We start from the raw sequence: 112,000 nt of genomic DNA, 5'->3' as shown, positions 1-112,000 counted from the left end.
GCCGCTGGGCAGCGGCCGGATATAACTGTCTTCCTCGATGTCATGCTCGTCTTCGATGTCACCGACGATCTGCTCAAGCACGTCTTCGATGGTTACCAGGCCAGCCACTCCGCCGTACTCATCTATGACGATGGCCATGTGGCTGTGGTTGGCGCGGAACTCGCGAAGCAGCACGTTGAGTCGCTTGGACTCGGGGACGAAGGTGGCCGGACGCAGCAGGTCCTTGATGTCGAACGGATGGTGTTCGTCCTGCAAGATCAACGGCAGCAGGTCCTTGGCGAGCAATACGCCAATCACCTCGTCGAGGCTGTCGCCGACGACCGGATAGCGCGAGTGCGCCGCAGAGATAATTGAGGGCAGGAACTCCTTCGGAGACTGGTCCGCCCTGATGCTCATTACTTGCGAGCGCGGCACCATGATGTCCCGCACCTGCAGGTCTGCCACTTGAATGGCGCCCTCGACGATTGCCAGGGCTTCGTTGTCCAGCAGCTTGTTCTGATGGGCGCCGCGCAGGACTTCCAGCAGCTCCTCTCGGGTTTTCGGCTCGTGGGCAAAAGCCTGGGTGATTTTCCCAAACCAGGACTTCTGCCCGTTGCTCGATCGGTCTTCGCTCATGTTTTGACTCAATGGTCCTTGCAGTTGCCCGTTCGGGCTATTCGGTGGCATAGGGGTCGGCGTGACCCAGCTCAGCCAACAGGTGACGCTCGAGGCTTTCCATTTCTTCGGCTTCGTCGTCATCGATGTGATCGTAGCCAAGCAGGTGCAGGCAGCCGTGGATGACCAAATGCGCCCAGTGTGCCTGCGGCGCCTTGCCTTGCTCGGCCGCCTCGCGCTCGACTACCGGCACGCAGATCACCAGGTCACCGAGAAGCGGGATGTCCAGCAGGTCATCAGGAACGTCCGCAGGAAACGACAGCACGTTGGTGGCGTAATCTTTTTGCCGCCAGGTGCGATTCAACTCGCGCCCCTCGGGTTCGTCGACCAGGCGGATGGTCAGCTCGGAATCCCCGGTGCGCTGGCGCAGCCCCAGTTCGCACCAGCGTCGTAGATCCGCTTGGTCAGGCACCGCGCCATTGCTGGCGCATTGCACATCGAGTTCGATCACCTGGCTTCGCCTCGATTGCCAGCCTGAGGTTGTTTCTCTTCGAAGGCCTCATAGGCTTCGACGATGCGCTGTACCAGCGGATGACGCACCACGTCCTTTGGTTTGAAATGCGTGAAGCTGATGCCGTTGACGTCCTTCAGCACTTCGATCACGTGGGCCAGGCCACTCTTGGTGCCGCGAGGCAGGTCGACCTGTGTAATGTCACCGGTGATCACCGCGGTGGAGCCGAAGCCGATCCGGGTCAGGAACATCTTCATCTGCTCGAGCGTGGTGTTCTGGCTCTCGTCGAGGATGATGAAGCTGTTGTTCAGCGTGCGTCCGCGCATGTAGGCCAGCGGTGCGATTTCAATAACCTGTTTCTCGATCAGCCGTGCGACCTGCTCGAAGCCCAGCATCTCGTACAGCGCGTCATAGAGCGGGCGTAGATAGGGGTCGATCTTCTGCGCCAGGTCGCCCGGCAGGAAACCGAGCTTCTCACCGGCCTCGACTGCCGGACGTACCAGCAGGATGCGGCGAATCTGCTCGCGCTCCAGTGCATCGACCGCGCAGGCCACCGCCAGATAGGTCTTGCCCGTACCGGCTGGGCCGATGCCGAAGTTGATGTCGTTGTCGAGGATTGACTGTACGTAGCGCTGCTGATTGACACCGCGCGGGCGGATATTGCCTTTGCGGGTGCGCAAGGAAATGTTCGGGGTCGTGGACGAGTTGCCCAACTCCTCCATTGCGGATTCCTGCAGGAACAGATGAACCGTGTCCGGCGACAGTTCGATGCTTTTGGTTTCGCGGTACAGGCGTCGCAGGAGGTGCTCTGCCGCCTGGGCCACATCGGCTGGGCCGACCAACTCGAACTGGTTGCCGCGGTTGCGGATTTCCAGGTCCAGGCGTTGCTCGATGAGGCGCAGATGCTCGTCGAACTGGCCGCAGAGATTGGCAAAGCGATTGGCTTCAAAGGGTTCGAGGGTGAAACGATGAGGTTCTATGGGGGCGTTCAAGGGCTTTTAAGTGACCTGCTTTGCAAATAAGTTGGGTGAGAATAGCGCCGCGCGAGAAAAAAAGCAGCGCGCTGGTCGTGACGACCCGTGGCGAAAACGCAGCTGAAGCGATCCGCTATCAGCTGCGGTGATGCTATGCCGACCGATCCACTGGCTCTAGCAGCGTGCCACGCAACGAGTGCGGCAGCGCATCATCAATGAACACCTCGACAAACTGGCCAATCAACCGTGGATTGTCGCAACGGAAATTGACGATCCGATTGTGCTCGGTACGGCCCTGTAGCATGCCTGGGTCTTTCTTGGAGTAGTCGGTGACGAGAATGCGCTGCTGCGTGCCTGCCATCCGTCGGCTGTTCTCGAAGCCTTGCTGGTTAATCCGCTGTTGCAGGATCGCCAAGCGCTGCTTCTTCACCTCTTCCGGCGTTTCGTCGACCAGATCCGCCGCCGGCGTGCCCGGCCGCGAGCTGTAGACGAAGGAGTAGGAGAAGTCGAAGCCAACGTCCTCGATCAGCTTCATGGTCTGCTCGAAGTCCTTTTCGGTTTCGCCGGGGAAACCGACGATGAAGTCCGAGCTGATTAAAATATCTGGTACCGCTGCCTTCAGCTTGCGAATCCGAGACTTGTATTCCAACGCAGTATGGTTGCGCTTCATACCCGCGAGCACGCGGTCGGAGCCCGACTGCACCGGCAGGTGCAGGTATTTCACGAGCTCTGGCACTTCGGCGTGTGCCTGAATCAACGCATCGGAGAATTCCAGCGGATGGCTGGTGGTGTAGCGGATACGGTCGATGCCATCGACAGCTGCGACCACGCGAATCAGTTCGGCCAGATCGGCGGTGCGGCCGTCATGGGTGGCGCCGCGGTAGCCGTTAACGTTCTGCCCGAGCAGGGTGACTTCCCGGACGCCGTTTTCAGCCAGATGGATGACTTCGGCGAGCACGTCGTCGAACGGCCGGCTGACTTCCTCGCCGCGGGTGTATGGCACGACGCAGAACGTGCAGTACTTGCTGCAGCCTTCCATCACGGATACGTAAGCGGTCGGCCCGTCGACTCGCGGCTCGGGCAGGCGGTCGAATTTCTCGATCTCCGGGAAGGAGATATCCACCTGCGGTTGTTTCGTTGTGCGTGCGGCGTCGATCATTTCCGGCAGACGGTGCAGCGTCTGCGGTCCGAATACCACGTCAACATAGGGCGCGCGGTCGCGAATCGCTGCGCCTTCCTGGCTCGCCACACAACCACCGACACCGATGACCAGTTGCGGATTGTCGAGCTTAAGTTCACGCCAGCGCCCCAGCTGGGAGAACACCTTCTCCTGCGCCTTTTCGCGAATCGAGCAGGTGTTGAGCAGGATCACGTCGGCTTCCGCCGGGTTTGCGGTGATCTCCAAGGGCTGCTGCTCACCCAGCAGGTCTACCATGCGCGAGCTGTCGTACTCGTTCATCTGGCAGCCGTGGGTTTCGATATAAAGCTTGCGGGTCATGTCTCGGGCCGGCGTTGTGCAAAAAATGACCGGCGATTATACGGCGAGGGCGTGAGCGATAAAAGCGGAAGCACTGCGGCCAGCCACAAGCTCAAGCGAAATCAGAAAAATCAATGGTGTGAGGCGGTAGTTGTCGCGCTGGAATTGCTCACCGTGCTACTCGCCTGCCGTCTGCAGCTCCATCAGATAATCGCGAAATATCTGCCCGAGGACTTGGGTGGCGATTTCGTGTTCTTCACGACCCATCTGCGCCGAAACGCGATCGGCCGTGTCCAGCGCTTCTTCTTCGCCATTGACCGCCGACATCTTCAACACCACGTAAGCCTGCACGTTGTTGGCGGGCACCCCTTCGCCGCGAAAGAACATTACGCCGAGTCGGTGCTGGGCCAGCGCGTGCCCCTTCAGCGACGCCTGCTCGAACCAGTGAAGCGCCTTGGCTAGATCACGTGGCGCGCGCCGACCGTTGTAGTAATAGTCACCGAGCTCATAGGCCGCCTGCAGGTCACCCTGGCTGGCGGCGTGCTCGCAAGCGCGCAGCGCTTCGTTCATCGCTTCCGGGACGGTGTTCAGCGCGCAGCGGGACGTGGCAGGAATCAGCAGCGAGTTGCCGCCCGCCATGCCCAGCAGGGGTGTGAGTAGCAGCAGGCAGCCAAGCGTTAGGCTGCGGCCGGTGCAAGTCATGAATCAAGGCGCCTCGAAGATCAGGGCGGTGACTGAAAAGTCCGGCGTGAAACGAGCCGACTGTCACATTATGGATAAGCAGTGCCCTGCTTACAAAGGCTTTAACGGCAGACATCCGGCATTTATGTGGGGGAAGGGCTTTCTTCGCGCAAATTACCGGGCAGATGAAGCAATAGCCAGGCGATGATCGGAATGGCCAGTGCCAGCCACAGCTGCTGATAGGTCTGCAGCGGGTTGGCGCTGAGCATCAGCCCACCCCAGGGCAGCGGAGCCATGAGCAAGACGCCGCCGGCCAACCCCGCGGCGGCTTGCAGGCGAGCTGGCCACTGCAGCATGCCCGCATAGGCGACCAGCAGGGCACTCAGCAACCCCAGCGAAAGCGCATATGGCGCGCTCCAGCCCAACTGCCTGGCCAGTTCGAAAAACGCACATAACCCTATCACCACGCGGCCCCAGGTGGGGCGGCTCCAGATCCATCTGCGCGATAGAGTTAGCGCGACCACACCGACGAGCGGCAAGCCGAGCAGCAAGGTTGCCTGCAGCAGCCAGCGTTCTGCCCCGAGCGTATCGGCACCCAGCGCCAGGCGTGCTGCGGCGCATGCACCTGTCCCGGCCGCCAGGCTGAATGCAAGCAGTGCCGAGAACAGAGCCGGTTGATCCGGCTCACCGTAGCCGCGTCGGGCGCTGCCGATCCAGATGGCGCTCGCCAACCCCGTTAGGGTCAGCAGCACGGCTTGTAGCAGGTCAGGGATCAGGTTCATTTCAGCTGGGCGAAGGCCCGCTCGGCCGCATCGAAGGTGATCTGCAGTTCCTTGTCGCCATGAGCGATGGAGGTGAAGCCGGCCTCGAACGCGCTGGGCGCCAGATACACGCCGCCATCGAGCATCAGATGGAAGAAGCGTTTGAAACGCTCGGCGTCGCTGGCCATCACGTCATCGAAGGTGACGATATCGTCCGCTTCGCTGAAATACAGGCCGAACATGCCGCCAACCTGCGTAGTGACAAAAGCAATGCCGGCTGCTTCAGCCCGCTCTGTCAGACCCTGCAACATCCGCGTGGTGTAAGCGGTGAGCTCATCATGAAAGCCTGGGCGGTTGATCAGCTTCAGCGTGGTCAGGCCGGCCGCCATTGCCAGCGGATTACCCGACAAGGTGCCGGCCTGATAGACCGGGCCCAGCGGTGCGATGCGTTCCATGATGGCGCGCTTGCCGCCGAAGCAGCCGACCGGCATGCCGCCGCCAATGATCTTGCCGAAGGTGGTCAGGTCCGGGGTGACGCCGTAGTGGGCCTGAGCGCCGCCGAGGGCGACACGGAAGCCGGTCATTACTTCATCGAAGATCAGCACTACGCCGTGCTTGTCGCATTGCTCGCGCAAGCCTTGCAGATAACCGGGCGCCGGGGGTACGCAGTTCATGTTGCCCGCAACCGGCTCGACGATGATGCAAGCCACTTCGCTGCCCACTTCGGCGAGCATCTGCTCGACAGCGGCCAGGTCGTTGAAGGGCAGCGTCAGGGTGTGTTTGGCGAATGCTGCCGGTACGCCCGCAGAACTGGGAACGCCTTGGGTCAGGGCACCTGAGCCTGCCTTGACCAGCAGGCTGTCGGAGTGGCCGTGGTAGCAGCCTTCGAACTTGATGATGCTGTCGCGTCCGGTGTAGCCGCGGGCTAGACGGATCGCACTCATGGTCGCCTCGGTGCCGGAGCTGACCATTCGCATCATTTCCATGGACGGTACCAGGCTGCAGACAAGCTCGGCCATTTCGGTTTCCATGGCGGTCGGTGCGCCGTAGGACAATCCGTGTTGCAACTGATTGCGGACCGCGTCGAGTACCTCAGGATGGCCGTGGCCGAGGATCATCGGGCCCCAGGAGCCGACGTAATCGACGTAGCGCTTGTCATCTTCGTCGGTGACATAGGCGCCTTCGGCATGCTTGAAGAACAACGGTGTACCGCCAACGCTGCGGAAGGCGCGTACCGGCGAGTTCACGCCGCCTGGAATTCGATTCTGGGCATTGGCAAAGAGGGTTTCGGAACGGGACATACAGGCCTCTCGATACTGGAGAATTTGCGGGGCACGGCGATATGAGCCGCGCTGTGTTCAATCAATGGCGAAGAGTTGGCTGAAAGCCTGCGCGCGGCGTTCGACTTCACTGGCTGACTCGGCAGCGAACAAGGCGTGGACGACGGCGATCAGACTGGCGCCCTTGGCGATCAGGCCTGGCGCATTGTCCAGCGTCACGCCGCCAATCGCGGTGATCGGCACGCTGAACCGCTGCCGCGCCTCTGCCAGCAGTTCGGGCGTAGCCGAGGGCGCGCCGGGCTTGGTGTTGGAGTCGAAGAACCGGCCGAACGCGATATAGCTGGCGCCCTCACTGATCGCCTGTTCAGCCAGATCCAGCCGAGCATGACAGGTTGCGCCAATGATGGCCTTGCGGCCGAGCAGCGCACGAGCCACCGAGAGCGAGCCGTCTTCCTGGCCAAGATGCAGGCCGACGCCTAGACGGGCGGCAAGCTCAGCATCATCGTTGATGATCAACTGCGCGCCGTGACGACCGCAGATCTCGCGAAGAGCGTCGGCTTCGCGCAAACGGCGCGTATCGTCACTGGATTTGTCGCGGTACTGCAGCAGGCGAGCTCCGCCTTTGACAGCGGCTTCCGCGTACGGCAGCAGGCGCTCCTCGCCGAGAAGCTTGCTGTCGGTGATGGCGTACAGGCCGCGCAGCTTGGTGGTGTCCTTCATCGGATGGCCTCCTCAGGCCAGGTCCAGCGGTAGACGACGTGGAATGTATTGACCGCGGCCTGGCGCTTCGGCGTCACGTAAAGTGCGCCAGGTGTAATCGAGCGCGGACTTCACCGCGCTGGCCAGGTCCTCGCCGAGCGCCAGCCGTCCGGACAACGCACTGGCCAAGGTGCAGCCGGACCCGTGATAGCTACCGGGCAGGCGCTGACAGCTGAAATCGTAGCGGCTGCCATCGCGCGAGTAGAGACGGTTGTGGACTTCGGTCTCGTCGCCATGGCCTCCGGTAATCAGCAAATGACGGATGAAGGGCAACAGCTTTTCCGCGCATTCATCGGCACTGCCTTCCGGAAGCTCGGCAAGAATCCGGGCTTCGGGCAGGTTCGGTGTGGCAATGGTGGACACCGGGAACAGCCTTGCGCGCATGGCGTAGCCAACGTCGTCCTTGCCCAGCGCGCCACCGCCGCCCGCGCGCAGTACCGGATCACAGACCAGCGGAACGCCCGGCAGCTTCTGCATGATTTCCAATACCGTCTCGACCATCTCCACCGAGCCGAGCATGCCCAGCTTGACTGCAGCTACCGGCAGATCGGCTATGACGGCGTAGGCCTGAGCCAGCACCCATTCTCGGTCGAGCACGCGGAAGTCGGTGACGTTGACGGTGTCCTGAACGGTGAGCGCGGTAACCGCTGGCGCGGCGTGACAGCCCTGTGCGAACAGCGCTTCGATGTCGGCTTGTAGCCCAGCACCGCCACTCGGGTCGTGGCCGGAAAGGCAAAGAACGACAGGGCGGGAGCAATGGCCGGACATCGAATGGGTTCCCCGAGTCATAGTGTAGTGGGTCCGGCCGAGGCTGGGCGCAGCCGGATTTTCATGGCGTGCGAGCTTATCACCAATCCTCCCGGGCAGCTCGCGCCGGCACGGCTCGCGGTTGCCATTACATACGTCCGGTGGCACGCATGGCGTCGATTCTGTGGCGTCAGAACCATGTTAAAGTGCCAGCACTTAGCTTCGGCTGCGTGCATTCAGGAGAACGGGGGTTCCTCTGGCGCAGCTCGATGGACTGTCTATTCATGAACCCTATTATCTTTCTCCTGCTCGCCCTGCTGCCCGCGATGTCGGGTGCCGTCGAGCTCAACAGCAATACCCAGCGTCTACCACTCGGCCAGGTCATGGCGGTGCTGGAGGACCCCAGCCGCGAAGCCACCATCGCAGAGGTGGTCGCGCTCGATGCCGCGGGGCGCTTCGTCGAGAGCGATGAGGATGTGCTCAATGCCGGTTACTCACGCTCGGCGTTCTGGCTGCGTATCGATCTGAACTACCGTGCCGAGCCGCCAGCCGAACACGGCCGCTGGTGGCTGGAGCTGGCGTATCCGCCGCTCGACCGTCTCGACCTCTATCTGCCGGATGCTCGCGGTGGTTATCGCCTTGCCCAGCAGAGCGGCGACGCGCTGCCGTTCCATGAGCGCCAGATCAGGCAACGCAACCATCTGTTCGACCTGCAGCTAACGCCTAACCAGCCACAGCGAATCTACCTGCGCCTGGAAAGTCAGGGCTCGATTCAGATCCCGCTGACCCTTTGGTCGCCGGTGGCCTACGTGGAAGAACAATCCGGGCACATCTATGTGCTGGCGATCATCTACGGCGTGTTGCTGGTGATGCTGTTCTACAACCTGTTCATCTACCTCAGCGTGCGTGATCGCAGCTATCTCTATTACATCCTCTACATCGCCTCGTTCGGCCTGTATCAGGTTTCGGTCAATGGCCTGGGTGTGCAGTATCTTTGGCCGAACTGGCCGTGGTGGGCCAATGCCTCGACGCCATTCCTGATTGGCGCGGCTGGGCTGTTTGGCTGCCAGTTCGCGCGCAGCTTTCTGCATACTGCTGAGCACAGTCCCTGGATCGACCGTGCTCTGATGCTGCTGATGGGGCTGGGGGCGGTGACGATGGTTGTATCGCTGACCTCCAGCTACGCGTTGGCGCTGCGGATGGCGACCTTCCTCGCGCTCTGGTTCATTCTGGTGATTTTTGTCGCCGCTATCGTGGCCTGGTATCGAGGGATGCGCGTCGCGCGCTATTTCCTGATTGCTTGGTCGGCCTTCCTTATAGGCGGGCAGATCAATACGCTGATGGTGTTGGGTTACCTGCCGCATACATTCATCACCATGTACGCCGGCCAGATTGGCTCGGCGCTGGAGGTGGCGCTGTTGTCGCTCGCCCTGGCCGACCGGATCAACATGATGAAGGAAGAGCGTGCCCAGGTGCTCATGGATACCGGGCGTAAACTCGAAGCCATGAACCGCGAACTGGCCGAGAGCAACCGTCTCAAGGATCAGTTCCTCGCCAACGTCACTCACGAGCTGCGCACCCCCATGCACGGCGTGCTCGGCAGCCTTGAGCTGATGCGCACGCTCGAACTGAACGGCGAGCTGGAGCACTACCAGCGGATCGCAACCGGATCGGCGCGTGACATGATGCAACTGGTCAATGACATCCTCGCCTTGACCGAACTGCAGGCGGGCAAGCTGCGGGTGCGCAACGAACCGTTCAGCGTGCGGATGATCGCTGATGAGCTTTACGCCGAGCACGGAGCGCGTGCCGCAATGAGGGGCTTGAGCTTTGATCTCAGGCTCGATGGCCTACTACCGGAAATACTGGTTGGCGACGCCGGCAAGCTTAAACAGAGCCTTGGCTACCTGCTCGACAACGCCATCAAGTTCACCTTGCGCGGGGGCGTCACGCTTGCAGTGAGCGGCTACGAAGCTGCGCTCGGTTACATGCTCGATGTGGCGGTGATCGATACGGGCGTCGGCTTCGAAGCGCCTGTGGATGACTCGCTGTTTCAGTACTTCCGCCAACTTGATGGCAGCATGACCCGCCCGTACGGTGGGCTGGGAATCGGTTTGTCGCTGTGCAAACAGCTGGTTGAATTGCAGGGCGGAACGGTTTCCTGCCAATCAGTGCCGGGTCGCGGCAGTCGTTTTCAGGTGCTTCTGCCCGTCGAGCTGGGCTGAGCCGAAAGCGCAAAGCCAGGCGTCTGCGTGCAAGCTTTCAACCTGCGCTGGCGGCCGCAACGCGCCGATTTTGGCCGAAACCTCACTTTAGCGCTGCACAGCTGAGTGCTTCACTGCTCTGGCGGGGATCGCCAGACGATGTCCGCATCGGCCCGGTGATTTATTCGCATGACAGCGGTAAGTGGCGCTAACCCTGGTATGCCGTCGGGCCCCTTGCCGCATCTGCCGAGGAGACCCGATATGAGCCTGCAGCAATACGCCGAAACCCACGAGGTACTGAATCAGGTCCCGCCATTGGACGGTGCCAACCTGTACCGTCTCGACCTGCCGCTGCAGGACTGGGTGCGGCGATACCGGGGCGGCTGGGCCGAGTCGCAACTGGATGCTTACGGCGCGTTGGCCGGTGGGGCGCTGATGGAGGCCGGATTTCTGGCCAACGAGAACAAGCCCGTATTCAAGAGCCATGACCGCTACGGACACCGCCTTGACCTGGTGGAGTTTCATCCGGCTTATCACCAGCTGATGAGTGCCGCAATTGCCCATGGCATCCCGTCACTGCCCTGGACCGATCCGCAGTCCGGCGCCCAGGTGGCGCGTGCCGGTTTGATGTATTTGCACAATCAGGCTGAGGCCGGCAGCAGCTGCCCCTTGACCATGACCTACGCCAGCGTTCCCGCCCTGCGACAGCAGCCTGGAATTGCCGACGTCTGGTTGCCAAAGATCCTCAGCCGGGAATACGACCCACGCAACCTGCCGATGGAGCAGAAAAGCGGCGTCACTATCGGCATGGCCATGACCGAAAAGCAGGGCGGCACCGACGTGCGTGCCAACACCACTCGTGCACACGCCGTCGGAGCGGTCGGGCCCGGCCAGCCGTATGAGCTGATCGGGCACAAATGGTTCTGCTCGGCGCCGATGTGCGACGCCTTTCTGACCCTGGCGCAGACCGACAAAGGCCTGTCCTGCTTCTTGCTGCCGCGGCATCGGCCCGATGGCAGCCGTAACCAGTTCTATATCCAGCGGCTGAAAAACAAACTGGGCAACTGGTCGAATGCCTCGAGCGAAGTCGAATACCGCGGCGCACTGGCCTGGATGATCGGCGAAGAAGGCCGCGGCGTGCCGACCATCATCGAAATGGTTTCCTCGACCCGCTTCGATTGCATGATCGGCTCCAGCTCATTGATGCGCCAAGCGCTGACCCAGGCCATGCACCATTGCACGCATCGGCAGGTGGGCGGTCGTGCCCTGATCGAACAGCCATTGATGCAGAACGTGCTGGCCGATCTGGCATTGGAGAGTGAGGCAGCGTTGGCGCTGACCATGCGCATGGGCCGCGCGCTGGACCACCCGTTCGACGAACAAGAAGAAAAGTTCGCCCGGTTGGTGACCGCTATCGGCAAGTACTGGATCTGCAAGCGTGCCCCGGAAATGGTCGCCGAGGCCAGCGAATGCCTCGGCGGTGCCGGTTACGTCGAGGACACCATCCTGCCGCGGCTCTATCGCGAGGCGCCGGTCAATTCGATCTGGGAAGGCTCGGGTAACGTGCAGTGCCTGGACGTACTGCGCGCGCTGTCGAAGGAAACTGGTGTGCTCGAGGTGCTGTTCGCCGAGCTGGGTGACGGTCATGGCGATACGCGCTTGAAGCGTCATATCAACGGATTACAAACCGCTTTTGCCGATAAAGGCGACATCCAGTACCGCGCCCGCCAGCTGACCGAAGACGTTGCCGTCGCGCTGCAGGCCAAGCTGCTGCTCGAAGCCGGCAATGAAGCCGTTTCCGACGCCTTCATTGCCAGCCGCCTGGAGGGCTGCGGTCGGGTCTTCGGCACACTGCCACGCGGGCTCGACATCAGTGCGCTGTTGGCGCGAAGTGCGCCGTTTATCGAGTGAGGTTCAGACGCTCTGGCCAGCTGCCTGATGCGGCTCAGCCAGAATCCCTGCCAACACCTCGCAGTCGATGTTGGCACCACTGAGCACCATGCCAATCCGCTCGCCACGGTTGTGCTCGCGCTCCTGCATCGCGGCTGCCAGCGCGGCAGCGCCGGCGCCTTCGGCGAGGTTATGGGTGTCTTCGTGGTAGGCGACGATGGCTTGGCGGACCTCGGTATCGTCGACCCGCACGATGCGTGCGGCGCCGTTGCGGATGATCTCCAGCGCTTCCGGCGCCGGCATTCGGCAGGCCATGCCGTCAGCGAAGGTGTCAGCCGTTTCGGTGGTGACGATGCGCCCCTGTTCGAAGCTCTGCGCGTAGGCATCGGCCGCGCTGGACACCACGCCGATGATCTCCGTATCCAGACCCAGCAGGTCGCGGGTGCGGATCATCCCGCAAATCCCCGAGCCGAGCCCGATGGGCACATAGACCCGGCGCACATCCGGCACCGCTTCGAGCAATTCCAGCGCATAGGTGGCGACGCCTCTGATCAGGTCCGGATGCAGGGACGGGACAAAATGCCAGCCGTTGGTTTCGGCGAGTGCTGCGGCCCGCTGACGAGCGGTATCGAAGTCGCGACCGTACTCGATGACCTTGGCGCCACAGGCGCGCATGGCGGCGTTTTTCTCAGCGGAATTGCCCTCGGGCACGAGGACCTGCAGTGACAAGCCTGCCGTGCGTGCGGCCATTGCCAGGCTGATGCCGTGATTGCCGCGGGTCGCGGTGATAAGACCCAGCAGGTGCGGTTCTCGCTTGATCAGCTCATGCACATAGAGCAGGCCACCGCGCACCTTGAAGGCGCCAGCGGGGGTGTGGTTCTCATGCTTGACCCAAACCTCACAGCCAAGCCGCTCGGCCAGCAATGGCCAAGCATATTGCGGAGTTGGCGGTACGCTCCGGCGAATCAATTCGGCTGCCTGACGCAGTTGCGGTAGATCGAACATCGAAGTCTCCTGGGCGGGGTTTGACGTCGATCCTAGGTGGCGGGCATTGTATGGGTAAATCTTTATATTGCATGGCCAACAATGTGGTTACCCACACTCGAATCAAGTGATCAGCCGCGCTACCTGGCGCTGGTTGATGTCATTGCAGCCGCAATCGCAAGTGGCGAGTTGAAGCCAGGCGATCGGCTGCCTCCGCAGCGCCGATTGGCCTGGGCGCTCGGCCTAAATCCGAGTACCGCCATGCAGGCCTATCGAGAAGCGGCGCGCCGGCATCTGGTGGGCGGTGAGGCGGTACCTACGTGCTGGCCAGCAGCCGCGAGGCCAGCCTGTTCCGGCTGAAAACCCCGGAGGCGCACCCGGAACTGGTCGACCTGTCGACCAATCTTCCGATACTCGACCCAGCCGATGACGACATGCAGCGCAGCATGGCCGCACTGTGCGCGACGGGAGAACTGGCGAGTCTGCAGGGTTACCCCTCAGCGCGCAGTCTGCAGCGTGGCCAACTGGCGGTGAGCAGCTGGTTGCGTGCACGAGCGCTTGAGATCCCGCCGCAGCAGGTGATGCTCTGCGCCGGCGCGCAGCAGGGCGTGTTCGCCGCGCTGATCGGCTTATGCGAGCCGGGGGAGCCGGTGTTGGTCGAAGCGCTGACCTCGCCAGGCATCAAGGCCGCCGGGCGCCAATTGCGGCTGCCGCTGCACGGGGTGGCGATGGACGCGTTCGGCATCCTGCCGGACGATCTTGATCGTCTGGCCCGAGCTACCTCGGCGCGCGTGGCCGTGCTGACCCCCTGCATGCAGAACCCGACCGGCGTCAGCATGGATGAACAGCGCCGCGAAGCCATTGCCGCCGTGGCGCGTCGGCGCGGCTTGCTGATCATCGAGGACGACATCTACGGCGCGCTGGGCGACGAGTCTCCGCTAGCTGCGGCACTGCCCGATCGCACCTTGCTGGTCAGTAGCCTGTCGAAGACGGTGGCGCCCGGCCTGCGGCTGGGTTTCATTGCCGGGCCGGAGGAGTGGCTGTCGCGTATCGACCCGGAAAGACAGGCTACCAGTTGGGCCTTGTCGACGCTGTGCCTGCGGATCGTTTGTGAATGGCTCGAAGACGGCACTGCGGCGCGCCGGCTGGCCTGGCAGCGCGAACAGATGACCCGCCGCTGGCGGCTGGCGCAGAAACTGCTTGGTGCTACCTCGTCACCTGCCTCGCCGCATCTGTGGCTCGAGCTGGCAAAGGATAGAGATCTGTCAGTGCTGTGCCGCGAAACCGGGATCGAAGCGGCTGCGGCGGCGGCCTTCGCGGTTGGCCACGACGCGCCCAACGCCCTGCGTCTGAGTCTGACTGCGGCGCCCAGCCTCGCGGTATTGAAAGCGCGGCTGGAGGCACTGGCGCTGCGAGTTGCTGCAGCTGATCGATGACCGTAGCGATCCGGTGCTACCGCTGTCATCGAACAGCAGGCAAGATGTTTTCAACGAATGAACAAGGAAACCCACCATGAATCCAGCAGGCGAGAATTTTCGCATTGCCACCAGCGCTGAAGCGGCCGTGGACCACCTTGCCGAGCTACATCAGCAGGCCACCCGCGCCTTGAACCAGGCGCTGAAGCGTTACGTGGCGTCGCGTCAGGAGCCGGATGCGACCGAGCGAGCGATGTTCCGTTACCCCGAATTGCGCCTGACCTACGAGTGCCACGGCGAGGTGCCGGCCTCGACCCGTGCCTACGCAAAAGTGCAGGCGCCAGGTGTCTACAGTGTGACCGTGACCCATCCGGCGTCGTTTCGCAGCTATCTGCTCGACCAGCTGCAGCCGTTGATTACGGATTTCGGCGTCACGGTCGAGGTCGGCATCAGCGAGCGCAACATTCCCTATCCGTACGTGATCGAGCAGGGCGATGAGCTGGCCGGCACAGGCGTGACCGCCGCAGAGCTGGCGCGTGTGTTCCCCAGCACCGACTTGTCCGCCGCTACCGATGACATCGCCGACGGCCTCTATGACTGGGAGCATGCCGATCCCTATCCGCTGGCGCTGTTCGACGGTGCGCGGGTGGATTTCTCGCTGCGTAGGCTGGTGCATTACACCGGCAGCGACTGGCGGCATGTGCAGCCGTGGATTCTGTTGACCAACTACCACCGCTATGTTGACCAGTTCATCCGCCACGGCCTCGACATGCTGCGCGACGACACCCGTTTCGTGCGCATGGTGCTGCCGGGCAACATCATCATCGAACGCGGCATGGAGGAGGGCGAGGCTCAGTCGATCATCGGTGGTGTGCTCTGGCACCGCTACCAGATGCCGGCCTATCACTTGCAGGCCAAGGATGGCGACGGCGTCACCCTGGTCAACATTGGCGTCGGCCCATCGAACGCCAAGAACATCACCGATCACCTGGCAGTGCTGCGCCCGCACTGCTGGCTGATGATCGGCCACTGCGGCGGGCTGCGGCAGTCGCAATCCATCGGCGACTACGTGCTGGCCCACGCGTACATGCGCCGTGATGGGATTCTCGATCGGGTATTGCCGCCGCATATTCCCCTACCGGCGCTGGCTGAGGTGCAGCAGGCGCTGCAGGAAGCGGCGGCGCAAGTGACCGGTGAGCAGGGCGAAGCGCTCAAGCGGCGCCTGCGCACGGGTACGGTGCTGACCTACGATGATCGCAACTGGGAATTGCGCTGGGCGCAGGAACGGCCGTTGATCAACCTCTCCCGCGCGGTGGCGGTGGATATGGAAAGCGGCACCATCGCGGCTCAGGGCTATCGCCTGCGGGTGCCCTACGGGACGCTGCTCTGCGTGTCGGACAAGCCGTTGCACAGCGAGATCAAACTGCCGGGCTCGGCCAACGCCTTCTATGAGCGCGCCGTGACCCAGCACCTGAAGATCGGCATCGCCGCGCTCGATCGCTTGCGTACCCAGCTCAACTCGCTGCACTCACGCAAGCTGCGCAGTTTCGACGAGCCGCCGTTCCGCTGACCGGCACTGCCGGCGCTTTCGCTGGAATGAACGATACTCAAGGCGTTCATTCCAGCGTCAGCACCGGAGGTTCAAATGGAACAGTCGATCCACGCCTTTCATAACCTGTTCGAGCAATTGGGCTTGCCCAACGACGATGCCTCGATCAGGCGTTTCATCGAAACCCACTCACCTCTGGCCGAAAACGTCTACCTGGCGGATGCGTCATTCTGGACGCCAGCTCAAGCGGCTTTCCTGCGTGATGAGATCCTCGAGGATGCCGACTGGGCCGAGGTGGTGGATCGCCTTAATGTTGCGCTGCGGCATCGCTACCACTGAGGCGCTCAGCTGGCCAGCAGCCAGGCGCCGGTACTGTGCGTGGATCAGTGCAGCGCACGCACCATGTAGACGGCCGGTATCTGGTAGCTGGCGAGATTGCTCGCCTGGCGTGGCTCCAGTTCGGTATGCGCGGCATAGCCAAGACGAGACCAGAAGGCTTCGGATTCCTGCACCGACACCAGTGCCGAATAGCGCAACTGTTGGCTGTGTGCCTGTTCCAGATTCTTGCGCACCAGCGCCGGGCCTATGCCGCGACCGCTGACGCGTCGGGAAACGGCCAGGTCGTGCAGGTACAGGCAATCGGCTTCGGCGTGGGGCTGGAACTCGCCGTCCAGCGGGGTCACCTTGCCCACGCGCGAGCGGTAGGCGAAGAGATAGGCGCAAACGCCCTGATCGTCCTCGGCCACCCAGGCCAGCTGCGGGCTGGCGGCGAGACGGTTGCAGATCACCGCTTCGCTCTCGAGCACTTCAGCGGAATAGCATTCTTCCTGAATCGACATCACCGCAGGTATATCGCGGACCTGCATCGCTCGTAACTTGAACATCAGATAACACTCGAACGGGCACGGGCCGCGCTGTGGCCCGCGAAGGGCCGGCGATCATACGTGATTGCCAGGAAAAGGGTGAGCGGCCGATGACTGGCACACCCGGCTCCGCGTGCGGGTTTCGCAGGGTGCTCGGGCTGGCCAGCGCAGGACTCCAGAACCGATTAGGCCTGGGTCTGCGTCGGCTGGTCGGACGGTGGCACACGGCGACTGACGTATCCCCGATTTACAGGCATAATGCTTAGGTTGCTACCTATTGTCGCGGTCTCCCCATTGAATAACTCTCACCGGCCCCTGCTTGGCGTGTCGCTGATCCTGGCTTCTTGCCTGACGCTCGCCAGCCACGACGGGCTGTCCAAGTACCTGACGCAGCTCTACCCCGTGTTTCTGGTTATCTGGGCGCGTTATATGGCGCAGACGGCGCTGATGTTTGCCCTGTTTACGCCAAGTATGGGGCGGCGCGTGTTTCGCACCCTGCGGCCGAAACTGCAGATCTGCCGTGGCCTGAGTCTGGTCAGTGTCAGCATGCTGTTCATCAGCGGCCTGAGTTACATCCCGTTGGCCGAAGCGACGGCAGTCATTTTCCTGACCCCATTGCTGGTTACCATCGCCTCCGCCTTGCTCGGCGAGCAGGTCAGCCGTGCCCAATGGCTGGCGGTCGGCTGTGGGCTGATCGGCGTGATGATCATCGTGCGGCCGGGCGGTGCCTTGTTCACCCCGGCGATCTTGCTGCCGCTCGGTGCGGCGCTGAGCTTCACGGTCTATCAGTTGATCACCCGTCGACTCAGCGCCACGGATCATCCGGTCACCAGTAACTTCATTACCAGCCTGGTCGGCAGTGTAGTGATGAGCGTGCTGGTCGTTTTCAACTGGCAGACACCGACGCTGCATGACGCGCTGATGATGGCCGGGCTCGGCGCCATGGCCATGAGCGGTCATCTACTGCTGACCCATGCGTTCCGATTCGCCAGCGCTGCCGCGCTGGCACCGTTCACCTATTCGCAGATCATTTTTGCCGGGGTGGTGGGCCTGATTGTCTTTGGACACACGCCGGATCTCGGCGCCATCGTCGGCATGGTCATCATCATCGTCAGCGGACTGGTCATGGCGTATGTGCAAGGGCGGCGACCGCGCCCGCCACTCTGAAACACCACGACGTGCCGGTGGCCGTCCGTACCGTTACCAACACTGAACAGACAAGGGCGACTCGACCCTTGCGTGCGATTCATCAGGAAACCACATGCAACGTATCTCTCATCACACCCTGCGCAGCGAATTCCGTCAGCTGCTGGCCTCTGACCGCTGCTACCACACCGCTTCCGTGTTCGACCCGATGTCGGCGCGTATCGCCGCCGATCTGGAGTTCGAAGTCGGCATTCTCGGCGGCTCGATCGCCTCGTTACAGGTCCTGGCCGCGCCTGATTTTGCGCTTATCACCCTGAGTGAATTTGTCGAGCAGGCCGCACGCATCGGCCGTGTATCGCGGCTGCCGATCATTGCCGACGCCGACCACGGTTATGGCAATGCGCTGAACGTGATGCGCACCGTGGTGGAGCTGGAGCGCGCCGGAATCGCGGCACTGACCATCGAAGACACCCTGTTGCCGGCCAAATTCGGGCGCAAGTCCACTGACCTGATCGGCATGTTCGAGGCGGTCGGCAAGATCCGAGCGGCGCTGGAAGCACGCATCGATCCCGAGCTCGCGATCATCGCGCGGACCAACGCCGGTGTGATCGGCCTGGAAGAGGTGATCGCGCGCGTGCAGGCCTACGAGGCGGCCGGCGCCGATGCGATCTGCCTGGTCGGCATCGAGGATTTCGAGCAGCTTGAGCAGGTCGCCGAGAAGCTCAGTGTGCCGCTGATGCTGGTGACCTATGGCAACCCGAAACTGCGCGATAACACCCGGCTGGCCGCGCTTGGCGTGCGCATCGTGGTCAATGGTCACGCGGCCTATTTCGCGGCGATCAAGGCGACCTACGACTGTTTGCGCGAGCAGCGCCAGATCGATGCGTCCGACCTCAACGCCTCGCAGCTGTCGGTCAAATACTCGACCGCCGGAGAATACATGGTCTGGGCCGAGGAATACATGCAGGTCAAGGAGTGACCGGTCGCGCCCGGCGGCAGGTGCCGCCGGGCATCTGTCTATGAGCTAGCGGAGATCCGATGAGCCCACGCCTGCTGACCTTCATGGTGGCGTTCGCCGCCTTTCTGGGTCCCTTCACCCAGACGGTCTACGCGCCAATCCTGCCCGAGCTGGGCGAGGCGCTGCAGACCACGCCGCTGCTGATCAACCTCAGCATCTCGATCTTCACCTTTGTCCTGGCGTTCATGCAGATCGTCTACGGCCCGCTGGTGGATCGAAGCGGCCGCAGGCGCACCCTGTTGCTCGGTCTGGCCTGCTACATCGGCGCGTCCATCGGTTGCTTTCTCTCGACCAACATCGAGACGCTGCTGCTGTTCCGCGCCCTGCAGGCGGTAGGTATCGCAGCCGGTGCGGTGGTGGCGGTGACGGTGATCGGGGATCGGTTCGAAGGCGCCGAGCGTGGTCGGGCGATGGGCTCGTTCCAGATGATGGTGGCGCTGGGGCCGGTGGTCGGCCCGGTGGTGGGCGGCTTTATCGGTGAGCACCTGGATTTCCACTACGTGTTTCTGCTGCTCGCCGTGGTCGGTGGCGTCGCGTTGCTGAGCAATGCGATCTGGCTGCAGGAAACACGTCCGGCAGGCATTACGCCAACGGCCTTTCACCCCAGGGAGTACCTGGCCGTGGTGCGCAATCGCCAAGGGCTGGCGATCATGCTGCTGAGCTTTGTGCAGTACTACGCCTTTTATAACTATCTGGTGTTCATGCCGCGCGTGCTCGACACCACGTACGGGCTGAGTGCCAGCGAAAAGGGCTTGGTGTTTCTGCCGTTGTCGATTGCCGTGGTGGTCGGCAGTTTTGCCGGCGGGCGACTGTTGGGGCGCTGGCGTCCCCGCCCGGTGCTGGTGACCACGGCAGCGCTCAACGCCGTCACGCTGCTGCTGTTTCTCGCGGTTGCGCAGTGGTCGCTGGCGGCATTGGTGGTGGCGGTCAGCGCGTTCGGACTGTTTCTCGGCCTTTCGCTGCCCGTGCAGACCAGCCTGCTGATGGACCTCTATCCGCACAACCGCGCCACCGCCGTGGGCAGCTACAACTTCTTCCGTTTCATGGGCATGGCCACCGGGCCGGTGCTCGGCTCATGGCTCTACCAGGACGGCAACCTCGGCCTGCTGTATGGCTTTGCGGCCATAGCCTTTCTGGTCGCCGTCTGGCACGCGCGGATGCGCTTCAAGCAAGGCTGATCGGAGCATCGCTAGAACAGCGAGCGCTCGGCCTTGAACATGAAGTAGCTCTCGCAATAGCTGTTCTGACCCGAGTAGACACCGCACTCGCTGCCGCTGAGGCTCGAGTCGGTGTAGGAGAGGTCCAGGTGTACGCCCAGCCAGGGGCGCGACAGGTTCAGCGACCAGTCGTTAAAGACTTCGACGCTGCCGCCAGGGTGATACATCGGGCTGTCCATCGAGTGGCTGGCGTATTTCAGGCGCAGGTCCAGACCGAGCGGGCTGACCGCGCCAAGCTCCAGCAACAAGGTGCTGTCGGTGCGCCCCGGACGGCTGCTCAGTGCGCCGCCCAGCCGGCTGCCGGCCAGGTTGAAGCCTGCATAGACTTCGTGGCGGTCCGCCCCCTCCAACTCGGGAAAGCTGTAGCGAATCACACCCAGTTCGTAACCTGGCGCCTGGTCGAAACGGTGCTGGACGTAACCGATGTAGCTGTCCAGCTCCAGCTGGTTACCCTCGATGATGCCCATGCTGGGCGCCCACTGGCCAACGTACCAGCCACTTTCGTGGGTGAGGTCCAGGCCGCCGCGAAAGGTGCTGGCGGTGGTCGGGGTGACCAGCCCCTGGGCCATGCTGCGGGTTGGCGCCGTGCCGAGTCGCAGGTCGAATTGGCCCACATTGCGCTCGACGACGTCCGGCTGACTGGCGCAACCGCTCAGGCCAATGATCAGCGCCGCCAGAATCTTCGTGTGCATCACCGCTTCCCTGAGGGTGTATTTACAGACGGCCGCCGCGCGGCCATATCAAGCCAAGCCCCGACGCAGAGCGTCTGAATTGGGCTTGCCCTCCAATCGGCTGGAAGGATAGACAATGCAAACTGCTGCCGAAGTCCGTTCGTCGATCTGGCGCCAGCGGATCGACGGGTGGCGCTGCCGGATTGACGACGCGGCCCGCGCACCGCGCCGCGCGACCGACTGAACGGTGCTGGTGCCCGATGTTCAAAAACAGAACCACTATTAAGACCTGATGCTTAGGAGATCGCGATGGCTACGGGTTGGGCAAATGAAGGCGCGGTTCAGGAACAGATCGACAGCACCATCGAAGATGCGGTGCAGCGAGCGCGTAGTCGGCTGGGGCAGGGTGAGAGCCTGACGCACTGCGAGGAATGCGACGCGAAGATTCCCGAAGCAAGACGGCTAGCCGTGCCAGGCGTGCGCCTATGTGTGAAATGCCAGACCGAACTGGATAAACACGAAGCCAAGTTCAGCGGTTACAACCGTCGCGGCAGCAAGGACAGTCAGCTGCGCTGAGCTGCATGACGAAAACCACCGACCCGATGGCACTCGCTGCGCCAACGCCTGTCAGACGCGCATCGCCCACCGCTCCATGGAAGAAGAACGCCGTCATGATGATTTTCGAAGCGCTGCGCCAGAGTCACGATATCCAGCGTGAATTGTCCGAGCAGCTGGTCCAGACCCGCGGCGACAGCGCCGAACGTCAGGCCCTGTTCGCCCAACTCAAGCACGAACTGTGGGTCCATTCGGTCGCCGAAGAGCGGCATTTCTATATCCCGCTGATGCATGACGACAGCGGAGTCGACCTGTCCCGTCATGCCATCGCCGAGCATCATGAGATGGACGAAATGGTCGAGGCGCTTGAACAGACGGATCCCAGCAGCCCAGGCTGGCTGGCTCAGGCCCGCAAGCTGTCGGACAAGGTTCACCACCACTTGCAGGAGGAAGAGCACAAGTTCTTCCAGATGGCGGGCAAGTTGCTCAGTGACCGACAAAAGACCCAGCTCGCTGGTGCATATCTGGGTGCCTACGACCTGATGAAGGCCGAGCATGCTTAAGCGATCGCGGCACCGGTTGGCATGCTGAAGGTAAAAGTGGTGCCGGCCTCGGCGGTAGAGGTTACCCGCATGCTGCCGCCATGCGACATGGCGATTTCATTGGCAATGTAGAGGCCGAGACCCAGGCCGGATTGCGTGTTCGACGCCTCTTGCCAGAAAGGTTTGAACAACTGCGCCAGGCGATCCGCTGGTATCGGCTCACCCTGATTGTTCACCGATAGCAGCAGGTGCCCCTTTTCGATCACCGCACGGACGTGCACGCGTCCTGTCGCCGAGCCATGCACCAGCGCATTGGCAAGCAGGTTGGAAAGCAACTGCGCGAGGCGGTCTGCGTCGCAACGCACGCCTCCAAGCGGGGCGATGTCAGCTTCAATGGCTCGCTGGGGATGGGCGCTCTGCATCTCCGAAACGATATGCGTCAGGGTGATGTGCAGCTCATGGCATTCGTCGCTCTGCAGCGGTATTCCGTTGCCCAGGCGCCCGCGAGCGAAGTCCAGCACGTCGTCCACCAGGCGTGAAGCGCGACGGGTTGCGGTGAGCATGTGTTCGGCAATACCGGTGATCGACGCATCCTTCGAGCGCCTCATCATCAGTTGCGCGCCAGACAGGATCGACGAGAGCGGGTTGCGCAGGTCGTGCCCGAGCAGGGCGATGAATTGTTCGCGCAGTTCGGCCGTCTGCTGCACATCGAGCAACGCCGCTTCGGTCGCCTCGAAATGCTCTTCGGCCTCAAGCTGAATGGCCAGCAGCTTGGCGAAAGACTCCATCATCGCCAGAACCGACCCTTCCGACAGTTTGGCGGGCAGCGGATCGAGCGCACAAACGGTACCGAAGAAGCTGCCATCCGTGCGAAACACGGGGGCCGAAATATAGCTTTCGAAGCCATACAGCTTGGGCGTGTGGTGGCTGCAGTAGCGCAGATCCTCACTCGCTTTGTTGATGATGATGGTTTGGTGGGACGCGCGGATTTCGTGGCAGAGGGTGGTCGTTACGTCCAGCTCGCCGCCGACCTGCAGGCCGAAGTTGATTCGGTCGAGCACCGCGCAGGCCGTCCAGGAATCCTCAGTGACACGCGCCACTGCGGCGAAGCGCAATCCGGTGGTCTCGGAGATGACCTGAAGGATGGCGGGTACGGCGTTGATGCGGCTGATTGCCGAGATGTCGTCGATTACCGATCGATTCATGCGCAATGTCTTGGCGTCGCAAAGTGGTAGCGGGCGACTTTATCACGCACAGATGGCGACACCGAGTCGGGCCGACCAGCGCCGACCCGAGTCGATGAGCGCGCTAGTGCTGTGTAACGGTTGCTGTGTTAGCAGTGCCGATTTGGCTGACGGTGGCGAAATCGCCAAATCCAGTCTGAAGCACGGTGGCCATGTTCTGTACGCCATCTTGCATAACGTTTGCGTGGCTAAAGGCGCTGGTTTGATCGATGTCCGCGACGTTGCGATCGCCCAGTTGCGTCACGTCCACGGTGTTCCACTCGCCATCCTGATCGACATCGGCCACGTTGCGGTTGCCATCCTGGCTGATGTCGATGTCACCCTTCATGCCGATCTGATCAACAAACGCATCGTTGCTTTCGCCAGTTTGGACTACCGTAGAGCTGTTGAACGCGCCATCCTGATTCAGTTCGGCATCGTTGTTCCAGCCGTCCTGCGTTACATCAGCAGTGTTTGCGTAGCCAGCCTGCTCAACGGTGGTGTCGTTGTTCCAGTCGTTCTGCGTGATCTTCACTTTGCCTTTAATGCCTGTTTGCGTAACGGTTGCGTCATGCCAAGCGCCTCCCTGCGTTACCTTTGAACTGTTTTCCTCACCGGATTGGCTGGTGGTCGCAGTGTGAGCGAAACCGGTCTGGTACACCTTCGAAATCTGGCCGACCCCTTCCTGATAGACATTCGCGAGCTGGTCAACACCGGTTTGCTGGACCAGCGCGTCACTGCCGGCCGCAAAAGCTTGGGTCGCGGACACGGCGAGGACTGCTGCGAAAAGCGCGTTGAATTTGAGCATTGGTTGTTTCTCCATGGATTTAATCGGTCGCGCAGCCTGCTGTTTGGTTCGGCTGACGCGATTACCCAGAACGCTCGTCTTTTCCAGAAGCGGTGCCAGCAATGCCTACCCTGAGCCTTGGTAGCTGACGGCGCTTCGCATCCCTGCCTCCTTGGAGTTGGAGTTGCGCTTGGGTAGCCGACAAGTTAATCCACTACATTTTTTTTCCAATGAATCTAACGGTTGAATTTTGCGGACTGCGGCAAACGGCGGGTGAATCTGGCCTTCGCCAGAATCATGGATGGGGCGTCCTGTTCAGGGGCAGTTGCATCATGGTCAGGTCCAGCCAGCGGCCGAACTTGCAGCCGACCTGACGCATTTGTGCGGCGTGGATGAAGCCCAGCTGCTGATGCATGTGAATGGAGGCGCGGTTCTCGCTCTCGATCGCCGCGATCATCACGTGCTTGTGCAGCTCGCGGGCGCGCTTGATCAGCGCCTGCATCAGGCTTCGGCCAACGCCGCCGCCCCGCTGGCCGGAGCGCACGTAGACGGAGTTTTCCACCGTGTGGCGAAAGCCGTCGTGCGGGCGCCAGGGGCCAAAGGAGGCGTAGCCGGCCACCTGTTCGTGATCGTCGATCGCGACCAGCACCGGGTAGTCCTGTTCGCGGCGCTCGGCCAGCCAGGCGCGGCGGTTGTCGAGGTCGACGAGCTTGTCATTCCAGATCGCCGTGCTGTTCTGCACCGCGTCGTTGTAGATATCAAGGATGCCTGGGAGGTCGGCGTCCAGTGCGTCACGTATCTGCACGTTGAGTTCCTTCGCTAACGGTTCATATCGGCTGCAGTAGACATTGACCCGCGTTCACGGAATAGGTTGATGCACGCTGAGCAGCCGCGCCTTGCGGTGCAATAACTGGATGCGCAGCTGGTGCCACACAGCGATCAAGCATTCCTGCGTTCCGCAGCTTCGGTGCGCGATGTGCACGTTTTGAAATGCCGGCTTGGCTGCGCGATACCACTTCGCCGCGTATGGGTCGCTAGGTCAGGAATGCGGTGACGGAGTCGAGCATTTGTTGTGCCTTTCGCGTTACGGCGGTGTGCTGCGCGGGACACGCTGGGTATGAGCGCGTAGGTGAACCCGTCCCTACGGCCCGGCTGTTTGAAGCTAATGCGCTCGAATGGTGCGCTAACGGGATCGGGCGTCGCACATGACCCGGTTTGGTGCGTATCGAGCATGATCGTTGCGGCGCGTCCGCTTGAACAATCACCGATGCGTAGACGGTCAATCAGATCGTCACTGAAACAGATTGTTGCCAGCATCACGCTGCTTTATGGCCCTTTATCTCTTCCGAACTGCTCGTTTGACGAGGGTGCCAGCGAGTGCCAATGTCAGTCAGGCGCAGTTTCCGATGCCCAGCGGCGGTCAAACACTCGACCCGCTTGTATCGCGGCATACGGTAATCGCTCGGTGGCACCCATAAAAACAAGATCCACGGAGACGCCGCATTGAATCTATTGTTCCAGCAAGTGCTCAACGGCCTGACCCTGGGCAGCATCTACGGGCTGGTCGCCCTTGGCCTGACGCTCGTCTACGGCATCCTGCACATTCCCAACTTCGCCCATGGCGCGCTCTATATGGTGGGGGCCTTCGCGTCGTTCTTCTTCATGACCGATCTGGGCCTGCACTACTGGATCGCCATGCTGCTGTCCGGTCTGGTGGTCGCCGCGCTGGCGGTGCTCTGCGAACGGTTGGTGTTTCACCCGCTGCGCAACGCGCCGCCGATCCACGACAAGATCGCCGCCATCGGCATCCTGCTGTTTCTCGAGGCGGTGGTGCAGATGTTCTGGGGCTCGGACTTCCGCCGCATGGCCTCGCCCTATGCCGGCATTCTCAACTTCGATGGGCTGATCATTCCCGAGCAGCGCCTGTTGATCATCGTCGGCGCCTTTACCCTGATGCTGGCACTGCATCTGTTCCTGCGTAAAACGATGCTGGGCTCGACCATCATCGCCATGGCGCAGAGCCGTGAGGGCGCATTCCTCGTCGGCATCGATTCCAACCGCGTGGCGATGCTGACCTTCGCCATCTCCGGCATGCTCGCCGCTTTTGCCGCCACACTCTATGCGCCGATCAACCTGGTGTATCCGGCGATGGGGCATCTGGTGATCATGAAGGCCTTCGTCATCATCGTGCTCGGCGGCATGGGCAGCATTCCTGGCGCCATCATCGGGGCGATGATCCTCGGCTTTGCCGAAAGCTTCGGCGGCTTCTACCTGTCTTCGGATTACAAGGACATCATCGCCTTCTCGTTGCTGGTGGTGATCCTGTCCTTCCGCCCGACCGGGCTGTTCGCCAAGGGGGCTCACTGATGCATCGGTTCGCCTCGTTATTGACTGGTCGCGGCTGCAAGCTGGTCCTGCTGGCTTTGGCCCTTGCGTTCCCTCTGTTCGCCAAAAGCGAGTACCAGGTCTACGTGATGGCCAGCGCTTTTATTTGGGCCATTGCGGTGTACGGCCTGAACATCATCACCGGATACTGCGGCCAACTGAACCTGGCCCACGGCGGCTTCTTCGCCATCGGCGCCTATGCGCTGGCTATCCTCACTGCTGACCATGGCTGGAACTTCTGGCCGGCGTTCGTGGCGGCGGCGTTGGTTTCGGCCGCCGTTGGCGCGCTGGTCGGCATCGTCTCGCTGCGTTTGAAGGAGCACTTCTTCGCCATCTTCACGCTGTGCGTCGGCTTCATCATCTACCTACTGATCGACAAGTGGGAGGAGCTGACCCACGGCGCCATTGGCATCCGTAGCATTGCGGCGCCGGACGGCTTCGGTCTGGTGGACTTCAGCCAGACGGTGCCTTTCTACTACCTGGCGCTGCTGTTTCTGCTGCTGGCGATCTGGTTCGCCGGGCGGCTGGCCTCTTCGCTGTTGGGGCGCACCTTTATGGCGATTCGCAATGGCGATGCGCTGGCGCAATCGCTGGGCATCGATCTGATGCGCAACAAGCTGCTGGCCTTCGTTCTGTCGACTACCTATGCCGGTGTTGCCGGAGCGCTCTATGCCTCGATGATCCGCTTCATCGGTCCGGAGGAGGCCAACCCGAACCATACCTTCGATATGATCACCTACCTGCTGGTCGGCGGCTTCGGCACGCTGTTCGGGCCGCTGGTCGGCACTGTCGGGGTGGTCTGGATCACCCAGTCGCTGCAGTTCCTCGAGGACTACCGGATGATCATTTTCGGCCCGCTTATTGTGATGCTGGTGATCTTCATGCCGCGCGGCGTCACCGGCACCTTCCTCAGCTGGAAACTGCGCAAGGACACCGAGGCGGCCCGCACCAACGATCCGCGAGCCGATAGCAAAGTTACTCCACGCCGCGAGGTGAACAACAATGCTTAAGGTCGAAAACCTGACCAAGATGTTCGGCGGCCTCGCGGCGGTGCACGATGTCAGCGTCGAGTTCGAAGCGTGCAAGATCAACGCCATCATCGGCCCCAACGGCGCCGGCAAGAGCACCTTCTTCAACCTGATCTCCGGCGTACACAAACCCAGCTCCGGACGCATCCTGATCGACGGTCATGATGTCTCGCGGATGCGTTGTGATCGTGTCGCCCGGCTCGGTGTTGGCCGCACGTTCCAGACCACGCACCTGTTCGAGCAGGCTACGGTGCTGGATAACCTCATCGTCGGCCACCGCCTGCGCACGCATTCGGGCCTGTGGGACGTGTTGATCAACTCCAAACGTCTGCAGCGCGAGGAGCGTGAATGCCGCGAGAAGGCCCGCGCCGCGCTGGACTTCGTTGGGCTGGCGCATCTGGAAAATCGGGTGGTGCTGGATATCTCTCAGGAAGAACGCAAGCGCGTGGCCTTCGCCCTGGCGCTGGCCACCGAGCCGAAGCTGGTGCTGCTCGATGAGCCGGCGGCGGGCGTTAACCCGGAGGAAACCGAAGGCCTTACGCTGCTGATCCGCAAGATGGCCGAGCATGGCCTGACCGTGTGCCTGATCGAACACAAGATGGACATGATCATGGGCCTGGCGGACAAGATCATGGTGCTCAACTACGGAGAAAAGATCGCCGAGGGCACGCCCGCCGAGATCAAGGCGAACCCGGCCGTCATCGAAGCCTACCTGGGGAGCGACTACGATGCTGCAGCTTGATCGGGTCGATGTCTGCTACGGCAGCTTCAAGGCGCTCACCGAGGTCTCAATGACGGTTAGCGCCGGCGAGCTGGTGGTGCTGCTGGGCGCTAACGGCGCGGGCAAGACCACCTTGTTCAACACCATCAGCGGCCTGCTCAAACCGACCGCCGGCAGCATCACGCTGGAGGGCAAACGCATCGACGGCCTCAAGCCTTCCGCATTGGTCGCCGCCGGCGTGGTGCATTGCCCGGAGGGGCGCAAGCTCTTTCCGCAAATGTCGGTTTCCCAGAACCTCGCCCTTGGCGCCTATCTGCATCGCCGCGACAGCGAGGGCAACAAGCGCAACCTGAAGGAAGTGCTCGACCTGTTTCCCATCCTGCACGACAAACGCAACCAGCCGGCCGGCTCGCTGAGCGGTGGCCAGCAGCAGATGGTGGCGATTGGCCGAGCGCTGATGAGCCGCCCACGGCTGCTGATGCTCGACGAACCTTCGCTGGGGCTGGCGCCGTTGGTTGTCAACCAGATGTTCGAGGTGATCTCGCGCATCAACAAATCCGGCACTAGCGTATTGCTGGCCGAACAAAATGCCTTTGCAGCTTTGAAGATCGCTCACCGGGCCTATGTCATCGAAGGCGGCAGCCTGGTGATGGAGGGTGACCAGCAGGCCATGCTGGGTAACGAAGCCGTGCGCAAAGCCTATATCGGCGCCTGAACAGTCATGACCCAGGAGATAACAATGAAAACGCTCAAAGCGCTTGGATTGGCGATTGCCACCCTGACCGCGGCCCAGGCCAGCGGCGTATACGCCGAGCAGACGCTCAACATCGGCTTTACCGGCCCGCTCAGTGGCGGCGCTGCACTGTATGGCGAGAACACCCTGTCCGGCCTGCGCATGGCCGTGGAAGACACCAACGAGGCGGGCGGCATCAAGATCGGCGACGAGACCTACAAGGTCAATCTCATCAGCCTGGACGACAAGTATTCACCGAGCCAGGCGGCGACCAACGCCAAGCGGCTGGTGAAGGAGTCGAAGGCCGCTGCAGTCTTCGTCCCGCATACCGGTGGCGTGTTCGCCCTGCAGGACTTCAACGTCGCCGATGATTTCCTGATCATGGCCTACACCAGCGTTCCGTCGGTGACCGAGCAGGGCAATCCGCTGACCGTGCGCATCCCGCCGGAATTCACCGGCTACGTCGATGCCTTCTCCGACTACGCGCTCAAGCATTACGGCAAGAAGCTCGGCATCGCTGGCGCGACCCACGAGTACGCCAAGATCTGGACCGACATGATGACCAAGGCCTGGGAGGAGAAGGGCGGGGAAATCGTCGAAAGCAATCCCATGGACTACAACAAGTCGACCGACTTCTATACCGGCGTCAGCCGCGTGATCGCCTCAAATCCGGACGTGATGTTCGTCGGCGGTGCTTCTGAGCCGACTGGGCTGGTCATGCAGCAGGCGCGGCAGCTCGGGTTCCCGGGTGGATTCATCGTCATGGACCAGGCCAAGCTGGATGAAATCGCTGCGGTCACGGGCGGCCTGGATCTGCTGGAAGGCGCGATCGGGGTGGTGCCGCTGTCCGAATACGAGGGTGAAGCGGCCAAGGCGTTTGTCGAGCGTTACAAGGAGGCCCACGGCAAGGTGCCGGGCTCCGAAGCGGCCTACAACTACCTGGCCTTTCATGCTTTGGCTAAGGCCATGGAGCTAGCCGGCAGCACCGATCCACAACAGGTACGGGCGAAGATGGCCGAGGCGATCAGCGCGCTGGACCCCAAGTACAACCTCTATTCGATCCAGGGCCTCACCGACAAGGGCGGATTCATTACGCCGACTACCATGGCTGTGGTGGAGGGCGGCAAGATCGTTCGCAAGGAGATCAAGTAACCCTCCACAGCCAAACGGCCCTTCTGGGCCGTTTCGGTGACAGGTTTCTGCAGTTGCTCTCGATCCCCTTCATGCCCTGCAGAGCGACCGGTCTTGCTCCGCTCCCCCCTGACATCTCTCTCGCTTTCAAGCGAAGTTGGCTCAGCTGTAAGTACCGCCGCGGCACAGCTTTGCAGTCGTCGTGAGCCACGTTCAGCCGTCGGTAACAGAAGCATCACCGAAGGGTAGGGCGCATGCGTTCGCCGTTATGAGGCACTTAGCCTGGAGGCGAAGCTCATGCATCCCTCAATGCCGACTTTACTGGTCCCGATCGATGTTGAACGGCGACCACGCCTGCCGGGTGGGCATCACTTCGAGGCGGTTGATGTTGATGTGGTCCGGCAGGGTCGCGACGTAGTAGATCTGCTCCGCGATGTCCTCGGCGGTCAGCGGAGTGGTGCCGCGGTAGAGCTTGTCGGACGCTTCCTGGTTGCCTTTGGTGCGGACCAGGGTGAACTCGGTCTCGGCCATGCCGGGGGCGATGTCAGTGACCCGAACGCCCGTGCCCAGCAGGTCGCAGCGCAGGTTGTAGCTGAACTGCTCGACGAATGCCTTGGTGGCACCGTAAACGTGACCGCCCGGGTAGGGCCAGTGGCCGGCGACCGAGCCGATGCTGATGATGCTCGCGCCCTTGCCCGTCTCGATCAGGCGCGGCAGGAGGGCATGAGTAACGTTGACCAGGCCGGTCACGTTGGTGTCGATCATGGTGTGCCAATCGTTCAGACCAACTTTCTGCGCGGGCTCCGGGGCGAGCGCCAGGCCTGCGTTGTTGATCAATGCTTTGACCTCGCGGAAGCCTGCGGGCAGCTCGGCAACCACCTGCTTCACCGCTTCGGCGTCACGTACGTCGAGCGTGGCGATGTGCACCGGCACCTTGGCCGACAGTTCTTGCTTCAGCGCTTCGAGCCGCTCCTGGCGGCGCCCGGTCAGGACCAGCGCCCAGCCGGCCTCGGCAAAGCGGCGGGCAGTGGCCCGGCCGAAGCCGGATGTTGCACCCGTGATGAAAACCACGTCGTTCATGCAAAGACCTCTTGTCTGTTCGGATTGGCACGCCGTACGCGGCCGACCTAGGGAGCTTACTGCGTCAGACCGCCAAGAGCAGCAGCCAGTTGCCGACGACGGACGAGTCAGGTTGACGTCGCAGCAATCGGTCGATGTATCGGCCTATCGACAACATCGGGGAATCTGTTCACCAACGGGCTGATGCTACGGGCCGAGCGCGGCACTCGACCTCTAGTTGCTGCACGCTTGCTGTGAAGCGATTTCGGCGCAGGCGAGTGGTCTATCCGCCACAATCAAGGGCAGTTGCTTGCGGGGTTTGGTTCGGCGCCCTAGCATGGCCGGCCCGCTCAGGAAGTCTCCATGTCGCGTCCCTCTCGCCCCCGTCCGCCGCGCACCACCGCAGCGCGTACCATGCCCCGCCGAGTCGCCAAGGCGCCGCCAGCCGAGCCGCGTCTGTTGCTGCTGAACAAACCCTTCGACGTACTCACGCAGTTCAACGATGCCGATGGTCGGGCCACCCTGAAGGACTTCGTACCGGTTCCGGGCGTGTATCCGGCCGGGCGTCTGGATCGTGACAGCGAAGGCCTGCTGCTGCTGACCAACGACGGGCAGCTGCAGGCGCGCATTGCCGATCCCAAGCACAAGCTGGCGAAGACCTACTGGGTGCAGGTGGAAGGCGAAGTCAGTACTGAACAGCTGCAGCGGCTGCGCGAGGGTGTCGAGCTTAACGACGGTATGACGCTGCCGGCCGAGGCCCGTTCGCTCGATGAGCCGCAGCTGTGGCCGCGTACCCCGCCGGTGCGCTTTCGCAAAAGCGTGCCGACCAGCTGGCTGGAGCTGGTGATCCGTGAAGGGCGCAACCGTCAGGTGCGCAGGATGACCGCAGCGGTCGGTCTGCCAACGCTGCGGCTGGTGCGGGTCAGGATCGGGCCCTGGTCGCTGGACGGTCTGCAGCCGGGCGAGTGGCGGGAGGTGCCGGCGCGCTTGTGACGCGCCCGCCCGCCAGCACGATCAGTGCGGGATGCCCTGCGTCACTTCGATGATGTAGCCAATGACTGGCTTGGCCAGAAAGGCAAACAGGCACAGGCCAAGGCCCAGGAACAAAATCGCCGTGCCGAGGCGGCCAGCTTTGGATTTCTTCGCCAGGTCCCAGATGATGAAGGCCATGAAGGCCATCAGTCCGCCGACCAGGACGATCATCATCCATTTTTCGAAAACTTCCGGCTCCATCAATTTCTCCGCTTGGCTAAGTCTGAATGCAGACGACAACAGCTATGACAGCGGGCGGACCTGTTATCAGCGAGCGAGGCGCTTGTTCGAATGTGGCGCGCGGGGGCATAGCAAGGCGGCGGCGAGTATACGCCAAGTCGGCTATCGATGACGCCCGACGCGCCAAAGGGTCTCATCCTCGCAAATGCTCCAGTGGCAGCTCAGTACTGGATGAAACCTGCCGCAGAACAAAGCTCGACCGCACGCTGGTCACACCTTCGATGCGAGTCAGCGTGCCCAGCAGGAAGGCCTGATAGTGGTCCATGTCCGGCACCACCACCTTGAGTTGGTAATCGGCATCCATCCCGGTGACCAGGCTGCATTCGAGCACTTCCGGGCATTTCCCGATCATCCCTTCGAAGTGTTCGAAGCGCTCCGGCGTGTGTCGGTCCATGCCAATCAGTACGTAGGCGGTCAGGGTCAGGCCGAGCTTCTTGCGGTCGAGTAGCGCGACCTGACGGGCGATGTAGCCGTCGTCCTCAAGCTGTTTGACCCGCCGCGAACACGGCGACGGTGACAGGCCTATACGCTCGGCCAGATCCTGATTTGAGATGCGGGCGTCATGCTGCAATTCGGCAAGGATGCGCAGGTCGTATCGATCGAGTTTGCTCATTTTTGTTGGCTCGCGTGGTCTTGTTGCGCCGGATGATGGTTTGTTACGTATGGATTGCGCAAGAGCGCGGTATTCGAGCAATCTTCGCAAGCATCTAGCGTCACGCGGGGCGTAAGCTTTATCCAACTTCCGCCCCCGGCAGAAAGGGCACGGCACGCGACCCCCGCCGTGACCTCCGAACGCCTTACCAAGGTCAACGGTCCGGGCCCCCGACGCTCACGAGGCGCCGCGAGAAGAAGCCGTTATCATCGGCTCAACGAATCGAAGAGACCACGCCCAGGCGTGGTTTTTTTCGTTTTGGGGTTTTGTTTGGTGGCTGATGTAATACCCGATATCGATTAGATCGGCAGTCACGTCCTGCTGGCGTGCCCGAACGTAGGATGGACGAAGCCCATCGCGCACGGCTGATGGGTTGCACCCATCCTACAAACTGCGCTTTACGCCGCGTCACCCCTTCGACCTGACCACCTCAAGCGGATCAGCATGCACCAGTACCTCAGCGCGCGGGTACTGGGCGTGAATCGCTGCCTCGACCTGATCACACAAGGCATGCGCCTCGATCAACGGCAACTCACCCGGCAGCTCCAGATGCATCTGCACGAACCAGCGGGTGCCGGATACGCGGGTGCGCAGGTCGTGGCAACCGGCCACGCCGGGTACATTGCAGGCCAGCCGATGCATGTCCTCGCTGATCTCAGGCGGCAGTTCGGTATCCATCAGCACCGCGCCGGCTTCGCGCACGATGCTCAGCGCGCTCCAGAAGATGTAGACGGCGATGGCGATGCCGAATACCGCGTCAAGCCGTTCCCAGCCATAACCGGCAAGCACCAGCGCCACGAGGATGCTGCTGTTGAGCAGCAGGTCGGAACGGTAATGCAGCGAGTCGGCACGGATTGCCGTGGAGCCGGTTTCGCGCACTACGTGGCGTTGATACATCAGCAGCGCTACGGTCATCGCCAGCGACAACAGCATCACTGCGATGCCCAGCGTCGGTGCGCCGAGCGGCTCGGGGTGCAGCATGCGATCAACACCCTGAACGCAGACGAGGATGGCACTGACCGAAATGAAGGCGCCCTGACCGAGCCCGGCCAAGGCTTCAGCCTTGCCGTGACCGTAGCGATGATCATCGTCCGCGGGGCGCAGCGAGTAGTGCACCGCCAGCAGATTAAGCAGCGAGGCGGCACCGTCCAACAGTGAGTCGGTGAGGCCGGCCAGCAGGCTCACCGAGCCACTCAGCCACCAGGCCAGCGCCTTGCTGGCGGCCAGCGTCAGCGCGACGGCCAACGCCAGGTGCGTGGCCCGGCGCATTAGCCGGGCATGTTCGGCGCTGACGCCTTTACGCTCGCGGGTGTGCTGCATCAGGCGGCCGGGCGGAGGCCAAAGGCAGCCAGTTGCTCAACGCTACCGTTGTGCTGGATCAGGCGCGGATCATCCAGCGGCAGGCTGCGGCCGGTTTCGGTTTCGATGATGGCCTTGAGTTTGGCTTGGTCGATCACGCCGTCAGCGCCGATGGCTTCCTGCAGTTTTTCCGGGGCCATGGAGTAGTTGTCATCGGGCAGGTAGATCGCGCCGGTGGCGAAGTCGATACCAAAGGCGATCAGGCCGGGGATCACGTAGAACAGCAGGCCCACGGCATTGGCGACCGCGATGGCCGGGTCGATCTTGCCGTCGATCTGGCCTCGGCGATCCGGGTAGAACAGCGTGCCGCAAGCCGTCAGTTGAGCAAACAGGGAGACGGCCAGCACGCCGCCGATGACACGGGAACGAGTACGCATAGGGACCTCCGGAAAAAGTGGCGCAACTATACAAGGGCTGCACATGGGCTGCGTGATGTTTTCTCGACATCAGACCGCCTTCTGCGCCTCAGTGTTCAGGCGTCCGTGCAGAGCCTGCGCAGGACGCCTAGAAGGTTCAAACCTGGCTTTCGGCGCACAGATAATCGCTAGGGTGAATGATGCTTCACCTACCGACCGTGCGGGGTTCTGGTGGATGGAGGAGCGCCACCCACCCTACGACGCCTTCGTCTCGCCGCCGGCGTTACTTCGTCCTTTATAATGCCGCGCTCAAATCCGGAATCCCCATGCTTTCCCTACCCATTGATGAAGCCCTGCCGGCGCTGCGCCAGGCTCTGCTAGCCCGCGACGAAGCGGTACTCGAAGCGCCGCCCGGCGCCGGCAAGACGACTCGTGTGCCGCTGGCGCTGCTGGACGAGCCGTGGCTGGCCGGACAGACGATCCTGATGCTCGAACCACGACGTCTGGCGGCTCGCGCAGCGGCTGAGCGGCTGGCCAGCGAGCTGGGCGAGAAGGCCGGTGAAACCGTCGGTTATCGCATCCGACTCGAAAGCAAGGTCGGGCCGAACACCCGTATCGAAGTGGTCACCGAGGGTATTCTTGCGCGCCGCTTGCAGGACGATCCGACGCTCGATGGCGTCGGGCTGGTGATCTTCGACGAATTTCATGAGCGTAGCCTGGATGCTGATCTGGCCTTGGCGCTGACGCTCAACGCACGTGTGTTGCTGCGCGATGAACCGCTCAAGCTCTTGTTGATGTCCGCAACTCTCGAAGGCGCCCGGCTGTCGAGCCTGCTCGACGATGCGCCAGTGGTGCGCAGTGAAGGACGCATGTACCCGGTCACTCAGCGCTGGGGACGGCCGTTTCAGGCCGGCGAGCGCATCGAACCGCGAGTGGTGCAGACCGTCTTGCAGGCGCTGGATGAGGAATCCGGCAGCGTGCTGGTGTTCCTTCCCGGGCAGGCCGAAATCCGCCGCGTGAACGAAACGCTAAGCGAACAGTTGTCGGGGCGTCGCGATGTCTTGCTCTGCCCGCTGCACGGTGAGCTGGAATTGATGGCTCAGCGCGCAGCCATCGAACCGGCGCCCGCCGGTAAGCGCAAGGTGGTGCTGGCGACCAACATCGCCGAGACCAGCCTGACCATCGAAGGCGTGCGCGTGGTGGTCGATGCCGGGCTGGCGCGAGTGCCGCGCTTCGACCCGGGTAGCGGCATGACCCGCCTGGAAACACGGCGGATTTCCCGAGCCTCCGCTACGCAGCGCGCGGGTCGTGCCGGGCGCCTCGAACCCGGCGTTTGTTATCGTCTCTGGTCCGAAGACCAGCATGCTCAGCTCGCCGCCTATGGCGATGCGGAAATCCTTCAGGCCGACCTGGCGGGTGTGGCGCTGCAGCTGGCGCGCTGGGGTGTCGAACCGGATGAGCTCGCCTGGCTGGATGTGCCGCCAGCTGCGGCTTACCGGCAGGCACAGGATCTGCTCCAGCGCCTCGGCGCGCTAAGCCGTAATACTCACGGCGGCTGGAAGTTGACGGCCCACGGGCAGGCCATGGCCGAGTTGCCCGCGCATCCGCGTATCGGCCACCTGTTGCTGCGCGGTCAGGCGTTGGGGCTCGCGCCGCTGGCGGCTGATCTCGCTGCGCTGTTGGTCGAGCGGGATATCCAGCGCGGCGGAGGCGGCGCGGATATTTCAATCCGTCTCGGGCTGCTCGACGGTAGCGCCGGACGGCATGCCGGCGCGCAGCGGGTACGACAGCTTGTACGGCAATTTCGCGGTCTTCTGCGTGGCCCGACAGGTCCAGCTCCGGAGGATGCGACCCATCATCGCTGGCACGGCGCGCTGCTGGCGTTCGCTTATCCCGACCGGATTGCTCGTCAGCGGCGTGAAGGCAGTGGTGAATACCGCCTGGCCAACGGTCGTGCCGCGGTGTTCGGTGAACCGGATGCCCTGATGAAAGAACCCTGGCTGGTGATCGCCGAACTGGGCAGCCGTCAGGGCCAGCGCGAAGAGCGCATCTACCGGGCCGCCGCGCTGGATCCTGCGCTGTTCGATGATGAACTGGCCGAGCAGGTCAGTGTGCGTGACGAGCTGGAGTGGGACGAGCGCGAAGGCGTACTGCGGGCCGAGCGGCAGCGGCGGGTCGGCGAGCTGGTGCTCAGTCGCGAGCCTCTTCCTGGGCTGGATGACGAAGCGCGTGCGCGTGCGCTGCTCGGACTGGTCCGTCGCAAGGGCCTGGAACTGCTGCCGTGGACGCCGGAGCTGCGTCAGTGGCAGGCGCGCATTTCGTTACTCCGGCAGCTTGATCTGGCGGCCGGTGCGGACAGTGCATGGCCAGACGTCAGCGATGATGCGTTGCTGGCTCGGTTGGAGGACTGGCTGCTGCCCTATCTGGGCAAGGTCTCGCGGCTGGCGCACTTCGCCCAGCTGGATCTGAAAGCCATGCTCGCGACCTTGCTGTCATGGCCCTTGCCGCAGCGCCTCGACGAAATGGCGCCGGTTTCAATCGGCGTTCCGTCAGGCTCGCGAGTACGGCTCGACTACAGCGAATCGCCGCCGGTACTGGCGGTGCGCCTGCAGGAGCTGTTCGGGTTGGCCGATACGCCACGTATCGCGGGTGGACGCCAGCCGGTGAAGTTGCACCTGTTGTCGCCCGCGCGCCGCCCGGTGCAGGTCACGCAGGATCTTGCGAGCTTCTGGGCGAACACCTACCTGGAGGTGAAGAAAGACCTGAAGGGCAGATACCCGAAACATTATTGGCCAGACGACCCGCTGGTGGCGGAGCCCACCGCACGGGCCAAGCCGCGCGGGACCTGAGGGTTCGGCCGCAAGACTTTCGGGCCGATCATTCCTGATCCCGGTCAACGCTCACATGCTGCTTGCGTCTACTCCGGCAGGCTCAGGTCCTCCCCGGCGGCCGACATCTCGGCGTAGGCCCGGTCCAACGAGTCGACTACTGCCTGGCTGTCCTTGGCGTGGCGGGACACGATAAAGCGAATGGCGACCTGATGCAGCTCGATATGGGGAAGCGCCTCCATGCCGAGGCGTTTCAGCGCCTGGTTTACTGGAATCTGGTAGTCGAGAAGATAGTCGGCGCGGCGGTGCTTCAACATCTCCAGCGCTGAGGTGTGGGTGGCTGTCCGATGCAGGCGAATCCCTAGTTGCGGGTCATGCAGCATCTGCGTCACCTGTGGCCAGTAGTTGTAGCCGCCGATAATGATGACGCCGTGTTTGCGCAGGCTGTCGGGGATGCTCGGGGGCGGGGTGTCTGGCCGGTAATAGAGGTTGAGGCTGATCTGCGCGAGGGTTTGACGACCTTCGATAGTATCGGCCTGCAGTTCCGGTTTGCCTGGCGCGCCCGGCCACAGATCGACGCTGCCGCTCTTCAACGCTCCATACAGGCGTGCGCTCGGTAACCCACGAAACTGCGCCTGATATCCGGCATGTTCGAGGACGCGGCGGGTGAGTTCCACGACCGGCCCCTGCGGTTGGCCTTGCGCATCGCTGTAGATGGCCGGCGGGAAATCGTAGTAACCGACAGTCAGGGTTCGTGGCGTCTCGGCCGAGGCGACGCAAGGCGCTGCCAGAGCCGCCGCCAAGGGCGTCCAGAATGATGGCTTCAAGGTAATTCACTGCCCCTTGTGGTTAGCGCTTGGGTAAAGCATGGCCGCCATGCGTCCAGCTGTCCAGAATGGGGCGCACGGGTTGCTACGCGATACTGCGTCCCGACAATGCCGTAAGCGGACCAAGAGCCGGCTGGCTATGCTGAGCCTAATGCGGCCGCGCTGATTGGGTTCGGTGACGCGGATGACTCGATGGAGAGGTTTATGTATCGCAAGGTATTCACCAGCAAGGTGTTCGATCGCAAGGTGGTGGTGATCACCGGCGGCTGTGCCGGCATCGGTCGCGCACTGGCCGAGCGGATGGCCCAGGCAGGAGCGCGGGTGGTGATTTTCGATCTCGATCAGAAGGCCATCGATGGCCTGGTGCAGCATCTGCTCGACCATCACAACGCCGACGCGCTGGGGTTGCGTTGCGATGTGTCGGATGCCGCGGCGGTGCAGCAAGCTGTTGCGCTGGTGGTGGAGCGCTTCGGCGGTATCGACGTGCTGATCAACAACGCCGGCATTACCCATCGCAGCCGCGTTGCCGAGACCAGTCTGGCGGTGTTCGAGCGGATCATGGCGGTCAACTTCTATGGCGCATTGCATTGCACCCAGGCCGCACTGCCAAGCCTGATCGCGCGGGAAGGGCAGATCATCGTGCTCAGCTCACTGTCGCAGTACGCGCCGGTGCCAGACCGCGGTGCCTACAACGCCAGCAAGCATGCGCTGCATGGGTTGTTTGAAACCCTGCGCAGCGAGCTGGCCGATACCGCGGTCAACGTGATGCTGGTATGCCCGGGGTACACTGCGACGGATCTGCGTAAGAACGTGCTGATTGGCGATGGCTCCACTGCGCCCCAGCCGGTTTTGACGGTGGGCCGCGTGGCGTCGCCGCAGGACGTGGCGGAATCCATCTATCAAGGCGCGTTGAAACGGCGACGGTTGCTGGTGTTGTCCAACCTGGACTGGCGTGCGCGGCTGGTAGCGCGCTGCTTTCCGCGCACCTTCGAGCACCTGCTATTGCCACGACTAGCCGGTGTTCGGAGTTCGCCCGGCGCAGGCTAGGTGGTCGGCGCGTCGCCGTAGAGCTGTTGGGCCAGTTCCATGTCCCAAAAGGCGGCCTCGACCTTGTGGCCGTCCAGGTCGCATACGAAGCAGCCGTAGTAGGGCTCGCCGTACTCCTCGCGTGGCCCTGGTGCACCTCCATCAGTGGCGCCAGCAGCCAGCGCGGCGCGATGAAACGCATCGACCGAGGCCTTGTCCGCTGCGAAGAAGCCGATATGGGTGCCGTTGCCGATGCTGGCTGGTTGGCCGTCGATCGGCGTTTGCAGCCAGAACTCAGGATAATCACGCCCCCAGGCGATCGCACCCGGATGAGTCATGATGCGCTTGCAGCCGAGCGTGCCGAGAGTCTGATCGTAGAAGGCAGCGGCTTCGTCGAAGCGGTTGCTGCCCAGGGATACGTGGGACAGGATGCTGGGGTTCTGATCAGCCATGGTGGAGCCCTCCGAACAGGAATGGACCACCAAGCCTAGCCCGTCGGATCGTAGCTCGCCGTCTCGCCGTCAGCTTTCTTCGTTGCGGCCGATGACCGGCTGGCTGCAGATCATGAAGCAGCGAAACAGCACCACGGTCGCCAGCAGTTGCACCAGTCCTACGGCACTGTCGACGAGCACCGCTAGCAGCCCGGGCGGTGTTTCGCCGGCCCAGAATTGCGCGGCGAGCCAGGCTTCCAGCACCCATAGCGGCAACAGAACCACGAGGATGCAGCCGAACACCAAGAGGAAATGGCCCCGGGTCTGCAGGAAACTTTCCTTCAGTGCCGCCAGCGGGGTCAGGCCGCGCAGCACCAACAGGTATTCAGCGAAGGCAATCTTGACCATCACCCAGAGCCCAGGCAGCACGAACAGCGCGGCGCCGAGCATGATCAGCAGGGTGCCGAGCCCGGCCAGCACAGCCATCGATGGCCACAGTGGCAGGGCGCGCTTCAGGACTTCGCGCAGCGGCGGTGCATGGCCGCGGCTACGGGCGTCGAGAAACAGGATCAGTGCGGCGATGTACAGCGGATAGAAAATCAAGCCGACCAGCAACTCCTGCGCGGGCATTGCGTCCTTGCCGAACAGATGGTCAACGACCAGACGGGTGCAGCTCTCCAATACGATCAACGGCAGGCAGAGCCGCGCAATGGACGCCAGGTTGCGGGAATAAAAGAACCAGGCGTCACGGAGGATGGACAGAACATTCATCGCGGTCAGAGTAACTCTCGGAAGTACAGGCGCGCACTTTAGCCCAAGCAACCGACCAACGACATGTGCGGTATTGCCGTCCATACTGGCCAGCCTTTCACCGCTCGGGTCGCCGCGTGAAGAAAATCGCCCTGTTTGCCGATGTGCAGAACCTCTATTACACGGTGCGCCAGGCTAATGGCTGCCATTTCAACTATGCGGCGCTCTGGGCCGAGGTCAGCGAGCGTGGTGAGATCGTCGAGGCCTATGCCTATGCCATTGATCGCGGGGATGCCAAGCAGCAGCAGTTCCAGCAGATCCTGCGCAATCTCGGCTTCACCGTGAAGCTCAAACCCTACATCCAGCGCAGCGACGGCTCGGCCAAGGGCGACTGGGACGTCGGGATCACCATCGATGTGCTCGACGTGATTGGACGTGTCGATGAGGTGGTATTGGCGTCGGGCGATGGCGACTTTGATCGGCTGCTGGACCGCGTGCGTGCCGGTGGCGCCGAAGCAACGGCATACGGCGCGCCGGGCTTGACGGCCAACTCGCTGATTCGCGCGGCATCGCGTTACGTGCCGATCGAAGGCAAGCTGCTGTTGCGATAGCGCTGTTGGTCCGTCACTCCTGGGGCTGCCGGCGCCGCATGTTCCATTCGGCGGCCATCGGTGGATGGAGAAAGCGACATCCACCCTACGCTCAGCTTCCAGCTTCCTTTCGAGTAAACTGCGCAGCCTGTTTTTCGTCCTTCCGGTTACCGTCATGACCTTCGCCTCTTTGGGCCTGATCGATCAGCTGCTTCGCACCCTCGAATCGCTTGAATACACCCAGCCGACCCCGGTCCAGGCCAAGGCGATTCCGGCTGTGCTCAAGGGCCGCGACCTGATGGCCGCTGCGCAGACCGGCACCGGCAAGACCGCCGGTTTCGCCTTGCCATTGCTGCAGCGGCTGCTGCACGAAGGGCCGCACGTGGCGAGCAATTCGGTCCGCGCGCTGGTGCTCGTGCCGACCCGTGAGCTGGCCGAGCAAGTGCACGAGAGTTTCAGAACCTACGGCCAGGACCTGCCGCTGCGGACCTATGCGGTCTACGGCGGCGTCAGCATCAATCCGCAGATGATGGCCTTGCGCAAGGGCATCGACGTGCTGGTCGCCACGCCGGGACGGTTGTTGGATCTGTATCGACAGAATGCGGTGAAGTTCAGCCAGGTGCAGGCGCTGGTGCTGGACGAGGCCGACCGCATGCTCGACCTCGGCTTTTCCGAAGAACTGGACGCGCTGTTCAGCGCGTTGCCGAAAAAGCGCCAGACCCTGCTGTTCTCCGCGACCTTTTCCGACGCGATTCGGCAGATGGCGCAGAAGCTATTGCGCGATCCGCTGTCCATCGAGGTCAGCCCGCGCAACGCCGCCGCCAAGACGGTCAAGCAGTGGCTGGTGCCGGTGGACAGGAAGCGCAAGTCCGAACTGTTCCTGCACTTGCTGGCAGAAAAACGTTGGGGGCAGGTGCTGGTGTTCGTCAAGACACGCAAGGGCGTCGACCGACTGGTGGATGAGCTGCAGGCGCAGGGCATCAGCAGCGACGCGATCCACGGCGACAAGCCGCAGGCGTCGCGGTTGCGGGCGCTGGAGCGCTTCAAAGCGGGCGAGGTGCAAGTGCTGGTGGCCACCGATGTCGCCGCGCGTGGCCTGGATATCCATGACCTGCCACAGGTGGTCAATTTCGACTTGCCCATCGTCGCTGAAGATTATGTACACCGTATCGGCCGGACTGGCCGGGCGGGCGCCACGGGCGAAGCGGTATCGCTGGTCGCCGCCGACGAGGTCGATCAGCTCGCAGCCATCGAGACGTTGATTCAGCAAGTTCTGCCGCGGCATGACGAGCCGGGTTTCGTCCCGGATCATCGAGTGCCGACTACGCAGCCGGGCGGGCAGATCATCAAGAAACCGAAAAAGCCGAAGAAGCCTAAAGAGTCAGCTGGCAAAGGCCGCGTTCATCTGGGCAACTGGTTTGATGAGAGCGAGAAACCCAACGCCAAACCGATCCGCAAGGTGCCGAGCCTGGGCGGGGCGAAGCCGTCGAAAAAACGCTGACCGATCTTTGCCTGACGCCCATGGCGGCGTCATCGGGAAATTTCGGCGCGGGTTGAAACGGTCGCCCCGCCCGCTGTCATATCGACAGCGCCCAGCTGGGGCTGGGCATCGCGCTGAGACGGGCGCGTTCTAACCTAACTCAAAGCAGGCCAGCGAGGGTCCTTTGGCAAACACGGATGCGGAACTTCAGCGCCTGACCCGAGATGACGTATGGGCCGGATTCAAGCAGCTGACGCCGATCTCGCTGTTCGTCGTGGTGTTCGGCTTGGCCTTTGGCCTGGCCGCAACGCAGACGGGCTTGACTGACCATACAAGCCTATTGATGAGCGCACTGGTGTTTGCCGGTGCGTCGCAGTTCGCGTCGCTGGAATTGTGGGGTACGCATGTTCCGGTCGTTCCGCTGGTAGTGACCGTGTTTGCCGTCAACGCGCGGCACCTGCTGATGGGCGCAACGCTTTATCCGTATCTTCGGCATTTGCCACCGGTGAAGCGCTACGCTGTCATGTTCGTCGTTTCGGATGCCAACTGGGCCATGTCCATGCAAGCCTTCAATCTCGGCAAGCCGGGGCTGGGCATCCTGTTCGGCGGCGGGCTGGCGCTCTGGACGTTTTGGGTGTTGGGCACCTGGCTCGGTATCTATTTCGGCAGCGCCATCCAGGACCCGGTCAGCCTGGGCCTGGACATGGTCATGGGCTGCTTTCTGCTGGCGATGGTCGTCGGTGGCAAGAAGGACCTGCGGATGCTCTTTATCTGGATCATCGCCGGCTGCGCATCGATGTTGGCGTACTGGTATCTGCCGGCGAACAGCCATGTGGTGGTTGGGGCGCTCGCGGGCGGTCTGTTGGGCGCGCTCTGGATGGAGAAGTCGAAGTGACCTTGGGAACTGCAGGGTCCGGTGCGCTGACCATCATTCTGATCATGGCAGTGGTGACCCTGGCTACGCGCTGGGGCGGCGTATTTGCCATGTCGTTTGTGCCCATCAACCGTCGAACCGAGCAGTTCATCAGCGCCATGTCCGGCTCGGTGCTGGTGGCGTTGCTGACCCCGATGGCGGTGAACGGAGACAACGGCGCGCGGTTGGCCTTTCTGGTAACGGCAGCGACCATGCTCTGGCTCAAGAAACCGTTGCCGGCGATTGCTGCCGGGATTATCACGGTGGCGCTGTTCAGGCAGCTCTGAGTTGCCTTGGTGGTTGCGTGCGACTCAGCGGCTCGACGAGCGATCCGCTAACCAGCCAAGCATGCCCACCGCCGCCGCACGACCGCTGGCGAAACAGCCGGTGAGCAGATAGCCGCCGGTCGGTGCCTCCCAGTCGAGCATTTCACCCGCGCAGAACACGCCAGGTAACTGGTGCAGCATCAGCCGTTCATCCAGCGCCTCAAAGGGCACCCCGCCAGCGCTGCTGATGGCTTCGTCCAGCGGTCGGGCGCGCAGCAGGATAATCGGCAGCGCTTTGATTACATTGGCCAGCCGCTGCGAGTCATCGAAGGCCTCCGCAGGCGCCAGCTCCCTGAGCAAGCCGGCTTTGACGCCGTCGAGGCCTAGCTGGCGCTTGAGGTATTTGGCCATGGACTGCGAGCCGCGCGGCTTGGCCAGTGCCCGAACAATCTTGTCCGGTGAATGATCGGGTAGCAGATCCAGCATGACAGTAGCGCGGCCGTTCTGCTCGATTGCCTGGCGGATCTCGGCCGATAGCGCGTAGACCAGGCTACCCTCGATGCCGTTGGCCGTAACGACGAACTCACCCCTGCGTGGCGCTGCACCGGCTAGCGCTAGGCTCACGGTTTTTAGCGGCGCGCCGGCGAATTTATCCTGCAGGTATTGGCTCCAGCCTTGCACTTCGAAACCACAGTTGGCAGGGCGCAGCGCAGCGATCGCGATGCCGCGCTGTTCCAGCAGCGCCACCCAGGCGCCGTCCGAGCCCAGCCGAGCCCAGCTGCCGCCGCCCAATGCGAGCAGCACGGCGTCGGCGCTGACGCTGATATCGCCATCCGGGCTAATCAGTTTGAGAGTTCCGTCAGCGTGCCAGCCGAGCCAGCGATGCCGCGTATGAATCCGCACCCCGGCGTCACGCAGGCGGCGCAGCCAGGCCCGCAGCAGCGGTGCGGCTTTCATGTCGGTGGGGAAAACGCGTCCTGAGCTGCCGACAAAGGTGTCGATGCCAAGCCCGTGAATCCACTCGCGCAGCTGCTCGGGCGTGAACGATTCAAGCTGAGGGCGAAGCGCCGTGGCACGTTCACGGTAACGCGCCAGGAACGGCTCGAACGCTTCGGAATGGGTAATGTTCATGCCACCGACACCCGCCAGCAGAAACTTGCGACCGACCGAGGGCATGCCGTCATAGAGGTCGACCGCAACGCCCGCCTGGCTCAGCACTTCAGCGGCCATCAGCCCGGCGGGGCCGCCGCCGATGATTGCGACGCGGGATTCTGGGGTGCGCATGGATAACGTGGCCGTGATTCAGGGGCGGCCATTCTAGCTGTTCGCGATGGGAAATTTGCAGCAAGGGCAGACAGAGTGGGGCGTGGGGCAGGCTCATCCAGCCGGTAGATGACACAACTGTATCCGCCGTATGGCTTGTGGTGCGACCAGCAACGTCAGCGTAAACCGTGTCTTTGCCAGGCCTTGGCGGCACTGATGTGCAGTTGCGCATGGCGCCGGGCGAGCAGCGCGCGGTCTTTGTCGTAGCCGCCGCCGATCACGCCGACCACCGGAATGTCTCGCCCCAGACAGTGCTCGATCACTGCGCTGTCACGCATGGCCAGGCCTTCGTCACTGAGCTTGAGCAGACCCAGCGCGTCGTCGCGGTGTACGTCGACGCCGGCGTCGTAGATCACCAGATCCGGCTGATACAGCGGCAGCAGATAGTTGAGCGCGTTGTCGACGACTTTCAGGTAATCCGCATCGCCAAGGCCCGGTGTCAAACCGATGTCCCAATCGCTGCGGGCCTTGCGCGTCGGGAAATTCTTTTCGCAATGCAGTGACACGGTGATGGCGTCCGGTACGTGCTCGAGAATGCGCGCTGTGCCGTCGCCCTGATGCACGTCGCAATCGAAGATCAGCACGCGGCCCACGCAGCCCTTCTCCAGTAGCGAAAGGGCCATAATGGCCAGGTCATTGAATATGCAGAATCCGGAGGCATGATCGTGATGAGCATGGTGAGTGCCTCCGGCCAGGTGACAGGCCAGCCCGTGCTGCAAGGCAAGGTCTGCCGCCAGCAGCGAGCCGCCTACTGCGCGCACGGTACGCTGCGCCAGTTGCGGGCTCCAGGGCAGGCCCAGACGGCGCAACTCCTCGCGGCTCATGTCGCCGCTGCGGTAACGGTCGACATAATCGCGGTCGTGTGCGAGGGCCAGCACGTCGGTCGGACAAAGCTCGGGGCGCAACAATGCCTGGTCGGTGGTCAAACCGCATGCGACGAGGTGATCGCGCAGCAAGCGAAACTTCTCCATCGGAAAGCGATGCCCCGGTGGCAAGAGGGGGCTGTAGTCGTCGTGGAATACCAGCGGCAGGGACATCGGGTGGCGCTCATCGAGTTCGGCAACCAGTATGCAGAGCAGGTATTTGATTCTTCAAGGAAACAGCATGGGCGAACCGATGGAACGCATTGAATTGGAAACCCCACGTCTTCTGCTTCGCGCCTGGCGTGATTCGGACCTCGATTCGCTGGCGGAGCTGTGTGCCGATCCGTTGGTGATGCGCTATTTCCCCGAGCTACTCTCACGCGATGACTGTGCGGCCGCGATGGCACGCTGCCGGCTTCATTTCGCCAGGTTCGGGTTCGGCTTCTGGGCGCTCGAGCTCAAGAGTGATGAGCGCTTTGTCGGTCTGGCGGGCCTTTCATGGTCCCGTCTGCAACTGCCTTTCTGCCCCGTCGTGGAAATAGGCTGGCGGCTCGGTCATGAATTCTGGGGGCAGGGGTTCGCGCGCGAAGCGGCGGAGGCTTCGCTGGCGTGCGGGTTCGACCGCCTGCAGCTGCCTGAGGTTGTGGCATACACCGCGGCGCTCAATGATCGCTCACAGGCGTTGATGGAAACGCTGGGTATGCAGCGACAGCCGGCCGGTGATTTCGATCATCCCAACATCGCCGAGGGGCATCCAGTACGCCCTCAGGTGTTGTATCGGATGACTGAGAAGAACTGGGCCGATATTCGCCGATAAGCGCAACCAGTGGAGCCGATACGGAGGAATCCGTAACATTGCGCGCCTGCCTCGTGCCTCGCATACATAAAGGAACTACACCATGAGCGACACCCTAGACACGCTGGTCAACCTGCTGTCGCTGGAGCGAATTGAAGAAAACCTGTTCCGCGGCGACAGCCAGGACCTGGGCTTTCCGCAGCTGTTCGGCGGCCAGGTGGTCGGCCAGGCGCTGTCCGCCGCCAGCCAGACGGTGGCGCCGGAGCGTCACGTGCATTCGATGCACGGATACTTCCTGCGCCCTGGGGATTCCCATCAGCCGGTGGTCTACGACGTCGATCGGGTGCGTGACGGTGGCAGTTTCACCACTCGCCGGGTTAGCGCGATTCAGAAAGGGCAGACCATCTTCACCTGCAGCGCTTCGTTCCAGGCGGATGAGACCGGCTTTGAGCATCAGCTGCCGATGCCCGACGTGGTCGGCCCCGAGGATCTGCTCAGCGAATGGGAGCTGTTGCACAAACTGACCCCACTGGTCCCGGCGCGGGTGGCGGAAAAGCTGCGTCGCCCAAAACCCATCGAGATCCGCCCGGTCACGCTGCAGGACCCGATCAACCCGCTGCCGATCGAGCCGGTCCGGCACATCTGGTTCCGTGCCGATGGCTCGCTGCCGGACAACCCGGCGCTGCACAAGTATCTGGTCGCCTACGCCTCGGATTTCAGCTTCATCGGCACGGCGTTGCAGCCGCACGGTGTCAGCTCGTGGAGCAAATTCATCCAGCTTGCGAGCCTGGACCATGCCATCTGGTTCCACCGCGAAGTACGTGCCGATGAGTGGCTGCTGTACTCCATGGACAGCCCCTGGGCCGGCAACGCGCGTGGTTTTGCGCGCGGAAGCATCTTCAACCGCGCCGGGCAACTGGTTGCCTCGGTGGCGCAGGAAGGCCTGATTCGCGTGCGCGAGGACTGGAAGTGAGCCTGGCCGACGCGCGGTACTGGGTATTCGACATGGACGGCACCCTGACCCTTGCGGTGCATGACTTTCCTGCGATCAAGCGGGCGCTCGCTATTCCCCAGGAAGACGACATCCTGCATCACCTCGCAGCGCTTCCGTCCGACGAAGCAGCGGGCAAACGCGCTTGGCTGCTGGAGCACGAACGCGAGCTTGCTTATGCCGCCACGCCGGCGCCGGGTGCGCGAGAGCTGCTGCACGCACTGCGCGAACGGGGTTGCACGCTCGGTGTGCTGACTCGCAACGCGCATGAGCTGGCGCTCGTGACCTTGCAGGCGGTGGGCTTGGGTGACTGTTTTGCGAGCGAAGACATTCTCGGCCGCGATGAAGCACCGCCGAAACCCGATCCGGGCGGCCTGTTGCATCTGGCACGCAAGTGGGACGTTTCACCGAGTGAATTGGTGATGGTCGGCGATTACCGCTTCGACCTGGAATGCGCCAAGGCGGCTGGCGCGCGCGGTGTATTGGTCAATCTGCCGGAAAACCTCTGGCCGGAACTGACTGACCTGCATGCCCAGGATTGCGGGCAGTTGTTGCGGTTGCTGGACTGAGAGGCGGTAGGGTGGATCGCGCTTTATCGATCCACCGAAGAGGGGTTGCGGTGGATGTAAAACATGACATCCAGCCTACGAGCCGGGGGAAATCTCTGGCCCGATTTGACCGGGTCCATGCCCCGCGATTGCATGGGCCTGTGCCTGTGCCTGTGCCTGTGCCGGTTGCTGGGCGTGTAGCGCAGCGCAGGGGACGCGGAGCGTCCAGGACACGATGACGGGTCACTGTTCGCGAGCAAGCTCGCTCCTACAAAGGCAGCGAGTCCACTTCAATCGCAACGGGTGCACGGACCTGTAGTGGCTTCGTAGGGTGGATCGCGCTTCACCGATCCACCGAGCGTTGTCACAGGTGGATGAAAAGAGCGTCATCCACCCTACGGATCAGTTCACTGCACGCCGTAGATGGCGTTGAACGGAGCGATACCCATCAATCCATCTGAATATCAATAAAGCGCCTGATACAGCTTGCGCCGGTAGGTGGTGACCAGCGGATGCTCGCTGCCGAGCAAGTCGAACACTTGCAGTAGCGTCTTGTGCGCGAGCCCTTCGGCGTAACCGCGATTACGCACGAACAGCTTCAACAGACCCTCCAGCGCCGCTTCATATTGCTGGCGGGCCAGTTGCTGAATGGCGAGCTGATAGGCTGCTTCGTCGTCCTCGGTGTTCTGGGCCAGACGGCTCTTGAGGTCGGCCACTTCGGGCAAATCATTGGCCTGGCGGAGAAAGGTCAGCTGCGCGCGGGCGCCGGCAAGCGCCTGCTTGTGCTCGTCGCCCTTGACCGCATCGAGTACCAGTTCGGCTTCGCCAAGCTCGCCACGCTCGGCCAGGCAGCGTGCGTAGAGAATCAGTGCCGCCGCGTTTTCGTTGTCTTCGGCCAGCAATTGCTTGAGCAGGTTCTCCGCTTCGCTGATGCGGCCTTCGGCGAACAGCGCCTGCGCGCTCTCCAGCAGATCAGCTTCCGGCGCGGCCGGCGCTTGCACATGTGGCTCGAGCATGGCGCGAATGGCCGACTCCGGCTGGGCACCGGCAAAACCGTCCACCGGCTGACCGTCCTTGAACAGCACGACGGTAGGCAGGCTGCGGACGCCGAAGCGCGCAACCACGTCCTGCTCGATATCGCAGTTGACCTTGGCTAGCACGAGTTCGCCCTGGTATTCCTCGGTAATCTTCGCCAGCAGCGGCATCAGCGCTTTGCAGGGCGCGCACCACTCGGCCCAGAAGTCCACCAGCACCGGCTTGTGAAAGGAGTTTTCCAGCACCAGTTGCTCGAAATTGGCGCTGGTGACGTCAAAGATGTAGGGAGTCTGGCTCATTGGAATTCTCGGAATGGGCACATGCGAAAGTAGGCATGCATGTTAAGTGGGGGCGAGGCGATTCGGAAGCAAGGGCGCGGCGGATACCCGGTTAATGCCGAGGATTCGCCAGTGACCAGCGCGCCAGTTCGCTGTAAAGCACCCCTCGTGGTGTGCTGTCGGAGCGGTACAGCCCAAAACGATCTACCGACCACTGGAATGGTCGCGGCTGGAGGTCGGGCAAGGCCTGAACCCGGCGCGACAGCGTGACGTGCGGCAGGAACGGCCGTGCATCGAGCACGACGCCGTGAGTGGACAGCGCCGCGTGCAGCTGCTCAACCAGTTGATTCAGTGGCGAGGGGCTGTGGCTGGGCGTCAGGCAGGCGAAATCCTTGCCGATCATCAGCAGCTGATCGAGCCGCAGCGTGAACACGTCGACGCGTACGCTAGCCGCAAGCTGCTCCAAACCCTCCACGGCTGCTCCGGGCTGGTTGCCGAGAAACGCCAGGGTCATGTGCAGATTGGCCAGCGCGACGGGGCGACCTCCAATCTCTTGACTGTCACGCCAGTTGCAGACGGCCTCGCCAAGGTCGGAAGGGCACTTCAGCGCGAAGAACAGGCGCAGTGGTAGCTCGGTCGGCATCTGTCCTCCTCATGAGCCTCAGGTTGCTGGGTTTCGTTTCAGCACATCGCCATGGGCACGGCTTCGCGACGAGCGTGGTAGAGGCTGACCCGGCGAAACTCTGCTGGCTCGGCCAGGTCGGGCCAGGTACAGGCGTCAAGAATGTCCAGGCGCTGATACAGCGGGTGCTGGAAATCCCGCACGCGAGAATCGGCCACCAGCGCCACCTGGCCGCGACGGAGAAACTGATCCAGCAAGGGCAGGTTGGCCCGGTCGTATAGCACATCGGCGACGATGATCAGGTCGTAGCGGTCAGCCTCGGCGAAGAAGTCATCCGAATAGTTGAGCTGCACGCCGTTGAGCTCCGCGTTGGCGCGGCACGCCGCCAGGGCCAGCGGGTCCAGATCACAGGCGACCACCTCCGCAGCGCCGGCCTTTGCTGCGGCAATGGCCGCGACCCCTGACCCTGCGCCGAAATCCAGCACGCGCTTGCCGCGCACCCATTCCGGGCGCTCGGCCAGCCAGCGGGCCAGGACCAGGCCGCTGGCCCAGCAGAAGCACCAATAGGGCGGCTCTTCGAGAATCCGCCGGGTTTCCTCGGGGCTGAACGCGCGGTCCATGTTCGCCGCGTCGATCAACCAGAGTCGGATGTCGGTGCCGGGCAAGGACTCAACGCTCAACGAGGCATCACCGAGCAGCTCGGCCAGCGCCTGTTGCAGCGCAGCGGGCGGAGTCAAGGTGCGGGCACCAGATGCAACGGGCCGAGGGATTGGCTGGCCGAGCTGCCGACCTCCACGGCGGGCAGGCGCATGATCAGTTGTCCCGAGCGGGTCACTCGCCCGCGCAGTTCCACATCCCGTCCCTTGGGGAATTTCTCGGCGTTGAACTTGAGAATGAACGGCAGTTCGGTTCCCCGACCCTGCAGTTTCACGTTGCTCAGCAGGCGGTCGGGCTGGTCACGGCGGTTGACCTCCAGCAGCGCCAGCTCGACTTCGCTGTTCACGGGAACGCCGATCAGGCTGCCGTGCAGTTCGTGCATCAAGGTGCTCGCCTGTGGCGGCTCCTCGAAGGTCACCGCTGCGGTAGGGCGCTGGGTTTGCTCACTCGAACATCCAACCAGAGCCAGCAGTAAAGCAGGCAAAACAAAGGGGCGTAACTGCACGGACGGCTCCAAAACATGACGTGGATGCGCGCCTGTATAGCAACAATCGGCTCGATTTGTCTTGCCGTCGGGATGCGCTACCATGGCTCTCCCGACGTTTGGCAGCCCTAGCCCATGCATTGTCCCTTCTGTGGTGCACATGACACCAAAGTCATCGACTCGCGCCTGGTGGCCGAAGGTGATCAGGTGCGCCGTCGCCGTGAATGCCTCGCCTGTGGTGAGCGTTTCACCACCTTCGAAACCGCCGAACTGGTCATGCCACGGCTGATCAAACAGGACGGCAGTCGCCAGCCATTCGACGAAGAAAAGCTGCGTGCCGGCATGCAGCGCGCGCTGGAAAAACGTCCGGTCAGTGTCGAACGTCTTGAAGAAGCCATCGCCCATATCAAGCACCGTCTGCGTGCCACCGGCGAGCGCGAGATCAAATCACGCGTGCTGGGCGAGCTGGTGATGGTCGAGCTGCAAAAGCTCGACGAGGTTGCCTATATCCGCTTCGCTTCGGTCTACCGCCGCTTTCAGGACCTCAATGAGTTCCGCGAGGAAATCGAACGTCTGTCACGTGAGCCGGCAAAAACCGAATGACCTCCAACGATCACGCCTGGATGGCCCGCGCGCTGCAATTGGCGCGCAAGGGGTTGTACTCGACGCACCCTAATCCGCGCGTCGGTTGCGTCATCGTCAAGGACGGGGAACTGATCGGCGAAGGCTGGCACGTGCGTGCCGGCGAACCGCATGCCGAGGTGCACGCCTTGCGCCAGGCTGGCGAGCGCGCCGCTGGCGCAACCGCTTATGTCACCCTTGAACCCTGCAGCCACTACGGCCGCACACCGCCCTGCGCCGAAGCGTTGGTCAAGGCGGGGGTTGGCCGGGTAGTCGCAGCCATGCAGGACCCAAACCCCCAGGTGGCAGGTCGAGGACTGAAGCTGTTGCATAGCTCAGGCATCGAGGTTGCGAGCGGCGTGCTGGAAAGCGAGGCCCGCGCGTTGAACCCTGGTTTCATCAAGCGCATGGAAACGGGGCTGCCTTATCTGCGTGCCAAGTTGGCGATGAGCCTGGATGGCCGTACGGCGATGGCCAGCGGCGAAAGCCAGTGGATCACTGGGCCGGATGCACGCGCCGAGGTGCAGCGGCTGCGCGCTCAATCAAGCGTGGTGCTCACCGGCGCCGACACGGTGTTGATGGACAACGCTCGGCTGACTGTGCGCGCCGCGGAGCTTCGGTTGGATGACGAATTGTCCGCGCATGCGATACAGCGACAACCGCTGCGTGTACTGGTCGACGGACGACTTCGCGTGCCGCTGGAGGCTCCGTTCTTTCTGGCCGGACCTGCACTGGTGGTGGCCAGCAGCGAAGATCAGGCAGCCCGTTATCAATCGACGGGTCATGAGCTGCTGGCACTTGCCGGTGAGACTGGTCGTGTCGATCTGCCTCGTCTGTTGCATGAACTGGCCAAGCGCGATGTCAACGAGGTCCTGCTCGAAGCAGGGCCACGCTTGGCAGGTGCCTTTGCCGCGCTGGGCCTGATTGACGAATATCAGCTATTCGTCGCCGCCAAGTTCCTAGGTTCCTCGGCGCGACCGCTCCTCGATATGCCGCTGGATCGCATGAGCGAGGCGCGCGAGCTGCAAATCAAGGATATCCGGGCGGTTGGCAACGATTGGAAAATCACCGCCGTACCGAGCGTCTGATCAGCCGCTCTATAACCGTCTGATCAACAGCGCCGTTCCGCAGAACCCTCAGTTAACCGGCTTCAGCCCGTTGTGGTCGAGCTTGGCTTTTCGCTTGTTGGTTCCCAGAAGCCGCCGTGCGACCAGGCTTTCGTGATGCGGATTGCCGAAGTGGAACAGCGCCGTGGCGCGCAGCATGGAGGGATCGCATTCATCGTTCGCATGCAGGCTTCGGTAACCCGAGAACAGGTAGAGGTTGCCCGGCTCCAGCTTCAGGCGAATCGGTTTGAGCCAGCCACGGCGCACCGCAAAAGCGACCAGCTTCTGGCTGGCGGTGTTATGCAGCACGGCCTTTTCGATGACGTTGCGCAACGCGTTGAAGCGCACGCGGCGCACGCTGGGGAAGATGATCAGATCGCCGCAGTGCTCGCCCTCGGTCGGGATATATAACGGAAGCAGCGCAGTAACGGCGGTGGCGTCGAAGTGGTAGAAGTGCGACTGCTTGAGTCCAGTGCGCCCCTGCAGGCAGCGAATGACAGGAAAGACCTGCTCCGTTGCGGCCGGCTCCCGCCCCGTCTGAAGTCGATAGAGTTCCGCCAGCGTCTCCTTGAGCGGAGGCGAGAGTGCCAGGCCTGCGATGAGGCTGCCGCCCAGCGCTTCGATGCCGTGAATGGCGAAATATTCACCGCCACGGCTGGCAGCCTGCTCTCGGATGAAAGCGCGGCCCAGTTCGAGTTGCTCGGGTGAAATGTAGTGCTCAATGACCGTGTAGCCCTTACTGTCGATTTCGGCAGCGCGTGCCGCAGCCGACGGTTCCATAGCCGTAACCTCTGACATACCCATCCCTCGTGGCACATGTGAAGGTTCGGAGCGTTCGTCCTGATCGTGTCCTGGTCTGCGCGATGGATCTGCAACTGCGAGCGGATCCTGGCTCGGCGTATCGGTACGAAGAATGCGGGCGTGACGTTCCTTCCTGATCGTCTGCATTGCATGGGTGCAGTTGGCGCGCCTGCGCGTGGCCCGCTGCGATGCGTATGGACAAACAAGCGCAACGCTAGTTGCGATGAATTTGAAAATCTTTGCTCGCCGAGCGGGAAGTCAAACAGTTGTTTGTCAGCTGCAGAACCGGCGTAACTGTGGTAAAAACTGCGCCGGGCTTTAAGCGGCCCACGTTCTCAGGGCGGGGTGAGATTCCCCACCGGCGGTAATGGCGTAGCTACAAATGTTGAAAGCGTAGCGAGCGCGGGGCAGGCAAGGCGTGATTTGACGAGAAGGCGAGCTTTACGGCAGTAAACAAGACTGCGGTAAATGAGCATTTCGAGGAGGATTACAACGCAGCATGCTTCGGGCGCAGTAGCTTTCGATCACGTCTAGCCCGCGAGCGCTTGTCTTGGACAAGGTCAGCAGACCCGGTGTGATTCCGGGGCCGACGGTATAGTCCGGATGAGAGAGAGCGGGATGCCTCGACGGGCGCCTTTCGTGCGCGCGTCCACTCCCTATCGATCTGCAGCGCCCTGTTTTATCCAAAACAGGAGTTCGTCATATGCATCGTTTCAACAGCCTTCCACGGGAGGCCGCATGTTCACAGGAATAATCGAATCCATCGGCACCATTGGCGCGATGACGCCAAAGGGCGGCGACGTTCGCGTACTGGTAGAGACCGGCAAGCTGGACCTGGCCGACGTCAAGCTCGGCGACAGCATCGCGGTTAACGGCGTCTGCCTGACCGCGGTCGAGCTGCCGGGCAACGGCTTCTGGGCCGATGTCAGCCGTGAGACGCTGGCGCGTACTGCATTCGTTGATCTCAAGACCGGTAGCCGTGTGAATCTGGAAAAGGCCCTGATGCCGACCAGCCGGCTCGGCGGGCATCTGGTCAGCGGTCACGTCGATGGGGTTGGTGAAGTGGTGGCGCGTGAAGAAAACGCCCGCGCCGTGCAGTTCCGGATTCGCGCACCGCGCGAGCTGGCCAAGTACATCGCGCTCAAGGGCTCGATCACCGTTGATGGCACCAGCCTGACGGTCAACTCGGTCAATGGCGCCGAATTCGAGCTCACCATCGTCCCGCACACCCTGGCCGAAACCATCATGGTCGACTACCGCCCCGGGCGGCAGGTGAATCTGGAAGTGGACCTGCTGGCGCGCTACCTCGAACGCCTGCTGATGGGCGACAAGGCGGCTGAGCCCAATGCATCGGGCCTGACCGAAAGCTTCCTGGCCGAACACGGCTATCTGAACAAGTAAGGAATGGCCACCATGGCTCTGAACACCGCAGAAGAACTGATCGAAGACATCCGCGCCGGCAAGATGGTCATCCTTATGGATGACGAGGACCGCGAGAACGAGGGTGACATCATCGTCGCCTCCGAATGCGTGACTGCTGAACATATCAATTTCATGGCCCGTTTCGCCCGCGGTCTGATCTGCATGCCGATGACCCGCGAACGCTGCGAAACCCTGCAGCTGCCGCTGATGGCGCCGCGTAACGGCTCCGGTTTCGGCACCAAGTTCACCGTTTCCATCGAGGCGGCAGAAGGCGTCACCACCGGCATCTCGGCCGCCGACCGCGCGCGAACCGTGCAGGCCGCCGTGGCGAAGAATGCCGTCGCCGAGGATATAGTCAGTCCAGGTCATATCTTTCCGCTGATGGCCCAACCCGGTGGCGTTCTGGCCCGCGCCGGTCACACCGAAGCGGCCTGCGACCTGGCTCGTATGGCCGGGCTTGAACCGTCCGGCGTGATCTGCGAAATCATGAATGACGACGGCACCATGGCGCGTCGTCCAGAGCTCGAAGTCTTCGCCGAACAGCACGGTTTGAAGATCGGCACCATCGCCGATCTGATCCACTACCGGATGATCCATGAGCGCACCGTCGAGCGGGTATCCGAGCAGCCGCTGGAAACCGAGCTGGGCCAATTCAAGCTCGTCACCTACCGCGACGGCGTGGAAGACACCGTACACATGGCGCTGACCCGCGGTGAGATTTCGCCAGAAGAGCCCACGCTTGTCCGTGTGCACAACATGGAGCCGCTGCGCGACCTGTTGATGGTGACGGTGCCGGGTCGCTGGAGCCTGCGTGCGGCGATGAGCGAAGTCGCCAAGGCCGGCAGCGGTGTGGTCCTGCTGCTGGGTAATCCATTGACCGGCCCGCAGTTGCTGGCCCAGCTCAACCGCCAGCATTCACCAAGCCCCGCGACCTACAGCACGGTCGGTGCCGGCTCGCAGATTCTTCGCGACCTCGGGGTGCGCAAGATGCGCCTGATGAGTTCGCCGATGAAGTTCAATGCGATATCCGGCTTTGATCTGGAAGTTGTAGAATACCTGCCCGCTGAGTAAGGGCCGCCGCGCTACTGCGCTTGGACATACTGCGTTGAAAACAGGCGAGGCTTGCTCGTTTACAGACGATGCTTCTGAATTGAAAGCATCGCCGCCTCACCTGTCTCGCCTTGTCTGTCCTGCGCTCGCTACGCGCTGCTCCGCCGGGCTGCCTGAACGCCCACAAGCTCTTTAACGCTATATGAGATTTGTTTCCATGACACTGAAGACCATCGAAGGTACCTTCATCGCCCCGCAGGGCAAGTTCGCCCTGGTCGTTGGCCGCTTCAACAGCTTCGTTGTCGAGAGTCTGGTGAGCGGCGCCGTCGATGCGCTGGTGCGCCATGGCATCGCCGAAGACGCCATTACCATCATCCGCGCGCCGGGTGCCTTCGAGATTCCGCTGGTGGCGCAGAAAGTTGCCCAGCAGGGCGAGTACGACGCGATCATCGCCCTCGGCGCGGTGATCCGTGGCGGCACCCCACACTTCGAATACGTGGCTGGCGAATGCACCAAGGGCCTGTCGCAGGTTTCCATGGAATTCGGCGTGCCGGTCGCCTTTGGCGTGCTGACGGTCGACTCCATCGAACAGGCGATCGAGCGCTCCGGCACCAAAGCCGGTAACAAAGGCGCCGAAGCTGCACTGTCCGCTCTGGAAATGGTGAGTCTGCTGGCGCAGCTGGAGGCCAAGTGAGCCTTAATCACGACGACAGTCAGGACGCCCCGCAGCCAAAGGCCAAGGGCAAGATCGCGACGCGCCGTGTCGCGCGCAGCCTGGCGATGCAGGCGCTGTATCAATGGCACATGGCAGGCCAGAGCCTCAACGAAATCGAGGCGCAGTTTCGCGTCGACAATGATTTCTCCGGCGTCGACGGCAGCTACTTCCATGAACTGCTGACTGGCGTCGCGCGTGCCAAGACCGAAGTCGACGGCGCCATCGTGCCGCATCTCGATCGCCCGCTCGAAGAGCTCGACCCGGTCGAACTCGCCGTTCTGCGCCTGTCCGCCTATGAGTTAATGCATCGTATCGACGTCCCTTATCGGGTGGTGATCAACGAAGGCATCGAGCTGGCCAAGGTGTTCGGCGCCACCGACGGACACAAGTTCGTCAACGGCGTGCTGGACAAGCTGGCGCCCAGCCTGCGCAGTGCCGAAGTCAGCGCACACAAGCGCTGACCCTTCCGCCTGATGGATGAGTTCGAGCTGATCCGCCACTACTTCGCCGCCGCCGCTTGTGCCAGGGTTGGCGGCGATGTTGCGTTGGGGATTGGTGATGATTGCGCGCTGCTGAGCGTTCCGGTCGGTGAGCAGCTGGCCGTCTCCACCGACACGCTTGTTGCTGGTGTGCATTTCTCCGACCCATGTGATCCCTATCTACTTGGTCAGCGCGCGTTGGCCGTATCGACCAGCGATCTCGCCGGAATGGGCGCGACGCCCATTGGTTTCACGCTGGCACTGACGATTCCTTCCGTTGATCCCGACTGGTTGAGCGCGTTCGCCCGTGGTCTCGACACCATGGCTGCTGGCTGTGACATGCGCCTGATCGGCGGCGACACCACACGCGGTCCGCTGAGCGTGACGCTGACGGTATTCGGGCGCGTGCCGGTAGGCCAGGCGTTGTTGCGCAGCGGCGCGAAACCCGGAGATCTGCTCTGCGTGGGTGGATCGCTTGGCGACGCCGCCGGGGCTTTGCCGATTGTGCTTGGCGAGCGGGAGGCGGACACCGCCGAAGCGGCAGCGCTGCTGCGGCGCTACTGGTCGCCGCAACCTCAGCTCGCGCTCGGTCAGGCGCTGCGGGGCAAGGCAACCGCGGCGTTGGACATTTCCGATGGCTTGTTGGCCGACTGCAACCATATAGCCACTGCGTCTTCTGTTTCGCTGGTAATCGAGCAAGCCCGGGTGCCGCTGTCGGATTCGCTGCTGCGTTTCGCCGGGACTGAGCAGGCCCTGCAATGTGCCTTGGGGGGAGGAGACGACTATCTTCTGGCGTTTACCTTGCCGGCAGATGCGTTACCGAGCATGCAGTCCGAAGGATGGCCAGTTCACGTCATTGGCCATGTGGAGGTGGGAGAGGGCGTTCGGTTGGTTGATGCTGATGGGAGGTCTGTGGGCATCGGCCATCCAGGCTACAACCACTTCACCAGCTGAGCCGCCGACGCTCGAACTAACAATGAGGACAACCGTTTGACCGATTCTCTGCAGCCTGCCGCCGAACCGATCCCGCATTCGGTGTGGAGCAATCCGTGGCATAACCTCGCCTTTGGTTTCGGCTCCGGCACGCTGCCGAAGGCGCCCGGCACCTGGGGATCTCTTGTGGCGCTGGCGTTCGTGCCGTTGTGGCAAATGCTGCCGGAGTGGGGCTACGGTGCGCTGATCCTCGCCAGCATGCTGTTCGGCATCTGGCTATGCGGCAAGGTCGCGCAAGACCTGGGCGTGCATGATCATGAAGGGATCGTCTGGGACGAGTTCGCCGGCATCTGGATCACCTTCTGGTTGGTTCCCACAGGCTGGTACTGGTTGCTGCTCGGTTTCGTCGTGTTTCGCCTGCTGGATATCCTCAAGCCCTGGCCGATCAGTTGGGTCGACCGACAGGTTCACGGCGGGCTGGGCATCATGCTCGACGACATCCTCGCCGGATTTGCTGCCTGCGGCGTTATGCATATCGCAGTGCGGCTGCTGGGCTGATTCGATTTGCGGCGAAGCTGTGCGTGGGATCGCTGCAATGCCGGGACGTCGCGTGAAAGAATGCGTCCCGCCCTGATTCGAGGAACGCCACTGATGCACCCCGTTGCCTTGCTGTTCGCCGCTGGCCTTTCGCTCGTCTCGCTCGCCGTCACGGCTGCGCCACGGGTACAGGTTGTCGGCCTGTTTCCTGGTGCTGCTGTGTTAAATGTCGATGGACAGCGTAAGCTCGTGCGGGTCGGTCAGGTGGGGCCGGGCGGTGTAGAGGTGGTAAACGCAGATTCGAAAGGCGCAGTTCTGCGGGTAGACGGCGTCGAGCGCAGTTATAAGCTTTCCCGTGAGCTGAGTTCAGGGTTCGCCGAGCCCGAACGACGTCAGTTGAGCATTGCTCAGGGGCAGGGTGGCCATTATTGGGTGGCCGGCTCGATTAACGGCCAACCGGTGCAGTTTCTCGTCGATACCGGTGCCACCTCGGTAGCGATCAATGAAATCCAGGCGCGGCGCCTCGGCATCGACTACCGGGTCGATGGCCGGCAAATCGTCGTCGGCACGGCAAGCGGCACGGCCAAAGCCTGGCGGGTCAACCTCAGCAGCGTGAAAGTCGGTGCGATCGACGTGCTCGGGGTCGAAGCCGTTGTGGTGGAAGGCGGCTCGCCTACCGATGCTCTGCTCGGAATGAGCTTCCTCGGGCGAGTCAGCTGGCGCGAGGATCAAGGTGTGTTGAAGCTGGAGTCGAAGATTTAGGAAAACCGATAGATGTGCTGGAAGCTGATGGCCGAAAACTGATGTCCGGCTGTTGGGCGGTGGAGCCAGAGTTAAATAACGTTCACAGGCGGAACGCTGTCCAGCCTCCAGCGCATCTTCACCTCACCCGGCGGCAAGTGCTGCTGTTACAATATCCGCTTTTCCGCCTTCTGGAGTTTCTCCGGTGTCTGTCGTGTTCGTCGCCGCTTCCAAATTGCCGACGCCGTTCGGTGTGTTCACCATGCATGGTTTTCTCGATCAGGACACCGGCAAAGAGCATGTCGTACTGACGTTGGGCGATGTTGCCGATGGCAAGCCTGTGTTGGGTCGTCTGCATTCTGAATGCCTGACTGGCGATGCGCTGTTCAGTTTGCGCTGCGATTGCGGCTTTCAATTGGAGGCCGCACTGCGGGCGATTTCCGAAGAGGGGCGTGGCGCGCTGCTCTATCTCCGCCAGGAGGGCCGTGGCATCGGTCTGCTGAACAAGATCCGCGCCTACGAGTTGCAGGACGGCGGTGCCGATACCGTCGAAGCCAACGAGCGCCTTGGCTTCGCGCCTGATATGCGCGATTACGCGATCTGTCTGCCCATGCTTGAACATCTGGGCATCGCCGAGATCAGGCTGATGACCAACAACCCGCGCAAGGTCAAGGCGCTGCAGGGCTTCGGTATTCGTGTCGCCGAGCGCATGCCGCTTCAGATTGCCCACAATCCATATAACCGCGAGTATCTCGCCACCAAGGCCGGCAAACTTGGCCATATGCTCGGTGAGATTCATCAGGGCGAAGCCGAGCAGTCGTGAGTCGTACGGCCGCTCGCCGCCAGCTTTATTGCGATGGCTGGCTGTTCCTGTTGCTGATTATCGTCCCCGCGCTCATCAGCCGCCAGCTTCCCGAGCTTGCCGGCCGTTTCGGTGAGTCGCTCGCCTTGCCGCTGTTCATCATCGGCCTGGCTGCGCTGTTTTTCAATTTGCCCCGCTTCACAGCCTATAAACACGCCTTGATTGCCACCGAGAAGAAATTGGGTACCGACGGCGAATCGTCGGCGTGGACGACGCTGCGTGCCGTCCGGTTGCGGGCACTCGGGATCGCAGCGCTACCGGCCTGGCTGGCGGCGATCGGTGCGCCGCTCGGGCTTGAACCTGTCGCACAGCTGCTGCTGGTCTGTGGCAGCCTGGCGCTGCTGGTGCTCTATCGCGTTCCGCGTCAGCTGCAATGATGCGAGCGCTGACATTGGTCGTGGCGTTACTGCTTTCCTCGATGCTTGCCGCATCCGAGCGGGTCGTCAGTCTTGCACCCTCGCTCAGTGAAACCATGCTGGAGCTGGGCGCCGACGATCTGCTGGTGGGTATGCTCGACGGTGGCGAGCGGCCCGACGCGCTGGCCGGTGTGCCATCCGTCGGGCGTCTCGGCCAGCTGGAAATGGAAACGTTGCTGGCACTGCAGCCAACGCTGGTATTACTACGGCCGGACAGCATCAGCCACGCACAACGTGACCAACTGACGCAGTTCGGCATACCGGTGCTGGTTGCTCAACCGGTATCGCTGGCGCAGCTGACCGAGCAGTTCGAACTGATTGGCGAGCGGGTTGGGCGGGCTGAACAGGGTCGGGCGCTCGCGCGACGTTTCGAACAGGGGCTGGCTCAGTTGCGGCGGCGCTACCACCGTGAGCAACCGTTTAGGGTGTTCTATCAGATCTGGAACCGCCCGCTGTATACGCTCGGTGGCCGACAAATCATCAGCGATGCCATCGAAGTCTGCGGCGGCCGCAACGCGTTTGCGGATCTGCAACTGCCCGCGCCGCAAGTCAGCATCGAGTCGGTGTTGTCGCGCAATCCTGAGGTGATTCTGGCCGGTAGCGGCGCTCAGCTATCCGAATGGAAGGCCTGGCCACAGCTGGCTGCGGTGCGCAAGGGCCAGCTGTGGGAGGTGCCGGACAAGGGTCTGGAGCGCCCGAGCTTCCAGATGCTCGATGCTATCGGGAAGCTCTGCGCGGTGATGGCGCAGGCGGCACCCTGAGCGAGCGCCGCCGCCGAGGGTATGTTACAGCGCGGGTGTCCAGATGACTGCGAGCAAGCCGGTGCGGCCCTGTTCGCGGTAACCATAGACACTGTCCATGTCGGCGAAGGTGCGTTGGTACAGCGCCTGGTGGTAATCCTTGTCCAGTACGTTCTCCAGCTTGGCTTCCCAGCGCAGTTCGGGTGTGGCCTGCCAGCTGGTGCGCAGGTCCAGTACAGCGTAACCCGGAATCGTGCTGCGCTCGGACTGGAAATTGGCGTTGACGGGGCCATCATCAAAGCGTTGGCTGAACGCCTGCCAGGTCGCTCCGACGCCAATCGCGCCGAACTGGCGGTCCAGGTCAAGGCTCAAGGTGCGCTTGGCACGACGTGGCAGCACCCGGCCGCTGTTCCGGTCGCGTGGATCGATGATGCTCAGTCCGAGACTGGCTTGCCAACCCAGCAGCTCACCGGCCGCGCTGGCCTCGAACCCGTTGATTCGAGCGTGGTTTATGTTTTCGATCTGACGACCGCCCCACGCGATCATGTCTTCAACGTCGGTGCGGTAGAGCGAAGCTTCGAGCAGCGTACCGTTGAAATCAGCGCGCCACTGCAGCTCGTAGGTCTTCGAGGTCTCCGGTTCCAGGTCCGGGTTGGGTCCCCAGGCGGGTGGCGCGTAGAGGTCGGTGAAGGTTGGTGCGCGAAAGCCTTCGCCATAGCTCAGTATCCATCGCTGCGATTGGCCGACCGGCAAGCTGAAGGCTGCGTTCCAGCTGTTGTGGCTGCCGAACTGCTGGTTGTCATCGTGGCGTAGGCCCAGCTCGGTACCGAAACCGTCCCCCTGATAGCTGTGCTGGGCGAAGAAGGCGAGATTGTCGCGGCTGTCTTCCTGATAGGCCGTGGTGGCATCCAGGCGATCCTCGTACCAGTCGGTCCCGAGCGCTAGTTGCTGTTGTTCGGTGAGCGAGAAGCGGTTGATCCAGGCGGCCGAGTGGCGGGTGGTTTCCAGCAGGCTGTCGTTATAGGCCGAGTCCACCGCGCGGTTGCGGTCGAAGCTGCGCCCCAGCTCCAAACGGCTGTTCCACGCATCGCTCAGTTGCCGGTCCAGATAGCCGCTGTAGCTGCTGACTTGAAACTCATCCTGAGGTGCGCCGGGGGCGAATTTGTAGGCGTCGTCGTACTCATTCTCGCCGCGCTGGTCGTTGAGGCTCAGGCCCGCCCTCCAGTTGGTGTCGAACTGGTGATCCAGCTTCAGATGCAGGGCCCTGGTGCGCTGGCCATCGTCGTCGCGGTCGGCGCCACGCTCGTCACGGGTGGCATCGAAGCCCTCGCGCTCATCGAGGCTCGCGCCAAGGTGCACGCGGGTCTGCTGGGTTCCGCCAGACAGGCTCAGGCTGCGTTGGAAGGTGTGGTCGCTGCCGGCGGCCAGGCGTACTTGCGGATTCAGGCCCGGCTCACCGCTGCGTGTGAAGATCTGGATCACGCCACCGATGGCGTCGGCACCGTAAAGCGACGAGCGAGGACCGCGGATAACTTCGACGCGTTCGATATTGTCGATGGCCAGATAGTCGAGGCGGGCGAAGCCACTGGTCGAAGAAGCAATTCGCTGGCCATCTACCAGAACCAGTGTCTGCGCTGTGCTGGTGCCGCGCACGGATAGCTGAGGTACCCCGCCGGCGCTCGAAAAGCTGATACCGGGTACCCGGCGAAGGAGCTCGGGCACGCTACGCGCTTGTAGTCGCTCGATGTCTGCCCGGGCGAATACCGTACTGGCAGCGGTGGCCTGCATGCGTGGTTCGGCCTGGCGGGCCGAGGTAACGAGCATGCTTGGCAGCTCATGACTGGTATCGGCGGCAAGGACTTGTGCACCGGGCAGCAGCGCCACAGCCAGCGCGAGACGGGATATTTTCATCAGGATCAATCCTCAAAAGAACGGAGCTTTTGAGGAGGGCAGGAACAAGCGCAAGGACAGACACAGACAGCCGCGCTTGACGGTGCTGCCCTCCGCAACACCAGTCGAATCCGCCAGGCCGGTCTCCGGGCTATCGACACGCACCCGGCTCGCCTTCCCATGCAGAGCACAGTGGCGGTTGAGCGGGCGGTGATCCAAGGGATCACGGTCGATTACCGTTGCGGGGGCAGCGCCGGCCTTGCTCTTGCGAGCGCACCGGCTTCCCGTTTAATGCGGACCTTGCGGTCGTGCACACCTGGGCGGATCAGAAATCGCGGGAACCTTAAGGGCTGCTCGGAAGAAAGACAAGCAAAGCGCGCGGTGTGTCGAGAAAGTTTTGCGCGAGGGGATGTCTGATCAGGTGTGGCGGGAAGGAGCGTTGGCATACGAACGAGCACCCGCTTGAGGTTGGGGTGTGATGGGTTTGGCCTTGCCGAGCAAGGCGGCGAGGCGGCGCCGGGTACAGGCGTACCCAGCGCAACAGCTCGTCAGAGCTGAGCCAGCCGGGTGCGGACCGCCGCTTCGATACCCGCGGCATCGAGCCCGCATTCCTTGAGCATCTCGCCGGGCTTGGCGTGCTCGACGTAGTAGTCCGGCAACCCCAGGTGAAGGATTGGCTTCTGCAGATTCGCGTCGGCGAGGAATTCGCCGACGGCACTGCCGGCCCCGCCCATGATGCTATTTTCCTCGATGGTCACCAGCAGTTCGTGGTCATCGGCCATCTGCCGCACCAGCGCCTCGTCCAGCGGTTTGACGAAGCGCATATCGACCACGGTGGCGTCGAGTGCTTCGCCGACCTGCAGCGCTTCGGCCAGCTGTACGCCAAAGACCAGCAAGGCGACCCGGCGACCGCTGCCGTTACTGCCCTGGCGTCGCACTACGCCTTTGCCGATTTCCAGCGGCTCGAGGCCGGGCTCGATCGCGGCGTTCGGCCCGGCGCCGCGCGGATAACGCACCGCCGCGGGGCCTTCGAAGTGATAGCCGGTGGTGAGCATGCGGCGCATCTCGTTTTCGTCGCTGGGCGTCATCACCAGCATGCCGGGAATGCAGCGCAGATAGGACAGATCGAAGCTGCCGGCATGGGTCGGACCGTCTTCGCCGACCAGGCCGGCGCGGTCGATGGCGAACAGCACGTCGAGGTTCTGCACCGCGACGTCATGGATCAATTGATCGTAGGCGCGCTGCAGGAATGTCGAATAGATCGCAACCACCGGCTTGGCGCCTTCGCAAGCCATGCCGGCCGCCAGGGTCACGGCATGCTGCTCGGCGATGGCCACGTCGAAATAACGATTTGGATAACGCTCGCTGAAGTCGATCAGGTCGGAGCCTTCCTTCATCGCCGGGGTGATGCCGGTCAGGCGCGGGTCGGCGTCGGCCATGTCGCACAGCCATTGACCAAAGACGTTCGAGTACTTGGGACCGCTGGGCTTCTTCGGGGTGACCGGACCGCCCGCGGGCTCAAGTTTGCTAATGGCATGCCAGGTAATCGGATCGACTTCCGCCGGAGCGAAACCCTTGCCTTTCTTGGTCACCACATGGAGAAACTGCGGGCCGGGCAGATCGCGCATGTTGCGCAGGGTCGCGATCAATGTCGGAAGATCATGGCCGTCGATGGGGCCGATGTAGTTCCAGCCAAGCTCCTCGAACAGCGTGCCGGGGACCAGCATCCCCTTTGCATATTCCTCGGTGCGGCGGGCGATTTCCCAGGCGCCCGGTAGGCGTGACAGGACCTTCTTGCTGCCTTCGCGCATGCTCGAATAGGTGCGGCTGGAAAGAATTTTTGCCAGGTAATTGGACAGGCCACCTACATTGCGGGAGATCGACATGTCGTTGTCGTTGAGCACGACGAGCATGTCGGCGCCGACTTCAGGCGCATGATTCAGGGCCTCGAAGGCCATGCCGGCGGTGAGCGCGCCGTCGCCGATCACGGCAATGGACTTGCGCTTCTTGCCCTGCAAGCGGGCGGCTATGGCCATACCCAGTGCGGCGCTGATGGAGGTACTGGAATGGCCGACGCCAAAGGTGTCGTACTCGCTCTCGCTACGGCGTGGGAAGGCAGCGATACCGTCCTTCTGGCGCAGGCTTTCCATGCGCTCACGGCGCCCGGTGAGGATCTTGTGCGGATAGGCCTGATGACCGACATCCCAGACCAGACGGTCTTTCGGCGTGTCGTAGACGTAGTGCAGCGCGATGGTCAGCTCGATCACGCCAAGGCCGGCACCGAAGTGCCCGCCGGTCCGGCCCACGCTGTAGAGAAGATCCTGCCGCAGCTCGTTGGCGAGTTCTTCAAGTTCCGCTTCGCCCAGCCGGCGCAGCTGCTCGGGCGTGGCCGCGCGATCTAGAACGGGCGTCGCAGGGCGGACCCGAGGAATCTCATGAAACGTCTTGGGCATCAGGCGAGTCGTTTTAATTGAAAAAAGAGCGGCAGTTTAACCGAAAAAGCCTTCCGGCTTTAAACGAGCAGACGATACCGGACAGTCTGCAGCGAACCGTTCTTCAACGGTGGCCCTGCCATCTGATGTCTTAAGTTCTTCCAAGCTTGGCCGATAAGCGGCGACATGCGCATGCCACTATTGCGCAATCAGATCTAAGGCTTTTCGCCAGGAATCGTCAGTCGTCGCTGAATATGGAATGTTTTGATGGGTAAGAGACTTGTGTCAACAGGCGCCGCGCAGATATCGCCTGTCTTGCGGTCGCGACGGTTTGCCGTAAATGTCGGGCTGCTCAGCGCCGCGCTGCTCTGCGCAGGCTGCCGGGCGCCTTTTACGCCGGTTCCGGTTGCGGTCAACTTTCCGTATGCCAAGCAGGAAAAGCTTCAAGCTGCGTCTCACTGGCAATTGATCGCCGAGGACACGGCCAGGCAACTGATTCGTTCGCTACCCGACGATCGTCCGCTGTATGTGAATCAGCCTGATACGCAAAGTCCGTTCGCGCGGGTGTTCAGCCAGCAACTCATCAGCTCGCTGCTGAGTGTCGGCTATCCGGTCCACAAGCGCGACAGTGGCAACGTTCTGGTTGTGGATGTAACCGCAGAGCCGGTGCGCTTTTCGCCCAACCGTCTGCAGTATCGGTATGTCGGCACGGCAACGACGCTGACCAGCGGACTTTGGGTGCTGCGCAATATTTATCGCAACGTATCGCCCGGGGCTGCCATGGTCACGGCTGCGGTAGCGCTGGATGCGGCGCAGTGGTATCACGCGGAGTTTGCCAAAGGGCCAACACCTGAGATCGAGCTGGTCGTCAACACGAGCGTATCGGACCGGGACCGTTATTACGCCCAAGTTTCCAATGCCTACTACACGGTCGATCCCGAGTGGCAGCTATATGCGCCCGGCTGGGCCGGAGTCGATATTCCGGTTATCGGAGGTGAGAGCAAATGACCATTCGAACATTGTGGGTCGCCGCTTCACTGCTGGGCTGCCTGGTACTGCAGGGCTGCGGCGTCTCGCCGACCCGATCCATCGAGGCAGGGGCGCCGCCCAGCAATCCGCTGGTGCGAGAGAACTACCGTGCTGCCGAATCGTTATTGGCGCAGTTGCGCTACCGACTTCCGCTCAAGCGGGGGGCGATACTGATCGGAACGCTGGTTAATACTGATGCCTTGGACCGCTCCTCCACCTTTGGCCGAATAACGACCGATCAGATCTCTGCACGCTTCACCATGGCCGGCTATCCGATGGTGGAAATGAAGCTGCGTAACCGGGCCTACATGCTCAAGGACCAGGCCGAGCTGATGCTGAGTCGCGAGGTCGGTGAGTTGGTGACGAGCCACAACGCACAGGCTGTGGTGGTGGGAACCTACGCGGTCAGCCGCGACCAGGTGTACATCAACCTGAAAGTCATCCAGCCGCAGCGAGGTATCGTCCTGGCCGCGCATGATTACACCCTGCCACTGAACGATGAAAACCGCCTGCTTCTGCTGCGCGGGTGGCGCAATACCGCATGGCCGGCCACGTATCCGGCTAGATAGGTTGGCTATTGATCGAGCGTATGCATGCCGGCCGCGCACCCTGGGCGATGCGGACCGGTTACGCGGCGAGCATGACCTTCAACTGCGGCGTTCGACGATAAAGCAGGCCAGCTGGCGCAGCGGCTCGGCGCTAGGTCCGAAGGGGGCGACGGCGTCGAGCGCCAGATCTCGCAGTTCCAGCGCATAAGCTTTGGCGCTGTCCATCCCCAACAGCGCCGGGTAGGTGGGCTTGTCGCGTGCGATATCGGCGCCCTGATGCTTACCCAGCGTGACGGTATCGCTCTCCACGTCGAGGATGTCGTCCTGCACTTGAAACGCTAGGCCGATGGCCTGCGCGTATTGCTGCAGCGCTGCCAACGTCGGCGCCTCGGCGCGGCCGCTCGCGAGAGCACCGAGACGTACGCTAACTTCGATCAGTGCGCCGGTCTTGTGCCGGTGCATCAGCTCCAGCGCGGTTCTATCAAGCTTCAGACCCACCGAACCGAGATCGATGGCCTGGCCACCGACCATGCCGGCTGACCCGGCTGCGCGTGCGAGGCTGGCCACCATATCCAAGCGCAGTGACGGATCCTGCGGGTTGTGCGCCTCGGTCGCCAGCGCCTCGAAGGCCAGGCTCTGCAGGCCGTCGCCGGCGAGAATGGCGCAGGCTTCGTCGAAGGCCTTGTGTGTGGTGGGCTGGCCGCGGCGCAGGTCATCGTCGTCCATGGCCGGCAGATCGTCATGCACAAGCGAATAGGCATGAATCAGTTCCACGGCGCAGGCCGCGCCATCCGCCTGGGCCACGTCGCCCTCGAGGGCTTCGCACGCGGCGTAAACCAACAGGGGGCGGACGCGCTTGCCCCCATTCATCACGCTATAGCGCATGGCTTGATAGAGGCGTTCGAGTTGCGGCCGAGGCGGGGAGAAGAGCGTGTCGAGGCAGCTATCTACGCGTTGCTGGCAGCGTTTCTGGTAGGCGCCGATCATGCTTGCGGGTCCACCTCGAATGGTGCTTCCTGCAGTTTGCCGTCGCGCTCGAGGAGGATTTGCACCTTCTGCTCAGCCTGGCTAAGGGCTGCCTGGCAATCGCGGGTCAGGCCGATGCCCTGCTCGAAGCAGGTCAGCGAATCCTCCAGCGATAGCTCGCCACTTTCCAGACGCTCGACCAACTGCTGTAACTCGGCGAGGGATTGTTCGAAATCGAGGGCGACTTTCTTGCGGGCCATGCTGGAACCTGTCTGCGGCTGCTCTGAATCGGGCGCGACACTAGCAGAGCTCTGCCGCAGAAGCCATAAGCCGAGCGGGCTAGATGCCTGTCGGTCACGGCAGGTACATGGCTTTGAAGTAATAGACGGTCATGACGCTGCCGACCAGGATGACGAACAAGCGCAGCCAGGTTGCGGGTAATTTTTTGCTCAGCGCGCCGCCAGCGTAGCCGCCAAGCGTGGTGCCCACCAGCAGGATCGCCAGCTCGTAGCCACTCACCCGACCGGCGATCACGAAGGTCGCTGTGGCCACGCTGTAGATCACTGCAGAAATCAGGTTTTTCAGCGCATTGGCGCGGACCAGCTGATGGCCTTCGATGGAGAAGGCCGCCAGTTGCAGGATGCCCATGCCGGCCCCGAAATAGCCGCCGTAGATCGAGACCAAACCGTGAGCGGCCAGTGAGGTCGGGGCGTGAGGCGGCACCGCATTAGTGTCCTTGCGGCGCGCTGCGAGCCAGCGGCTCAGCCAGGGACTGGCGGCGAACAGCGCGGTGGCGAGCAGTAGCAGCCAGGGAATGAGCAGGCTGAAGACGTCATCGCCGCTGGCCAGCAGCAACAGGCCGCCCAACAGGCCGCCGACCAAGCCTGCCAGCAGCAGGGGGACGAGATAGCGGCCAAGAGGGCGCAACGCCGAGCGTGCTGCCCAGGCGGCGGCGAGACTCGCGGGCCAGAGCGCTACGGCATTGGTTGCGTTGGCGGTCACGGGCGGCAAGCCCGTTGCGAGCAAGGCGGGAAACGAAAAGAAGGTGCCGCCGCCTGCGAGTGCGTTCATACCTCCCGCAGCAAAGCCGGCAGCGATCAACAGCAGCATATCGAACAAGGGCATTGGAAAGGCTCGCGGCAAAAGAGCCGAAGAGTATCGCTGCCGCTCGGTTGCGCCAAGCATGCGATTCCCTGTTCTTAGCGACGACCCATGCCTGCGAGGCGCCGGCAGGCGATGTTTTGCTCTCGGATGGAGCTGGTGCGCATGCCAAGTCTCACTGGCACCGCAGTTGCCCTGGGCGAGAAGCTACTGCCTACGGCTGCGTCTTTTCGCCGCCGCCGTCGCCAGCCATCGGCGTACTGCTCAGCTCGTTGAGAATGCCGCAGCCGTGCATGGCACTGTCGCCGGTGCAGCAGCTGCGCAATTCCTGCAACTGACGTTCGAGGGCGTGCAGGTTTCCCAGTCGCGTGCGGACGCGTTCGAGCTGCTCGTCGATCAGCAGGTTGATGTCACCGCAGCTGGCGTCCGGGTGATTGGAGAACTCCAGTAGCCGGCGGATATCAGCCAGACCAATGTCCAGTGCGCGGCAATGGCGGATAAACGTCAGCTGCGCCAGCTGCCTGGATGAATAGGACCGGTAACCGTTGGCGCCGCGCTCCGGGGCGGGCATCAAATCGATCTTTTCGTAATAGCGAATGGTCTCGACGTCGACCTCGGCCGCTGTGCTCAGCTCGCCTATGCGCATCATGGCCTCCTGCTTGCCGGCTTGATTCGGTAAATGGGGCTTGACCCTGGAGTTGCTCCAGGGTGTGCAATGGCTGCGAATATAGTTCAGGAGGACATCCGATGTCGTCGAGATGCTGTGATTCCGGTTGCTCAACCCCGGCGGTCAACCCGGCTTTTCGCAAGGCCCTGTGGGTTGCGCTGGCGATCAATCTGCTCATGTTTGGTGTGGAAATCATCAGCGGGCTGCGTTCGGGCTCGGTCTCGCTGCTGGCCGATGCCATCGATTTCGCCGGCGATGCTGCCAATTACGGCATCACCTTGGTGGTGCTGTCGATGGGGTTGGTCTGGCGCTCACGGGCGGCCCTAGTCAAAGGCGTGACGATGCTCGCGTTCGGCGTATTCGTGCTGGCTCGCGCGGGCTGGTCGATTTATGCCGATGTGGTGCCCGAGCCGCTGACCATGGGCATCATCGGCGCGCTGGCGTTGATTGCCAATGTCGTTGTGGCGCTGATGCTCTATGCCTTTCGCGAGGGCGATTCGAACATGCGCTCGGTCTGGCTCTGCAGTCGCAACGACGCGATTGGTAACGTCGCGGTAATGATCGCCGCCGCAGGGGTGTTTGGCACCGGCTCTGGCTGGCCGGATCTGATCGTGGCGCTGGTCATGGCCGGCCTTGCCTTGTCCGCCGGTTTTTCGGTCGTTCGGCAGGCGCGGCAGGAGCTGACGTCTCACTCTGCGACACAGCGTTCATCTGCCTCGGCCGACTCCAAGGCAGGTTGACGGAGCCACGAGGTCGGAATCTGTCCGGCCGGGCCGCGGCAGGCCGCCCGTGCGTGACGCTAACTGGCGATTGCGGCGACCAGCGCAATGACGAGTACCGCGATCACCGCCAGCCCTCCGGCCGCCAGCTTGCCAACTGTTTCGGCACTCAAAGCGAGGGCTTTGTCTTTTACGTGACTGCCGAACCGACCATCGATTCGGTGCAGGCCGTCGACCGGCTGGAACAGGTTGTCAGGCTGTTCGTCACTGGCCGGTTCATCAGTCATTTGCCCGCTCCAGGCCTGTTTGGCCATCATCCGGTCGAGCAGGCCGGGCATGAACATGTTGCCGATGATCGCCTGGAACGAGGCGCGCCCCAGCCAGAGTTCACGCGGCGCGTCGGTCGCGGCGCGCAGAATGGCGCGTGCGGCCACCTCCGGCGTATGGATGGGTGGAACCGGCTGCGGGCGTTTGCCCATCTTGTTACGCGACCAGTCGAACTGTGGGGTGTTGTGCGCGGGAAGCTGGACCATGGTCAACCGGACTCGGCTGTTGGTATGGATCAGTTCGCAGCGCAGCGAATCGGTGAAACCTCGGATTGCGAATTTCGCCGCGCAGTAGGCTGATTGCAGCGGAATTGAACGGTAGGACAATGCCGAGCCGACCTGGACGATGGTGCCGCGGTTGCGGGCCTCCATGTAGCGCAGCGCCGCCAGCGTGCCGTGAACGAAACCGAGATAGGTGACTTCGGTGACCCGCTTGAATTCCGCGGCGCTGGTCTTGTTGACCGGCCCGAAGACCGTCGCCATAGCGGCATTGACCCATACCTCGATCGGACCCAGTTCTGCTTCGATTCGCTCGGCGGCGTGATCGATGGCCTCGGCATCGGCGACATCGGCCGAAATCGCCAACACCTTCGCGCCGGCCGCTTCCAGCTCTTCGCGTGTGTCGGTAAGGCCCTGCTCACCGCGTGCGATCACCGCCACGCGAAAGCCCGCCTGCGCGAACGCATGGGCGGTTGCGCGGCCTACGCCAGCAGTGCCTCCACAGATCACGGCAGTCTGTTCGCGGTCGCTCATCTAAAAGCTCCTGTCTTGGTGGGTTAGCGCAGAAGCGCGTTCCAGCCCGCATAGCGGTGGCGAATCGGTCCGCGCGGCAGGCTCAGGCCAATGACCAGTACGCCGGCGATCAGGCTGCCAGCGGTAGCGGCGAAGTCGGCGCCCTCCAGAAAGGACGGAGCGGCGATCAGCCAGGCGCCGATCGGCAAGTTGAGAAAGCGCAGCGGACGTGCCACTTCAGCGAAGGCCAGCACCGAGACGGTGATCAACAATGAGCCCATCAGGTGGTCGCTGTTGGCCATCGACCCTTCAGTGCCGAAAATCAGACGGGTGCACATCAGCCAGACGCCAAGACTGCAGAGCAAGGCAAGGCCCCACGGCAGGTTTACGCCGCGCAGGCCTTTCAACGTCATGGATGACAAACTGCCATCGAACTCCGGCGTGTTGTCTTCCCGTGCGCCTTCCATTGCATCGCCGTGCCAGAAGGTCTTCCAGAAGGGTTTGCCACGCCTGCGCGCATCCTTGAGGAACTGCCCCATGGCCACCAGCTCATCCAGGGCGTAGGGCATCATCACCAGCATCGCCAGCGCCTGGACCAGGCAGAGCGTGCACCAGGTGTCGATGAAAATCGGCTGCGCGATGATGAAGAAGATGCTCACTGCGCCCAGCGGCACTACTACCACGCCGAACGCGGCGACCATCCAGGGCATGGTCCGCCAGCGGCGGGCGTCGCCCATCACCGCCATCAGGAGCTCGATCATGTAGGCCATGACACCCACACCGGCATCGGAAACCGGCCAGGCGCGCGACATGTCGGAGGTGATGATGGTCTCGGTGCCGTTGGGTTCGGTTCCGAAGAATGGATCCCAGGCGTTGGCCGTATGCCCCAACTGGTAGCCGGCCAGATAGCGCGCCAACAGGATGCCGATTACGGCGAGAAGAGCGATGGGCAGCCGCTGCATCCAGGTCGACGGGTTGTAATCCCAGCCCGGCGGCACGGCAGCCTTCTGCATCATGCCGCTCATGCTCATGCCGGGCATCATTGGCACCAGCGTCGAGAAGGCGATCACCAGTCCGCCGACCAGAATCGCGTTGCCATAGCTGGCGGGTGAGGGCGTCCAGAACAACAGCGGCGCGAACATCAGCCAGAGGCCCATGGCGGTGTTCGCCCACTGCGCCCAGGCGATACGTTTCAGCGAAAGTATTGAAAACAACAAGATTAAGGCACCGCTGGCGACGTCGTTCCAGGTCATCAGCAGGGCGCGAGTGGCGACGTCCGGGAGTGCGCGCTCAGTCGCCAGCCTCGGCAAGTCGAGATCGGTCGGTGCGATGTTCAGGTAGCCAAAGATAAAGGGGGCGCTGAGCACCCAGAGACCCAGCAGCGCATTGACGAAGTGGCACCAAAGCGTGGCGAGCCTGCGCCGCTCCATCATCTGCATGTGCGTGTCCATGCTCATGTCCGACGGCATGGCGCCCTGTCTCAGGTATTCACCTTGATGCTCCACGAATCCCCCGCATGACCGGTCGTTGTGCTGAAATCTGCCCCGGCAGCAAGGCAGCAAGGCAGCAAGGCAGCAAGGCAGCTGCCTCGCTGCGGCGACAGCGCTGCTGTTCAGTTGACCGGAGGGGGTTGGGTGAGTTGCAGAAAAAGCGCCGGGCTTGCGGCTCGATGCCGACCGCTGCGCTAAAGGTGCTGGCTAACACGCAGCGCTCGGTCGGGTCTGGTAGCCGTTACTGCGCGGATTCGGTGCAACTTGGCTCGACGGTAAAGGTCTTGGAGGAATCCACCAGCCCAACTTTCTCCAGCGTGCGGCGGCCAATCAGCACCGGATAATTCATCTTGTCCCGGTCGTTTAGCGAGAACTGCTCTTCGTACATCTGGTTGCCGAGGCAGACCTTCATCATCACCACAGGGCGCTCTTCGGCGCCGCCTGCACCGCGTACCTTGATGTCTCGTACCATCTCGCGCTCCAGGCGTTTCTCGATTTTTTCGTCGGTATCGATATCTTGGAGTTCGAGGGTGAAACGCACCCAATCGTCGCCATTTTTCTCGAATAGCTCGATGTTCTCCGCATGCATTGAGGAGGTCAGCGCGCCGGTGTCGAGCTTGAACTTCACGGCGACTTTCTCAGGGAAGATCAAACCTTCCTCGACCCAGCCAAGCACCTGTGGCGAGCCTGCAAATCCTGGCGTGCTGCCGAGCGAGAGCGCTGCGGCTGCAAACATCAAAGGGATGAAACGGTGATGGATGGAACTTAGGGGATGACGCATGTGAGACCTCGATCGGCAAAGCTGTGGTTTCGATAGAGTGGCCTCGCCTGGATCCGTTCACGTTTTTTTCATGGCAGGCAACGCAAAGCGGCGGGCGACAGACCTTCAAGCAGCGGCGACAAGCCATTGCCATTTCTTATGGCTGTCATTGAAAAAAACAATCGGATGGCTTCCGCTCGTTGCACTCCACAACTAGGGCCGCCTGCAATCAGCGCAATTCGCAGCGACCACTTTCGACCACTTTCGACCACATAGGAGGCAGTGAATTAGGGAAGCCCAACCTGAGAGGTGAATCATGTTCGTCCATAACAAACGACTTCAATACACCGTGCGAGTAGCCGCTCCGAATCCCGGACTGGCCAACCTGATGCTCGAGCAATTTGGCGGACCGCAAGGCGAGTTGGCCGCTGCGATGCGTTACTTCATCCAAGGCATAGCCGAGGATGACCCAGGCCGCAAAGATATGCTGATGGACATTGCCACCGAGGAACTCAGCCACCTGGAAGTTATTGGCTCCATCGTCGGCATGCTCAACAAAGGTGCCAAGGGCGAGTTGTCCGAAGGTGTTGAAAAGGAAGCCGACCTGTATCGCTCCCTGACCGGTGGCGGCAACGATTCGCACATCACCTCACTGCTGTACGGCGGTGGCCCGGCGCTGACCAATTCGGCGGGTGTGCCCTGGACCGCGGCGTATGTCGACTCCATCGGTGAGCCGACCGCCGATCTGCGTTCCAATATTGCCGCCGAGGCGCGTGCCAAGATCGTCTATGAACGACTAATCAATGTGACCGACGACCCAGGCATCAAGGATGCACTCAAATTCCTGATGACCCGCGAAATCGCACACCAGAAATCATTCGAGAAGGCCTTGCACGCGATTCAACCCAACTTCCCGCAGGGCAAACTCCCGGGTGAGCCGCAATTTGCTAGCGTCTACTACAACCTTTCGCAGGGCGAGGGCGATCTGCGTGGCCCGTGGAATCAGGGACCAGAGTGGGAGTTCGTCGAGAATCCGCAGCCTGCTGTAGATGGCGGTGATGGAACGCCTTCCGTTGACCTGAGCAAGGCGCAGCAGAAAGTCGTGCAGCAGATGGCGGTGCGGACGCAATCTGATGTTTCCGTCGACCCGATGACCGGGGCGGATCTCGGTTCGGGAGCCGCGGTGTCCGGGTCTGCTACGAAAAAGAGCTAAGCCGTCATGATCGGTGCCGGTGTGGACGCACATCGGCATCGCCTGACTTGGGTTTAACTTCAACAAAGCTTGAGCTGCCCTGCCGATCTTGACGATGCAGTTCCGCGCCGTGCTCCCTTCATCGGTAACTTGTACGCTGCCGTTTGGTCAGGGGACGAGCAGGCAGGCGGATGACGCAAGCCAGATGGCGTTCAACGCGGAGCGGGGGCGAGCCATTCATGACCATCGCTCTCTATATCACCGGGATACCGGTCTAGCGGTCCTCGGTTAGACCCAGCCATGAGGCGGTTGGCGAGCAACGGGTGTGGTAACGCTGAATGTGTTGCATGAGTGCCGACCTGGCGAGCCTATGTTCCAGCCCGATACCGACCTGCCTAGTTAGCATCGCGAAACGTACAGCTTCTTGGCGCTAAGTGCGTTCGGATCGAGAGTTGCTGGGTGGTTTGTATCCCGGCGGTCAACGATAGTAACTGCTCAGTCGTCGCGCACCAGCCGCAAACCCAGATGAGTCGGCGGCTGACCTACCGAGCAGGCACCGCTGGTGGGGTCACGCTCGAACTCCGCCAATACCGAAGGATGCCGCCCGGCAGCGATGCGAATGCCGCAGAAATCGCCGGCATTGCGCGAGAAGCAGGTGTCGGTCCATTCCCAGACATTGCCGCCCGCATCCAGCAAACCGTATTCGTTACTGCCATAGCCGCCGAAGGGCTTGAGCGTTTCCGGCAGGCGTTCGCGATTCGCGCGCTGCGCATACTCGGCCAGCCAGCGTCGGGCCGGGTTGTTCGGATCATCGACGGTCGGGGCTTCGTCGATGTAGGCCGATGCTGCCGCCAGCACCCACTCGCCGTGCCGCGGCAACCGATAGCGATGGCCGCTGCGACGCGACAGCCAGGCAGCATAGGCGTTGGCATCCTGCCAGCTCAGTCCCACCGCGGGCAGCTGTGCGACCCTCTCGTCGGCTGCAGTTTCCAGCGCCGGGCAATCGCCCTCATCGACACACATGGCGTACTCGGCCTGGCTGACCTGCCGCCGCATGATCGAAAATTCCTGCAGCGCCTCTTCCTGCACATCGCTGCTGCCCGGCAGGTGATAGTTCGCCAGGCCGGCCGGCACCACCACCAGTTCCGGCCCTACCAGCGGCTCGTTACAGCCGCTCAGCAGGCCAAGCAGCAGCGGTGCCGCGCAGTACAGGAAGCGCTGCATGGCCTACTCCTGCGCAACGATCGGGCCGGGCGCCTTGATCTGCTTCATCAGTTCGTCACTCCACTCGCCATCCACGACGATGTGAGCGGCGGCGCCCATCTCCGCCTCGATCAGGTTGTGGTTGAGGTACGCAAAGACCCCCGGCTGGCGGAAGGTATAGAGCGCCACGGCTGCGGAGCCACCGCGCACGAACCAGGTCTCGAGGTTCTTCAGCGGCGGGTTGTCGAACTTGCCGGTTTCCCACACCCAGTCACCATGGCCGCCGATAAGGTGCGGACGGCTATCACGATTAGCTTGCGAATGGATGAACAGAACAGACTCACCGACCTTGGCGGTCAGAGCATTCTTGCCGGTCAAGGCGCCGACCCGACCGTTGAAGACCACGTGTGATGGAATCAGGCCACGCATGGTTTCGCGGGTGTCGCCGTAGCTGTCCATCAGCGTGTTGTAGTTCTTGTACTTGCCGTCCTTGTCCTTGGGGATATAGAGATCAGACTCGCCGATGGTGTAGACACGGTCGTAATGCAGCGGTTTGCCGGCCGGGTCCTTCAGACCCTCGCGCGGCAGCACCATCAGCGTTCCGCTCATGCCCGCCAGCACGTGCCAGGCAACCATGCCTTCCGGCGCACAGTGGTAGACGAAGGTGCCGGTACGATCGGCCTTGAAGCGCAGCACCACTTCCTGGCCCGGAGAGACCAGCGTCAGACCGGCACCGCCCAACGCTCCGGTGGCCGCATGCAGGTCGATGTTGTGCGGCATGCTGTTGCTGGCCGGGTTGACCAGGGTGATTTCCACGAAGTCACCCTCGTGCACCACCATCGTCGGTCCCGGCATTGACCCGTTGAAGGTCATTGCCTGCAGGGTGGTGCCCTGGTCGTCGATGACCATTTTCTTTTCTTCGATGACCAGGCGGAACTGGACCACGCGGGCTTCCTTCGGTGCCACCTGCTGGTGGTCGTGCACCTGCGGCGGCGCAACCAGATTGACCTTCACGTGGGGCAGCGCGTCGACTGCATCCGCCAGTGCATGACCGCTAAACGCCAGAGCCACCGACAACGCTAGATGCTTGATACCGTTCACAAGTACTACTCCTGCAGGTTTTTAGTCTGCGCGTATTACGCGGCGGACGCCGACAGGGAGCCTTGAGCGTAGACAAGAAGAAGGGGCTGGTGGCAATTTGACGCAGAAGGTAGCTGATTGCTGCGATATACACCGGTTATCGCAGCAGTACGGCGCGAATCGATGCTCGCGAGCGCGAGCGGGCGAAGTTAACTACGGCTGACTAAGGCGCGTTAGTGGATAGCTAGGCGTTCAGCGTTATCCGAGACGGCACGCAGATATTATGGCCATCACCGTGCCGCCTGGCGCTATTGCAGCGTGTCAAGAAGGTAGCTGGCGTCAGGGCCATACCATCGGTGCGGAACAGGCTGAGAGAGGGGATGACCTGCGTTCGCAGCTAAGGCAGCTGGCCAAGGAAAATTCACGCGCGGTTTCAGTCAATCACAGCACCAACAGCGCCGACAGTCATCGTTGTGAGTCTCTTGTCGTTTAAGGCTGGAGAGGAAACCTGTAGGCAATAAAAAGCCGGCTTGTGGCCGGCTTTTCTTCAGTGCTTCGGCTTACTTCTGATAAGCCTCGGCAGCTTTGATGATGGCGGCGCGGGCGGCGTCGGCGCCTTCCCAGCCTTCAACCTTGACCCACTTGCCCTTTTCGAGATCCTTGTAGTTCTCGAAGAAGTGCTTGATCTGCTCGATCAGCAGCGGCGGCAGGTCGGTGTACTCCTTCACGTCCACATACAGCTGGCTCAGCTTGTCGTGCGGGACGGCAATCAGCTTGGCGTCGCCGCCGGCCTCGTCGGTCATGTTCAGCACGCCGACCGGACGGCAGCGGATGACCGAGCCCGGGGCAACCGGATAGGGCGTCACGACCAGCACGTCGAGCGGGTCGCCGTCATCAGCCAGGGTGTGCGGGATGAAGCCGTAGTTGGCCGGATAGAACATTGGCGTGGCCATGAAGCGGTCGACGAACAGGCAATCGGTGTCGTGATCGATTTCGTATTTGATCGGCGCGTGGTTGGCCGGGATTTCGATGGCGACGTAGATGTCGTTTGGCAGGTCTTTGCCGGCCGGGACTTTGCTGTAGCTCATGAACATTGCTCCGTGGTCGGCCGAGGCGGCCTGGGGCGAAAAAAGTGGGCGCGATTATAGGCGCACTGTCGGGCGTTTTGCCATGCCGGTCTCGGCGGACTTTGCTGGCAGAGTGATGCGCGCATTCGACGGTGCGAACTCAATGAGGTTCCGCGTACGCCGGGTGGTCGTGCTGAAGCTGCTGCAGGCGCAGCAGCGGATCCTGGCGGTAGAACGCGGCCAGTTGCTGATAAACCTCGGGAAAGGCCTCATGCAGCATGTCCGGTGCGCTGAAAAAGTACTCACTGGTGACGGCGAAGAACTCGGCGGGGTTCTCCGCGGCGTAGGGGTCGATCGGTGTGTGGGCGTCGGGATTGGCGTCCAGTGTCCTGTTGAGCGAGTCGTAAGCGCTCTGCATCACCGTCGCCCAGCTGTCGATGCGCATGTTGCGGTGCAGCGGTGGTAACCCATTGGCGTCGCCGTTGAGCATGTCCAGCTTGTGCGCGAGTTCGTGGATCACCAGGTTGTAGCCTTCCCAGCTGCCGCTTTCCCGTACGCCCGGCCAGGCCAGGATCACCGGTCCCTGGAGCCAGGCTTCGCCGCTGTGCTCGCCGTCCCATTCGTGCACCACGCCAGCCGAGTCGCGGTGCTTCTGCGGGCTGTGAAAATCGTCGGGGTAGATCACGATCTCATGGAAGCCCTGATACCAATCCAGATCGGCCAGATGCAGCAACGGCAGCTGCGCCTGTGCAGCCAGACGTAGACGATCCGTCAGTTGCAACTCGACGCCGGGCAGGGCGGTAAGTCGCTTGGCATGCAGAAACAAAAGGCTGCGCTCACGCAACCGCTCGGTTTCCTCTTGAGTAAGCCCATCGAGGATCGGCAGGCTGTCCAGCACCTGTTGCCACAGCGCCGGTTCGATGGCGAGGCGGGCGAGGATGCGCTTGCGGTGCCAGTCGCGAAAAGACCACATGGGAGAGTTTCCAGTCTGGGGCCGACAACCTTAAGCGGGGGGCAGGGCGCCGGCAAGCCGCGTGGCTGATCCCACTTGTCTGCCGCAAACCACTGGGCGTCATGCTGAACGTACTACCATCCAGGTCGGGGCCTACGGCATTCAGCCAGACTTGATAAACGGAGCACCCATGAGCGAATCGGACGTTTCACCCAAGCCGACATTTATCAATCCGCTCGGACTCTATGATCCCGCCCCCAACGGTTATTCCCACGTAGCACTGGTTCCCGGGGGAACGCGGCTTGCGTTTATCGCAGGGCAGGGCGGTGAAACGGAGGACGGTCGGCTATCCGAAGACTTCCGCGCGCAGGTCCGACAGGCGATGGCGAACCTCTTGATCGCCATCGAGGCGGCAGGTGGACAGCCCTCGCAGGTAGCCAAGCTGACGGTGCTTATTGTGGATCACGACAATCAGCGGCTAGGCATTCTCGGTGAAGAGTTGGCGCGGGCATTCGGCGCGCAGATGAAGCCGGCCTGCACACTGGTACCGGTCCCACGCTTGGCGCTGGATCAAATGTTGTTCGAGGTGGATGCCGTTGTGGTGTTGCCGGCGACGTAACCGTTCGCTAGCGGCAGGAGCGCTCTGCTAGGAGCCTGGCAGTGTCGGGTTCTGCCGGATCGCTCTGATCAACCCAGCAGGAAGTTGCCGACGTTCGGCGAGTCGCCATCGAGGCTGAGCATTTCCGCTTCGTCCTTGAGGTTAACGCCAGAGAGCTGTCGGCGGCAGGCTTCACGCATCAAATGAATCAGCCGGTGGGCGGCGAGGTTGTAGCTCAGGCCTTCCAGGCGGATGTTGGAGATGCAATTGCGGTCAGCATCGGTGCGTCCGACTTTGGGGTCGTAGGTATAGTACAGGCCCAGGCTGTCCGGGGAGCTCAGGCCGGGGCGCTCGCCCAGCAGCATCACCACCATTTTCGCCTTCAGCCGTTCACCCACTTCATCGCCGAGCGCGACGCGGCTTTGCTGCACCAGGCTGATCGGCGCGAGGCTCCAACCGTCTTTCGCGATCTGCTCCTCGATTCGCTGCAGCAGGGGCAGGGCGTGGCGCTGTACGGCGAGCGCTGACAGGCCATCGGCGATGACGATGGCCAGGTCGTAGCCCGCTTCGTGCTGCTGCGCGTGGTTGTCCAGCAACTCTGCCGAGGCTTCGTCCAGCCGGCGGCCCAGGTCGGGACGCTGCAGGTAGGTGTTGCGATCCGGGGCGGCGCTGTGAAGTTGCATGACTCGGTGGCCGCGTTGCTCCAGCTGCAAAGCCAGGTCATGCGTGTCGAGCGCCAAATGCACAGCGTCGCGCGCCTGCGCATGGGCGAACTGAAAATCCAGCTGGGCATCAGTGGGCAGACTGGCGCCCGCACGACCCAAAGCGATGCGTGCCGGGGTGAGCTGGCGCAGCTGCCTCCACGGATTGGGGATATGGTTCATCTCGCTACCTACCGTCAAGGTGCTGGGTTCTGCGGGAGCGGCCTTGGCCGCGAAACTGGGAGAGAGCCATTCGCGGTCGAGACCGCTCCCACGGGACGGTGTGGGCGCGCGGCCCGTTTGCGAGTGCGGTTGATCCGACGGGGCGGTGTGGGTGACTGGTTGCGGCGTCTTCATCGGATTCGAGTGAGATTTTCCGTTGGGTCGAAGCGGCCGGTGCTGGTGCTGGTGCTGGTGCTCGGGTTGGGCTTCGGGCTGATGTGCGCGCCGCTGGGGTTGGGCTTTTCGTGGGAGCGGCCTTGGCCGCGAAGCTGTGTACGGACCATTCGCGGTCGAGACCGCTCCCACGGGGGTGGTGTGGGTTGACGGCCCATTTGCGGTTGAGGCTGCTGTTAAATGTGCGCGGGTGCCTCATGCGATTTTCTCCAGCGCCCGGCGAAACGGCTCGGGCAGGTTGCGGCCGAGCTGCAGGTGGCCGCCGTCCTGTCGCAGGATGTCCATCTTTGCCAGCCATTCTTCGAACTCCGGTGCCGGCCGGAGCCCCAGGCTCTGACGCAGATAAAGGGCGTCGTGGAAGGAGGTGGTCTGGTAGTTGAGCATCACGTCGTCCGAGCCCGGAATGCCCATGATGAAGTTGATGCCGGCGGTGCCAAGCAGGGTCAGCAGTACATCCATGTCGTCCTGATCGGCTTCGGCATGGTTGGTGTAGCAGATATCGCAGCCCATGGGCACGCCGAGCAGCTTGGCGCAGAAGTGATCCTCTAGCCCGGCGCGAATGATCTGCTTGCCGTTGTAGAGGTATTCCGGACCGATGAAGCCGACCACGGTATTGACTAGCAGCGGCTTGAATTTCCGCGCCACGGCATAGGCGCGCGCCTCGCAGGTCTGCTGATCGACGCCATGGTGTGCATTGGCCGACAAGGCCGAGCCCTGGCCAGTTTCGAAGTACATCAGGTTATCGCCGACGGTGCCGCGTTTCTGCGACAGACCGGCCTCGTAGCCCTCCTGTAGTACGGCCAGGTTAATGCCGAAGCTGGTGTTGGCCGCTTCGGTGCCGGCGATGGACTGGAACACCAGGTCCAGCGGCGCGCCACGGTTGATCGCCTCGATAGAAGTGGTGACGTGGGTGAGGATGCAGCCCTGGGTCGGTATGTCGTAACGCTGGATGATGGCGTCGAGCATCTTCAACAGTTCACAGATGCCGCTGGTGCTGTCGGTGGCCGGGTTGATGCCGATCACCGCGTCGCCGTTGCCGTAGAGCAGGCCGTCGACAATACTTGCGGCAATGCCTGCGGCCTCGTCCGTGGGGTGGTTCGGTTGCAGACGCGTGGACATGCGCCCGCGCAGGCCAATGGTGTTGCGGAACTGGCTGACGACGCGGACTTTCTGCGCGACCAGAATCAGGTCCTGCACACGCATGATCTTCGATACTGCGGCGACCATTTCAGGTGTCAGGCCCGGTGCCAATGCTGTGAGCGCAGCCTCGTCTGCAGCATCGCCGAGCAGCCAGTTGCGAAAATCGCCGACGGTCAGATGGCTGACCGGGGCGAAGGCTTCGGCGTCGTGGCTGTCGATGATCAGGCGAGTGACCTCATCGGTTTCGTAAGGGATCAGCGCTTCTTCGAGAAAGCGCTTGAGCGGGATTTGCGCCAGGCACATCTGCGCCGCGACCCGCTCGGCATCGCTGCCGGCCGCGACTTCTGCGAGGAAGTCGCCGGAGCGTGCCGGACTGGCCTTGGCCATCACCTCGCGCAGGCTGTCGAAGCGCCAGTTGGTGCCGCCCACGCTGTGCGAGTATCCCGTCATGCTCGTCTCCCATTGGCAGGTCGTGAATATCCCCTGCGTTGGCGTTACTGCGCCGAAAGCAGATTTGCGAGCCCAGTCGACATACTCATTTCCAACATAAGCTCGTACGCGAACCCGGTCCGCTTCAGTCCGCCGATGATGTGCACGGTTCGGTGGGCTAAAGCCCACCCTACTAAACTACTTCAACGTCGCTTCGGCGTTCTCGATCGCCGCGAACTCTTCTTCCGGCGTGCCGGCGACCAGGTGGTGCCGGCTGTAGAAGGCGAAGTAGGCGATGAAGATCCCGTAGATCACCACTGCTGCGATGACCACCCGTGGGTCGACCAGGAAGCCCGCCACCACCGCGATGCAGGCCAGCACCAGCGCCACACCTGAGGTCAGCACGCCGCCGGGCGTCTTGTACGGACGGTGCATATCCGGCCGGCGCAGGCGCAGGGCGATGTGTGAAGCCATCATCAGCACGTAGGAGATGGTTGCGCCGAACACCGCCACCAGAATCAATAAGTCGCCCTGACCGGTTAGAGACAGCACGAAGCCGATGATGCCCGGCACCACCAGCGCCAGCACGGGCGCCTTGTTCTTGTTGGTCAGCGACAGCTTGCGTGGTAGGTAGCCGGCTCGCGACAGTGCGAAGATCTGCCGCGAATAGGCGTAGATGATCGAGAAGAAGCTGGCGATCAGCCCGGCCAGGCCCACCAGATTGACGAAGCCACTCATCCAGGTCGAGGAGCCGTAGGCGGTGGTCAATGCTTCGACCAATGGGTTGCCCGATTCGACCATGGTGCTGGAACCGGCGCCACCGGGGCCGACCAGCAGGATCAGCCCGGCGAAGGCGGCCAGAATCAGCATGGCGCCGATCAGCCCGCGCGGCATGTCGCGCTGCGGGTTCTTGGTTTCTTCGGCGGCCAGCGGTACGCCTTCGACCGCGAGGAAAAACCAGATCGCATAGGGAATCGCCGCCCAGATGCCGACGTAGCCGTAGGGCAGAAAGCTGCTTGCGCCAGCGGCTGTGGTCGGCGCGATATCCAGCAACTTGTCGACGGAGAAGTGCGGCACCATCGCGACGATGAACACGCCCAGCGCCAGCGCGGCGATGGCGGTGATGACGAACATCAGCTTCAGCGCCTCGCCGACGCCGAAGATGTGGATACTGATAAAGATGACGTAGAAGGCCAGGTAGATCGCCCAGCCCCCGATGCCGAACAACGACTCGCAATAGGCGCCGATGAACACGGCGATGGCCGCTGGCGCAATGGCGTACTCAATGAGAATCGCCGTGCCGGTGAGAAAACCACCCAATGGGCCGAAGGCGCTGCGGGCGAAGCCATAACCGCCGCCTGCTGTGGGGATCATCGAAGACAGCTCGGCCAGCGAAAAGCACATGCACAGGTACATGGTCGCCATCAGCAGGGTGGCGATGAACAGCCCGCCCCAACCACCTTGGGCTAAGCCGAAGTTCCAGCCGGCGTAGTCGCCGGAAATGACATAAGCCACGCCGAGGCCCACCAGCAGCACCCAACCGGCGGCGCCTTTCTTCAGTTCGCGTTCCTGGAAATAGGTGCTGCCAACTGCTTCGAAATCAATGGCGTGTGTCGGGGGTGTCGCACTGCTGTGTTCGAGAGCCATAGGGGTCATCCTTCAATGGGTTCGGGTACGGCAGAAGCGGTAAAGCAAACGCTGTGCCCTCGCGATAGACCGCTGATTGCGGCGGCGAAAGGCACTGGTGGAGACACAGCCGCACCAGCCCGACGCCTTGCGGCGCGGGCGGGCACTTTTTCGGCGCATTGGAAGTTAGAAGAACCCCAATGGATTGATGTCGTAGCTGATCAGCAGGTTCTTGGTCTGCTGGTAGCTGTCGAGGATCATCTTGTGCGTCTCGCGACCGACGCCGGACTTCTTGTAGCCACCAAAGGCCGCATGGGCGGGGTAGAGGTGGTAGCAGTTGGTCCAGACGCGCCCGGCTTTGATCGCCCGGCCCATGCGGTAGGCGCGGTTGATGTCGCGGGTCCAGACGCCGGCACCCAGTCCGTACTCGGTGTCGTTGGCGATGGCCAGTGCTTCAGCTTCATCCTTGAAGGTGGTGACGCCGATCACCGGGCCAAAGATTTCCTCCTGGAATACGCGCATCTTGTTCGTGCCCTTGAGCAGCGTCGGCTGGATGTAATAGCCGGTGGCGAGCGAGCCTTCCAGTTTCTCCGCCGCGCCGCCGGTGAGCACCTCGGCACCTTCCTGCTTGGCAATTTCCAGGTAGGACATGATCTTGTCGAACTGCTGCTGGCTGGCCTGGGCGCCGACCATGGTGTCGGTGTCCAGCGGGTCGCCGCGCTTGATCTGCGAGACCTTCTTCATCACCGCTTCCATAAACGGCCCGTAGATCGACTCCTGCACCAGCGCCCGCGACGGGCAGGTGCACACTTCACCCTGGTTGAAGAAGCCCAGCACCAGCCCTTCGGCGGCTTTCTCGATGAAGGTCGGCTCGGCCTGCATGATGTCTTCGAAGTAGATATTGGGGCTCTTGCCGCCCAGCTCGACGGTGCTCGGGATGATGCTCTCGGCGGCGCGCTTCATGATGTGCGAGCCCACCGGGGTGGAACCGGTGAAGGCGATCTTGGCGATGCGCTTGCTGCTGGCTAGGGCCTCGCCGGCTTCCCGGCCATAGCCTTGAACGATATTGAGCACGCCCGGTGGCAGCAGATCACCGATCACCTCCATCAGCACGGCGATGCCCAACGGGGTTTGCTCGGCGGGCTTGAGCACGACGCAGTTGCCCGCGGCCAGCGCAGGGGCGAGCTTCCAGGCGGCCATGAGAATGGGGAAGTTCCAGGGAATGATCTGCCCGACCACGCCCAGCGGTTCGTGGAAATGGTAAGCGGCGGTGTGTTCGTCGATCTCGGCGGCGGTGCCTTCCTGGGCGCGAATGCAGCCGGCGAAGTAGCGGAAGTGATCGGCGGCCAGCGGGATGTCGGCGTTCAGGGTTTCACGCACCGCCTTGCCGTTGTCCCAGGTTTCGGTGATGGCGAGCATTTCTAGGTTCTGCTCGATACGATCGGCAATCTGCAGCAGGACCAGCGAACGCGCTTGCACGCTAGTCTTGCCCCAGGCGTCGGCTGCGGCGTGGGCGGCGTCCAGCGCCTTTTCGATGTCGGCGGCGTCTGAGCGGGGAAACTCGGCGATGGGTTGGCCGTTTACCGGGGACAGGTTGGTGAAGTACTGGCCGTTGACCGGCTCGACGAACTCGCCGTTGATGAAGTTGCCGTAACGGGACTTGAAGGAAACGACAGCGCCTTCGCTGCCGGGATGGGCGTAACGCATGATGAGTCTCCGGGACTTGTAATTGTGTGGGACTGCTGAGTTCAGCGTAGAACAAAGCCCGTTCGTCGGCAGGGCAGGCGACGTGCGGTGTCGGGGGCTCGCGGACGGGTGCTGTGCTAATCTGCGCCGCAGTTTTCGGCGCCGACACGCGCGGCTGTGCCGCCTGATCCGATTGCCCGGCGCGGCGTTTTTTAGAGGTCATCCATGCACATTCATATTCTCGGCATCTGCGGCACCTTCATGGGATCGCTGGCGGTGCTGGCCAAGGAACTCGGGCATCGCGTCACCGGCTCCGACGCCAACGTCTACCCCCCGATGAGCACCCAGCTCGAAGCCCAGGGCATCGAACTGACCCAAGGCTATGAGCCAAGCCAGCTGGAGCCCGCGCCTGATCTGGTGGTGATCGGCAATGCCCTGTCGCGCGGCAACCCGGCGGTCGAGTACGTGCTGAACAAGGGCCTGCCCTATGTGTCCGGCCCGCAATGGCTAGCCGATCACGTGCTGCAGGGCCGCTGGGTGCTGGCCGCTGCTGGCACCCATGGCAAGACCACCACCAGCAGCATGCTGGCCTGGGTGCTGGAACACGCCGGCATGAGCCCGGGTTTTCTCATCGGCGGCGTGCCGCAGAACTTCGGCATTTCGGCGCGCCTGGGCGGCACGCCGTTCTTCGTGGTCGAGGCCGACGAATACGACAGCGCCTTCTTCGACAAGCGCAGCAAGTTTGTCCATTACCGCCCGCGCACGGCAATCCTGAACAACCTCGAATTCGACCACGCCGACATCTTCCCGGATCTTGCGGCCATCGAACGGCAGTTCCACCATCTGGTGCGCACCGTCCCTAGTGAAGGCCTGGTCATCCATCCCGAGTCTGAAACGGCGCTCAAGCGCGTGATTGGCATGGGCTGCTGGACGCCCGTGCAGACCACTGGCGAAGGCGGCCAGTGGCAGGCCAACCTACTCAGCGCCGACGGCTCGCGTTTCGAGGTGATCTTCGAGGGCGCCGTTCAGGGCGTGGTGGATTGGGAGCTGACCGGCCTGCACAACGTCAACAATGCCCTGGCCACGCTTGCCGCCGCGCGTCATGTCGGCGTGCTGCCGAAGCAGGGCGCCGAGGCGCTGAGCGAATTCCTGAGCGTCAAGCGGCGCATGGAAAAGGTCGCCGAGGTCAACGGCCTAACTATCTACGACGACTTCGCTCATCACCCAACGGCCATCGCCACCACCCTTGACGGCTTGCGCAAGCGCGTTGGTGACACACCGATCATTGCGGTTGTCGAACCGCGCTCCAACTCCATGAAGCTCGGTGCCCATCGTGAAGGACTGGCCGAGTCGGTGGCGCTGGCTGATCAGGCGATCTGGTACGCACCGGCCAACCTCGGCTGGGACCTGGCCGCGACAGTCGCCGGCTCGCCGGTAGAGACGACTGTCTGTGATTCGCTGGACGCGATCATCGCCAAGGTGAAAGCCGACGCCAAACCGGGTACGCAGGTGGTGGTGATGAGCAATGGCGGTTTTGGTGGGCTGCACGTCAAGCTGGCTGAAGCGCTTGCGTAAAGCCGCTTGGTGGGCTGAAGCCCACCCTACAGTGCTTACGTTCGATTGAAGTTGCGGCTCCATGCGGGCCGCGGTTTGTAGGGTGGGCTTCAGCCCACCGGAACACGACCAAGCGGCAAAGGGAACAGATATATATGAACGGACCGGAACGCATCACCCTGGCCATGACTGGCGCGTCCGGCGCGCAGTACGGCCTGCGCCTGCTCGACTGCCTGATCCAGGAAGACCGCGAGGTGCACTTCCTGATTTCCAAGGCGGCGCAACTGGTGATGGCCACCGAGACCGACGTGGTGCTGCCGGCCAAACCACAGGCCATGCAGGCATTTCTCTCCGAATACACGGGCGCCGCGGTCGGGCAGATCCGCGTGTTCGCCAAGGAAGACTGGATGGCGCCGCCGGCATCCGGCTCCGGCGCGCCAACCGCCATGGTGGTGGTGCCGTGCTCGACCGGTACCCTGTCGGCAATTGCCATGGGTGCTTGCAACAACCTGATCGAGCGCGCCGCGGACGTGGCGCTCAAAGAGCGCCGCCAGCTGATCCTGGTGCCGCGTGAAGCGCCGTACTCCAGTATCCATCTGGAGAACATGCTCAAGCTGTCCAACCTCGGCGCCACCATCCTGCCGGCCTCGCCGGGTTTCTATCACCAACCGCAGACCATCGACGATCTGGTCGATTTCGTCGTGGCGCGGATTCTCAACCTGCTGAACATCCCGCAGGACATGCTGCCGCGTTGGGGCGAACACCATATCGTCAGTGACGATTGAGCGTGGCTGCATAGGATCGGGCAGCGACACCATCACCACGAAGTAACTACAAGAGTGGAGCGTCTGTGAAGCTATCAGCGATGCGATTCTGCTCTAGCGCTTTGGTCATCCTCCTGCTCTCCGGCTGCGCCACGGTGCGCACTTTGGATGCCGCTAAACCCGGCGCACCCATCATCTACTCAGGCACTCGGCTGGACTGGTACAGCCTCAACGGCGGCTGTTGCCCGCTGGACCGCTTTGGTGCCGAGGCGCCCAGGCATGCGGCGCTCGATCTGCCCGTCAGCGCATTGCTGGACACACTGTTGTTGCCCTTCGCCCTCGCAGCGGTATTGGGCATCGGGTTGGGTGTCAGCGGCGGTTTCTGATTGGGTCCGAGGCGCCACCAGATTGAGCTATTACTGATCCATGTCCAGCGTGGCTGCTGGTAAAGAGCCATAGTTGCTGGCATCCGCGAACATTCGTTTGGTTGTCAGCAGTTAGGAGAGAAGCGTGAAAGAGCAAGCCCAGTTTCACGTGAGTTACTGGTTCATCGCCGTCCTGGTTTTTCTCGGCATCCAGTACCTGCTGACGGCACAGCAGGAGGTCGCGACCATCCCTTACAGCGAGTTCGAGCAGCACCTCAAGGACGGGCGCATCGACGAGCTGGCGATCACCGAGCGGCGTATCGAAGGCACCTTCAAGGAGCCGTTGCCCAGCGGGCAGCGACGCTTCGTCAGTAACCGCGTCGAGCCGCAGTTGGCCGAACACCTGCAGCAATATCCGGTGCGCTACACGGGCAGAGTGGAGAGCACGCTGGTGCGCGATCTGCTGTCGTGGGTCGTTCCGGCGGCGCTATTCTTCGGCATCTGGCTGTTTTTGCTGCGCCGCATGAGCGGTGGCCTTGGCGGCGGCATGATGCAGATCGGCAAGAGCAAGGCGCGGGTCTACGTCGAGACCGACATGAAGGTGAGCTTCGCTGACGTGGCCGGCGTCGACGAGGCCAAGGACGAGCTCAAGGAAATCATCGAGTTCCTGCGTGATCCGCAGGCTTACGGCCGTCTCGGCGGACGCATGCCCAAGGGCGTGCTGCTGGTCGGCCCACCCGGCACCGGCAAGACATTGTTGGCACGGGCCGTGGCCGGCGAGGCGAAGGTGCCGTTCTTCTCCATTTCCGGCTCCGAATTTGTCGAGATGTTCGTTGGGGTCGGTGCCGCGCGGGTGCGTGACCTGTTCGAGCAAGCCCGTGCCCAGGCACCGGCGATCATCTTCATTGACGAACTGGACGCCCTGGGTCGCGCCCGCGGCGCCGGACCGCTGTCCGGCGGGCACGACGAGAAGGAGCAGACGCTCAACCAATTGCTGGTCGAGATGGACGGCTTCGATACGTCCAGCGGACTGGTCTTGCTGGCCGCCACCAACCGGCCGGAGATTCTCGACCCGGCATTGCTCCGCGCAGGCCGGTTCGACCGTCAGGTGCTGGTCGATCGCCCGGACAAAGTCGGGCGGGTACAGATCCTCAACGTGCACCTGAAAAAAGCCAGGCTGGACGCCGGAGTCGATCCCCAGGCCATCGCTGCGTTGACGCCAGGATTCACCGGTGCCGACCTGGCCAATCTGGTCAACGAGGCGACGCTACTGGCGACCCGGCGTCACGCCGAGGCGGTGGGCATGGAAGACTTTACCGCCGCCATCGAGCGCATCGTCGCCGGCCTGGAGAAGCGCAATCGGCTGCTCAACCCACGTGAGCGCGAAATTGTCGCCTATCACGAAATGGGCCACGCGCTGGTCGCCATGGCGCTGCCGGGTGTCGACCCGGTACACAAGGTATCGATCATTCCCCGTGGCATGGGCGCGCTGGGCTATACCATTCAGCGACCCATCGAAGATCGGTTCCTGATGACCCGCGAAGAGTTGGAAAACAAGATGGCGGTACTGCTCGGAGGCCGCGCCGCGGAGTGGCTGGTGTTTGCCCACCTGTCCACCGGTGCGGCGGACGATCTGGCCAAGGTCACCGATATTGCCCGGGCCATGGTCACCCGCTACGGCATGTCCCGGCGCCTCGGCCATATGGCATTGGAGCGCGAGCCCAATTCCTTTTTGGGCAACGAAGCGATGCTCGGCCTCAAGCCGCAGCATGATTACTCGGAAAGTACCGCCACGGCGATTGATGAGGAGGTGCAGGAGCTTGTTCAGTCAGCATTTCAGCGCAGCCTGGCGCTGCTTGAGGCACGACGGGAGCTGCTCGAGCGCAGCGCTAGCAGGCTGTTGCAGCAGGAGACACTGGAAGGTGAAGAGTTACTCAGCTTGAGTACTGCCTCAATCAGCGCCTCGGCATAGCCGACGCGCCATTAGCCCCCGCTATTTGAGACAGACGAAGACCGTCTTTCATGCTGCACCAAAGCCCATTGGACATGCTCGCGCACCAGCTCCGATGGATCGTCACGGCGCGCCTGCAGTGCTTCGAGCACAGGAATGCTTGAGGGTGCGTTGCCAAGTCCGACGGCCAGGTTACGCAGCCAGTTCTGATAACCGGTCCGGCGTAGCGGCGAGCCTTCGGTACGGCTGAGAAATTCGTCTTCGGTCCAGCGGAACAGCGCCGCCAGTTCGGCGTTGTCCAGGCTGTGACGCGGCTGGAAGTCGGTCTGTCCGGTCGGCTTGGCGAAACGATTCCAGGGGCAGACGATCTGGCAGTCATCGCAGCCGAACACGCGGTTACCGATCTTGGAGCGAAGCTCGACGGGGATCGGGCCTTTCAGCTCGATGGTCAGGTAGGAAATGCAGCGTCGCGCATCCAGCACCCGTTCGCCGACGAAAGCTTCAGTCGGGCAGATGTCCAGGCAGGCGTGGCAACTGCCGCAATGGTCACGCGCAGTCGGCTCGTCGACTGGCAGGGCGATGTCCACAAAGAGCTCGCCGAGGAAGAACCAGCTGCCAGCCTTGCGGTTGAGCACCAGCGTGTTCTTACCGATCCAGCCGAGGCCGGCCTGCTCCGCCACGGCTTTCTCCAGCACCGGTGCGCTGTCGACGAATGCGCGGAAACCGAAAGGACCGACCACCTGCTGAATGCGCTCGGCGAGCTGTTGCAGGCGTTTGCGGATCAGCTTGTGATAATCACGGCCCAGTGCGTAGCGGGACACGTAGGCCTTTTCCGGGTGCGCCAATTGCTGAGCCATGCGCGTGTCGCCCGGCAGGTAATCCATGCGCAGCGACACGACACGCAGCGTGCCGGGCACCAGCTGCTCCGGGTGGGAACGTTTGCTGCCGTGGGCAGCCATATAGTCCATCTCACCGTGATAGCCAGCCGCCAACCAGCGTTCGAGGTGCGCCTCGTGCTCGCCGAGATCGACATCGGTGATGCCGATCTGCTGAAAGCCGAGCTCGCGGCCCCACTCCTTGATGGAGTTGGCAAGAGCAGTTGGGTCGAGGGTGCTGTTGGACATGGTTTCGGGTCGTTGAGCGTTGCGCTGCTTTGGTGAGCGGGTTCGTGTGGCCGGAAGACAGATCGATCAGCCACCGATGCGCCGCGGGCGGCCCGGGCGACGCATGCGTATAATTCTGCCAGATATTCGCTCGGGTGATTCATGTCCCAGACCACCGATACACTTCCCATCCCGCTTTATTCGGCCGCTCAGGTGTGTGAACTCGACGCTCGGTTGATCGCGGCCGGGACGCCTGGTTTCGCACTGATGCAGCGCGCCGCGCATTCGGCCTGGCGTGCCTTGCGACGACGCTGGCCTGACGCTGATGAGATCACCGTGCTGGCCGGGCGGGGCAATAATGCCGGTGACGGCTATTTGATCGCTGCGCTGGCGCAACGTGCCGGTCGTCGGGTTGAGGTCATTGCCGTGGGTAATCCGCAGCAGTTGCAGGGCGATGCTGCCAGTGCCTTCAACGAAGCACAGGCCGCCGGCGTCCGGGTCTCGCCCTGGTCGGCCGGCACCGAGCTGCGCGGTGTGGTGGTCGATGCGCTGCTTGGCACCGGTATCACTGGTGAGGTTCGCGAGCCCTATGCCAGCGCCATACGTACGATGAATGACAGCGCGCAACCGATCCTCGCGGTCGATTTGCCGTCAGGATTGTGCGCCGACACAGGGCGTTTGCTCGGAGAGGTTGTACGGGCAGAGCTGACCGTGACCTTTATCGGCCTCAAACTCGGTCTGTTTACTGGGCAGGGACCGGATCGAATCGGAACGCTGGTATTCGATGACCTGCAAGCCGATGCGGAGGTTGTCGCTCAAATCAAGCCATCAGCTCTTCGCTTATGCGAGGCGAACCTACCGGTTCTCGCCCCCCGCTCACCGATCGCTCATAAAGGAAGCTTTGGTCAGGTGCTGGTCATCGGTGGCGATCTCGGCACCGGCGGCGCGGCGTTGCTCAGTGCCGAAGCTGCGCTGCGCTGCGGTGCTGGCATGGTGACCCTGGCGACGCGTCCGGAGCATGTCACTGCGTCGCTGGTGCGGCGGCCGGAAATCATGTGCAGCGGCGTCGAGTCCACCTATGCATTGACGGCGCTGACCCAACGCGCCGATGTGCTGGTCATTGGGCCAGGTCTCGGGCAAGCGCCGTGGGGGCGCAGCATGCTGTCGCTGGCGCCACAATGTCGAATCCCGCAGGTGTGGGATGCCGATGCACTGAATCTGCTGGCAGCAGGTGCGGTTGAGTTACCAAATGATTGTCTGCTCACACCGCATCCCGGAGAGGCTGCGCGGCTGCTGGATATTCCCGTCACCGCTGTGCAGGCCGATCGACCCGCCGCCGCTCGCGCGCTGGCTGCTCGCTTCGGTTGTGCGGTGTTGCTCAAGGGCGCCGGAACTCTGATTGCCGATCACAGCGGCCGACTGGCGCTGTGTGATCGCGGACACCCGGCCATGGCCAGTGCGGGCCTCGGCGATGTGTTGGCAGGTGTGGCTGGCGCATTGATGGCGCAGGGGCTGGCGCCTTTCGAAGCGGCCTGCCTTGCGGTCTGGTTGCACGCGGTAGCGGGCGAGCGTCTTGGTGCCGAGGGGCGCGGGCTGGTTGCCGCCGATCTGATTCCTATGGTCCGCCAGTTGCTCGAGGAGCATTCGCCATGTCTGACGTAACGCTGTTGGCAGCCGACGAAGACGCCATGCTTTCACTGGGCGCGCGTATTGCCCAGGCGACCGGCGGTCGCGGCGTGATCTACCTGCACGGTGATCTCGGCGCAGGCAAGACCACGCTGTCGCGTGGGCTGATCCGTGGGCTGGGGCACGAGGGAAAGGTGAAAAGCCCGACCTTTACCCTGGTCGAACCCTATGAAACCCCGGCTGCCCGAGTGTTCCATTTCGACCTGTACCGTCTGATTGACCCGGAAGAACTGGAATTTCTTGGCATTCGCGACTATTTCGAAGGGGATGCCTTGTGCCTGGTAGAGTGGCCGGAACGTGGCGCCGGCATTTTGCCAAAGGCTGACCTGGACATTACCATTACGCCGCACGGGGCCGGTCGTATGCTGTGCCTGACGCCACGAGGCGAGCGCGGTAAAGGCTGGTGTTCCATCCTGACCGTCGGCAATCAATGAACATCATGGGGTTGGGTATGCGCATGCGCGCGCTGGTTAGTGGTTTGGCATTGATGCTCGCGGCCATGCAGGTCCTGGCGGCTTCCGACGTCCAGAGCGTGCGTCTGTGGCGAGCGCCGGACAACACGCGGCTGGTCTTTGACCTGTCCGGCCCGGTCCAGCACAAGGTGTTCACCCTGACGGCGCCGGATCGCATCGTCATCGACGTCGACGGCGGCAACCTGCCCAAGCCATTCGATCAGCTGCCGCTGCAGAACACGCCCATTTCCGGGCTGCGCGCGGCGAAATACGATACCGATACCTTGCGGGTGGTCATCGACCTGAGCGCCGAGGTTTCGCCCAAAAGCTTCACGCTCACGCCGAATCAGCAATACGGCCATCGGTTGGTGGTCGATCTGTATGACGACGCTGCCGATGCGGCAGCGGCGTCCACTGCCAACGTTCCGGCGACCGCCACACCGAGTACGCCGACTGCGCCCGTATCGCCAACCCTGCCGGCAATCAAGCTGCCGCCGCTGCCAAGCAGCAAGCGTGACATCGTCGTTGCGATCGATGCTGGGCACGGCGGAGAAGATCCCGGTGCCATCGGTCCTGGCAAGGTGTATGAGAAAACCGTGGTGCTGGCTCTGGCCAAGGAGCTGCAGCGTCAGGTGAATGCTGAAAAGGGCTTTCGCGCCGAACTGGTGCGCACCGGCGATTACTTCATCCCCTTGCGTAAACGCACCGAGATTGCCCGCAAGAAGGGCGCTGACCTGTTCGTGTCCATCCATGCGGATGCGGCGCCGCGGTCGTCGGCCTATGGCGCTTCGGTATTTGCCTTGTCGGATCGCGGCGCGACCTCGGAAACTGCACGTTGGCTGGCAGACAGTGAAAACCGATCAGACCTGATTGGTGGTGCCGGTAATGTCAGTCTCGGCGATAAGGACCAGATGCTAGCCGGCGTACTGCTGGATCTGTCGATGACTGCCTCGTTGTCTTCCAGTCTCAACGTCGGGCAGAAAGTGCTGAGCAACATGGGGCGCATCACGCCGTTGCACAAACGCCGTGTGGAACAGGCCGGGTTCATGGTGCTCAAGTCACCGGACATCCCATCGATCCTGGTGGAAACCGGGTTCATCTCCAATCCGTCCGAGGCGCGAAAGCTGCAAACCTCTGCCCATCAGCAAGCACTGGCGCGCTCCATCCACAGCGGTGTGCGACAGTTCTTCCATGAAAATCCTCCGCCCGGCACCTACGTTGCCTGGATGCGCGACTCCGGCAAGATCGCCAGCGTGGCTCGCGAGCATGTGGTCCGGTCTGGCGAAAGCCTGGCGCTGCTTGCTCAGCGCTATCAGATCAGTCTGCCGGCCTTGCGCAGTGCCAATAGCTTGAAAAGCGACGTGATCAAGGTTGGCCAAACGCTGAATATTCCTGCAACCACCCTGGCCTCGCAGCCATGATCGAGGCCGCGCGCATCCAGCTGCTCAGTCCGCGGCTGGCGAACCAGATTGCCGCCGGCGAGGTGGTTGAGCGGCCCGCTTCGGTGATCAAGGAGCTGCTGGAGAACAGTCTCGATTCAGGGGCGACCCGAATCGAGGTGGACGTCGAACAAGGTGGCATCAAGCTGCTGCGGGTACGTGACGACGGGTGCGGTATTCCAGCCGATGACTTGCCGCTGGCCCTGGCTCGCCATGCGACCAGCAAGATCCGTGATCTGGAAGACCTTGAACGCGTGATGAGCCTGGGTTTTCGCGGTGAGGCTCTGGCATCGATCAGTTCGGTTTCGCGGTTGACCTTGACTTCGCGTACGGCCGAGGCAACTGAAGCCTGGCAGGTCGAAACCGAAGGGCGGGACATGGAGGCTCGCGTTCAGCCAGCGGCGCATCCGGTCGGTACTTCGGTCGAAGTTCGCGACCTGTTCTTCAATACGCCGGCACGGCGCAAGTTTCTGCGTACCGAAAAGACCGAATTTGATCACCTGCAGGAAGTGATCAAGCGGTTGGCGCTGGCGCGGTTCGATGTGGCCTTTCACCTTCGGCACAACGGCAAGGTGGTCCTTGCGCTGCATCCGGCCAATGACCCGGCTGCTCGCGGGCGCCGCGTCGCGTCAGTGTGCGGTCCGGCGTTTCTCGAGCAGGCATTGCCTGTCGAGATCGAACGCGCAGGGCTGCATCTCTGGGGGTGGGTCGGCTTGCCAACGTTTTCTCGTAGTCAGGCGGATTTGCAGTATTTCTATGTGAACGGCCGCATGGTGCGCGACAAACTGGTCGCTCATGCAGTGCGGCAGGCGTACCGCGACGTCCTGTTCAATGGTCGACACCCGACCTTCGTGCTGTTTCTCGATGTGGACCCGGCGGTGGTGGATGTGAATGTCCATCCAACCAAGCATGAGGTGCGTTTTCGTGACAATCGCATGGTGCATGATTTCCTGTACGGCACCTTGCACCGTGCGCTCGGTGACGTGCGTCCGGAGGATCAGCTTGCAGCACCAGCGAGCGTCGCGCCGGTGATCAAGGTCTCTGGTCGTGATGCCGGAGAGTTCGCCGGCCAGAACGAAATGAGCCTTGCCGCCAATGTGCTGGAACAGCAGCAATCAGCGCAGCCTGCCTGGCGCGGTGCCGGCGCGGGTTATCAGGCGCCTCGACCGATGCCCACAGGCAATCTCGCAGAAGCGCAGGGCGCCTACCGGGAGTTCTTCTCGCCACTGGCTGAGTCGAGTTCCGCAGCCTTGCCGGAAAGCCAGGACGATGTGCCGCCGCTTGGCTATGCGCTGGCTCAGCTCAAGGGCATCTATATCCTCGCTGAGAATGCTCAGGGGCTTGTGCTGGTGGACATGCACGCCGCGCATGAACGGATCATGTACGAGCGTCTGAAGACCGCGATGGCCAGCGAAGGGCTGCGCGGCCAGCCGCTGCTGGTTCCCGAGTCGATCGCCGTCAGCCAGCGCGAAGCCGATTGCGCTGAAGAACATGTGCAGTGGTTCCAGAAGCTTGGCTTCGAGTTGCAGCGACTTGGCCCCGAGAGCTTGGCGATCCGCCAGATTCCATCGCTGCTCAAGCAGGCCGAGGCGACCCGGCTGGTGCAGGACGTACTGGCCGACCTGCTTGAATACGGCACCAGCGACCGTATTCAGGCGCACCTCAACGAGCTGCTTGGCACCATGGCATGTCACGGTGCAGTACGTGCGAATCGACGTCTTACCGTTCCGGAGATGAATGGCCTATTGCGTGACATGGAGCAGACCGAGCGTAGTGGTCAGTGCAATCACGGTCGTCCGACCTGGACCCAGCTGGGCATGGGCGACTTGGATAAGCTGTTCCTCCGAGGGCGATAACTGGTCTGCCCGGTACGCCGGGTTCAGCCACTGTCCGCGACACATTTCTTCGAGCATCCGATGCCCCGACTACCTCCCGCCATCTTTCTCATGGGCCCGACCGCGGCCGGCAAGACTGACCTGGCTATCGAGCTTGCACACGCCTTGCCGTGTGACCTGATCAGCGTCGATTCGGCCTTGGTCTACCGTGACATGAATATCGGCACGGCCAAGCCTTCTGCCGAGCTGCTGAGCGCTTTCCCGCATCACCTGATTGATATCAGAGACCCGATGCAAAGTTATTCGGCAGCCGAGTTTGTCAGTGATGCCCTGGCGGCAATGGCGCAGAGCACTGAAGCAGGGCGTATTCCGCTGCTGGTAGGCGGCACCATGTTGTACTTCAAGGCGCTGCTCGAAGGACTGGCTGATATGCCGGCGGCTGATGCCGAGGTGCGTGCGGTGCTCGAAGCGCAGGTCCAGGCGGAAGGCGTGGCGGCGCTGCATCGTCAGCTTAGCGAGGTCGATCCGGTATCCGCCGCGCGGATCCATCCGAACGATCCGCAGCGTCTGATCAGGGCGCTGGAGGTCTACCGGGTCAGCGGGATCAGCATGACCGAGCATCGCGCTCGGCAAACTGTTCAAAAAGCCGGAGCCGGCACGCCAGACGGCGGCGTCTTGCCTTATACTGTCGCGCAGTTGTGCGTAGCACCTGCGCAACGGCATATCTTGCACCAGCGTATCGAGCGGCGTTTCGTTCAGATGGTTGAACAGGGTTTTGTCGCAGAGGTCGAATCCCTTCGCAGACGTTCAGGTCTACATGCCGAGCTGCCGTCCATGCGAGCGGTTGGTTATCGCCAGGTCTGGCGTTATTTGGACGGTGAGTATTCTGCGCAGGAAATGGTTGAGCGTGGAGTAATCGCTACCCGACAACTGGCCAAACGTCAATTGACCTGGTTGAGGGGATGGGAGGGGGCTCACTGGTTGGACAGTTCAGCCTGTGACAATCTGCCGCGAGCATTGAAATACTTGGATAGGCTCACCATATTGAGCTGACATCGCTATTTGACCGGCTATTCTCAATCACTGATCGGCCGTGTTTGATTTCAAATAATTAATGAAAAGATCCTTTAAGGAGTGCGGCACATGTCAAAAGGGCATTCGCTACAAGACCCTTACCTGAACACCCTGCGTAAGGAGCGCGTTCCGGTTTCGATCTATTTGGTCAACGGTATCAAGCTTCAGGGGCAGATCGAGTCATTCGACCAATTCGTCATTCTGTTGAAAAACACGGTTAGTCAGATGGTTTACAAGCATGCCATCTCGACTGTCGTTCCTGGCCGTCCAGTGCGTTTGCCTGCTGCTGGCGATGCTGAGCAGTCCGAGTCGGGTAACGAATAAAGGGAGCCTTCATTGTTCTTCGAACGTCCCGGTGGTGGTGAGCGGGCAATCCTGGTTCATCTGGATGCTCAGGATCCAGCGGCGCGTGAAGACCCACAAGAGTTTCGGGAGCTGGCGCGGTCAGCTGGCGCTGAAACAGTTGGCTTTGTCACGGTTGCCAGGCATCAACCTTCCGCCAAGTTTCTGATCGGCAGCGGCAAAGTCGAAGAGCTGCATGACCTTGTCAGGGATGGCGAGGTCGAGCTGGTCATTTTCAATCACACGCTGACGCCCAGCCAGGAGCGCAACCTCGAGCGAGCGCTCGAATGCCGTGTGCTTGATCGGACCGGGCTGATCCTGGATATCTTCGCCCAGCGCGCGCGTACGCACGAAGGTAAGTTGCAGGTTGAGCTGGCTCAGTTGGATCACATGAGTACGCGGTTGGTGCGCGGCTGGACTCACCTTGAACGGCAGAAGGGTGGTATTGGTCTGCGCGGTCCGGGCGAGACACAGCTTGAAACCGACAGGCGCTTGCTGCGTGTGCGCATCCGTCAGATCAAGCAGCGGCTGGAAAAGGTTCGTAGTCAGCGTGAGCAGGCCCGCCGAGGCCGTCGACGTGCTGATATTCCGCTTATATCCCTGGTGGGTTATACCAACGCTGGCAAGTCCACGCTGTTCAATGCTTTGACCGAATCAGAGGTTTACGCTGCGAACCAGCTTTTCGCTACGCTTGACCCCACCCTGCGTCGTCTGGATCTGGATGACCTGGGGCCGGTAGTGATTGCTGATACGGTGGGCTTCATCCGTCATTTGCCGCACAAGCTGGTCGAGTCGTTCCGGGCGACGCTCGAAGAATCGAGCAACGCTGATCTGCTGCTGCATGTCATCGATGCTCACGAGCCTGAGCGCGATGAGCAGATTGAACAGGTATTGGCGGTGTTGACCGAGATCGGCGCGCATGAGTTGCCGATACTGGAGGTTTACAACAAGGTGGATCTGCTTGAAGGCATCGAGCCGCAGATCCAGCGCGATGCTGATGGCGTGCCGCAGCGGGTTTGGGTTTCGGCGCAGCAAGGGTTGGGGCTGGATCTGCTGAAGCAGGCCATTGCCGAGCTGCTCGGTAACGATCTCTTTGTCGGGACGCTTCGATTGCCGCAACAGCTTGGACGCATGCGTGCGCAGTTATTTGACCTTGGCGCCGTGCAGTCCGAGACCCATGACGACGAGGGCGTCAGTTTGCTTGATGTACGCCTGCAGCGTGTCGAACTGCATCGTCTGATCAGTCGCGCGGGCCTTGAGGCGGAACAGTTTTTCGATCAACACACTTTGCAATAAAGCTCGGGGGGCTTTTAAGCCGTTCGTTCCGGGCTTTCGGTAGCATTGGTGGACGCGCCGCTGGCGCGTCTTTAGCTTTATTTGAATGGAGAGCGCTATGGCTTGGAATGAGCCGGGTGGCAACTCGAACAACCAGGATCCCTGGGGTAGTGGTGGTGGTGGCGGTGGTCGTCGCGGCGGTGGCGATCAGAAGGGTCCACCTGACCTCGATGAGGCTTTCCGCAAACTGCAGGACAGCCTTAATGGCATGTTCGGCGGCAAGAAGCGCAGCGGTGGGTCGTCGGGGGGCGGTCGTCGTGGCGGCTTCGGGCTGGTCTGGATTGGTCTGGTAGTCCTGCTGGCTGTCTGGCTGTTCAATGCGATCTACATCGTTGATGAGCAGGAGCAGGCCGTGGTGCTGCGCTTCGGCAAGTACCACGAGACAGTGGGTCCGGGTCTGAATATTTATTTCCCGCCATTTGATCGCAAGTTCCAGGCGAACGTTACTCGTGAGCGTTCCTATAGCAAACAAGGGCAGATGCTTACCGAAGATGAGAACATCATCGAAGTACCTCTGACCGTGCAGTACAAGATCAGCGATCTACAGGCCTTCGTGCTCAACGTCGAGGAGCCTGAAGCTTCTCTGCAGCATGCAACCGACAGTGCTGTTCGGCACGTAGTGGGTTCGACTGCGATGGATCAGGTGCTGACCGAGGGTCGTGAAGCCATGGCTGGTGAGGTCAAGGAGCGCCTGCAACGGTTCCTTGATAACTACGGTACGGGCATCATCGTGACTCAGGTGAACCTGCAAAGCGCAGCTGCGCCACGCGAGGTGCAGGAAGCGTTTGATGACGTGATCCGCGCCCGTGAAGATGAGCAGCGCGAGAAGAACCAGGCTGAGTCTTACGCCAACGGCGTCATCCCCGAAGCCCGTGGTCAGGCCCAACGTATGCTGGAGGAGGCCAGCGGCTACCGCGACGCGGTGATATCGCGCGCTCAAGGTGAGGCGGATCGCTTCTCCAAGCTGGTTGCCGAGTACCGCAAGGCGCCGGACGTGACGCGTGAGCGTCTGTACATGGAAACCATGCAGGAAGTCATGAGCAATACCAGCAAGGTTTTGGTGACCGGCGAGAGCGGGCAAAACAATCTGCTCTATCTACCGCTGGATAAGATGATCAATAGCCGTGGCGCTGCTTCCGATCGCTCGGCTGCCGCATCGACATCAGGCGCTTCGACACAGACGACAAGGCTGCCACCGGAATTGGATCCGCGTGAAGTGCGTACAAGGGAGGTCCGCTAATGAGCAATAAATCCCTGACCGCCCTCATTGTGGGTGTAGTGCTGGCGATTGTGGCGTGGAACAGCTTCTACATCGTGTCGCAGACGGAGCGAGCGGTTTTGCTGCGGTTCGGCCGGATCGTAGAACCCGACGTGAAGCCGGGTTTGCACCTGAAGATCCCTTATGTCAATAGCGTGCGTAAGTTTGATGCCCGCTTGATGACATTGGATACCACGACGTCGCGCTTCCTCACGCTGGAGAAGAAAGCCTTGATGGTTGACTCCTATGCCAAGTGGCGTGTGGACGATGCCGAGCGTTTCTACACGGCAACCTCCGGTATGAAGCAGATTGCTGACGAGCGACTCGCGCGTCGTCTCGAGGCCGCACTGCGGGACCAGTTTGGTAAGCGCACCTTGCATGAGTCGGTGTCCGGGCAGCGCGACGAGTTGATGGCTAGCGTGACCAATAGTCTCAACCGAGACGCGCAGAAGGAGCTGGGTATCGAGGTGGTGGACGTGCGCGTCAAGGGAATGGATTTGCCTCGTGAAGTGAACCGCAGCGTGTTCGAGCGAATGAGTTCCGAGCGTGAGCGTGAAGCACGTGAGCATCGCGCCAAAGGTAAGGAGCTGGCCGAAGGTATTCGTGCCGACGCCGACCGCCAACGGCGGGTGCTGTTGGCTGAGGCATTCCGTGAGGCCGAGGAGCTGCGCGGTGATGGCGATGCGCAAGCGGCAGCCATCTATGCGGCTGCATACGGGCAGGATCGGGAGTTCTATTCCTTCCACCGCAGCCTTCAGGCCTACCGTGAGAGCTTCGCCAACAAGGAAGATGTTCTGGTGTTGGATCCCAATAGCGATTTCTTCCGTTATCTGGAGTCCGCAACGGCGCAGTGATCGCCGCAAGGGTCGTCCGGCAGGGGCAGCGCTGTCCGCCGGGTGACCCGTTGGCGAAACATTGTTATGATCCGCGAGCCGGGAAAAGCCCGGCTTTTTTGCGTCTGCGCCCCGGCGGTAGCAGGCGGATCCGGGCATGGCCAGCCATGCTGATCCCCTTGGTGGGGCGTGGCACTGTCGCCATGGTACGAACACAATCGCACGCGACCGATGGGCGGCTAAGGCTGTTGCCCCGGCGTTCGTCTGCTTGACTAGGCTTGCCGTATCGAGAGGTGATTGGCGAAATGGCAACGATAGACCGCTGGCTCCTGCCAGATGGCATTGAAGAAGTGCTGCCCCCCGAAGCGGCGCGTATCGAAACTGCACGGCGTCGTGTGCTGGATCTGTTCCAGTGCTGGGGCTATGAGCTGGTTATCACCCCTCATGTGGAGTTTCTCGAATCGCTCCTGATTGGCGCAGGGCAGGACCTCGACCTCAAGACGTTCAAGGTCGTCGATCCCCTGTCAGGCCGTCAGATGGGATTGAGAGCGGATATCACTCCGCAGGTGGCGCGGGTTGACGCCCATACGTTGCGCCGTGAAGGTCCTAGTCGCCTGTGCTACGCCGGCAGCGTTCTGCACGCCAAGCCGCAGGCCCTCGCCACGTCGCGAAGCCCGATTCAGCTTGGCGCAGAGCTCTATGGAGACAGCAGTACTTCCAGTGACCTTGAGGTGATCAGCCTGATGCTGGAAACCCTCCTGCTCGCTGATGTGCCGGACTTGCATATGGATCTTGGGCATGTGGGGATCTATCGCGGGTTGGCACGCGCCGCCGGCCTCTCTGGTGATGCAGAGCAGCGCCTTTTCGATGCCTTGCAGCGTAAGGCCATGGACGAGATCGCGGCGCTGACCGCTGATGTCGAGCCCGCGCTGGCGGGCATGTTGCGCGCGTTGGCGCGACTCTGTGGTGGGCGCGAAACGCTTGACGTTGCGCGCGAGCTACTTGCCGGTGCACCTGCTCCAGTTCTTGAAGCGCTGGAAGGTTTGGTGCACGTCGCCGACCAGTTGGCGATGCGGTATCCGGAGGTGCCGTTGTATTTCGATCTGGGCGAGCTGCGCGGCTATCACTACCACACGGGTGTCGTTTTCGCGGTATTCGTCCCAGGCGTCGGCCAGTCGATCGCTCAGGGCGGGCGCTATGACGATATTGGTGCGGATTTTGGCCGTGCGCGTCCGGCGACCGGCTTCTCGACGGATTTAAAGACGCTGGTCAGACTGGGCAATGCCGAGCTCGTCGGCCCATTGGCAGGTATCTGGGCGCCGTACAGTACCGATCCGGCGTTATGGCAGGCGATCTGTCAGTTGCGTGAGCAGGGCGAGCGCGTGGTGCAGGCCTTGGACGGCCAGCAGAGCGATGCGGCGCCACGCGTTGGCTGTGACCGGCAGCTACTGTTGCAAGAAGGGGCCTGGGTTGTAGCGTCGCTGGCCCGCTAATGCGGTTGTGCTGGCAGATTATCCAGAATATTTCGCCGGTCATCACCGGCATGCTTCGCCAAGAGGACAAGGTTTATGGGTAAGAATGTCGTGGTCCTGGGCACCCAATGGGGTGATGAGGGCAAGGGCAAGATCGTTGATTTGCTGACCGACCAGGCTGCGGCCGTGGTGCGTTTTCAGGGCGGTCATAATGCCGGCCACACGTTGGTCATCGACGGCGAAAAGACTGTTCTGCACTTGATTCCGTCCGGAATCCTGCGTGAAAACGTGCAATGTCTGATCGGTAATGGCGTAGTCGTTGCGCCGGATGCCCTGATGCGTGAAATCACCAAGCTCGAAGAAAAGGGTGTCCCGGTTCGCGAGCGCCTGCGTATCAGTCCGGCCTGCACCCTGATCCTGCCGTACCACGTCGCATTGGATCAGGCGCGTGAAGCGTCGCGGTCCGAAGGTAAGATCGGCACTACGGGGCGTGGCATCGGGCCGGCATACGAAGACAAGGTTGCCCGCCGTGGTTTGCGCATCGGCGATCTGTTCAATCCTGAGCGCTTCACGGTCAAGCTGCGTGAGCTGCTCGAATACCATAACTTCATCCTGCAGAATTTCTACAAGGTCGAGCCTGTCGACTTTCAAAAGACGCTCGATGAGGCGCTAGGCTACGCCGAAATCCTCCGGCCGATGATGACCGATGTCTCGGCTCGCTTGCATGAGTTGCGCAAGCAGGGCGCGCGCATCATGTTCGAGGGCGCTCAGGGCTCGCTGCTGGATATCGATCATGGTACCTATCCCTATGTAACCAGTTCCAGCACCACGGCCGGTGGCACGGCAACCGGTTCCGGTTTCGGCCCACTGTATCTGGACTATATCCTCGGCATTACCAAAGCCTACACAACGCGTGTTGGCTCCGGTCCGTTCCCGACGGAATTGTTCGATGAGGTAGGTGCTCGTCTGGCTGAGCGTGGCCATGAGTTCGGCTCGACTACCGGCCGCGCCCGGCGCTGCGGTTGGTTCGATGCGGTAATCCTGCGTCGCGCCATCGAGATCAATAGCGTGTCGGGTATCTGCCTGACCAAGCTGGATGTGCTCGATGGGCTGGAAACCATCCGTATCTGTGTGGCGTACCGCGATCGAAACGGAGAAACGCTGGTCGACGCGCCGACCGACGCAGACAGCTATCAGGGCTTGCAGCCGGTTTACGAAGAACTGCCTGGCTGGAGCGAATCCACTGTCGGAGTCAAGTCGCTCGATGCGCTGCCGGCTAACGCCCGCGCGTATATCAAGCGCATCGAAGAGCTCGTGGAGGCGCCGGTCGATATCATTTCTACCGGCCCAGACCGCAACGAGACGATCGTGCTGCGTCATCCTTACGCCTGATCTTTGCCGCTACGAAATAGACCGCCTTCGGGCGGTCTTTTCGTTCTGGCTGACTGGCAGCCTGTGCGGAGCGAAATGCAGCCGTGCATGCGTCCAGAGGTTCGGTTAACCGGTTCTGCAGGGTTGCTTGATTTGCTTGGTTGCGCGCAGAAACGAAAAAACCGAGCCAATGGCTCGGTTTTTTCTGAAGAGTGGTGCCCAGGAGAAGACTCGAACTTCCACGATGTTGCCATCGCTAGGACCTGAACCTAGTGCGTCTACCAATTCCGCCACCTGGGCACATTGCGATGATCGCTCATCGACTTCTGTCGATTGCTGGTCGAGGCCGACAAACCTCGTGTCTATGAAGCTCTCGCCATTGGCAAGAATTTCATCAAATAAATGGTGCCCAGGAGAAGACTCGAACTTCCACGGTGTTGCCACCGCTAGGACCTGAACCTAGTGCGTCTACCAATTCCGCCACCTGGGCACTGCAAACGATGATACTTCGTCGTTTCCGTGTTACAACGTCTACCAGACATTGTGGGCGCGAACTATACGGGCGAGGTTATCCCTTGTAAAGCCCCGTCCAGGAAAAATAATTTGCGCGAAAGCTGCCGTCCGACGGCGTTTCGCGCTTCAATAGATATAGGGCGTTCTGCCTCTATAAATGAATGAAAGGTGACATCTCTTAATGGCCGATTGGCAATCCCTCGATCCCGAGGCCGCACGTGAAGCGGAAAAGTACGAAAACCCCATCCCTAGCCGCGAACTGATACTCCAGCACCTGAGCGAGCGCGGCTCGCCAGCGGCGCGTGAGCAGCTGGTGGAAGAGTTCGGATTGTCCTCCGAAGATGACATTGAAGCTCTGCGCCGCCGTTTGCGCGCGATGGAGCGTGACGGTCAGCTGATCTATACCCGGCGTGGCACCTATGCCCCGGTAGACAAGCTGGACCTGGTATGCGGACGTGTCAGCGGCCATCGCGACGGTTTCGGCTTTCTGATTCCCGACGACCGCAGCGACGACCTGTTCCTGAGTCCGGCGCAGATGCGTCTGGTATTCGATGGCGACCGCTGTCTTGCGCGCGTGGCCGGGCTTGATCGCCGTGGCCGTCGCGAAGGTGCGATCGTGGAAATCATCGGGCGCGCGCACGAGACCATCGTGGGCCGCTATCAGGAAGAAAGTGACATCGGCTTTGTGATGGCCGATAACCCTAAGATCCAGCAGGAAGTCCTGGTCACGCCGGGCCGTTCCATGAATGCCAAGCCCGGTCAGTTCGTCGAAATCAAGATTACTCACTGGCCAACTCAGCGGTTCCAGCCCCAGGGCGATGTGGTCGAGGTGATCGGCAACTACATGGCGCCCGGGATGGAAATCGACGTGGCGCTTCGCAGTTTCGATATTCCGCATGTCTGGCCGGATGCGGTAAGGCGTGAAGCCGCCAAGCTCAAGCCGGAAGTCGAGGAGAAGGACAAGCAGAAACGCGTCGACCTTCGCCACTTGCCGTTCGTGACGATCGACGGCGAGGACGCACGAGACTTCGATGACGCCGTCTACTGCGAGAAGCTCAGCGGCTGGAAACTGTTTTCCGGTGGCTTCCGCCTGTATGTGGCAATTGCTGATGTCTCGCATTACGTCAAGGTCGGCTCGGCGCTGGATCAGGAAGCTGAAGTGCGTGGCACCTCGGTGTATTTCCCGGAGCGGGTCGTGCCAATGCTGCCGGAAGAGTTGTCGAATGGGCTTTGCTCGCTAAATCCACATGTCGACCGTCTGGCGATGGTCTGCGAAATTACCCTGAGCAAATCGGGGAAGATGACGGATTACCAGTTCTATGAAGCGGTAATCCATTCCCACGCACGACTGACCTATAACAAGGTCAGCAGCATGCTTGAACAGCCATCTTCAGCTGAAGGCAAACGCCTTATCGGCGAGTACGGCGAAGTGCTGCCCGACCTTAAGCAGCTCTATGCGCTCTATAAGGTATTGCTCAAGGCGCGTCATACCCGCGGGGCAATCGATTTCGAGACGCAGGAAACCCGCATTGTGTTCGGCGCTGGTCGCAAGATCTCGGAAATCAAGCCAACCGAGCGCAACGACGCGCACAAGCTGATCGAGGAGTGCATGCTCTGCGCCAACGTGGCCACTGCACGCTTCCTTCAGGATCACGACATTCCGGGCTTGTACCGTGTGCATGATGGTCCCCCCCTTGAACGTCAGGAGAAACTCCGAGCGTTTCTCGGCGAGCTGGGCCTGACCTTGCACAAGGGCAAAGAGGGGCCAACGCCTAAGGATTACCAGGCGCTGCTGGAGCATATTCAGGGGCGTCCCGACTTCCATGTGATTCAGACGGTAATGCTGCGCTCCCTCAGTCAGGCGGTTTACAGCCCTGACAACAATGGCCATTTCGGCCTGAACTACGAGGCATACGCACATTTCACATCGCCGATTCGCCGCTACCCCGATCTGCTGATCCATCGGGCGATCCGCAGCGTGATCCGCTCCAAGCGCGACACATCGCACGTTCGCCGTGCGGGCGCTACCAGCATGCCCAAGGCGCGCATCTATCCGTATGACGAGGCCGCGTTGGAGCAGTTGGGCGAGCAGTGCTCAATGACCGAGCGCCGCGCCGATGAAGCGACCCGTGACGTCGTCAACTGGCTGAAATGCGAGTTCATGAAAGACCGCGTCGGTGAGAATTTCCCCGGCGTCATCACGGCCGTGACCGGCTTTGGCCTGTTCGTCGAGCTGACCGATATCTATGTCGAGGGGCTGGTACACGTGACGGCGATGCCGGGCGATTACTACCACTTCGATCCGTTGCATCATCGCCTGTCCGGCGAGCGCAGCGGTCGCAGTTTCCGTCTTGGCGACAGTGTCGAAGTGCGCGTCATGCGTGTCGACCTGGATGAGCGCAAAATCGATTTCGAGTTGATCGGCGGTGGCAGCAAAACCGGAATCGGCGAGCGAGGTGCCTCTGACGGCCGCGGCGCGCGTAAGGACGGTCGCAGCAAGAAGAGCACCGATACGCCTTCATCGAGGGGCCAAGAGTCGGTCAGCGATGACGTGCGCAAGAGTCGTGAAATGAAAAAGGCGCTGCTGAACGACGCCAAAACAGGCAGTCCCTCGAAGAGCAAGCCCAAGCGCAGTCGCTCGAAACCGAAGGCAAGCGGTAAGGCGACGCCGAAATCCGAGGGTGCTGCGCCCCGTAAGCGTAAGGCCAAACCATGAGTGATCTGGAAAAGGTTTATGGCCTTCACGCCGTCGAGGCGTTACTTCGCCATCACCCGAAGCGGGTCAAGCAGGTTTGGTTGGCGGAGGGGCGTGATGATCCTCGCGTGCAGAGCCTGCTTCAGTTGGCTGCCGATTCGAAGGTTAGAGTCGGCCAGTGCGAGCGCCGCGAAATGGACGCCTGGGTTGAGGGCGTACACCAGGGTGTGATCGCTGACGTCAGTCCCAGCCAGGTCTGGGGCGACGCCATGCTTGAGGAGCTGCTTGATCGCACTGAAGGCGCGCCTTTGTTGCTCGTGCTCGACGGCGTTACAGATCCGCATAATCTGGGAGCCTGCTTGCGTACTGCCGATGCGGCAGGGGCACTGGCGGTGATCATTCCCAAGGACAAATCCGCCACGCTGAACGCTACGGTGCGCAAGGTGGCCTGCGGTGCCGCGGAAGTCATTCCGCTGGTCGCTGTCACCAATCTGGCCCGAACGCTGGAAAAACTGCAGCAGCGCGGTCTATGGATCGTCGGCACGGCTGGAGAAGCCGAGCAGGAGATCTACGATCAGGATCTCAGCGGGCCGATCGTCATGGTGATGGGGGCTGAGGGCAAGGGCATGCGGCGCTTGACCCGCGAACACTGTGATTTCCTGGTGCGCCTGCCCATGGGTGGTAGCGTCAGCAGCCTCAATGTCTCGGTCGCCACCGGGGTATGCCTGTTCGAGGCACGGCGTCAGCGCCGCTTGGCTCGCCCCGCGCGCTAGTGCGCGCTTGCCTGGGCTTGCCCCGTTAGGAACATTGACCGGCAGCGGAAACGGATCGTTTTCGCTGCGGTCAATTGTCCGTTCTGAATTCGACGCTCGATCGTCACTTTTTGGTTTGGCTGCGCGTCGGGTAGTTCTGGCGCCAGCTCATGATCGTAGCCAGCGCCAGGCTCGCATCACGGAGGTGGTATGCCGCAACGCCCTTCTTTCGAGGCTCTGTTCAGGGTTTCGCCAAACGCCTACCTGCTGCTCGATCCCGATCTGGTGATCCTGGATGCCAACGCGGCCTACCTGAAGCTCACCGCTCGCAGTCTCGAAGAGATTGCAGGGCGGCGCATTCAGGACGCGTTTGCTGCCGACCCGCAATTTCCCGAATCGACCCATGTCGATGAGCTTCTCGACTCGTTTGCTCGGGTCCTGCGTACCAAGGCGCTGGATACCTTGCCCGTGATCCGCTATTCGATCGCCGCCAGCTCCGGCAGCGGTGCGGGCTATGAGGACCGTTATTGGAGCGCGACGCACACGCCTTTGCTGGATGAACAGGGTGAGGTCTTCGCCATCCTGCAGCACACCGTGGATATTACCGAGCTGCATCAGTTAAAGGGTTCCATGCGCTCGGCTGAATCCGCTGGCCAACCGGCGCAACAGATCGAGGCGGCGATCATTTCCCGAGCGCGATTCATTCAGCATGAAGGCAATCAGCTGCGCCGGTTGTTTGCGCAAGCGCCTGGTTTCGTCTGCTTCCTGCGTGGTCCCGGACATGTATTCGAGCTGGTCAACGAGGCGTATCAGCAACTGACGGGACACCGTCAGTTGCTCGGCAAGCCGTTGCGTGATGGGTTGCCCGAGTTGGAAGAGCAGGGCTTCATCGCACTGCTCGATGAGGTCTATCGTACCGGCGAGCCCTATACCAATAGAGGCATGCGAGCCTTGTTGCATCGCCGCCCAGACGCCGAGCCGGAGGAGGTGTACGTTGATCTCGTGTTTCAGCCAATTATCGAGCGCGACGGCCGAACGTCCGGTGTTTTCGTGCTTGGCAGCGATGTTACTGAGCAGCATCGCAGTCAGCAGAAGCTGCAGGAATATCACGAGCATCTCGAGGAGCTGGTGCGTGAGCGTACACGCGAATTGCTGGACAGCGAGTCCGCGCGCCGGGCGGCGCAGGCAGCCCTGATGCAGGCGCAGAAGCTTGAGGCTGTTGGCAAGCTGACCGGAGGAATCGCACACGATTTCAACAACATGCTGCAAATCATCGGCGGCAATCTGCAGCTGTTGCGGCGCAACATGAGCGATGACGAGACGGCCCAGCGGCGGCTGGACTCCGCAGTTGGCGGCGTAGAAAAGGGCGCTCGTCTGGCTTCGCAGCTATTGGCCTTCGCCAGCCGTCAGTCATTGCAGCCGCAGTCCGTGGATGTCGGTGAGTTGCTGGGGCAGATGAGCGAGTTGCTCAATGGTGCCTTGGGGCGTGCTGTCCAGGTTGAAGTCGATGTCGCTTCGGGTCTGTGGCCGGTGTTAGCTGATGTCGGCAACCTGCAGGCGGCGATACTCAACCTGGCTGTCAATGCACGCGATGCGATGGGCGGCGGCGGTAACCTCTGTGTGCGCTTGCGAAACCGCCACCTGGATTCCACTCAGCTTGCCGGGCAGCCTGGTGCCGAGCCCGGTCCGTACGTGGAGCTCGCCGTCATCGATGAAGGTGAGGGTATGCGCCCGGAAGTCCTTGAGCGCGCATTCGAGCCGTTCTTCACTACGCGCAAAGACAGCGATGCGTCCGGTCTCGGTTTGAGCATGGTTTATGGCTTCGTCAAGCAGAGCGGCGGATTCGTCGTGCTGGAGAGTGACGAAGGCAAGGGTACGTCGGTTCGGGTTTACCTGCCGAGCCGGGTTGCGCTGGGTGGGCAGGGCATGCGCATGGCGGCAATGTCCGAGCAGCGTGCTCCGGCAGCAGTGTCATCCGAGCAGGTCGAGCCGACGTCCATGTCAGGTTTGAGGATCCTCTTCGTCGAGGATGACCCGACCCTGCGCATGCTCACCGGCGAGGTTATGGACGAGCTGGGGCACCAGGTCAGCCTGTGCGAGTCGGCCGAGGCTGCTCTAAAGCAGCTTGAACAGCATCCATTTGATGTCTTGCTTACCGACATTGGCCTGGCTGGCATGAGCGGCATCGAACTGGTTCGCGAGGCCAGGGCGCGCGATGCCAGCCTGAGCGTGGTCATTGCTTCGGGCTACGCCGTCGATGCGCGGGAAGTGGGGCTGGATGACCTGCGTACCATGCTCAAGCCCTACGATATCCATCAGGTCAGATCGCTGCTCGAAACCATCCAGGCCGAGCGGGCCGTCGCCGGGCGCGGCTAATGCTGGCTGGTTAAATATTCACCAAATCGCCTTGCGTGGTTGTCCCGGCTTCTCTAGAATTGCGCCCCTTGCCCGGATGGCAGGCGTTTGCGCGCCTCTCTGGCTGGCAAGTCAACATAACTGATTCACTCCTTGCCTGATCCGCGTGGTGCGGCAGGCTGCAACCCGTAAGGAGCAACAATGCGTCATTACGAAATCATCTTTCTGGTCCACCCCGACCAGAGCGAGCAGGTTGGCGGCATGGTGGAGCGTTACACCAAGCTGATCGAAGAAGACGGTGGCAAGATTCATCGTCTGGAAGACTGGGGCCGTCGTCAGCTGGCTTACGCCATCAACAACGTTCACAAGGCTCACTACGTGATGCTGAACGTCGAGTGCAGCGGTAAGGCACTGGCTGAGCTGGAAGACAACTTCCGCTACAACGA

108 protein-coding genes, 2 tRNA genes, 1 pseudogene and 1 riboswitch (2 of these 112 cut by a window edge) are annotated in these 112,000 nt (G+C 62.1%); of the genes and pseudogenes, 61 read left to right on the top strand and 50 right to left on the bottom strand.

Features of this window, described 5'->3' with window-relative positions; genetic code table 11:
* From BUE09_RS01630 to BUE09_RS01590, 9 genes are all read right to left on the bottom strand, one after another.
* Positions 1–615 carry the 5' portion of an HlyC/CorC family transporter gene (locus tag BUE09_RS01630; protein ID WP_073298972.1) on the bottom strand. It extends 234 nt beyond the left edge of the window, so only the first 615 of its 849 coding nucleotides appear in the window; it begins with the start codon at positions 613–615; its stop codon lies beyond the left edge, outside the window.
* 37 nt (positions 616–652) lie between these two features.
* Positions 653–1,105 carry an rRNA maturation RNase YbeY gene (ybeY, locus tag BUE09_RS01625; protein ID WP_073298971.1) on the bottom strand — a complete coding sequence of 151 codons (453 nt, stop codon included), beginning with the start codon at positions 1,103–1,105 and terminating at the stop codon, positions 653–655.
* On the bottom strand, positions 1,102–2,097 hold the full coding sequence (locus BUE09_RS01620; RefSeq protein WP_073298970.1) for a PhoH family protein: 996 nt from the start codon (positions 2,095–2,097) through the stop codon (positions 1,102–1,104). Before BUE09_RS01620 ends, ybeY begins: the two co-directional genes overlap by 4 nt.
* A 133-nt stretch (positions 2,098–2,230) precedes the next feature.
* Entirely contained in the window at positions 2,231–3,577 is a 1,347-nt protein-coding gene (gene miaB / locus BUE09_RS01615; RefSeq protein ID WP_073298969.1) for a tRNA (N6-isopentenyl adenosine(37)-C2)-methylthiotransferase MiaB, read from the bottom strand.
* A gap of 156 nt (positions 3,578–3,733) precedes the next feature.
* Positions 3,734–4,258: a tetratricopeptide repeat protein gene (locus tag BUE09_RS01610; protein WP_073298968.1), complete on the bottom strand. Its 525-nt coding sequence runs from the start codon at positions 4,256–4,258 to the stop codon at positions 3,734–3,736.
* Between the two features lie 122 nt (positions 4,259–4,380).
* Positions 4,381–5,019: a hypothetical protein gene (locus tag BUE09_RS01605; RefSeq protein WP_073298967.1), complete on the bottom strand. Its 639-nt coding sequence runs from the start codon at positions 5,017–5,019 to the stop codon at positions 4,381–4,383.
* Positions 5,016–6,299, bottom strand: a complete 1,284-nt coding sequence (gene hemL / locus BUE09_RS01600) for a glutamate-1-semialdehyde 2,1-aminomutase (protein WP_073298966.1) — start codon at positions 6,297–6,299, stop codon at positions 5,016–5,018. Before hemL ends, BUE09_RS01605 begins: the two co-directional genes overlap by 4 nt.
* A 57-nt stretch (positions 6,300–6,356) precedes the next feature.
* Positions 6,357–6,998: a thiamine phosphate synthase gene (gene thiE / locus BUE09_RS01595; protein ID WP_073298965.1), complete on the bottom strand. Its 642-nt coding sequence runs from the start codon at positions 6,996–6,998 to the stop codon at positions 6,357–6,359.
* A gap of 12 nt (positions 6,999–7,010) precedes the next feature.
* Positions 7,011–7,805 carry a hydroxymethylpyrimidine/phosphomethylpyrimidine kinase gene (locus tag BUE09_RS01590; RefSeq protein ID WP_073298964.1) on the bottom strand — a complete coding sequence of 265 codons (795 nt, stop codon included), beginning with the start codon at positions 7,803–7,805 and terminating at the stop codon, positions 7,011–7,013.
* Positions 7,806–8,068: 263 nt separating this feature from the next.
* Between BUE09_RS01590 and BUE09_RS01585 the strand changes: the two genes are divergently transcribed.
* Entirely contained in the window at positions 8,069–10,009 is a 1,941-nt protein-coding gene (locus tag BUE09_RS01585; RefSeq protein WP_279626068.1) for a sensor histidine kinase, read from the top strand.
* A gap of 240 nt (positions 10,010–10,249) precedes the next feature.
* Complete coding sequence (locus BUE09_RS01580) at positions 10,250–11,899, top strand: acyl-CoA dehydrogenase family protein (RefSeq protein WP_073298962.1); 1,650 nt, start codon at positions 10,250–10,252, stop codon at positions 11,897–11,899.
* Positions 11,900–11,902: 3 nt separating this feature from the next.
* Here the strand turns inward: BUE09_RS01580 and BUE09_RS01575 are convergent, their stop codons facing one another.
* Positions 11,903–12,883, bottom strand: coding sequence for a threonine dehydratase (locus BUE09_RS01575; RefSeq protein ID WP_073298961.1), 981 nt, complete (start codon positions 12,881–12,883; stop codon positions 11,903–11,905).
* Between the two features lie 81 nt (positions 12,884–12,964).
* Between BUE09_RS01575 and BUE09_RS01570 the strand changes: the two are divergent.
* The 3 genes and pseudogenes from BUE09_RS01570 to BUE09_RS01560 all read left to right on the top strand — a co-directional run bounded on the left by BUE09_RS01570 (position 12,965) and on the right by BUE09_RS01560 (position 16,165).
* Positions 12,965–14,359, top strand: a pseudogene (locus BUE09_RS01570) (aminotransferase-like domain-containing protein).
* A gap of 15 nt (positions 14,360–14,374) precedes the next feature.
* The gene (gene amn, locus BUE09_RS01565) at positions 14,375–15,847 is read left to right on the top strand and encodes an AMP nucleosidase (protein WP_073298960.1); all 1,473 of its coding nucleotides are present in this window, start codon (positions 14,375–14,377) and stop codon (positions 15,845–15,847) included.
* A gap of 75 nt (positions 15,848–15,922) precedes the next feature.
* Positions 15,923–16,165 carry a DUF2789 domain-containing protein gene (locus tag BUE09_RS01560; RefSeq protein WP_073298959.1) on the top strand — a complete coding sequence of 81 codons (243 nt, stop codon included), beginning with the start codon at positions 15,923–15,925 and terminating at the stop codon, positions 16,163–16,165.
* 44 nt (positions 16,166–16,209) lie between these two features.
* Here the strand turns inward: BUE09_RS01560 and BUE09_RS01555 are convergent, their stop codons facing one another.
* Positions 16,210–16,692 carry a GNAT family N-acetyltransferase gene (locus tag BUE09_RS01555; RefSeq protein ID WP_073299464.1) on the bottom strand — a complete coding sequence of 161 codons (483 nt, stop codon included), beginning with the start codon at positions 16,690–16,692 and terminating at the stop codon, positions 16,210–16,212.
* A 291-nt stretch (positions 16,693–16,983) separates the two neighbouring features.
* On the opposite strand from BUE09_RS01555, the gene BUE09_RS01550 reads away from it, so the two are divergent.
* From BUE09_RS01550 to BUE09_RS01540, 3 genes are all read left to right on the top strand, one after another.
* Positions 16,984–17,856, top strand: coding sequence for a DMT family transporter (locus tag BUE09_RS01550; protein WP_073298958.1), 873 nt, complete (start codon positions 16,984–16,986; stop codon positions 17,854–17,856).
* 94 nt (positions 17,857–17,950) lie between these two features.
* Complete coding sequence (locus tag BUE09_RS01545; RefSeq protein WP_073298957.1) at positions 17,951–18,814, top strand: isocitrate lyase/PEP mutase family protein; 864 nt, start codon at positions 17,951–17,953, stop codon at positions 18,812–18,814.
* A gap of 59 nt (positions 18,815–18,873) precedes the next feature.
* Positions 18,874–20,031: an MFS transporter gene (locus tag BUE09_RS01540; protein ID WP_073298956.1), complete on the top strand. Its 1,158-nt coding sequence runs from the start codon at positions 18,874–18,876 to the stop codon at positions 20,029–20,031.
* Between the two features lie 11 nt (positions 20,032–20,042).
* On the opposite strand, the gene BUE09_RS01535 is transcribed toward BUE09_RS01540, so the two are convergent.
* A complete protein-coding gene (locus BUE09_RS01535) occupies positions 20,043–20,762 on the bottom strand; it encodes a TorF family putative porin (protein WP_073298955.1) in 720 nt (239 codons plus the stop codon).
* 288 nt (positions 20,763–21,050) lie between these two features.
* On the opposite strand from BUE09_RS01535, the gene BUE09_RS01530 reads away from it, so the two are divergent.
* Positions 21,051–21,317 (top strand): DksA/TraR family C4-type zinc finger protein, encoded by a 267-nt coding sequence (locus BUE09_RS01530; protein ID WP_073298954.1) that lies wholly within the window; start codon positions 21,051–21,053, stop codon positions 21,315–21,317.
* Between the two features lie 95 nt (positions 21,318–21,412).
* Positions 21,413–21,859, top strand: coding sequence for a hemerythrin domain-containing protein (locus BUE09_RS01525; protein ID WP_073298953.1), 447 nt, complete (start codon positions 21,413–21,415; stop codon positions 21,857–21,859).
* On the opposite strand, the gene BUE09_RS01520 is transcribed toward BUE09_RS01525, so the two are convergent.
* The 3 genes from BUE09_RS01520 to BUE09_RS01510 form a co-directional block, all read right to left on the bottom strand.
* Positions 21,856–23,043, bottom strand: coding sequence for a GAF domain-containing sensor histidine kinase (locus tag BUE09_RS01520; RefSeq protein WP_073298952.1), 1,188 nt, complete (start codon positions 23,041–23,043; stop codon positions 21,856–21,858). The two genes, BUE09_RS01525 and BUE09_RS01520, sit on opposite strands and share 4 nt — an antisense overlap.
* A gap of 103 nt (positions 23,044–23,146) precedes the next feature.
* A complete protein-coding gene (locus BUE09_RS01515) occupies positions 23,147–23,869 on the bottom strand; it encodes a hypothetical protein (protein ID WP_073298951.1) in 723 nt (240 codons plus the stop codon).
* Between the two features lie 274 nt (positions 23,870–24,143).
* A complete protein-coding gene (locus tag BUE09_RS01510; RefSeq protein WP_073298950.1) occupies positions 24,144–24,653 on the bottom strand; it encodes a GNAT family N-acetyltransferase in 510 nt (169 codons plus the stop codon).
* A 698-nt stretch (positions 24,654–25,351) separates the two neighbouring features.
* On the opposite strand from BUE09_RS01510, the gene BUE09_RS01505 reads away from it, so the two are divergent.
* From BUE09_RS01505 to BUE09_RS01485, 5 genes are read left to right on the top strand one after another with little or no spacing between them, the layout of a single operon-like run.
* Positions 25,352–26,215 (top strand): branched-chain amino acid ABC transporter permease, encoded by an 864-nt coding sequence (locus BUE09_RS01505; protein WP_073298949.1) that lies wholly within the window; start codon positions 25,352–25,354, stop codon positions 26,213–26,215.
* Positions 26,215–27,243, top strand: a complete 1,029-nt coding sequence (locus BUE09_RS01500) for a branched-chain amino acid ABC transporter permease (RefSeq protein WP_073298948.1) — start codon at positions 26,215–26,217, stop codon at positions 27,241–27,243. Before BUE09_RS01505 ends, BUE09_RS01500 begins: the two co-directional genes overlap by 1 nt.
* On the top strand, positions 27,236–28,003 hold the full coding sequence (locus BUE09_RS01495; protein ID WP_073298947.1) for an ABC transporter ATP-binding protein: 768 nt from the start codon (positions 27,236–27,238) through the stop codon (positions 28,001–28,003). Before BUE09_RS01500 ends, BUE09_RS01495 begins: the two co-directional genes overlap by 8 nt.
* Entirely contained in the window at positions 27,990–28,697 is a 708-nt protein-coding gene (locus BUE09_RS01490; protein ID WP_073298946.1) for an ABC transporter ATP-binding protein, read from the top strand. Before BUE09_RS01495 ends, BUE09_RS01490 begins: the two co-directional genes overlap by 14 nt.
* 24 nt (positions 28,698–28,721) lie before the next feature.
* Positions 28,722–29,867 carry an ABC transporter substrate-binding protein gene (locus BUE09_RS01485; protein WP_073298945.1) on the top strand — a complete coding sequence of 382 codons (1,146 nt, stop codon included), beginning with the start codon at positions 28,722–28,724 and terminating at the stop codon, positions 29,865–29,867.
* A 297-nt stretch (positions 29,868–30,164) separates the two neighbouring features.
* Here the strand turns inward: BUE09_RS01485 and BUE09_RS01480 are convergent, their stop codons facing one another.
* Complete coding sequence (locus BUE09_RS01480; protein WP_073298944.1) at positions 30,165–30,926, bottom strand: SDR family oxidoreductase; 762 nt, start codon at positions 30,924–30,926, stop codon at positions 30,165–30,167.
* A gap of 342 nt (positions 30,927–31,268) precedes the next feature.
* Here BUE09_RS01480 and BUE09_RS01475 point away from each other — a divergent pair, with 342 nt between their 5' ends.
* Positions 31,269–31,898: a pseudouridine synthase gene (locus BUE09_RS01475; protein ID WP_073298943.1), complete on the top strand. Its 630-nt coding sequence runs from the start codon at positions 31,269–31,271 to the stop codon at positions 31,896–31,898.
* Between the two features lie 21 nt (positions 31,899–31,919).
* Here the strand turns inward: BUE09_RS01475 and BUE09_RS01470 are convergent, their stop codons facing one another.
* The 4 genes from BUE09_RS01470 to BUE09_RS01455 form a co-directional block, all read right to left on the bottom strand.
* Complete coding sequence (locus BUE09_RS01470; protein ID WP_003283042.1) at positions 31,920–32,138, bottom strand: DUF2788 domain-containing protein; 219 nt, start codon at positions 32,136–32,138, stop codon at positions 31,920–31,922.
* 172 nt (positions 32,139–32,310) lie between these two features.
* Positions 32,311–32,790 (bottom strand): Lrp/AsnC family transcriptional regulator, encoded by a 480-nt coding sequence (locus BUE09_RS01465; protein ID WP_019340274.1) that lies wholly within the window; start codon positions 32,788–32,790, stop codon positions 32,311–32,313.
* 447 nt (positions 32,791–33,237) lie between these two features.
* Positions 33,238–34,149, bottom strand: a complete 912-nt coding sequence (locus BUE09_RS01460) for a cation diffusion facilitator family transporter (protein ID WP_073298942.1) — start codon at positions 34,147–34,149, stop codon at positions 33,238–33,240.
* Positions 34,149–34,565 (bottom strand): polyribonucleotide nucleotidyltransferase, encoded by a 417-nt coding sequence (locus BUE09_RS01455; protein ID WP_073298941.1) that lies wholly within the window; start codon positions 34,563–34,565, stop codon positions 34,149–34,151. The genes BUE09_RS01460 and BUE09_RS01455 overlap by 1 nt, the downstream gene beginning before the upstream one ends.
* 305 nt (positions 34,566–34,870) lie before the next feature.
* Here BUE09_RS01455 and hrpB point away from each other — a divergent pair, with 305 nt between their 5' ends.
* Positions 34,871–37,393 carry an ATP-dependent helicase HrpB gene (gene hrpB / locus BUE09_RS01450; protein WP_073298940.1) on the top strand — a complete coding sequence of 841 codons (2,523 nt, stop codon included), beginning with the start codon at positions 34,871–34,873 and terminating at the stop codon, positions 37,391–37,393.
* Between the two features lie 68 nt (positions 37,394–37,461).
* Here the strand turns inward: hrpB and BUE09_RS01445 are convergent, their stop codons facing one another.
* Positions 37,462–38,199: a substrate-binding periplasmic protein gene (locus tag BUE09_RS01445; protein ID WP_417776921.1), complete on the bottom strand. Its 738-nt coding sequence runs from the start codon at positions 38,197–38,199 to the stop codon at positions 37,462–37,464.
* 204 nt (positions 38,200–38,403) lie between these two features.
* On the opposite strand from BUE09_RS01445, the gene BUE09_RS01440 reads away from it, so the two are divergent.
* Entirely contained in the window at positions 38,404–39,246 is an 843-nt protein-coding gene (locus BUE09_RS01440) for an SDR family oxidoreductase (protein ID WP_073298938.1), read from the top strand.
* Here the strand turns inward: BUE09_RS01440 and BUE09_RS01435 are convergent.
* Both BUE09_RS01435 and BUE09_RS01430 read right to left on the bottom strand, forming a co-directional pair.
* Positions 39,243–39,677: a VOC family protein gene (locus tag BUE09_RS01435; RefSeq protein ID WP_073298937.1), complete on the bottom strand. Its 435-nt coding sequence runs from the start codon at positions 39,675–39,677 to the stop codon at positions 39,243–39,245. The two genes, BUE09_RS01440 and BUE09_RS01435, sit on opposite strands and share 4 nt — an antisense overlap.
* A 69-nt stretch (positions 39,678–39,746) precedes the next feature.
* Positions 39,747–40,427 carry a YciC family protein gene (locus tag BUE09_RS01430; RefSeq protein ID WP_073298936.1) on the bottom strand — a complete coding sequence of 227 codons (681 nt, stop codon included), beginning with the start codon at positions 40,425–40,427 and terminating at the stop codon, positions 39,747–39,749.
* A gap of 116 nt (positions 40,428–40,543) precedes the next feature.
* On the opposite strand from BUE09_RS01430, the gene BUE09_RS01425 reads away from it, so the two are divergent.
* From BUE09_RS01425 to BUE09_RS01410, 4 genes are all read left to right on the top strand, one after another.
* Entirely contained in the window at positions 40,544–41,017 is a 474-nt protein-coding gene (locus BUE09_RS01425; protein WP_073298935.1) for an NYN domain-containing protein, read from the top strand.
* A gap of 154 nt (positions 41,018–41,171) precedes the next feature.
* On the top strand, positions 41,172–42,497 hold the full coding sequence (gene rhlE1, locus BUE09_RS01420) for an RNA helicase RhlE1 (protein ID WP_073299463.1): 1,326 nt from the start codon (positions 41,172–41,174) through the stop codon (positions 42,495–42,497).
* A gap of 163 nt (positions 42,498–42,660) precedes the next feature.
* Positions 42,661–43,371 (top strand): AzlC family ABC transporter permease, encoded by a 711-nt coding sequence (locus BUE09_RS01415; RefSeq protein WP_073298934.1) that lies wholly within the window; start codon positions 42,661–42,663, stop codon positions 43,369–43,371.
* Positions 43,368–43,676: an AzlD family protein gene (locus BUE09_RS01410; protein ID WP_073298933.1), complete on the top strand. Its 309-nt coding sequence runs from the start codon at positions 43,368–43,370 to the stop codon at positions 43,674–43,676. Before BUE09_RS01415 ends, BUE09_RS01410 begins: the two co-directional genes overlap by 4 nt.
* Before the next feature lie 24 nt (positions 43,677–43,700).
* On the opposite strand, the gene BUE09_RS01405 is transcribed toward BUE09_RS01410, so the two are convergent.
* Positions 43,701–44,939: a TIGR03862 family flavoprotein gene (locus tag BUE09_RS01405; protein WP_073298932.1), complete on the bottom strand. Its 1,239-nt coding sequence runs from the start codon at positions 44,937–44,939 to the stop codon at positions 43,701–43,703.
* A 155-nt stretch (positions 44,940–45,094) separates the two neighbouring features.
* Positions 45,095–46,015, bottom strand: coding sequence for a histone deacetylase family protein (locus tag BUE09_RS01400; protein WP_073298931.1), 921 nt, complete (start codon positions 46,013–46,015; stop codon positions 45,095–45,097).
* 67 nt (positions 46,016–46,082) lie between these two features.
* Between BUE09_RS01400 and BUE09_RS01395 the strand changes: the two genes are divergently transcribed.
* The 3 genes from BUE09_RS01395 (at position 46,083) to BUE09_RS01385 (ending at position 48,197) form a co-directional block, all read left to right on the top strand.
* A complete protein-coding gene (locus BUE09_RS01395) occupies positions 46,083–46,658 on the top strand; it encodes a GNAT family N-acetyltransferase (RefSeq protein ID WP_143164607.1) in 576 nt (191 codons plus the stop codon).
* An 82-nt stretch (positions 46,659–46,740) separates the two neighbouring features.
* The gene (gene tesB, locus BUE09_RS01390) at positions 46,741–47,610 is read left to right on the top strand and encodes an acyl-CoA thioesterase II (protein WP_073298930.1); all 870 of its coding nucleotides are present in this window, start codon (positions 46,741–46,743) and stop codon (positions 47,608–47,610) included.
* A 32-nt stretch (positions 47,611–47,642) separates the two neighbouring features.
* On the top strand, positions 47,643–48,197 hold the full coding sequence (locus tag BUE09_RS01385; RefSeq protein ID WP_303622663.1) for an HAD family hydrolase: 555 nt from the start codon (positions 47,643–47,645) through the stop codon (positions 48,195–48,197).
* Between the two features lie 443 nt (positions 48,198–48,640).
* Here the strand turns inward: BUE09_RS01385 and trxA are convergent, their stop codons facing one another.
* The 4 genes from trxA to BUE09_RS01365 form a co-directional block, all read right to left on the bottom strand.
* The gene (trxA, locus tag BUE09_RS01380; RefSeq protein WP_073298928.1) at positions 48,641–49,510 is read right to left on the bottom strand and encodes a thioredoxin; all 870 of its coding nucleotides are present in this window, start codon (positions 49,508–49,510) and stop codon (positions 48,641–48,643) included.
* Positions 49,511–49,601: 91 nt separating this feature from the next.
* Positions 49,602–50,132: an RNA 2',3'-cyclic phosphodiesterase gene (gene thpR / locus BUE09_RS01375; RefSeq protein ID WP_073298927.1), complete on the bottom strand. Its 531-nt coding sequence runs from the start codon at positions 50,130–50,132 to the stop codon at positions 49,602–49,604.
* A gap of 38 nt (positions 50,133–50,170) precedes the next feature.
* The gene (locus tag BUE09_RS01370) at positions 50,171–50,848 is read right to left on the bottom strand and encodes a class I SAM-dependent methyltransferase (protein ID WP_073298926.1); all 678 of its coding nucleotides are present in this window, start codon (positions 50,846–50,848) and stop codon (positions 50,171–50,173) included.
* Positions 50,845–51,273 (bottom strand): YbaY family lipoprotein, encoded by a 429-nt coding sequence (locus tag BUE09_RS01365; protein ID WP_073298925.1) that lies wholly within the window; start codon positions 51,271–51,273, stop codon positions 50,845–50,847. Before BUE09_RS01365 ends, BUE09_RS01370 begins: the two co-directional genes overlap by 4 nt.
* Positions 51,274–51,387: 114 nt before the next feature.
* Between BUE09_RS01365 and nrdR the strand changes: the two genes are divergently transcribed.
* Together nrdR and ribD are read left to right on the top strand one after the other, a co-directional pair.
* Positions 51,388–51,855: a transcriptional regulator NrdR gene (gene nrdR / locus BUE09_RS01360; RefSeq protein WP_045424280.1), complete on the top strand. Its 468-nt coding sequence runs from the start codon at positions 51,388–51,390 to the stop codon at positions 51,853–51,855.
* A complete protein-coding gene (gene ribD, locus BUE09_RS01355; RefSeq protein ID WP_073298924.1) occupies positions 51,852–52,961 on the top strand; it encodes a bifunctional diaminohydroxyphosphoribosylaminopyrimidine deaminase/5-amino-6-(5-phosphoribosylamino)uracil reductase RibD in 1,110 nt (369 codons plus the stop codon). Before nrdR ends, ribD begins: the two co-directional genes overlap by 4 nt.
* Before the next feature lie 48 nt (positions 52,962–53,009).
* On the opposite strand, the gene BUE09_RS01350 is transcribed toward ribD, so the two are convergent.
* Positions 53,010–53,759, bottom strand: a complete 750-nt coding sequence (locus tag BUE09_RS01350) for a hypothetical protein (protein ID WP_083380790.1) — start codon at positions 53,757–53,759, stop codon at positions 53,010–53,012.
* Between the two features lie 759 nt (positions 53,760–54,518).
* On the opposite strand from BUE09_RS01350, the gene BUE09_RS01345 reads away from it, so the two are divergent.
* The 10 genes from BUE09_RS01345 to BUE09_RS01300 all read left to right on the top strand — a co-directional run bounded on the left by BUE09_RS01345 (position 54,519) and on the right by BUE09_RS01300 (position 61,696).
* Positions 54,519–55,181, top strand: coding sequence for a riboflavin synthase (locus tag BUE09_RS01345; RefSeq protein WP_073298922.1), 663 nt, complete (start codon positions 54,519–54,521; stop codon positions 55,179–55,181).
* Positions 55,182–55,193: 12 nt separating this feature from the next.
* The gene (gene ribBA / locus BUE09_RS01340; RefSeq protein ID WP_073298921.1) at positions 55,194–56,273 is read left to right on the top strand and encodes a bifunctional 3,4-dihydroxy-2-butanone-4-phosphate synthase/GTP cyclohydrolase II; all 1,080 of its coding nucleotides are present in this window, start codon (positions 55,194–55,196) and stop codon (positions 56,271–56,273) included.
* Between the two features lie 196 nt (positions 56,274–56,469).
* On the top strand, positions 56,470–56,946 hold the full coding sequence (gene ribH, locus BUE09_RS01335) for a 6,7-dimethyl-8-ribityllumazine synthase (RefSeq protein ID WP_019340068.1): 477 nt from the start codon (positions 56,470–56,472) through the stop codon (positions 56,944–56,946).
* Positions 56,943–57,428: a transcription antitermination factor NusB gene (nusB, locus tag BUE09_RS01330; protein ID WP_073298920.1), complete on the top strand. Its 486-nt coding sequence runs from the start codon at positions 56,943–56,945 to the stop codon at positions 57,426–57,428. The genes ribH and nusB overlap by 4 nt, the downstream gene beginning before the upstream one ends.
* Positions 57,429–57,440: 12 nt before the next feature.
* Positions 57,441–58,400 carry a thiamine-phosphate kinase gene (thiL, locus tag BUE09_RS01325; RefSeq protein WP_172830732.1) on the top strand — a complete coding sequence of 320 codons (960 nt, stop codon included), beginning with the start codon at positions 57,441–57,443 and terminating at the stop codon, positions 58,398–58,400.
* Positions 58,401–58,436: 36 nt separating this feature from the next.
* Positions 58,437–58,937: a phosphatidylglycerophosphatase A family protein gene (locus BUE09_RS01320; RefSeq protein WP_073298918.1), complete on the top strand. Its 501-nt coding sequence runs from the start codon at positions 58,437–58,439 to the stop codon at positions 58,935–58,937.
* 93 nt (positions 58,938–59,030) lie between these two features.
* The gene (locus tag BUE09_RS01315; protein WP_073298917.1) at positions 59,031–59,678 is read left to right on the top strand and encodes a retropepsin-like aspartic protease family protein; all 648 of its coding nucleotides are present in this window, start codon (positions 59,031–59,033) and stop codon (positions 59,676–59,678) included.
* A 184-nt stretch (positions 59,679–59,862) separates the two neighbouring features.
* Positions 59,863–60,480 (top strand): GTP cyclohydrolase II, encoded by a 618-nt coding sequence (gene ribA / locus BUE09_RS01310; protein WP_073298916.1) that lies wholly within the window; start codon positions 59,863–59,865, stop codon positions 60,478–60,480.
* Positions 60,477–60,896 carry a hypothetical protein gene (locus BUE09_RS01305; protein ID WP_073298915.1) on the top strand — a complete coding sequence of 140 codons (420 nt, stop codon included), beginning with the start codon at positions 60,477–60,479 and terminating at the stop codon, positions 60,894–60,896. The genes ribA and BUE09_RS01305 overlap by 4 nt, the downstream gene beginning before the upstream one ends.
* Entirely contained in the window at positions 60,896–61,696 is an 801-nt protein-coding gene (locus tag BUE09_RS01300) for a cobalamin-binding protein (RefSeq protein ID WP_073299461.1), read from the top strand. The genes BUE09_RS01305 and BUE09_RS01300 overlap by 1 nt, the downstream gene beginning before the upstream one ends.
* A 24-nt stretch (positions 61,697–61,720) precedes the next feature.
* Here the strand turns inward: BUE09_RS01300 and BUE09_RS01295 are convergent, their stop codons facing one another.
* Both BUE09_RS01295 and dxs read right to left on the bottom strand, forming a co-directional pair.
* Positions 61,721–63,586 (bottom strand): TonB-dependent receptor domain-containing protein, encoded by a 1,866-nt coding sequence (locus BUE09_RS01295; RefSeq protein ID WP_073298914.1) that lies wholly within the window; start codon positions 63,584–63,586, stop codon positions 61,721–61,723.
* Positions 63,587–63,685: 99 nt separating this feature from the next.
* Positions 63,686–63,900: riboswitch (cobalamin riboswitch) on the bottom strand.
* Between the two features lie 213 nt (positions 63,901–64,113).
* On the bottom strand, positions 64,114–66,018 hold the full coding sequence (gene dxs / locus BUE09_RS01290) for a 1-deoxy-D-xylulose-5-phosphate synthase (RefSeq protein WP_073298913.1): 1,905 nt from the start codon (positions 66,016–66,018) through the stop codon (positions 64,114–64,116).
* A gap of 246 nt (positions 66,019–66,264) precedes the next feature.
* On the opposite strand from dxs, the gene BUE09_RS01285 reads away from it, so the two are divergent.
* Together BUE09_RS01285 and BUE09_RS01280 are read left to right on the top strand one after the other, a co-directional pair.
* The gene (locus BUE09_RS01285; protein WP_083380788.1) at positions 66,265–67,005 is read left to right on the top strand and encodes a hypothetical protein; all 741 of its coding nucleotides are present in this window, start codon (positions 66,265–66,267) and stop codon (positions 67,003–67,005) included.
* Entirely contained in the window at positions 67,002–67,595 is a 594-nt protein-coding gene (locus BUE09_RS01280; RefSeq protein ID WP_073298912.1) for a FlgO family outer membrane protein, read from the top strand. The genes BUE09_RS01285 and BUE09_RS01280 overlap by 4 nt, the downstream gene beginning before the upstream one ends.
* Before the next feature lie 78 nt (positions 67,596–67,673).
* Here the strand turns inward: BUE09_RS01280 and BUE09_RS01275 are convergent, their stop codons facing one another.
* From BUE09_RS01275 to BUE09_RS01260, 4 genes are all read right to left on the bottom strand, one after another.
* Entirely contained in the window at positions 67,674–68,561 is an 888-nt protein-coding gene (locus tag BUE09_RS01275) for a polyprenyl synthetase family protein (protein WP_073298911.1), read from the bottom strand.
* On the bottom strand, positions 68,558–68,800 hold the full coding sequence (locus BUE09_RS01270) for an exodeoxyribonuclease VII small subunit (protein ID WP_019340082.1): 243 nt from the start codon (positions 68,798–68,800) through the stop codon (positions 68,558–68,560). The genes BUE09_RS01275 and BUE09_RS01270 overlap by 4 nt, the downstream gene beginning before the upstream one ends.
* Positions 68,801–68,894: 94 nt before the next feature.
* A complete protein-coding gene (locus BUE09_RS01265; protein ID WP_073298910.1) occupies positions 68,895–69,665 on the bottom strand; it encodes a sulfite exporter TauE/SafE family protein in 771 nt (256 codons plus the stop codon).
* A gap of 190 nt (positions 69,666–69,855) precedes the next feature.
* Complete coding sequence (locus BUE09_RS01260) at positions 69,856–70,287, bottom strand: Cd(II)/Pb(II)-responsive transcriptional regulator (RefSeq protein WP_073298909.1); 432 nt, start codon at positions 70,285–70,287, stop codon at positions 69,856–69,858.
* 101 nt (positions 70,288–70,388) lie between these two features.
* Here BUE09_RS01260 and BUE09_RS01255 point away from each other — a divergent pair, with 101 nt between their 5' ends.
* On the top strand, positions 70,389–71,048 hold the full coding sequence (locus tag BUE09_RS01255; RefSeq protein WP_073298908.1) for a cation diffusion facilitator family transporter: 660 nt from the start codon (positions 70,389–70,391) through the stop codon (positions 71,046–71,048).
* 59 nt (positions 71,049–71,107) lie between these two features.
* Here BUE09_RS01255 and BUE09_RS01250 read toward each other — a convergent pair whose 3' ends face one another.
* The 3 genes from BUE09_RS01250 to rloA3 form a co-directional block, all read right to left on the bottom strand.
* Positions 71,108–72,106, bottom strand: coding sequence for an SDR family oxidoreductase (locus tag BUE09_RS01250; RefSeq protein WP_073298907.1), 999 nt, complete (start codon positions 72,104–72,106; stop codon positions 71,108–71,110).
* Between the two features lie 23 nt (positions 72,107–72,129).
* A complete protein-coding gene (locus BUE09_RS01245) occupies positions 72,130–73,590 on the bottom strand; it encodes a vitamin K epoxide reductase family protein (RefSeq protein ID WP_231975538.1) in 1,461 nt (486 codons plus the stop codon).
* Positions 73,591–73,816: 226 nt separating this feature from the next.
* On the bottom strand, positions 73,817–74,356 hold the full coding sequence (gene rloA3 / locus BUE09_RS01240; RefSeq protein WP_083380786.1) for a retropepsin-like aspartic peptidase RloA3: 540 nt from the start codon (positions 74,354–74,356) through the stop codon (positions 73,817–73,819).
* A 295-nt stretch (positions 74,357–74,651) separates the two neighbouring features.
* Here rloA3 and BUE09_RS01235 point away from each other — a divergent pair, with 295 nt between their 5' ends.
* Complete coding sequence (locus BUE09_RS01235; RefSeq protein ID WP_073298906.1) at positions 74,652–75,548, top strand: manganese catalase family protein; 897 nt, start codon at positions 74,652–74,654, stop codon at positions 75,546–75,548.
* 474 nt (positions 75,549–76,022) lie between these two features.
* Here the strand turns inward: BUE09_RS01235 and BUE09_RS01230 are convergent, their stop codons facing one another.
* From BUE09_RS01230 to BUE09_RS01210, 4 genes are all read right to left on the bottom strand, one after another.
* The gene (locus BUE09_RS01230) at positions 76,023–76,751 is read right to left on the bottom strand and encodes a formylglycine-generating enzyme family protein (protein ID WP_073298905.1); all 729 of its coding nucleotides are present in this window, start codon (positions 76,749–76,751) and stop codon (positions 76,023–76,025) included.
* 3 nt (positions 76,752–76,754) lie between these two features.
* Complete coding sequence (nirK, locus tag BUE09_RS01225) at positions 76,755–77,831, bottom strand: copper-containing nitrite reductase (protein WP_073298904.1); 1,077 nt, start codon at positions 77,829–77,831, stop codon at positions 76,755–76,757.
* Positions 77,832–78,370: 539 nt separating this feature from the next.
* Entirely contained in the window at positions 78,371–78,898 is a 528-nt protein-coding gene (gene ppa / locus BUE09_RS01215; RefSeq protein WP_015275614.1) for an inorganic diphosphatase, read from the bottom strand.
* Between the two features lie 139 nt (positions 78,899–79,037).
* Complete coding sequence (locus tag BUE09_RS01210; protein WP_073298902.1) at positions 79,038–79,850, bottom strand: M90 family metallopeptidase; 813 nt, start codon at positions 79,848–79,850, stop codon at positions 79,038–79,040.
* Positions 79,851–80,019: 169 nt separating this feature from the next.
* On the opposite strand from BUE09_RS01210, the gene BUE09_RS01205 reads away from it, so the two are divergent.
* Positions 80,020–80,448 carry a RidA family protein gene (locus BUE09_RS01205; RefSeq protein WP_073298901.1) on the top strand — a complete coding sequence of 143 codons (429 nt, stop codon included), beginning with the start codon at positions 80,020–80,022 and terminating at the stop codon, positions 80,446–80,448.
* Between the two features lie 68 nt (positions 80,449–80,516).
* On the opposite strand, the gene eutC is transcribed toward BUE09_RS01205, so the two are convergent.
* The 4 genes from eutC to exaC form a co-directional block, all read right to left on the bottom strand.
* Positions 80,517–81,311: an ethanolamine ammonia-lyase subunit EutC gene (eutC, locus tag BUE09_RS01200; protein ID WP_073298900.1), complete on the bottom strand. Its 795-nt coding sequence runs from the start codon at positions 81,309–81,311 to the stop codon at positions 80,517–80,519.
* A 408-nt stretch (positions 81,312–81,719) separates the two neighbouring features.
* Positions 81,720–83,114, bottom strand: a complete 1,395-nt coding sequence (locus BUE09_RS01195; RefSeq protein WP_073298899.1) for an ethanolamine ammonia-lyase subunit EutB — start codon at positions 83,112–83,114, stop codon at positions 81,720–81,722.
* A gap of 177 nt (positions 83,115–83,291) precedes the next feature.
* Positions 83,292–84,740 carry an ethanolamine permease gene (eat, locus tag BUE09_RS01190; protein ID WP_073298898.1) on the bottom strand — a complete coding sequence of 483 codons (1,449 nt, stop codon included), beginning with the start codon at positions 84,738–84,740 and terminating at the stop codon, positions 83,292–83,294.
* A gap of 165 nt (positions 84,741–84,905) precedes the next feature.
* Entirely contained in the window at positions 84,906–86,426 is a 1,521-nt protein-coding gene (gene exaC, locus BUE09_RS01185; protein ID WP_073298897.1) for an acetaldehyde dehydrogenase ExaC, read from the bottom strand.
* Between the two features lie 204 nt (positions 86,427–86,630).
* Here exaC and mpl point away from each other — a divergent pair, with 204 nt between their 5' ends.
* The 4 genes from mpl (at position 86,631) to ftsH (ending at position 91,060) form a co-directional block, all read left to right on the top strand.
* Entirely contained in the window at positions 86,631–87,980 is a 1,350-nt protein-coding gene (gene mpl / locus BUE09_RS01180; protein WP_073298896.1) for a UDP-N-acetylmuramate:L-alanyl-gamma-D-glutamyl-meso-diaminopimelate ligase, read from the top strand.
* Between the two features lie 134 nt (positions 87,981–88,114).
* Complete coding sequence (gene ubiX, locus BUE09_RS01175; RefSeq protein WP_073298895.1) at positions 88,115–88,744, top strand: flavin prenyltransferase UbiX; 630 nt, start codon at positions 88,115–88,117, stop codon at positions 88,742–88,744.
* Positions 88,745–88,824: 80 nt separating this feature from the next.
* Positions 88,825–89,109 (top strand): YceK/YidQ family lipoprotein, encoded by a 285-nt coding sequence (locus tag BUE09_RS01170; RefSeq protein ID WP_073298894.1) that lies wholly within the window; start codon positions 88,825–88,827, stop codon positions 89,107–89,109.
* A 124-nt stretch (positions 89,110–89,233) separates the two neighbouring features.
* Entirely contained in the window at positions 89,234–91,060 is a 1,827-nt protein-coding gene (gene ftsH / locus BUE09_RS01165; RefSeq protein ID WP_073298893.1) for an ATP-dependent zinc metalloprotease FtsH, read from the top strand.
* An 11-nt stretch (positions 91,061–91,071) separates the two neighbouring features.
* Here the strand turns inward: ftsH and queG are convergent, their stop codons facing one another.
* Positions 91,072–92,163: a tRNA epoxyqueuosine(34) reductase QueG gene (gene queG / locus BUE09_RS01160; RefSeq protein ID WP_073298892.1), complete on the bottom strand. Its 1,092-nt coding sequence runs from the start codon at positions 92,161–92,163 to the stop codon at positions 91,072–91,074.
* A 141-nt stretch (positions 92,164–92,304) separates the two neighbouring features.
* Here queG and BUE09_RS01155 point away from each other — a divergent pair, with 141 nt between their 5' ends.
* The 11 genes from BUE09_RS01155 to BUE09_RS01105 all read left to right on the top strand — a co-directional run bounded on the left by BUE09_RS01155 (position 92,305) and on the right by BUE09_RS01105 (position 105,260).
* Positions 92,305–93,804: a bifunctional ADP-dependent NAD(P)H-hydrate dehydratase/NAD(P)H-hydrate epimerase gene (locus BUE09_RS01155; protein WP_073298891.1), complete on the top strand. Its 1,500-nt coding sequence runs from the start codon at positions 92,305–92,307 to the stop codon at positions 93,802–93,804.
* Positions 93,792–94,262 (top strand): tRNA (adenosine(37)-N6)-threonylcarbamoyltransferase complex ATPase subunit type 1 TsaE, encoded by a 471-nt coding sequence (gene tsaE / locus BUE09_RS01150; protein WP_073298890.1) that lies wholly within the window; start codon positions 93,792–93,794, stop codon positions 94,260–94,262. The genes BUE09_RS01155 and tsaE overlap by 13 nt, the downstream gene beginning before the upstream one ends.
* Before the next feature lie 17 nt (positions 94,263–94,279).
* Complete coding sequence (locus tag BUE09_RS01145; RefSeq protein ID WP_073299457.1) at positions 94,280–95,701, top strand: N-acetylmuramoyl-L-alanine amidase; 1,422 nt, start codon at positions 94,280–94,282, stop codon at positions 95,699–95,701.
* Positions 95,698–97,575 (top strand): DNA mismatch repair endonuclease MutL, encoded by a 1,878-nt coding sequence (mutL, locus tag BUE09_RS01140; RefSeq protein WP_073298889.1) that lies wholly within the window; start codon positions 95,698–95,700, stop codon positions 97,573–97,575. The genes BUE09_RS01145 and mutL overlap by 4 nt, the downstream gene beginning before the upstream one ends.
* A gap of 60 nt (positions 97,576–97,635) precedes the next feature.
* Complete coding sequence (miaA, locus tag BUE09_RS01135; RefSeq protein WP_073298888.1) at positions 97,636–98,607, top strand: tRNA (adenosine(37)-N6)-dimethylallyltransferase MiaA; 972 nt, start codon at positions 97,636–97,638, stop codon at positions 98,605–98,607.
* A 90-nt stretch (positions 98,608–98,697) separates the two neighbouring features.
* Positions 98,698–98,952: an RNA chaperone Hfq gene (gene hfq / locus BUE09_RS01130; RefSeq protein WP_019340119.1), complete on the top strand. Its 255-nt coding sequence runs from the start codon at positions 98,698–98,700 to the stop codon at positions 98,950–98,952.
* A gap of 12 nt (positions 98,953–98,964) precedes the next feature.
* Entirely contained in the window at positions 98,965–100,266 is a 1,302-nt protein-coding gene (hflX, locus tag BUE09_RS01125; RefSeq protein ID WP_073298887.1) for a ribosome rescue GTPase HflX, read from the top strand.
* A 97-nt stretch (positions 100,267–100,363) separates the two neighbouring features.
* Positions 100,364–101,545: an FtsH protease activity modulator HflK gene (gene hflK, locus BUE09_RS01120; protein ID WP_073298886.1), complete on the top strand. Its 1,182-nt coding sequence runs from the start codon at positions 100,364–100,366 to the stop codon at positions 101,543–101,545.
* The gene (gene hflC, locus BUE09_RS01115; protein WP_073298885.1) at positions 101,545–102,417 is read left to right on the top strand and encodes a protease modulator HflC; all 873 of its coding nucleotides are present in this window, start codon (positions 101,545–101,547) and stop codon (positions 102,415–102,417) included. The genes hflK and hflC overlap by 1 nt, the downstream gene beginning before the upstream one ends.
* Positions 102,418–102,701: 284 nt before the next feature.
* Positions 102,702–103,889 (top strand): ATP phosphoribosyltransferase regulatory subunit, encoded by a 1,188-nt coding sequence (locus BUE09_RS01110; protein WP_073298884.1) that lies wholly within the window; start codon positions 102,702–102,704, stop codon positions 103,887–103,889.
* Between the two features lie 75 nt (positions 103,890–103,964).
* Positions 103,965–105,260 (top strand): adenylosuccinate synthase, encoded by a 1,296-nt coding sequence (locus BUE09_RS01105; RefSeq protein ID WP_073298883.1) that lies wholly within the window; start codon positions 103,965–103,967, stop codon positions 105,258–105,260.
* A gap of 192 nt (positions 105,261–105,452) precedes the next feature.
* Here the strand turns inward: BUE09_RS01105 and BUE09_RS01100 are convergent.
* Positions 105,453–105,539: transfer RNA gene (locus BUE09_RS01100), tRNA-Leu, on the bottom strand.
* 103 nt (positions 105,540–105,642) lie between these two features.
* Positions 105,643–105,729 (bottom strand) — tRNA-Leu (locus tag BUE09_RS01095).
* A 204-nt stretch (positions 105,730–105,933) separates the two neighbouring features.
* Here BUE09_RS01095 and rnr point away from each other — a divergent pair.
* The 4 genes from rnr to rpsF form a co-directional block, all read left to right on the top strand.
* A complete protein-coding gene (gene rnr / locus BUE09_RS01090; protein WP_073298882.1) occupies positions 105,934–108,468 on the top strand; it encodes a ribonuclease R in 2,535 nt (844 codons plus the stop codon).
* The gene (rlmB, locus tag BUE09_RS01085; RefSeq protein WP_073298881.1) at positions 108,465–109,220 is read left to right on the top strand and encodes a 23S rRNA (guanosine(2251)-2'-O)-methyltransferase RlmB; all 756 of its coding nucleotides are present in this window, start codon (positions 108,465–108,467) and stop codon (positions 109,218–109,220) included. The genes rnr and rlmB overlap by 4 nt, the downstream gene beginning before the upstream one ends.
* A 189-nt stretch (positions 109,221–109,409) precedes the next feature.
* Positions 109,410–111,575 carry a PAS domain-containing protein gene (locus BUE09_RS01080; RefSeq protein ID WP_073298880.1) on the top strand — a complete coding sequence of 722 codons (2,166 nt, stop codon included), beginning with the start codon at positions 109,410–109,412 and terminating at the stop codon, positions 111,573–111,575.
* A gap of 180 nt (positions 111,576–111,755) precedes the next feature.
* A protein-coding gene (rpsF, locus tag BUE09_RS01075) for a 30S ribosomal protein S6 (RefSeq protein WP_073298879.1) crosses the window boundary here: on the top strand, positions 111,756–112,000 show its 5' portion. The gene runs 178 nt beyond the window's last position; the window shows 245 of its 423 coding nt (coding positions 1–245); the start codon lies at positions 111,756–111,758; its stop codon lies off the right edge, out of view.

This window comes from Stutzerimonas xanthomarina DSM 18231 (assembly GCF_900129835.1).
Lineage (GTDB): Bacteria > Pseudomonadota > Gammaproteobacteria > Pseudomonadales > Pseudomonadaceae > Stutzerimonas > Stutzerimonas xanthomarina.
This window is presented reverse-complemented; position numbering and strand designations above follow the sequence as displayed.

What these genes read in the sequence shown, in the direction of transcription:
- dxs (WP_073298913.1), bottom strand. Translation starts at nt 66,018, where the DNA reads ATGCCCAAGACGTTTCATGAGATTCCTCGGGTCCGCCCTGCGACGCCC.
- BUE09_RS01535 (WP_073298955.1), bottom strand. Translation starts at nt 20,762, where the DNA reads ATGCACACGAAGATTCTGGCGGCGCTGATCATTGGCCTGAGCGGTTGC.
- BUE09_RS01155 (WP_073298891.1), top strand. Translation starts at nt 92,305, where the DNA reads ATGTCCCAGACCACCGATACACTTCCCATCCCGCTTTATTCGGCCGCT.
- BUE09_RS01250 (WP_073298907.1), bottom strand. Translation starts at nt 72,106, where the DNA reads ATGAGCGACCGCGAACAGACTGCCGTGATCTGTGGAGGCACTGCTGGC.
- BUE09_RS01300 (WP_073299461.1), top strand. Translation starts at nt 60,896, where the DNA reads ATGCGAGCGCTGACATTGGTCGTGGCGTTACTGCTTTCCTCGATGCTT.
- thpR (WP_073298927.1), bottom strand. Translation starts at nt 50,132, where the DNA reads ATGCCGACCGAGCTACCACTGCGCCTGTTCTTCGCGCTGAAGTGCCCT.
- hflK (WP_073298886.1), top strand. Translation starts at nt 100,364, where the DNA reads ATGGCTTGGAATGAGCCGGGTGGCAACTCGAACAACCAGGATCCCTGG.
- BUE09_RS01105 (WP_073298883.1), top strand. Translation starts at nt 103,965, where the DNA reads ATGGGTAAGAATGTCGTGGTCCTGGGCACCCAATGGGGTGATGAGGGC.
- BUE09_RS01500 (WP_073298948.1), top strand. Translation starts at nt 26,215, where the DNA reads ATGCATCGGTTCGCCTCGTTATTGACTGGTCGCGGCTGCAAGCTGGTC.
- BUE09_RS01475 (WP_073298943.1), top strand. Translation starts at nt 31,269, where the DNA reads ATGTCGCGTCCCTCTCGCCCCCGTCCGCCGCGCACCACCGCAGCGCGT.
- BUE09_RS01610 (WP_073298968.1), bottom strand. Translation starts at nt 4,258, where the DNA reads ATGACTTGCACCGGCCGCAGCCTAACGCTTGGCTGCCTGCTGCTACTC.
- hrpB (WP_073298940.1), top strand. Translation starts at nt 34,871, where the DNA reads ATGCTTTCCCTACCCATTGATGAAGCCCTGCCGGCGCTGCGCCAGGCT.
- mpl (WP_073298896.1), top strand. Translation starts at nt 86,631, where the DNA reads ATGCACATTCATATTCTCGGCATCTGCGGCACCTTCATGGGATCGCTG.
- thiL (WP_172830732.1), top strand. Translation starts at nt 57,441, where the DNA reads ATGGATGAGTTCGAGCTGATCCGCCACTACTTCGCCGCCGCCGCTTGT.
- eat (WP_073298898.1), bottom strand. Translation starts at nt 84,740, where the DNA reads ATGGCTCTCGAACACAGCAGTGCGACACCCCCGACACACGCCATTGAT.
- miaA (WP_073298888.1), top strand. Translation starts at nt 97,636, where the DNA reads ATGCCCCGACTACCTCCCGCCATCTTTCTCATGGGCCCGACCGCGGCC.
- BUE09_RS01315 (WP_073298917.1), top strand. Translation starts at nt 59,031, where the DNA reads ATGCACCCCGTTGCCTTGCTGTTCGCCGCTGGCCTTTCGCTCGTCTCG.
- hemL (WP_073298966.1), bottom strand. Translation starts at nt 6,299, where the DNA reads ATGTCCCGTTCCGAAACCCTCTTTGCCAATGCCCAGAATCGAATTCCA.
- ribBA (WP_073298921.1), top strand. Translation starts at nt 55,194, where the DNA reads ATGGCTCTGAACACCGCAGAAGAACTGATCGAAGACATCCGCGCCGGC.
- trxA (WP_073298928.1), bottom strand. Translation starts at nt 49,510, where the DNA reads ATGAGCCAGACTCCCTACATCTTTGACGTCACCAGCGCCAATTTCGAG.
- miaB (WP_073298969.1), bottom strand. Translation starts at nt 3,577, where the DNA reads ATGACCCGCAAGCTTTATATCGAAACCCACGGCTGCCAGATGAACGAG.
- BUE09_RS01260 (WP_073298909.1), bottom strand. Translation starts at nt 70,287, where the DNA reads ATGCGCATAGGCGAGCTGAGCACAGCGGCCGAGGTCGACGTCGAGACC.
- queG (WP_073298892.1), bottom strand. Translation starts at nt 92,163, where the DNA reads ATGTCCAACAGCACCCTCGACCCAACTGCTCTTGCCAACTCCATCAAG.
- BUE09_RS01465 (WP_019340274.1), bottom strand. Translation starts at nt 32,790, where the DNA reads ATGAGCAAACTCGATCGATACGACCTGCGCATCCTTGCCGAATTGCAG.
- BUE09_RS01515 (WP_073298951.1), bottom strand. Translation starts at nt 23,869, where the DNA reads ATGCTCAAATTCAACGCGCTTTTCGCAGCAGTCCTCGCCGTGTCCGCG.
- hfq (WP_019340119.1), top strand. Translation starts at nt 98,698, where the DNA reads ATGTCAAAAGGGCATTCGCTACAAGACCCTTACCTGAACACCCTGCGT.
- mutL (WP_073298889.1), top strand. Translation starts at nt 95,698, where the DNA reads ATGATCGAGGCCGCGCGCATCCAGCTGCTCAGTCCGCGGCTGGCGAAC.
- BUE09_RS01520 (WP_073298952.1), bottom strand. Translation starts at nt 23,043, where the DNA reads ATGAATCGATCGGTAATCGACGACATCTCGGCAATCAGCCGCATCAAC.
- BUE09_RS01170 (WP_073298894.1), top strand. Translation starts at nt 88,825, where the DNA reads ATGCGATTCTGCTCTAGCGCTTTGGTCATCCTCCTGCTCTCCGGCTGC.
- BUE09_RS01255 (WP_073298908.1), top strand. Translation starts at nt 70,389, where the DNA reads ATGTCGTCGAGATGCTGTGATTCCGGTTGCTCAACCCCGGCGGTCAAC.
- BUE09_RS01405 (WP_073298932.1), bottom strand. Translation starts at nt 44,939, where the DNA reads ATGCGCACCCCAGAATCCCGCGTCGCAATCATCGGCGGCGGCCCCGCC.
- BUE09_RS01235 (WP_073298906.1), top strand. Translation starts at nt 74,652, where the DNA reads ATGTTCGTCCATAACAAACGACTTCAATACACCGTGCGAGTAGCCGCT.
- BUE09_RS01285 (WP_083380788.1), top strand. Translation starts at nt 66,265, where the DNA reads ATGGGTAAGAGACTTGTGTCAACAGGCGCCGCGCAGATATCGCCTGTC.
- ribH (WP_019340068.1), top strand. Translation starts at nt 56,470, where the DNA reads ATGACACTGAAGACCATCGAAGGTACCTTCATCGCCCCGCAGGGCAAG.
- BUE09_RS01485 (WP_073298945.1), top strand. Translation starts at nt 28,722, where the DNA reads ATGAAAACGCTCAAAGCGCTTGGATTGGCGATTGCCACCCTGACCGCG.
- BUE09_RS01350 (WP_083380790.1), bottom strand. Translation starts at nt 53,759, where the DNA reads ATGGAACCGTCGGCTGCGGCACGCGCTGCCGAAATCGACAGTAAGGGC.
- BUE09_RS01480 (WP_073298944.1), bottom strand. Translation starts at nt 30,926, where the DNA reads ATGAACGACGTGGTTTTCATCACGGGTGCAACATCCGGCTTCGGCCGG.
- BUE09_RS01385 (WP_303622663.1), top strand. Translation starts at nt 47,643, where the DNA reads ATGGACGGCACCCTGACCCTTGCGGTGCATGACTTTCCTGCGATCAAG.
- BUE09_RS01265 (WP_073298910.1), bottom strand. Translation starts at nt 69,665, where the DNA reads ATGCCCTTGTTCGATATGCTGCTGTTGATCGCTGCCGGCTTTGCTGCG.
- BUE09_RS01345 (WP_073298922.1), top strand. Translation starts at nt 54,519, where the DNA reads ATGTTCACAGGAATAATCGAATCCATCGGCACCATTGGCGCGATGACG.
- BUE09_RS01560 (WP_073298959.1), top strand. Translation starts at nt 15,923, where the DNA reads ATGGAACAGTCGATCCACGCCTTTCATAACCTGTTCGAGCAATTGGGC.
- ppa (WP_015275614.1), bottom strand. Translation starts at nt 78,898, where the DNA reads ATGAGCTACAGCAAAGTCCCGGCCGGCAAAGACCTGCCAAACGACATC.
- BUE09_RS01540 (WP_073298956.1), top strand. Translation starts at nt 18,874, where the DNA reads ATGAGCCCACGCCTGCTGACCTTCATGGTGGCGTTCGCCGCCTTTCTG.
- amn (WP_073298960.1), top strand. Translation starts at nt 14,375, where the DNA reads ATGAATCCAGCAGGCGAGAATTTTCGCATTGCCACCAGCGCTGAAGCG.
- BUE09_RS01455 (WP_073298941.1), bottom strand. Translation starts at nt 34,565, where the DNA reads ATGCGTACTCGTTCCCGTGTCATCGGCGGCGTGCTGGCCGTCTCCCTG.
- BUE09_RS01605 (WP_073298967.1), bottom strand. Translation starts at nt 5,019, where the DNA reads ATGAACCTGATCCCTGACCTGCTACAAGCCGTGCTGCTGACCCTAACG.
- BUE09_RS01530 (WP_073298954.1), top strand. Translation starts at nt 21,051, where the DNA reads ATGGCTACGGGTTGGGCAAATGAAGGCGCGGTTCAGGAACAGATCGAC.
- hflC (WP_073298885.1), top strand. Translation starts at nt 101,545, where the DNA reads ATGAGCAATAAATCCCTGACCGCCCTCATTGTGGGTGTAGTGCTGGCG.
- BUE09_RS01275 (WP_073298911.1), bottom strand. Translation starts at nt 68,561, where the DNA reads ATGATCGGCGCCTACCAGAAACGCTGCCAGCAACGCGTAGATAGCTGC.
- BUE09_RS01585 (WP_279626068.1), top strand. Translation starts at nt 8,069, where the DNA reads ATGAACCCTATTATCTTTCTCCTGCTCGCCCTGCTGCCCGCGATGTCG.
- ribD (WP_073298924.1), top strand. Translation starts at nt 51,852, where the DNA reads ATGACCTCCAACGATCACGCCTGGATGGCCCGCGCGCTGCAATTGGCG.
- BUE09_RS01435 (WP_073298937.1), bottom strand. Translation starts at nt 39,677, where the DNA reads ATGGCTGATCAGAACCCCAGCATCCTGTCCCACGTATCCCTGGGCAGC.
- BUE09_RS01490 (WP_073298946.1), top strand. Translation starts at nt 27,990, where the DNA reads ATGCTGCAGCTTGATCGGGTCGATGTCTGCTACGGCAGCTTCAAGGCG.
- BUE09_RS01590 (WP_073298964.1), bottom strand. Translation starts at nt 7,805, where the DNA reads ATGTCCGGCCATTGCTCCCGCCCTGTCGTTCTTTGCCTTTCCGGCCAC.
- BUE09_RS01145 (WP_073299457.1), top strand. Translation starts at nt 94,280, where the DNA reads ATGCGCATGCGCGCGCTGGTTAGTGGTTTGGCATTGATGCTCGCGGCC.
- ubiX (WP_073298895.1), top strand. Translation starts at nt 88,115, where the DNA reads ATGAACGGACCGGAACGCATCACCCTGGCCATGACTGGCGCGTCCGGC.
- rloA3 (WP_083380786.1), bottom strand. Translation starts at nt 74,356, where the DNA reads ATGCGTCATCCCCTAAGTTCCATCCATCACCGTTTCATCCCTTTGATG.
- rlmB (WP_073298881.1), top strand. Translation starts at nt 108,465, where the DNA reads ATGAGTGATCTGGAAAAGGTTTATGGCCTTCACGCCGTCGAGGCGTTA.
- BUE09_RS01270 (WP_019340082.1), bottom strand. Translation starts at nt 68,800, where the DNA reads ATGGCCCGCAAGAAAGTCGCCCTCGATTTCGAACAATCCCTCGCCGAG.
- BUE09_RS01110 (WP_073298884.1), top strand. Translation starts at nt 102,702, where the DNA reads ATGGCAACGATAGACCGCTGGCTCCTGCCAGATGGCATTGAAGAAGTG.
- BUE09_RS01400 (WP_073298931.1), bottom strand. Translation starts at nt 46,015, where the DNA reads ATGTCCCTGCCGCTGGTATTCCACGACGACTACAGCCCCCTCTTGCCA.
- eutC (WP_073298900.1), bottom strand. Translation starts at nt 81,311, where the DNA reads ATGAACCATATCCCCAATCCGTGGAGGCAGCTGCGCCAGCTCACCCCG.
- BUE09_RS01195 (WP_073298899.1), bottom strand. Translation starts at nt 83,114, where the DNA reads ATGACGGGATACTCGCACAGCGTGGGCGGCACCAACTGGCGCTTCGAC.
- BUE09_RS01525 (WP_073298953.1), top strand. Translation starts at nt 21,413, where the DNA reads ATGATGATTTTCGAAGCGCTGCGCCAGAGTCACGATATCCAGCGTGAA.
- BUE09_RS01555 (WP_073299464.1), bottom strand. Translation starts at nt 16,692, where the DNA reads ATGCAGGTCCGCGATATACCTGCGGTGATGTCGATTCAGGAAGAATGC.
- BUE09_RS01430 (WP_073298936.1), bottom strand. Translation starts at nt 40,427, where the DNA reads ATGAATGTTCTGTCCATCCTCCGTGACGCCTGGTTCTTTTATTCCCGC.
- BUE09_RS01230 (WP_073298905.1), bottom strand. Translation starts at nt 76,751, where the DNA reads ATGCAGCGCTTCCTGTACTGCGCGGCACCGCTGCTGCTTGGCCTGCTG.
- BUE09_RS01580 (WP_073298962.1), top strand. Translation starts at nt 10,250, where the DNA reads ATGAGCCTGCAGCAATACGCCGAAACCCACGAGGTACTGAATCAGGTC.
- BUE09_RS01395 (WP_143164607.1), top strand. Translation starts at nt 46,083, where the DNA reads ATGGGCGAACCGATGGAACGCATTGAATTGGAAACCCCACGTCTTCTG.
- BUE09_RS01210 (WP_073298902.1), bottom strand. Translation starts at nt 79,850, where the DNA reads ATGTGGTCTTTTCGCGACTGGCACCGCAAGCGCATCCTCGCCCGCCTC.
- BUE09_RS01470 (WP_003283042.1), bottom strand. Translation starts at nt 32,138, where the DNA reads ATGGAGCCGGAAGTTTTCGAAAAATGGATGATGATCGTCCTGGTCGGC.
- BUE09_RS01495 (WP_073298947.1), top strand. Translation starts at nt 27,236, where the DNA reads ATGCTTAAGGTCGAAAACCTGACCAAGATGTTCGGCGGCCTCGCGGCG.
- BUE09_RS01080 (WP_073298880.1), top strand. Translation starts at nt 109,410, where the DNA reads ATGCCGCAACGCCCTTCTTTCGAGGCTCTGTTCAGGGTTTCGCCAAAC.
- tsaE (WP_073298890.1), top strand. Translation starts at nt 93,792, where the DNA reads ATGTCTGACGTAACGCTGTTGGCAGCCGACGAAGACGCCATGCTTTCA.
- rnr (WP_073298882.1), top strand. Translation starts at nt 105,934, where the DNA reads ATGGCCGATTGGCAATCCCTCGATCCCGAGGCCGCACGTGAAGCGGAA.
- BUE09_RS01295 (WP_073298914.1), bottom strand. Translation starts at nt 63,586, where the DNA reads ATGAAAATATCCCGTCTCGCGCTGGCTGTGGCGCTGCTGCCCGGTGCA.
- BUE09_RS01545 (WP_073298957.1), top strand. Translation starts at nt 17,951, where the DNA reads ATGCAACGTATCTCTCATCACACCCTGCGCAGCGAATTCCGTCAGCTG.
- tesB (WP_073298930.1), top strand. Translation starts at nt 46,741, where the DNA reads ATGAGCGACACCCTAGACACGCTGGTCAACCTGCTGTCGCTGGAGCGA.
- BUE09_RS01575 (WP_073298961.1), bottom strand. Translation starts at nt 12,883, where the DNA reads ATGTTCGATCTACCGCAACTGCGTCAGGCAGCCGAATTGATTCGCCGG.
- exaC (WP_073298897.1), bottom strand. Translation starts at nt 86,426, where the DNA reads ATGCGTTACGCCCATCCCGGCAGCGAAGGCGCTGTCGTTTCCTTCAAG.
- BUE09_RS01460 (WP_073298942.1), bottom strand. Translation starts at nt 34,149, where the DNA reads ATGCAGCACACCCGCGAGCGTAAAGGCGTCAGCGCCGAACATGCCCGG.
- BUE09_RS01205 (WP_073298901.1), top strand. Translation starts at nt 80,020, where the DNA reads ATGAGCGAATCGGACGTTTCACCCAAGCCGACATTTATCAATCCGCTC.
- thiE (WP_073298965.1), bottom strand. Translation starts at nt 6,998, where the DNA reads ATGAAGGACACCACCAAGCTGCGCGGCCTGTACGCCATCACCGACAGC.
- BUE09_RS01280 (WP_073298912.1), top strand. Translation starts at nt 67,002, where the DNA reads ATGACCATTCGAACATTGTGGGTCGCCGCTTCACTGCTGGGCTGCCTG.
- BUE09_RS01440 (WP_073298938.1), top strand. Translation starts at nt 38,404, where the DNA reads ATGTATCGCAAGGTATTCACCAGCAAGGTGTTCGATCGCAAGGTGGTG.
- nrdR (WP_045424280.1), top strand. Translation starts at nt 51,388, where the DNA reads ATGCATTGTCCCTTCTGTGGTGCACATGACACCAAAGTCATCGACTCG.
- rhlE1 (WP_073299463.1), top strand. Translation starts at nt 41,172, where the DNA reads ATGACCTTCGCCTCTTTGGGCCTGATCGATCAGCTGCTTCGCACCCTC.